107 protein-coding genes, 1 other RNA gene, 2 pseudogenes and 1 riboswitch (1 of these 111 only partly in view) are annotated in these 113,754 nt (G+C 64.1%); of the genes and pseudogenes, 37 read left to right on the top strand and 73 right to left on the bottom strand.

Going from position 1 to position 113,754, the window contains the following annotated elements:
• The 6 genes from HHL21_RS16200 to HHL21_RS16175 form a co-directional block, all read left to right on the top strand.
• Positions 1-824, top strand: the 3' portion of a protein-coding gene (locus HHL21_RS16200) for a glycosyltransferase family 2 protein (protein WP_370659743.1). It extends 127 nt beyond the left edge of the window; the window shows 824 of its 951 coding nt (coding positions 128-951); the start codon falls outside the window, past its left edge; the stop codon is at positions 822-824.
• Entirely contained in the window at positions 821-1,729 is a 909-nt protein-coding gene (locus HHL21_RS16195; protein ID WP_169467709.1) for a hypothetical protein, read from the top strand. The genes HHL21_RS16200 and HHL21_RS16195 overlap by 4 nt, the downstream gene beginning before the upstream one ends.
• Positions 1,726-2,601, top strand: coding sequence for a WxcM-like domain-containing protein (locus HHL21_RS22050; protein WP_308640244.1), 876 nt, complete (start codon positions 1,726-1,728; stop codon positions 2,599-2,601). Before HHL21_RS16195 ends, HHL21_RS22050 begins: the two co-directional genes overlap by 4 nt.
• On the top strand, positions 2,598-2,984 hold the full coding sequence (locus tag HHL21_RS16185) for a GtrA family protein (protein WP_370659742.1): 387 nt from the start codon (positions 2,598-2,600) through the stop codon (positions 2,982-2,984). Before HHL21_RS22050 ends, HHL21_RS16185 begins: the two co-directional genes overlap by 4 nt.
• A complete protein-coding gene (locus tag HHL21_RS16180; protein ID WP_169467704.1) occupies positions 2,981-5,191 on the top strand; it encodes a DUF7024 domain-containing protein in 2,211 nt (736 codons plus the stop codon). The genes HHL21_RS16185 and HHL21_RS16180 overlap by 4 nt, the downstream gene beginning before the upstream one ends.
• Before the next feature lie 64 nt (positions 5,192-5,255).
• On the top strand, positions 5,256-5,726 hold the full coding sequence (locus HHL21_RS16175) for a DciA family protein (protein WP_370659741.1): 471 nt from the start codon (positions 5,256-5,258) through the stop codon (positions 5,724-5,726).
• On the opposite strand, the gene lpxC is transcribed toward HHL21_RS16175, so the two are convergent.
• The 20 genes from lpxC to rnpB all read right to left on the bottom strand — a co-directional run bounded on the left by lpxC (position 5,723) and on the right by rnpB (position 27,912).
• Positions 5,723-6,658, bottom strand: a complete 936-nt coding sequence (lpxC, locus tag HHL21_RS16170) for a UDP-3-O-acyl-N-acetylglucosamine deacetylase (protein WP_169467702.1) — start codon at positions 6,656-6,658, stop codon at positions 5,723-5,725. The two genes, HHL21_RS16175 and lpxC, sit on opposite strands and share 4 nt — an antisense overlap.
• A 43-nt stretch (positions 6,659-6,701) precedes the next feature.
• A complete protein-coding gene (locus HHL21_RS16165) occupies positions 6,702-7,544 on the bottom strand; it encodes a DMT family transporter (RefSeq protein ID WP_169467889.1) in 843 nt (280 codons plus the stop codon).
• Positions 7,545-7,719: 175 nt separating this feature from the next.
• Entirely contained in the window at positions 7,720-8,226 is a 507-nt protein-coding gene (locus HHL21_RS16160) for a peroxiredoxin (RefSeq protein WP_169467700.1), read from the bottom strand.
• A gap of 187 nt (positions 8,227-8,413) precedes the next feature.
• Positions 8,414-9,622 (bottom strand): cell division protein FtsZ, encoded by a 1,209-nt coding sequence (gene ftsZ / locus HHL21_RS16155; protein WP_169467698.1) that lies wholly within the window; start codon positions 9,620-9,622, stop codon positions 8,414-8,416.
• Between the two features lie 140 nt (positions 9,623-9,762).
• Positions 9,763-10,995, bottom strand: a complete 1,233-nt coding sequence (ftsA, locus tag HHL21_RS16150; protein WP_169467696.1) for a cell division protein FtsA — start codon at positions 10,993-10,995, stop codon at positions 9,763-9,765.
• Between the two features lie 9 nt (positions 10,996-11,004).
• Positions 11,005-11,829, bottom strand: a complete 825-nt coding sequence (locus HHL21_RS16145) for a cell division protein FtsQ/DivIB (protein ID WP_169467694.1) — start codon at positions 11,827-11,829, stop codon at positions 11,005-11,007.
• Between the two features lie 6 nt (positions 11,830-11,835).
• Positions 11,836-12,798 (bottom strand): D-alanine--D-alanine ligase, encoded by a 963-nt coding sequence (locus HHL21_RS16140; protein WP_169467692.1) that lies wholly within the window; start codon positions 12,796-12,798, stop codon positions 11,836-11,838.
• A complete protein-coding gene (gene murC / locus HHL21_RS16135) occupies positions 12,795-14,192 on the bottom strand; it encodes a UDP-N-acetylmuramate--L-alanine ligase (protein ID WP_169467690.1) in 1,398 nt (465 codons plus the stop codon). The genes HHL21_RS16140 and murC overlap by 4 nt, the downstream gene beginning before the upstream one ends.
• The gene (murG, locus tag HHL21_RS16130; protein WP_169467688.1) at positions 14,189-15,274 is read right to left on the bottom strand and encodes an undecaprenyldiphospho-muramoylpentapeptide beta-N-acetylglucosaminyltransferase; all 1,086 of its coding nucleotides are present in this window, start codon (positions 15,272-15,274) and stop codon (positions 14,189-14,191) included. Before murG ends, murC begins: the two co-directional genes overlap by 4 nt.
• Positions 15,271-16,482 carry a putative lipid II flippase FtsW gene (gene ftsW, locus HHL21_RS16125; protein ID WP_169467686.1) on the bottom strand — a complete coding sequence of 404 codons (1,212 nt, stop codon included), beginning with the start codon at positions 16,480-16,482 and terminating at the stop codon, positions 15,271-15,273. Before ftsW ends, murG begins: the two co-directional genes overlap by 4 nt.
• Positions 16,482-17,993, bottom strand: a complete 1,512-nt coding sequence (gene murD, locus HHL21_RS16120; RefSeq protein ID WP_169467684.1) for a UDP-N-acetylmuramoyl-L-alanine--D-glutamate ligase — start codon at positions 17,991-17,993, stop codon at positions 16,482-16,484. Before murD ends, ftsW begins: the two co-directional genes overlap by 1 nt.
• A 2-nt stretch (positions 17,994-17,995) precedes the next feature.
• Positions 17,996-19,165, bottom strand: a complete 1,170-nt coding sequence (mraY, locus tag HHL21_RS16115) for a phospho-N-acetylmuramoyl-pentapeptide-transferase (RefSeq protein WP_169467682.1) — start codon at positions 19,163-19,165, stop codon at positions 17,996-17,998.
• Position 19,166: 1 nt separating this feature from the next.
• Positions 19,167-20,561: a UDP-N-acetylmuramoyl-tripeptide--D-alanyl-D-alanine ligase gene (locus HHL21_RS16110; RefSeq protein WP_169467680.1), complete on the bottom strand. Its 1,395-nt coding sequence runs from the start codon at positions 20,559-20,561 to the stop codon at positions 19,167-19,169.
• Positions 20,561-22,087 (bottom strand): UDP-N-acetylmuramoyl-L-alanyl-D-glutamate--2,6-diaminopimelate ligase, encoded by a 1,527-nt coding sequence (locus tag HHL21_RS16105; protein WP_169467887.1) that lies wholly within the window; start codon positions 22,085-22,087, stop codon positions 20,561-20,563. The genes HHL21_RS16110 and HHL21_RS16105 overlap by 1 nt, the downstream gene beginning before the upstream one ends.
• 11 nt (positions 22,088-22,098) lie before the next feature.
• Positions 22,099-23,874: a peptidoglycan D,D-transpeptidase FtsI family protein gene (locus HHL21_RS16100; protein WP_169467678.1), complete on the bottom strand. Its 1,776-nt coding sequence runs from the start codon at positions 23,872-23,874 to the stop codon at positions 22,099-22,101.
• Positions 23,871-24,143: a cell division protein FtsL gene (gene ftsL / locus HHL21_RS16095; RefSeq protein WP_169467676.1), complete on the bottom strand. Its 273-nt coding sequence runs from the start codon at positions 24,141-24,143 to the stop codon at positions 23,871-23,873. The genes HHL21_RS16100 and ftsL overlap by 4 nt, the downstream gene beginning before the upstream one ends.
• Positions 24,140-25,105 (bottom strand): 16S rRNA (cytosine(1402)-N(4))-methyltransferase RsmH, encoded by a 966-nt coding sequence (gene rsmH, locus HHL21_RS16090; protein ID WP_169467674.1) that lies wholly within the window; start codon positions 25,103-25,105, stop codon positions 24,140-24,142. Before rsmH ends, ftsL begins: the two co-directional genes overlap by 4 nt.
• 12 nt (positions 25,106-25,117) lie before the next feature.
• The gene (mraZ, locus tag HHL21_RS16085) at positions 25,118-25,546 is read right to left on the bottom strand and encodes a division/cell wall cluster transcriptional repressor MraZ (RefSeq protein ID WP_169467672.1); all 429 of its coding nucleotides are present in this window, start codon (positions 25,544-25,546) and stop codon (positions 25,118-25,120) included.
• A 481-nt stretch (positions 25,547-26,027) separates the two neighbouring features.
• Positions 26,028-27,509 (bottom strand): glycerol kinase GlpK, encoded by a 1,482-nt coding sequence (gene glpK / locus HHL21_RS16080; protein WP_169467670.1) that lies wholly within the window; start codon positions 27,507-27,509, stop codon positions 26,028-26,030.
• Between the two features lie 51 nt (positions 27,510-27,560).
• An RNA gene (gene rnpB / locus HHL21_RS16075) (RNase P RNA component class A) lies at positions 27,561-27,912 on the bottom strand.
• Between the two features lie 284 nt (positions 27,913-28,196).
• Between rnpB and HHL21_RS16070 the strand changes: the two genes are divergently transcribed.
• Positions 28,197-29,900: a thiamine pyrophosphate-binding protein gene (locus HHL21_RS16070; protein WP_169467668.1), complete on the top strand. Its 1,704-nt coding sequence runs from the start codon at positions 28,197-28,199 to the stop codon at positions 29,898-29,900.
• A 59-nt stretch (positions 29,901-29,959) separates the two neighbouring features.
• Here HHL21_RS16070 and HHL21_RS16065 read toward each other — a convergent pair whose 3' ends face one another.
• Genes HHL21_RS16065 through HHL21_RS16030 form a run of 8 tightly spaced genes read right to left on the bottom strand, consistent with a single transcriptional unit; the run spans position 29,960 to position 36,770 of the window.
• A complete protein-coding gene (locus tag HHL21_RS16065) occupies positions 29,960-30,394 on the bottom strand; it encodes a nuclear transport factor 2 family protein (RefSeq protein ID WP_169467667.1) in 435 nt (144 codons plus the stop codon).
• Positions 30,391-31,158 carry an SDR family NAD(P)-dependent oxidoreductase gene (locus HHL21_RS16060; protein ID WP_169467665.1) on the bottom strand — a complete coding sequence of 256 codons (768 nt, stop codon included), beginning with the start codon at positions 31,156-31,158 and terminating at the stop codon, positions 30,391-30,393. The genes HHL21_RS16065 and HHL21_RS16060 overlap by 4 nt, the downstream gene beginning before the upstream one ends.
• Complete coding sequence (locus HHL21_RS16055; protein ID WP_169467663.1) at positions 31,155-31,691, bottom strand: DUF3833 domain-containing protein; 537 nt, start codon at positions 31,689-31,691, stop codon at positions 31,155-31,157. The genes HHL21_RS16060 and HHL21_RS16055 overlap by 4 nt, the downstream gene beginning before the upstream one ends.
• Positions 31,692-31,712: 21 nt before the next feature.
• The gene (locus tag HHL21_RS16050; RefSeq protein ID WP_169467661.1) at positions 31,713-32,948 is read right to left on the bottom strand and encodes an MFS transporter; all 1,236 of its coding nucleotides are present in this window, start codon (positions 32,946-32,948) and stop codon (positions 31,713-31,715) included.
• A complete protein-coding gene (locus HHL21_RS16045) occupies positions 32,945-33,475 on the bottom strand; it encodes a chalcone isomerase family protein (RefSeq protein ID WP_169467659.1) in 531 nt (176 codons plus the stop codon). Before HHL21_RS16045 ends, HHL21_RS16050 begins: the two co-directional genes overlap by 4 nt.
• 1 nt (position 33,476) lies before the next feature.
• On the bottom strand, positions 33,477-34,712 hold the full coding sequence (locus tag HHL21_RS16040) for an SAM-dependent methyltransferase (protein ID WP_169467657.1): 1,236 nt from the start codon (positions 34,710-34,712) through the stop codon (positions 33,477-33,479).
• A complete protein-coding gene (locus HHL21_RS16035; RefSeq protein WP_169467655.1) occupies positions 34,709-35,494 on the bottom strand; it encodes a DUF1365 domain-containing protein in 786 nt (261 codons plus the stop codon). The genes HHL21_RS16040 and HHL21_RS16035 overlap by 4 nt, the downstream gene beginning before the upstream one ends.
• Positions 35,481-36,770, bottom strand: a complete 1,290-nt coding sequence (locus tag HHL21_RS16030; RefSeq protein ID WP_169467652.1) for an NAD(P)/FAD-dependent oxidoreductase — start codon at positions 36,768-36,770, stop codon at positions 35,481-35,483. Before HHL21_RS16030 ends, HHL21_RS16035 begins: the two co-directional genes overlap by 14 nt.
• Positions 36,771-36,977: 207 nt before the next feature.
• Between HHL21_RS16030 and HHL21_RS16025 the strand changes: the two genes are divergently transcribed.
• The 5 genes from HHL21_RS16025 (at position 36,978) to rpoH (ending at position 42,216) form a co-directional block, all read left to right on the top strand.
• Positions 36,978-37,916 carry a MerR family transcriptional regulator gene (locus HHL21_RS16025; RefSeq protein ID WP_169467650.1) on the top strand — a complete coding sequence of 313 codons (939 nt, stop codon included), beginning with the start codon at positions 36,978-36,980 and terminating at the stop codon, positions 37,914-37,916.
• Between the two features lie 108 nt (positions 37,917-38,024).
• Positions 38,025-39,284: a signal recognition particle-docking protein FtsY gene (gene ftsY, locus HHL21_RS16020; protein ID WP_169467648.1), complete on the top strand. Its 1,260-nt coding sequence runs from the start codon at positions 38,025-38,027 to the stop codon at positions 39,282-39,284.
• Positions 39,285-39,290: 6 nt separating this feature from the next.
• Positions 39,291-39,950 (top strand): cell division ATP-binding protein FtsE, encoded by a 660-nt coding sequence (locus tag HHL21_RS16015; protein ID WP_169467646.1) that lies wholly within the window; start codon positions 39,291-39,293, stop codon positions 39,948-39,950.
• The gene (ftsX, locus tag HHL21_RS16010; protein ID WP_169467644.1) at positions 39,947-40,867 is read left to right on the top strand and encodes a permease-like cell division protein FtsX; all 921 of its coding nucleotides are present in this window, start codon (positions 39,947-39,949) and stop codon (positions 40,865-40,867) included. The genes HHL21_RS16015 and ftsX overlap by 4 nt, the downstream gene beginning before the upstream one ends.
• A gap of 449 nt (positions 40,868-41,316) precedes the next feature.
• Entirely contained in the window at positions 41,317-42,216 is a 900-nt protein-coding gene (gene rpoH / locus HHL21_RS16005; protein ID WP_206085815.1) for an RNA polymerase sigma factor RpoH, read from the top strand.
• A 122-nt stretch (positions 42,217-42,338) separates the two neighbouring features.
• Here rpoH and HHL21_RS16000 read toward each other — a convergent pair whose 3' ends face one another.
• The gene (locus HHL21_RS16000; protein WP_169467640.1) at positions 42,339-42,911 is read right to left on the bottom strand and encodes a TetR/AcrR family transcriptional regulator; all 573 of its coding nucleotides are present in this window, start codon (positions 42,909-42,911) and stop codon (positions 42,339-42,341) included.
• Positions 42,912-43,025: 114 nt separating this feature from the next.
• On the opposite strand from HHL21_RS16000, the gene HHL21_RS15995 reads away from it, so the two are divergent.
• The 3 genes and pseudogenes from HHL21_RS15995 to HHL21_RS15985 all read left to right on the top strand — a co-directional run bounded on the left by HHL21_RS15995 (position 43,026) and on the right by HHL21_RS15985 (position 45,780).
• The gene (locus tag HHL21_RS15995) at positions 43,026-44,075 is read left to right on the top strand and encodes an aldo/keto reductase (RefSeq protein WP_169467638.1); all 1,050 of its coding nucleotides are present in this window, start codon (positions 43,026-43,028) and stop codon (positions 44,073-44,075) included.
• 16 nt (positions 44,076-44,091) lie between these two features.
• Positions 44,092-45,229, top strand: a pseudogene (locus HHL21_RS15990) (thiolase family protein).
• A 158-nt stretch (positions 45,230-45,387) separates the two neighbouring features.
• Complete coding sequence (locus tag HHL21_RS15985) at positions 45,388-45,780, top strand: hypothetical protein (RefSeq protein ID WP_169467636.1); 393 nt, start codon at positions 45,388-45,390, stop codon at positions 45,778-45,780.
• Between the two features lie 319 nt (positions 45,781-46,099).
• Here HHL21_RS15985 and HHL21_RS15980 read toward each other — a convergent pair whose 3' ends face one another.
• A complete protein-coding gene (locus HHL21_RS15980) occupies positions 46,100-47,164 on the bottom strand; it encodes a DUF475 domain-containing protein (protein ID WP_169467634.1) in 1,065 nt (354 codons plus the stop codon).
• Positions 47,165-47,269: 105 nt separating this feature from the next.
• Here HHL21_RS15980 and HHL21_RS15975 point away from each other — a divergent pair, with 105 nt between their 5' ends.
• Positions 47,270-48,178 (top strand): LysR family transcriptional regulator, encoded by a 909-nt coding sequence (locus HHL21_RS15975; RefSeq protein ID WP_169467632.1) that lies wholly within the window; start codon positions 47,270-47,272, stop codon positions 48,176-48,178.
• Between the two features lie 49 nt (positions 48,179-48,227).
• Complete coding sequence (locus HHL21_RS15970) at positions 48,228-49,568, top strand: hemolysin family protein (RefSeq protein ID WP_169467630.1); 1,341 nt, start codon at positions 48,228-48,230, stop codon at positions 49,566-49,568.
• A 122-nt stretch (positions 49,569-49,690) separates the two neighbouring features.
• Here HHL21_RS15970 and HHL21_RS15965 read toward each other — a convergent pair whose 3' ends face one another.
• The 16 genes from HHL21_RS15965 to HHL21_RS15895 form a co-directional block, all read right to left on the bottom strand.
• Positions 49,691-51,913, bottom strand: a complete 2,223-nt coding sequence (locus HHL21_RS15965; protein ID WP_169467628.1) for an EAL domain-containing protein — start codon at positions 51,911-51,913, stop codon at positions 49,691-49,693.
• A complete protein-coding gene (locus HHL21_RS15960) occupies positions 51,910-52,461 on the bottom strand; it encodes a heme NO-binding domain-containing protein (RefSeq protein WP_169467626.1) in 552 nt (183 codons plus the stop codon). Before HHL21_RS15960 ends, HHL21_RS15965 begins: the two co-directional genes overlap by 4 nt.
• 225 nt (positions 52,462-52,686) lie before the next feature.
• Positions 52,687-53,751 carry an AI-2E family transporter gene (locus HHL21_RS15955; RefSeq protein ID WP_169467624.1) on the bottom strand — a complete coding sequence of 355 codons (1,065 nt, stop codon included), beginning with the start codon at positions 53,749-53,751 and terminating at the stop codon, positions 52,687-52,689.
• A 24-nt stretch (positions 53,752-53,775) separates the two neighbouring features.
• On the bottom strand, positions 53,776-54,357 hold the full coding sequence (locus tag HHL21_RS15950; protein ID WP_169467623.1) for an SCO family protein: 582 nt from the start codon (positions 54,355-54,357) through the stop codon (positions 53,776-53,778).
• A 1-nt stretch (position 54,358) separates the two neighbouring features.
• Positions 54,359-55,249, bottom strand: a complete 891-nt coding sequence (gene cyoE / locus HHL21_RS15945; RefSeq protein ID WP_169467621.1) for a heme o synthase — start codon at positions 55,247-55,249, stop codon at positions 54,359-54,361.
• Positions 55,250-55,251: 2 nt separating this feature from the next.
• The gene (locus HHL21_RS15940; RefSeq protein WP_169467619.1) at positions 55,252-56,403 is read right to left on the bottom strand and encodes a COX15/CtaA family protein; all 1,152 of its coding nucleotides are present in this window, start codon (positions 56,401-56,403) and stop codon (positions 55,252-55,254) included.
• 3 nt (positions 56,404-56,406) lie between these two features.
• A complete protein-coding gene (locus HHL21_RS15935; protein WP_370659740.1) occupies positions 56,407-57,012 on the bottom strand; it encodes an SCO family protein in 606 nt (201 codons plus the stop codon).
• A complete protein-coding gene (locus HHL21_RS15930) occupies positions 56,990-57,718 on the bottom strand; it encodes an SURF1 family protein (protein ID WP_169467617.1) in 729 nt (242 codons plus the stop codon). The genes HHL21_RS15935 and HHL21_RS15930 overlap by 23 nt, the downstream gene beginning before the upstream one ends.
• 8 nt (positions 57,719-57,726) lie before the next feature.
• The gene (locus HHL21_RS15925; RefSeq protein ID WP_169467615.1) at positions 57,727-57,927 is read right to left on the bottom strand and encodes a twin transmembrane helix small protein; all 201 of its coding nucleotides are present in this window, start codon (positions 57,925-57,927) and stop codon (positions 57,727-57,729) included.
• Positions 57,928-58,031: 104 nt separating this feature from the next.
• Positions 58,032-58,892: a cytochrome c oxidase subunit 3 gene (locus HHL21_RS15920; RefSeq protein ID WP_169467613.1), complete on the bottom strand. Its 861-nt coding sequence runs from the start codon at positions 58,890-58,892 to the stop codon at positions 58,032-58,034.
• A 58-nt stretch (positions 58,893-58,950) separates the two neighbouring features.
• Entirely contained in the window at positions 58,951-59,166 is a 216-nt protein-coding gene (locus HHL21_RS15915; protein WP_169467611.1) for a DUF2970 domain-containing protein, read from the bottom strand.
• A gap of 14 nt (positions 59,167-59,180) precedes the next feature.
• Positions 59,181-59,732, bottom strand: a complete 552-nt coding sequence (locus tag HHL21_RS15910; protein WP_169467609.1) for a cytochrome c oxidase assembly protein — start codon at positions 59,730-59,732, stop codon at positions 59,181-59,183.
• Position 59,733: 1 nt separating this feature from the next.
• Entirely contained in the window at positions 59,734-59,841 is a 108-nt protein-coding gene (locus HHL21_RS21755; RefSeq protein ID WP_229496484.1) for a cytochrome oxidase small assembly protein, read from the bottom strand.
• A gap of 63 nt (positions 59,842-59,904) precedes the next feature.
• Positions 59,905-61,503, bottom strand: a complete 1,599-nt coding sequence (gene ctaD, locus HHL21_RS15905) for a cytochrome c oxidase subunit I (protein ID WP_169467606.1) — start codon at positions 61,501-61,503, stop codon at positions 59,905-59,907.
• Positions 61,504-61,516: 13 nt separating this feature from the next.
• On the bottom strand, positions 61,517-62,704 hold the full coding sequence (gene coxB, locus HHL21_RS15900) for a cytochrome c oxidase subunit II (RefSeq protein WP_169467605.1): 1,188 nt from the start codon (positions 62,702-62,704) through the stop codon (positions 61,517-61,519).
• Between the two features lie 365 nt (positions 62,705-63,069).
• Positions 63,070-63,987, bottom strand: a complete 918-nt coding sequence (locus tag HHL21_RS15895; RefSeq protein WP_229496482.1) for a methyltransferase domain-containing protein — start codon at positions 63,985-63,987, stop codon at positions 63,070-63,072.
• 73 nt (positions 63,988-64,060) lie between these two features.
• Between HHL21_RS15895 and HHL21_RS15890 the strand changes: the two genes are divergently transcribed.
• Entirely contained in the window at positions 64,061-64,807 is a 747-nt protein-coding gene (locus tag HHL21_RS15890) for a phosphoribosyltransferase family protein (protein ID WP_169467603.1), read from the top strand.
• 18 nt (positions 64,808-64,825) lie between these two features.
• Positions 64,826-65,296 carry a tRNA (uridine(34)/cytosine(34)/5-carboxymethylaminomethyluridine(34)-2'-O)-methyltransferase TrmL gene (gene trmL, locus HHL21_RS15885; protein ID WP_169467601.1) on the top strand — a complete coding sequence of 157 codons (471 nt, stop codon included), beginning with the start codon at positions 64,826-64,828 and terminating at the stop codon, positions 65,294-65,296.
• 3 nt (positions 65,297-65,299) lie between these two features.
• On the opposite strand, the gene HHL21_RS15880 is transcribed toward trmL, so the two are convergent.
• The gene (locus HHL21_RS15880) at positions 65,300-65,764 is read right to left on the bottom strand and encodes a nuclear transport factor 2 family protein (RefSeq protein ID WP_169467599.1); all 465 of its coding nucleotides are present in this window, start codon (positions 65,762-65,764) and stop codon (positions 65,300-65,302) included.
• 199 nt (positions 65,765-65,963) lie between these two features.
• Between HHL21_RS15880 and HHL21_RS21750 the strand changes: the two are divergent.
• Positions 65,964-66,068, top strand: a pseudogene (locus HHL21_RS21750) (type II toxin-antitoxin system prevent-host-death family antitoxin); the annotation flags it as partial.
• Positions 66,069-66,161: 93 nt separating this feature from the next.
• On the opposite strand, the gene HHL21_RS15870 reads toward HHL21_RS21750, so the two are convergent.
• Positions 66,162-66,638 carry an adenylyltransferase/cytidyltransferase family protein gene (locus tag HHL21_RS15870; RefSeq protein WP_169467597.1) on the bottom strand — a complete coding sequence of 159 codons (477 nt, stop codon included), beginning with the start codon at positions 66,636-66,638 and terminating at the stop codon, positions 66,162-66,164.
• A 24-nt stretch (positions 66,639-66,662) separates the two neighbouring features.
• Positions 66,663-67,850, bottom strand: coding sequence for a PilT/PilU family type 4a pilus ATPase (locus HHL21_RS15865; RefSeq protein ID WP_169467595.1), 1,188 nt, complete (start codon positions 67,848-67,850; stop codon positions 66,663-66,665).
• Between the two features lie 110 nt (positions 67,851-67,960).
• On the opposite strand from HHL21_RS15865, the gene HHL21_RS15860 reads away from it, so the two are divergent.
• The 5 genes from HHL21_RS15860 to HHL21_RS15840 all read left to right on the top strand — a co-directional run bounded on the left by HHL21_RS15860 (position 67,961) and on the right by HHL21_RS15840 (position 70,923).
• Positions 67,961-68,905 carry a LysR substrate-binding domain-containing protein gene (locus HHL21_RS15860; protein WP_169467593.1) on the top strand — a complete coding sequence of 315 codons (945 nt, stop codon included), beginning with the start codon at positions 67,961-67,963 and terminating at the stop codon, positions 68,903-68,905.
• 70 nt (positions 68,906-68,975) lie between these two features.
• On the top strand, positions 68,976-69,830 hold the full coding sequence (gene ubiA, locus HHL21_RS15855) for a 4-hydroxybenzoate octaprenyltransferase (protein ID WP_169467882.1): 855 nt from the start codon (positions 68,976-68,978) through the stop codon (positions 69,828-69,830).
• Positions 69,831-69,930: 100 nt separating this feature from the next.
• Positions 69,931-70,251: an ElaB/YgaM/YqjD family protein gene (locus HHL21_RS15850; RefSeq protein ID WP_169467592.1), complete on the top strand. Its 321-nt coding sequence runs from the start codon at positions 69,931-69,933 to the stop codon at positions 70,249-70,251.
• Positions 70,252-70,256: 5 nt separating this feature from the next.
• The gene (locus HHL21_RS15845; RefSeq protein ID WP_169467590.1) at positions 70,257-70,634 is read left to right on the top strand and encodes a phage holin family protein; all 378 of its coding nucleotides are present in this window, start codon (positions 70,257-70,259) and stop codon (positions 70,632-70,634) included.
• A complete protein-coding gene (locus tag HHL21_RS15840; RefSeq protein ID WP_169467588.1) occupies positions 70,627-70,923 on the top strand; it encodes a hypothetical protein in 297 nt (98 codons plus the stop codon). Before HHL21_RS15845 ends, HHL21_RS15840 begins: the two co-directional genes overlap by 8 nt.
• Before the next feature lie 43 nt (positions 70,924-70,966).
• Here the strand turns inward: HHL21_RS15840 and proC are convergent, their stop codons facing one another.
• Both proC and HHL21_RS15830 read right to left on the bottom strand, forming a co-directional pair.
• Complete coding sequence (gene proC, locus HHL21_RS15835; protein ID WP_169467586.1) at positions 70,967-71,782, bottom strand: pyrroline-5-carboxylate reductase; 816 nt, start codon at positions 71,780-71,782, stop codon at positions 70,967-70,969.
• 9 nt (positions 71,783-71,791) lie between these two features.
• Positions 71,792-72,493, bottom strand: coding sequence for a YggS family pyridoxal phosphate-dependent enzyme (locus tag HHL21_RS15830; RefSeq protein WP_169467584.1), 702 nt, complete (start codon positions 72,491-72,493; stop codon positions 71,792-71,794).
• A gap of 90 nt (positions 72,494-72,583) precedes the next feature.
• On the opposite strand from HHL21_RS15830, the gene HHL21_RS15825 reads away from it, so the two are divergent.
• Genes HHL21_RS15825 through HHL21_RS15815 form a run of 3 tightly spaced genes read left to right on the top strand, consistent with a single transcriptional unit; the run spans position 72,584 to position 75,264 of the window.
• Complete coding sequence (locus tag HHL21_RS15825) at positions 72,584-73,627, top strand: type IV pilus twitching motility protein PilT (RefSeq protein WP_169467582.1); 1,044 nt, start codon at positions 72,584-72,586, stop codon at positions 73,625-73,627.
• Between the two features lie 18 nt (positions 73,628-73,645).
• A complete protein-coding gene (locus tag HHL21_RS15820) occupies positions 73,646-74,782 on the top strand; it encodes a PilT/PilU family type 4a pilus ATPase (RefSeq protein ID WP_169467580.1) in 1,137 nt (378 codons plus the stop codon).
• Positions 74,779-75,264: a glutathione peroxidase gene (locus HHL21_RS15815; RefSeq protein ID WP_169467578.1), complete on the top strand. Its 486-nt coding sequence runs from the start codon at positions 74,779-74,781 to the stop codon at positions 75,262-75,264. The genes HHL21_RS15820 and HHL21_RS15815 overlap by 4 nt, the downstream gene beginning before the upstream one ends.
• 4 nt (positions 75,265-75,268) lie before the next feature.
• Here HHL21_RS15815 and glcF read toward each other — a convergent pair whose 3' ends face one another.
• From glcF to HHL21_RS15800, 3 genes are read right to left on the bottom strand one after another with little or no spacing between them, the layout of a single operon-like run.
• A complete protein-coding gene (glcF, locus tag HHL21_RS15810; RefSeq protein WP_169467576.1) occupies positions 75,269-76,495 on the bottom strand; it encodes a glycolate oxidase subunit GlcF in 1,227 nt (408 codons plus the stop codon).
• A 1-nt stretch (position 76,496) separates the two neighbouring features.
• A complete protein-coding gene (glcE, locus tag HHL21_RS15805) occupies positions 76,497-77,564 on the bottom strand; it encodes a glycolate oxidase subunit GlcE (RefSeq protein ID WP_169467574.1) in 1,068 nt (355 codons plus the stop codon).
• Entirely contained in the window at positions 77,564-79,045 is a 1,482-nt protein-coding gene (locus HHL21_RS15800; protein WP_169467572.1) for an FAD-linked oxidase C-terminal domain-containing protein, read from the bottom strand. The genes glcE and HHL21_RS15800 overlap by 1 nt, the downstream gene beginning before the upstream one ends.
• 74 nt (positions 79,046-79,119) lie before the next feature.
• On the opposite strand from HHL21_RS15800, the gene HHL21_RS15795 reads away from it, so the two are divergent.
• Complete coding sequence (locus tag HHL21_RS15795) at positions 79,120-79,674, top strand: cob(I)yrinic acid a,c-diamide adenosyltransferase (protein ID WP_169467570.1); 555 nt, start codon at positions 79,120-79,122, stop codon at positions 79,672-79,674.
• A gap of 40 nt (positions 79,675-79,714) precedes the next feature.
• On the opposite strand, the gene HHL21_RS15790 is transcribed toward HHL21_RS15795, so the two are convergent.
• The 4 genes from HHL21_RS15790 to HHL21_RS15770 all read right to left on the bottom strand — a co-directional run bounded on the left by HHL21_RS15790 (position 79,715) and on the right by HHL21_RS15770 (position 83,318).
• Positions 79,715-80,116: a hypothetical protein gene (locus HHL21_RS15790; RefSeq protein ID WP_169467524.1), complete on the bottom strand. Its 402-nt coding sequence runs from the start codon at positions 80,114-80,116 to the stop codon at positions 79,715-79,717.
• A 179-nt stretch (positions 80,117-80,295) separates the two neighbouring features.
• Entirely contained in the window at positions 80,296-82,164 is a 1,869-nt protein-coding gene (gene dxs / locus HHL21_RS15780) for a 1-deoxy-D-xylulose-5-phosphate synthase (protein ID WP_169467568.1), read from the bottom strand.
• On the bottom strand, positions 82,165-83,061 hold the full coding sequence (locus HHL21_RS15775; protein ID WP_169467566.1) for a polyprenyl synthetase family protein: 897 nt from the start codon (positions 83,059-83,061) through the stop codon (positions 82,165-82,167). It abuts the gene before it with no gap.
• Positions 83,058-83,318 carry an exodeoxyribonuclease VII small subunit gene (locus HHL21_RS15770; RefSeq protein WP_169467564.1) on the bottom strand — a complete coding sequence of 87 codons (261 nt, stop codon included), beginning with the start codon at positions 83,316-83,318 and terminating at the stop codon, positions 83,058-83,060. The genes HHL21_RS15775 and HHL21_RS15770 overlap by 4 nt, the downstream gene beginning before the upstream one ends.
• Before the next feature lie 345 nt (positions 83,319-83,663).
• Here HHL21_RS15770 and HHL21_RS15765 point away from each other — a divergent pair, with 345 nt between their 5' ends.
• Genes HHL21_RS15765 through HHL21_RS15755 form a run of 3 tightly spaced genes read left to right on the top strand, consistent with a single transcriptional unit; the run spans position 83,664 to position 86,557 of the window.
• A complete protein-coding gene (locus HHL21_RS15765; RefSeq protein WP_169467562.1) occupies positions 83,664-84,764 on the top strand; it encodes an aromatic ring-hydroxylating oxygenase subunit alpha in 1,101 nt (366 codons plus the stop codon).
• Positions 84,765-84,777: 13 nt separating this feature from the next.
• Entirely contained in the window at positions 84,778-85,695 is a 918-nt protein-coding gene (locus tag HHL21_RS15760) for a DMT family transporter (RefSeq protein ID WP_169467560.1), read from the top strand.
• 7 nt (positions 85,696-85,702) lie between these two features.
• Entirely contained in the window at positions 85,703-86,557 is an 855-nt protein-coding gene (locus HHL21_RS15755) for a sulfurtransferase (RefSeq protein ID WP_169467559.1), read from the top strand.
• Between the two features lie 3 nt (positions 86,558-86,560).
• On the opposite strand, the gene HHL21_RS15750 is transcribed toward HHL21_RS15755, so the two are convergent.
• Complete coding sequence (locus HHL21_RS15750) at positions 86,561-87,487, bottom strand: LysR family transcriptional regulator (RefSeq protein ID WP_169467557.1); 927 nt, start codon at positions 87,485-87,487, stop codon at positions 86,561-86,563.
• Between the two features lie 95 nt (positions 87,488-87,582).
• On the opposite strand from HHL21_RS15750, the gene metE reads away from it, so the two are divergent.
• Complete coding sequence (gene metE / locus HHL21_RS15745) at positions 87,583-89,904, top strand: 5-methyltetrahydropteroyltriglutamate--homocysteine S-methyltransferase (protein WP_206085813.1); 2,322 nt, start codon at positions 87,583-87,585, stop codon at positions 89,902-89,904.
• Here metE and HHL21_RS15740 read toward each other — a convergent pair.
• From HHL21_RS15740 to polA, 3 genes are all read right to left on the bottom strand, one after another.
• Positions 89,901-90,602 (bottom strand): ZIP family metal transporter, encoded by a 702-nt coding sequence (locus tag HHL21_RS15740; RefSeq protein WP_370659739.1) that lies wholly within the window; start codon positions 90,600-90,602, stop codon positions 89,901-89,903. The genes metE and HHL21_RS15740 overlap by 4 nt on opposite strands.
• Positions 90,603-90,823: 221 nt before the next feature.
• The gene (locus HHL21_RS15735) at positions 90,824-92,056 is read right to left on the bottom strand and encodes a DUF4382 domain-containing protein (protein ID WP_169467555.1); all 1,233 of its coding nucleotides are present in this window, start codon (positions 92,054-92,056) and stop codon (positions 90,824-90,826) included.
• A gap of 250 nt (positions 92,057-92,306) precedes the next feature.
• Positions 92,307-95,060: a DNA polymerase I gene (gene polA / locus HHL21_RS15730; RefSeq protein WP_169467553.1), complete on the bottom strand. Its 2,754-nt coding sequence runs from the start codon at positions 95,058-95,060 to the stop codon at positions 92,307-92,309.
• 184 nt (positions 95,061-95,244) lie between these two features.
• Between polA and HHL21_RS15725 the strand changes: the two genes are divergently transcribed.
• From HHL21_RS15725 to HHL21_RS15715, 3 genes are all read left to right on the top strand, one after another.
• Positions 95,245-95,676, top strand: coding sequence for a hypothetical protein (locus tag HHL21_RS15725; RefSeq protein WP_169467551.1), 432 nt, complete (start codon positions 95,245-95,247; stop codon positions 95,674-95,676).
• 74 nt (positions 95,677-95,750) lie between these two features.
• Complete coding sequence (locus HHL21_RS15720) at positions 95,751-96,713, top strand: homoserine kinase (RefSeq protein WP_169467549.1); 963 nt, start codon at positions 95,751-95,753, stop codon at positions 96,711-96,713.
• On the top strand, positions 96,706-97,488 hold the full coding sequence (locus tag HHL21_RS15715) for a BPSS1780 family membrane protein (RefSeq protein ID WP_169467547.1): 783 nt from the start codon (positions 96,706-96,708) through the stop codon (positions 97,486-97,488). Before HHL21_RS15720 ends, HHL21_RS15715 begins: the two co-directional genes overlap by 8 nt.
• Before the next feature lie 36 nt (positions 97,489-97,524).
• Here HHL21_RS15715 and HHL21_RS15710 read toward each other — a convergent pair whose 3' ends face one another.
• From HHL21_RS15710 to HHL21_RS15660, 11 genes are all read right to left on the bottom strand, one after another.
• Positions 97,525-99,831 carry a UvrD-helicase domain-containing protein gene (locus HHL21_RS15710; RefSeq protein ID WP_169467545.1) on the bottom strand — a complete coding sequence of 769 codons (2,307 nt, stop codon included), beginning with the start codon at positions 99,829-99,831 and terminating at the stop codon, positions 97,525-97,527.
• Positions 99,832-99,927: 96 nt separating this feature from the next.
• Positions 99,928-101,856 (bottom strand): M56 family metallopeptidase, encoded by a 1,929-nt coding sequence (locus HHL21_RS15705; protein ID WP_169467543.1) that lies wholly within the window; start codon positions 101,854-101,856, stop codon positions 99,928-99,930.
• Between the two features lie 286 nt (positions 101,857-102,142).
• Positions 102,143-102,565: a response regulator gene (locus tag HHL21_RS15700; protein WP_206085812.1), complete on the bottom strand. Its 423-nt coding sequence runs from the start codon at positions 102,563-102,565 to the stop codon at positions 102,143-102,145.
• A 1-nt stretch (position 102,566) separates the two neighbouring features.
• The gene (locus HHL21_RS15695) at positions 102,567-103,124 is read right to left on the bottom strand and encodes a DNA-binding transcriptional response regulator (protein ID WP_169467541.1); all 558 of its coding nucleotides are present in this window, start codon (positions 103,122-103,124) and stop codon (positions 102,567-102,569) included.
• Between the two features lie 284 nt (positions 103,125-103,408).
• Positions 103,409-104,041, bottom strand: coding sequence for an ANTAR domain-containing response regulator (locus HHL21_RS15690; protein ID WP_169467538.1), 633 nt, complete (start codon positions 104,039-104,041; stop codon positions 103,409-103,411).
• A gap of 36 nt (positions 104,042-104,077) precedes the next feature.
• Positions 104,078-104,728: a thiamine phosphate synthase gene (gene thiE / locus HHL21_RS15685; protein ID WP_169467537.1), complete on the bottom strand. Its 651-nt coding sequence runs from the start codon at positions 104,726-104,728 to the stop codon at positions 104,078-104,080.
• 13 nt (positions 104,729-104,741) lie between these two features.
• Positions 104,742-105,485 carry a bifunctional hydroxymethylpyrimidine kinase/phosphomethylpyrimidine kinase gene (gene thiD / locus HHL21_RS15680; protein ID WP_169467535.1) on the bottom strand — a complete coding sequence of 248 codons (744 nt, stop codon included), beginning with the start codon at positions 105,483-105,485 and terminating at the stop codon, positions 104,742-104,744.
• A complete protein-coding gene (locus HHL21_RS15675; RefSeq protein WP_169467533.1) occupies positions 105,482-106,267 on the bottom strand; it encodes a thiazole synthase in 786 nt (261 codons plus the stop codon). Before HHL21_RS15675 ends, thiD begins: the two co-directional genes overlap by 4 nt.
• Positions 106,268-106,288: 21 nt before the next feature.
• On the bottom strand, positions 106,289-106,492 hold the full coding sequence (gene thiS / locus HHL21_RS15670; protein WP_169467532.1) for a sulfur carrier protein ThiS: 204 nt from the start codon (positions 106,490-106,492) through the stop codon (positions 106,289-106,291).
• Complete coding sequence (thiC, locus tag HHL21_RS15665; RefSeq protein ID WP_169467530.1) at positions 106,489-108,369, bottom strand: phosphomethylpyrimidine synthase ThiC; 1,881 nt, start codon at positions 108,367-108,369, stop codon at positions 106,489-106,491. The genes thiS and thiC overlap by 4 nt, the downstream gene beginning before the upstream one ends.
• A gap of 62 nt (positions 108,370-108,431) precedes the next feature.
• A riboswitch (TPP riboswitch) is annotated at positions 108,432-108,542 on the bottom strand.
• A gap of 326 nt (positions 108,543-108,868) precedes the next feature.
• Positions 108,869-110,557, bottom strand: a complete 1,689-nt coding sequence (locus tag HHL21_RS15660) for a DUF4214 domain-containing protein (RefSeq protein ID WP_169467528.1) — start codon at positions 110,555-110,557, stop codon at positions 108,869-108,871.
• A gap of 219 nt (positions 110,558-110,776) precedes the next feature.
• Here HHL21_RS15660 and HHL21_RS15655 point away from each other — a divergent pair, with 219 nt between their 5' ends.
• Complete coding sequence (locus tag HHL21_RS15655) at positions 110,777-113,584, top strand: valine--tRNA ligase (protein ID WP_169467526.1); 2,808 nt, start codon at positions 110,777-110,779, stop codon at positions 113,582-113,584.
• Positions 113,585-113,754: the final 170 nt, after the last annotated feature.

Genomic DNA, 113,754 nt, shown 5'->3' with positions numbered 1-113,754 from the left:
TGGTGGACGGCAGTCCGGACCAGTCGTACAAGCTGCTGCGCGACGCGCTGCCCACGCTGGGCTACCAGGCGCAGCTGCTGGCGCATTCGCGCAATTTCGGTTCGTTCCAGGCGATCCGGACCGGCTTGGCGGCCGCGCGCGGCGACTACTACGGCGTGATGGCGGCCGACCTGCAGGAGCCGCCCGAGCTGCTGCTGGCCTTCTTCGCCTCCCTGTCGGCTGACGAATGCGATGTCGCCATCGGCACGCGCAACCGCCGTTCCGATCCGCTCGCCTCGCGCATCGCCTCGGGTATCTTCTGGGGCATCTTCCGGCGCCTCGTCGTGCCCGACATGCCCGAAGGCGGCGTCGATGTGTTCGGCTGCAACCGCGCGTTCCGCGACCAGCTGCTCAAGCTGGAAGAATCGCGTTCATCGCTGATCGTGCTGATTTTCTGGCTCGGCTTCCGCCGCAAGCTGCAGGGCTACGACCGCCAGGTGCGCCAGGAAGGCAAATCGGCCTGGACCCTGTCCAAAAAAATCGACTACATGATGGACAGCGTGTTCTCGTTCACCGACCTGCCGATCCGCCTGCTGATCCGCGCCGGCCTGGCCGGCTCGCTGCTGTCGGTGGCCATGGGCGCGATGGTGCTGATCGCCCGCCTGACCGGCGATATCGCCGTGCCCGGCTATGCCACCACGGTGATCTCGGTGCTGCTGCTGGGCGGACTGAACCTGCTTGGCCTCGGCCTGGTGGGCACCTACGCATGGCGCGGTTACGAAAACAGCAAAGGCCGTCCGCTCGCGGTGGTGGCCGCCCACACCAGCAACCGGGACAGCGAATGACGCACGGGCGCGCGGTCCACTATGCTCCGCTGGCGATCCTTGGCCAGCCGGAAGCGTGCGGACACAGCTGGCTGGCGGAGCTCGAGGCCGACCTGCAGGCAGGTGCGCTCGAGCGCATCGACGGCGGCGACGGCATTGCCCTGTACCTGCGCGCGCTGGCATGGGACAGCGGCTATTTCGGCGTGCCCAGCTTCCGCCTCGAGTACACCGAAATGCCGCCCGGCTGCAGCGCCGCGGTGCTGGCCCTGGCCTATGCGCGGCTGCGCGCACTGCTGGCCGCGCGCCATCCGCAGTTCTACCTGATGGCCGAAGTGCCGGCCGAGGACACCGCGGCCATCGGCGGGATGAGCCGCGCAGCATGGCGCATGATCGAAACCCGCATCACCTGCTATCGCGACGACATCCAGCGTTTCGCGCCCCCGCGCCGCTACGCGGTACGCGACGCCGCCGATGCCGATGTGACCGAGCTGCGCTTGGCCGCTATCGACGCCGTCAACCTGTATGACCGCTTCCACGCCGACGACTTCTTTACCCGGGCCGAAGCCGATGCTTTCCTCGCGACCTACGTCGCCAATTCGGTGGCCGGTTTCGCCGACGAGGTCATCGTGCCTGCCAGCGGGCCGGCCAATGCCTTCCTCACCGCGCTGTACCTGCCGGAGGCCGACGCCCTGCCCGGCCGCCGGATCGGCAAGATGGTGCTGTCGGCCGTCGCCGCCGCGCGCAGCGGCTGGTACGTCAAGCTGATCGGCGAAATGAGCATGCGCATGCGCGAGCGCGGCGTGGACAGCGTGTTCATGACTACCCAGGCCACCAACCGCGCCGTCCTCAAGGTATGGCAGCACCACGGCTACCGCTACGGCCGCTGCACCCATTTATTCTCGACTTACGAACGCCACCGACCATGACCCAGATCCCCGCGACTTCCGCCCAGGTCCACCCCGGCGCCAGCGTCGCCGCCTCATGCCGCCTGGGCGACTACGTCACCGTGCATGCAGGCGCGCTGCTCGGCGACGATTGCGAAGTCCTCGGCTTCACCCAGCTGTGGGCCGGCGTGCGGCTGGAACGCGGCGTGCACCTCGGCCCTGGCGTGGCGCTCGAGCAGCCCGTCGATGACGCCGGCGCCATCGTGCTTGGCGCCGGCTGCCGGGTGGGCGCCAACGCAACCATCCGGCGCGGCGTGCATGTCGGCGCCGGCGCCGTGGTGGAACCCGGCTCGGTCGTGGCCCAGTCGGTGCCGCCGTTTGCCATCGTCAGCGGCGCGCCTGCGCGCGTCACCGGCTACGTCGAACAGCTGTCCCCGGAAGCGGGCGGCAAATGGCACAACATCGCCAGCTTCCCGGCCACGCCTGCGGTCGTGCGCCTCGGCGTAGGCGACGTCACCCTGCACCGCCACAAGATGGTTGGCGATCCGCGCGGCGACCTGGTGTACGGCGAGTTCCCGACCGACGTGCCGTTCGAGGTCAGGCGCTACTTCCTGGTGTTTAACGTCCCCAGCGAGAAGACCCGCGGCGAGCACGCGCACCGCCGCTGCAAGCAGTACCTGATCTGCGTAAAGGGCAGCTGCGCGCTGGTGGTCGACGACGGCAATGCGCGTTGCGAAGTGGTGCTCGATTCGCCCGACCAGGGCGTCTACCTGCCGCCGATGACCTGGGGTATCCAGTACAAGTATTCACCGGACGCGGTACTGCTGGTGCTGACCTCGGAATACTACGAAGCGGCCGACTACATCCGCAACTACGGCGAGTTCCTCGACGAGGTCAGGAGCGGCGCGCAGTGACGGCCGGGCGTGCCGCCCGCTGGCTGCGCTTCGTCGCGGGCGGCGTAGCCAACACCGCCTTCAGCTACGGCGTCTACCTGCTGCTCCAGTTTGTCATGGATTACCAGCTTGCCTACCTGGTGGCGTACGCCGCCGGCATCGTGTTTGCCTACTGGTTCAATGCGCGCCATGTGTTCCGCGTGCCGCTGTCGTGGCGCGGACTGTTTGCCTACCCGCTGGTGTACGTGGTGCAGTACGGGCTGTCCGCACTGCTGCTGCACGTGCTGGTCGAACGCCTGGGCGCCGCGCCGGCCTGGGCGCCGCTGCCGGTCACCGTCGCCATGCTGCCGCTGACCTACGCGATGAACCGGCTGGTGCTCACCTTTAAGGGGAGCCGGACATGAACACCTCGATGAGCGCGATCCTGCGCGCTGAATGGCGCTGGTGGCTGCCTGGCGCCGCGTTGAGCATGCTGCTGGCCAGCGTGCTGCTGTCGGGCTGGCCAGCCGGCCTGCTGCCCGGCCTCGGCGTGCCGCTCGACTACCATCACGACAGCCTGAGCCACGCGTGGCTGGTCCAGCGCGCGATCGAAGGCTGGATCTTCGACAACCCGCGCAGCGGCTACCCGTTCGGATCGAATTTCCTCGACTATCCCGGCGCCGACGGCGCCAGCCTGGTGCTGCTCAAACTGCTGGGGCTTCCCGGCTGGGGCTTCCAGGCCGCGATGACGCTCTACTTCCTCGGCGGCTTCGGCGCGATCTTCGCCGCGGCCTACGGCGCGATGCGCGCACAGGGCCTGGCGCGCCCGCTGGCCCTTTCCGCCGCCCTCTTGTTCAATTTCGCGCCCTTCCACTTCCAGCGCGCCGAGCATATCTTCCTGACGTTTTATGTGGCTGTGCCGCTGTTCTTCCACGTCGCGATGCAGCTGTGGCGCCAGCCGCCGCGCGCCTTGCGCTGGCGCGACGCCGGCCTGGTCGCGCTGGGCTCGACCGGGGTCTACTACGCCTTCTTCGGCTTGCTGGTCGTGGCGACGGCCGCGCTTGCGCGCCTGGTGCGCGGCTGGGATGGCGCGGTGGTGCGCCGGACGCTGGCCGTGATGTCGCTGGTGCTGGCCGGGGTCCTGGTTAACGTGGCGCCCAACCTGGCGCAGCGCCATCCTGACGGTCCGAACATGGAAGTAGCGCAGCGTGGCGCCCACGAGGCCGAACTGCTCGGCTTCAAATTCGCCCAGCTGGTCATGCCGCGCATCGATCACCGGATCGAGCGCTGGAACCAGTACGCGCTCGATTACTACAAGCAGTTCCCGCTGTCGAACGAGAATGTCACCAGCAATCTGGGCGCGGTGGCGTCGGCGGGCCTCGCCATCATGCTGTGCGCCGTTTTCGCCGCGCTGGCGGGACGCAAGGTCGCGCCGCCGGTCGCCCTGCTTGCGCTGGTGGTGCTGATGCTGTTCATGTTCGGCACGGCCGGCGGATTCGGATCGCTGTTTTCACAGATCGTATCGGCATCGCTGCGCGGGTGGAACCGGATCAGCATCTTTATCGCGTTCGGCGCGCTGCTGGGCGGATTCCTTGTTCTGCAAGGCTGGATCCGGGGCCGCGGCGCGGTCGTCGCCGTCGCCATCGTCCTTGCGGTTGCCGGGCTGCTGGACCAGACCGCGGCCCCGTCGGCGCCGCACCGGGCGGCCGGGCAGCGCGCTTTTGCCCTCGACCGCGACTTCGTCGGCGCCATCGAGAAATCGCTCCCTGCGGGCAGCGCGGTCTACCAGCTGCCGTACATGGGATTCCCCGAGGTCGGACCGCGCGAACGGATGGAAGCGTACGACCACATGGCCGGCTTCCTTCATTCGCGCACGCTGCGCTGGAACTACGCGGGCATGAAGGGCCGCGAGGGCGACCTGTTCTACCGCGCGCTGGCGCAGGAACCGATGGCGCGGCAGCTGGACGTGATGCGCCGCCTGGGCTTCGCCGGCATTTATCTTGACCGTGGCGGCTATGCCGACCATGGACAGGCCGCCGTGGCGGAACTGACCGCGCTGCTGGGAGCCGCACCCTCGCTGGTGCGTGCCGATGGCGAGGTGGTGTTTTTCCGGCTCCACGGGACCGCAGCACCGCTTCCCGAAGGCACGGCGGCGCTGGACCTGATGCGCAAGGCCGGCTACCTCGTCGGCCCGATGGGGAAACTGATCGACGCGAGCCTGGCGGACGGAATCGACTTCACGCGCCCCGAGGTGCCGCTGTTTGTGCGCAAGCTGCAAGGCTTGTCCGTGCCGGAGCCCAGCGGGCGCTGGTCGGACGCCAACGTCGCCCGCACAGTCACGGTCACCTTCCGCGAGGCTTTACCCAGGCGCTTCGTGCTGAAACTGAGCGGGCGGCCATTCGGCCCGAACCTAGGCAAGAACATCACGATCCGTATCGACGGGCGCAGCTACACCCGGCCAATCGACGCCGACCCGTTCATGCTGAACCTGCCGGTCGAGCTGGCATCCGGCGACGTGCGCGACATCGACATCGCCCTGCCGCAACCGGCCTCGCCGCACGAACTGGGACTGGGCGAGGACAGGCGCAGACTGGGACTGCTGTTCGAGCGCCTGAGCGTGGCCAGCGAATAACAGGGCGGCGGGCAGCTGTGTTAATGTAACGCCCTCACCCCAACCAGCTGCCCCACAACGCACAGTGCATATCTACGGCACCAAAAACTCCCGGACCTCGCTCGGCGCGACCGATTTCCTGCGCAAGAACGACCGCCTCGCCAGCCTGATGCCGGCCGCGATGCGCATGGCCAGCTTGCAGAGGGACTGCGCGAACGCCCTGCCGCCGATGTTCTCGCAGTGCGACGTGCTGGCGTTCGAACAAGGCCAGTTGTTACTGGCGATGCCGACGTCGGCGGTGGCGGCAAGGCTGAAGCAGCAGTTGCCAAAATTGCAGGCCGACCTGCAAAAGCGCGGCTGGCAGGTCGATGCGATCAAGCTGAAAGTGCAGGTCACCCGCGCCGCCGGGCCGGTGGTCGAGATCCGCAAGCTGTCGATGCCCGACAATGCGGTGACGGCGTTCGAGGAGCTGGGCGACGCGCTGGAGGCCACGCCCCAGAACGAGAAACTGATCGCCGCCATCAAGTCGATGGCGGCCAAGCGGCGCCAGGCTTAAGTAAGCGACCACTCACTGGTCATCTGGCGCTGGTAGGAGTGCGGCGCCTTGTCGATCGAGTCGTAGGACACGATCTCGTAGGAAGCCGGGTCCTTCAGCAGTTCGAGCAGCAGCAGGTTGTTCAGCGCATGGCCCGACTTGTGCGCGTGGTAGCTGGCCACCAGCGGATGGCCGACCAGGTACAGGTCGCCGATCGCGTCGAGGATCTTGTGGCGCACGAATTCATCTTCGTAGCGCAGGCCGTCCGAATTCAGGATCCGGTACTCGTCCATCACAATCGCGTTCTCCAGCGAACCGCCGCGCGCCAGGCCCATGCCGCGCAGGCTTTCCACGTCCTGCATGAAGCCGAAGGTACGCGCGCGCGCCACGTCATGCACATACGAGACGTCGCCGAAATCGACCGACGCGCGCTGCATGGTGCCGTCCACGGCCGGGTGATTGAATTCGATGAAGAAGTCCAGCTTGAAGCCGTCGTGCGGCGACAGGCGCGCCCACTTTTCGTTGTTGCCGGCGCCCTGGCGTACCTCGACATCCTTCAGCACGCGGATGAATTTCTTCGGCGCGTCCTGCTCCTGCACGCCAGCTTGCTGGAGCAGGAACACGAACGACGATGCCGAACCGTCCATGATCGGGATTTCTTCGGCCGATACGTCGACATACAGGTTGTCGATGCCAAGGCCGGCGCAGGCCGACATCAGGTGTTCGACGGTGGACACGCGCGCGTCGTCCTTGATCAGCACAGATGCCATGCGGGTGTCGCCGACGATGGTCGCGGTCGATGGAAATTCGACAACAGGATCCAGGTCGACGCGGCGGAATACGATGCCGGTATCGACAGCTGCCGGGCGCAGGGTCAGGACGACCTTGCGCCCGGAATGCAGGCCCACACCGGTGGTGCGGACCTCTTGTTTGACGGTTCGTTGTTTAAGCATCCCCCGATTATATCCGGGTTGAAATCACCCTGCATTGACGGGCTCAGGGATGCTCGCTTTCCACGTGAACGCGTTCGTGGCGGATCAGGTAGATGCCGCTGCCGATGATGATGGCTGCGCCCAGCAGGGTGTATTCGTCGGGCAGGGCCTGCCACAGCAGCCAGTCGATCGCCACGCCCCAGGCCAGCGCCGAATACTCGAACGGCGCCACGCTCGACGCCTCGCCCGAGCTGAACGCCTCGGTGATCGCGATCTGGCCGAGGAAACCGCTGACCGCGAGGCCAATCAGCAGCCATGCATCGGACACGCGGACCGTTACCCAGTTCGGTGCAGCGATGATGCTGGCGCCCACGGCGATCATCAGGATCAGCCAGAACATCACGTGTTCGGCAGGGTCGGTGCGGGCCAGGATGCGGGCCGCGATGGCCGATACCGCGTAGGCGACGGCGGAGCCGAGGATGGCCAGGCCGCCGAGGGTCAGCATGCCTTCGCCGGTCGGGCGCAGCACGACCAGCACGCCGGCCAGGCCGACCGCGATGGCGATCCAGCGCGGGGCGTCGACCGTCTCTTTCAAAAAGACCACCGACAGGGCCGTGATCAGCGCGGGGGCGATGAAGAAGATGGTGTAGGCCTCGGCCAGCGACAGGCTTTTCAGGCCGAAGGCGAACATGCCGAGCATCGCGATACCGAGCACGCCGCGCAGCACCTGCAGCGGCCAGCGCACCTTGAGGATATTGCGGAAGGCGCCGCGCCAGGCCACGTAGCCGATCATCAGCGGCAGCGACGACAGCGCGCGCAGCGCGGCCACCTGCACGGCGGGATAGTGCTGGGACAGCAGCTTCATGGCCGTGTCCATCAGCGAGAACATGGCGACGGCGATCAGCATCGCGTAGATGCTGCGCAGGTTGCCGTTGGCGGTGGCGGTTCTGGTGTGATTCATGTGAGACCAAATAAATGTAGGGCGGATAAGCAAGGCGCATCCGCCATGAGTCGTGTTGACGCATGCAGGCGGATGCGCTTCGCTTATCCGCCCTACGAGCGGACTACGAAGTCGAGGAAGCTTAAGCCAATTGCTTCAGCATCGTCTCGGCATTCGACACTTCGAAGCCGCCGCCCTGCTCCACGTTCAACTGCTTGACGACGCCGTCTTCAACCAGCATCGAGTAGCGCTGCGAGCGGGTGCCCATGCCGAACTTGGAGAAGTCAGCGTCCAGGCCGAGCGCCTTCGAAAATGCAGCGTTACCGTCGGCCATCATGCGCACGGCGCCGGTCGCCTTCTGGTCACGGCCCCACGCGCCCATCACGAACGCGTCGTTGACCGAGATGCACCAGATTTCGTCGACGCCAGCGGACTTGAATTCGGCGAAGTTCTTGACGTAGCCTGGCACGTGCTGTGCCGAGCAGGTCGGGGTGTAGGCGCCCGGCAGGCCGAAGATCGCGATCTTCTTGCCTTTGACCAAGTCAGCTACCTGGAAAGTATTCGGGCCAAGCGCGCAGCCTTCGGATTCGGTCTCTACGAATTCAGCCAGGGTGCTTTCCGGGAGGCGTTCGCCGATTTTGATGGTCATGTATGACTCCTTGTCGTGTGTTGGGAAAATAGCAAGTGCTTGACCGGGGAGTATGCCTGATCCGCGGTTTTTCTGCTGGCGAAGACCCAAAAAAGTAGGGCGGAAGAGCGCCGCGTCATCCGCCGATTTGCATTCGGCGGATGACGCGGCGCTCTTCGTCCCTACGGCGAACGAGTCTTCTTAAAACTTAGTCAGCTTGCTTGCGCAGGAACGCTGGAATGTCGTACGTCTCGACGCCATTGCGCTGCATCGCCTGGACCTGCTCCGATGCCTGCTCGCGACGCCATACGGCTGGCTGCTTCATGCCGTCCATCGCGCTGCCGACGCCGGAAGCGGAGCCCATCGAGACGCCGGCCGAAGCCGCGCCCATGCCGCTAGAGGCCATCATCGGCGCGTTGTGGGTGCCGGTGCGCAGCATCGGGGTCTGGACCAGCTGCATCGCCTTCTTGGCCCTGCCCAGGCCCGTCGCCACCACGGTGACACGGATGTCGTCGCCCATGTTGTCGTCGTACGCGATACCTTGCGCGATCGATGCGTCAGGCGCTGCGAATGCGCGTACCGCCGCCATCACTTCCTTGATCTCCTTACCCTTCAGGCCACGGCTGGCGGTGACGTTGACCAGCACGCCGCGCGCGCCGGACAGGTCGATACCGTCCAGCAGCGGCGATGCCACTGCCTGCTCGGCTGCGATGCGTGCGCGGTCGACGCCGGACGCGGTCGCGGTGCCCATCATCGCCTTGCCCTGCTCGCCCATGATGGTCTTGACGTCGTTGAAGTCGACGTTGATGTGGCCCGGGACGTTGATGATCTCGGCGATACCTGCAACCGCGTTGTTCAGTACATCGTCGGCGTGCTTCATCCAGTCGAGCATCGATTCATCTTCGTAGATGTCTTCCAGCTTTTCGTTCAGGATGATGATCAGGGAATCGACGTGCTGCGACAGCGCTTCCAGGCCTTCTTCGGCGATGTCCATGCACTTCTGGCCTTCGTACGAGAATGGCTTCGATACCACGGCCACGGTCAGCGCGCCCATCGACTTGGCGATTTCAGCGACGATCGGTGCCGCGCCGGTGCCGGTGCCGCCGCCCATGCCGGCAGCGATGAACACCATGTGCGCGCCGCGCAGCGAATCTTCGATGCGCGCACGCGATTCTTCGGCCAGCTGGCGGCCGACCGCAGGCTTCATGCCCGCGCCCAGGCCGGTCTCGCCGATCTGGATGATGTTGTGCGCGGACGATGCGGCCAGTGCCTGGGCATCGGTGTTCGCAGCGATGAACTCAACGCCGGAAACGCCCTTGTTGATCATGTGCTGAACCGCGTTGCCACCGGCGCCGCCGACGCCGACGACCTTGATGACGGTTCCCAGTGCTGCGTTATCGACCATATCGAACTCCATGATGTACTCCTGATGAATTTGCCGTTTCCAAGCGCCAGGGCTCTTATATATATGAAACCTGGAGATTGAAAACTGCGGTTATTTATAAAAATCTCTTTTTAAGACAATCCAGAATCTTGCTGCCCGCCCTGCCATGCAACTTAAAAATTACCTAAGAACCATTCCTTCATACGCTGCCACACCGCCTTCACCGAACCATCCTGACGCGTCACGATGTGCCCACGCAAGTACTGCTTTTTCGCTTCCAGCAGCAGGCCGAGGACGGTCGCATAGCGCGGACTGCGCACGACGTCAGCCAGCTGGCCGCGGTAGTCCGGCGTGCCAAGGCGCGCCGGCTTGAGGAAGATGTCTTCGGCCATTTCGGCCATGCCCGGCATGATCGAGGTGCCGCCGGTCAGGACGATGCCCGACGAGAGCACGCCTTCGTAGCCGGACTCGCGCACCGCCTGGTGCACCATCGCGAACAGTTCTTCGACGCGCGGCTCGATCACGGCGGCCAGCGCCTGGCGCGACAGGTTGCGCGGTCCGCGGTCGCCCAGGCCGGGCACTTCAAGCGTCTCGCCCGGATCGGCCAGCACTTGCTTGGCGACGCCATAGCGGATCTTGATTTCTTCGGCTTCGGAGGTCGGCGTACGCAGCGCCATCGCGATGTCGTTGGTGATCTGGTCGCCGGCGATCGGGATGACCGCGGTGTGACGGATCGCGCCGTCCGAGAAAACGGCGATGTCGGTGGTGCCGCCGCCGATGTCGATCAGGACCACGCCCAGCTCTTTTTCGTCGGCCGTCAGCACCGCGTCGGCGGAGGCCATCGGCTGCAAAATCAGGTCCGACACTTCGAGGCCGCAGCGGCGCACGCACTTGACGATGTTCTGTACCGCCGACACCGCGCCGGTGACGATGTGCACGCGCACTTCGAGGCGCACGCCGCTCATGCCGATCGGCTCGCGCACGTCTTCCTGCTTGTCGACGATGAATTCCTGCGGCACCGTGTGCAGCAGCTGCTGGTCGGTGGCGATGGTTACGGCCTTGGCGGTCTCGATCACGCGCGCGACGTCGGCCGCGGTGACTTCCTTGTCCTTGATCGCGACCATGCCGCTCGAATTGAACGAGCGGATATGGCTGCCCGCGATACCGGCATACACGTTGCGGATTTTGCAGTCGGCCATCAGCTCGGCTTCTTCGAGCGCGCGCTGGATCGACTCGACGGTGGCCTCGATGTTGACGACGACGCCCTTCTTCAGGCCCTTCGACTCGTGCTGCCCGAGTCCGATGACCTCATGCCGTCCGTCGGCCATCACCTCGGCCACCACCGCCACCACCTTGGAGGTGCCGATGTCGAGCCCGACGATCAGATTTTTCGCGTCTTTTGTCATTTTCCTGGCCTACTGTCTGTTCCGGTTTGTACTGCTGGTTGTTTTCGTTTTTTGTGTTACAGCCTTCACAGGCTTTGTTATATCGTTCGGCACCTGCAGCCCGTGGGCCGACAGCGCAAGCCCGTTCTGGTACCGCATGTCCACCGTCGCGATGCCGTCCTTCAGAAGGCTGGACAGCTGCGGATAAATCCCCACCAGCCGGTCCGCCCGCGTCTTCAGCGTCGTCGCGTCCTGTTCCCTGCCCAGCGCCACTTCCATCCCATTACTGAACTGCACCGTCCATGCATAGCGCGACGACAGGTTCAGCGCCGACGGAATCAGGCTCACCGGCGCAAACCATGTGCGCAGATCGATAAACCGTGCCAGCACTTCCTTCTCGCTGCCCTTCGGGCCATCGAAGGCCGGCAGCTCATGGTCCTCGTCCGCCTCGGCCAGGTTGGCGGTGAAGATATCGCCCTTCACCGACAGCAGCCTGCCGTCTTCGCCCCACGTGCCGAGCGCTTCATGCTCTTCCACTTCCACCACCAGCTGGTCCGGCCACTCGCGCCTGACCGTTGCGCGCCGTACCCAGGGCACCTGTTCAAACGCGCCGCGCACCTGCTCCAGGTCCGTGGTGAAGAAGTTGCCCTTCACCTTGCCCAGCATGCCCTGCGTCAGCGTCAGCTTGTTCACATGCTTCAGGTTCATGCCGTACATGTGCTGCACATACACCGTTCGCAGGTCGAACATCGGACGTTGCGAGATCCACCAAACGCCTGAACCCAGCAGCGCGATGACAACCAGCGCGATTAAAGCGTTCGCCGTTGAGTTCAAGGCCCGTACGTCTTGCCACATTCGCGCTTAGCCCTGTCCCTTCGCCATCTTCAGGCGTGCCGAGCGCAGGATTTCCACGCACAGGTCTTCGTAGCTGATGCCCAGCGCGCGCGCCGCCATCGGCACCAGCGAGTGCGAGGTCATGCCCGGCGAGGTGTTGGCCTCGATCAGGAACGGCTTGTTGTCCGACTCGCGCAGCATGAAATCGATGCGCCCCCAGCCTTCGCAGCCAAGCGCGTTATACGCCAGCACCGCGAGGCGCTGCATCTCCGCGCTGGTCGCATCGTCAATCACGGCCGGGCAGAAATACTTGGTGTCGTCGGTGAAGTACTTGTTCTGGTAGTCGTAGTTACCGCCCGGCGCCACGATCTCGACGATCGGCAGCGCCTTGGCGGCGCGGCCCTTGCCCAGCACCGCGACGGTGAATTCGCGGCCGGTCACGAACTGCTCGGCCAGCACCACGTCGCCCAGGCTCGCGGCCAGGTCGACCGCGGCCTGCAGCTCAGGCTCAAGCGTGACCTTGGTGATGCCGATGGTCGAGCCTTCGAGCGGCGGCTTGATCATCACCGGCAGGCCGAGTTCAGCTACCACCGTGGACAGGTCCGAATTCGCATCCAGCGTCGCGTATTGCGGCGTCGGCAGCTTGTTCATCAGCCAGATCATCTTGGTGTAGACCTTGTCCATGCCGATCGCGCAGGCCATCACGCCGCTCCCGGTGTATGGAATATCCAGCTGTTCCAGCGCGCCCTGCAGGCTGCCGTCTTCGCCGAAGCGGCCGTGCAGCGCGATGAACACGCGGTCGAATTTTTCAGCCGCCAGGTCGGCGATGCTGCGCTCGCCCGGATCGAAGGCGTGGGCGTCGACGCCCTTTGCCTTCAGGGCTTCCAGGACGCCGGTGCCGGACATCAGGGACACTTCGCGCTCGGCGGAGCGGCCGCCGAACAGCACGCCGACTTTGCCGAATTCAGTTGTGGTGGTAGTTGCGCTCACTTCGAGGCCTCTGCATAGGTTGTCAGTTTGTTGGCGATGCCGCTGATCGAGCCCGCACCCATCGTGATCACGACGTCGCCGTCGCGCACAACGCCCATCAGCGTCGACGGCATGTCGGCCATCGACTCAACGAAGATCGGTTCGACCTTGCCGCCTACGCGCAGCGCATGCGCCAGCGCACGGCCATCGGCGGCGACGATTGGCGCTTCGCCGGCGGCGTACACCTCGGCCAGCACCAGCACGTCAGGCGCGGCCAGCACCTTGACGAAGTCTTCGAACAGGTCGCGCGTGCGGCTGTAGCGGTGCGGCTGGAACGCCAGCACCAGGCGGCGGCCAGGGTAGGCGGCGCGCGCGGCCTTCAGCGTGACCTCGGTTTCGACCGGGTGGTGGCCGAAATCGTCGACCAGCGCGAACGTGCCGCCGCCAGGAATCGCGACGTCGCCGTAGCGGGTGAAGCGGCGGCCGACGCCGCGGAATTCGGCCAGGCCCTGCTGGGTCGCTTCGTCCTCGATGCCGAGTTCGCGCGCGATCGCAATCGCCGAGCAGGCGTTCTGCACGTTGTGCATGCCAGGCTGGTTCAGCACGAAGTCGGTGTCCGGGTAGCCGTCCTGGATCACGGTGAAATGCATCTGCAGGCCTTCGGCGCGCGCGTTGACGGCGCGTACCTGCGCATCTTCCGAGAAGCCGTAGGTGGTGATCGGCTTGGTCACTTCAGGCAGGATCGAGCGCACATGCACGTCGTCGATGCACAGCATCACGCGGCCGTAGAACGGCAGGCGGTGCGTGAAGTGCACGAAGGCGCCCTTGAGCTTTTCGAAATCGTGCTCGTAGGTTTCCATGTGGTCGGCGTCGATGTTGGTGATCACTTCCAGCATCGGCGTCAGGTTCAGGAACGACGCATCCGATTCGTCGGCTTCGGCCACGATGTATTCGCCGGTGCCCAGCTTGGCGTTGGCGCCGGCGCTGGTCAGGCGCCCGCCGATGACGAACGTAGGATCCAGGCCGCCCTGCGCCAGCACCGATGCGACCAGGCTGGTGGTGGTGGTCTTGCCGTGGGTGCCGGCAATCGCGATACCGCGCTTGAGGCGCATCAGTTCACCGAGCATGATCGCGCGCGGCACGATCGGGATCATCGCGGCGCGGGCTGCGACGACTTCAGGATTGTCCGCCTGGACGGCGGTCGAGGTGACGACCGCGTCGACCTGCGCGACGTGCTTCGCTGCGTGGCCGAGCATGACGGTCGCGCCCAGTTCCGCGAGGCGCTGGGTAGCCGCATTGCTGCCCAGGTCGGAACCGGACACGTTGTAGCCGAGGTTAAGCAGCACTTCGGCGATGCCGCTCATGCCGCTGCCGCCGATGCCGACGAAATGGATATTCTTGATCTTGTGCTTCATGCTTTTTTGTCCGTTCCAGCCAGTTGTTCCAACACCATGGCGATCGCTTCGTTCGCGTCGCGCTTGCCGACCGACTTTGCCGCCGCCGCCATCTGCAGGCAGTCGTTGCGGGTCAGCGATTGCAGCAAGGCCGCCATGCTTTTTGCACTCAATTCGGTTTGCGGCAGGTGGATCGCCGCGTTCTGCCTGGACATCCACACCGCGTTGTCGCGCTGGTGGCCGGTGGTCGACGCCATGAAAGGCACCAGCACACTGGCCACGCCGGACGCCGTCAGCTCGGACACGGTGATCGCGCCGGCGCGGCAGACCACGATGTCGGCGCCGGCGTATGCGCCTGCCATGTCGTCGATGAAGTCGACCACATTCGCTTCGACGCCCGCTGCCGCATACGAGGCACGCAGCGCATCGATGTTCTTTTTGCCCGACTGGTGGGTCACCACCGGGCGCTCGCCCTGCGGCAGCATCGCAAGAGCGGCGGGTACGCTGTCGTTGAGCACCTTGGCGCCGAGGCTTCCGCCCACCACGAGGATGCGCAGCACGCCGGTGCGCGACGCGAAGCGCGCCTCCGGCGACGGCATCTCCAGAATTTCCTTGCGCACCGGGTTGCCGGTGACGATGGCCTTGCTTGCCGCGCGGCCGAAGTCGGCCGGGAAGCCGAACATCACGCGCTGCGCGATTGGCGCCAGCGTCTTGTTAGACAACAGCAGCGCGGCATCGGCGTTGACCAGTGCCAGCGGAACGCCGGCGCAGCGCGCCATCATCCCGCCAGGTACGCAAACGTAGCCGCCCATGCCCAGCACGACGTCCGGTTTGCGGCGGCGGATGATGCCCATGCAGGTCGCGAAGCTGGCCGCCATCTTGAAGGCGCCGCGCACGGTGTGGCCGAGGCCCTTGCCGCGCATGCCCGCGAAGTCGATGGTGTCCATCTCGATGCCGTTCTTCGGCACCAGGTCGGTCTCCATGCCGTGCGAGGTACCCAGCCAGCTCACCTCCCAGCCGCGCTGGCGCATGGTCTGCGCAATCGCGATGCCGGGGAAGATGTGTCCGCCGGTGCCGGCTGCCATGATCATCAGGCGTTTCATGGACGGCCTCCGCGCATCAGCACACGGTTTTCGTAATCGATGCGCAGCAGGATCGCCAGGCCGACGCAGTTGAACAGCACGCCGGAACCGCCGTAGCTCATCAAAGGCAGGGTCAGGCCCTTGGTCGGCAGCAGGCCGAGGTTCACGCCCATGTTGATGAAGGTCTGCACGCCGATCCAGATCCCGATGCCTTTTGCGGTCAGGCCCGCGAACACCTGGTCGATGGCGATGGCCTGGCGGCCGATGTCGAAGGCGCGCTTGACCAGCCAGTAGAACATCGCGATCACCACCAGCACGCCGGCCAGGCCGAGTTCTTCGCCGATGACGGCCATGATGAAGTCGGTGTGCGCTTCCGGCAGGTAGTGCAGCTTCTCGACGCTGCCGCCCAGGCCAACGCCAAAGAGCTCGCCGCGGCCGAAGGCGATCAGCGAATGGGTCAGCTGGTAAGCCTTGTCGAGCGCATTGTCTTCCTGCCATGGGTCGAGGTAGGCGAACATGCGCGCGCGGCGGAACGGCGACAACGCGATGATCGCGCCGAAGGTCGCCACCAGCAGCATCACGATGCCGCCGAACCAGACGATGTTGATCCCGCCCAGGAACAGGATGCCCATGGCGATGCAGACGATCACGCCGAATGCGCCCAAGTCGGGTTCGAGCAGCAGCAGGCCGCCGATCAGCGTGATCGCGGCCGCCATCGGCATGAAGCCCTTGGTCAGCTTGTGCATGTACTCCTGCTTGCGCACCGTGTAATCGGCCGCATACAGCACGGCGGCGATCTTCATCACTTCGGACGGCTGCAGGTTGAAGACCTTCAGGTTCAGCCAGCGCTGGGCGCCGTTGACCGACACGCCGATGCCAGGAATGAGGACGATCGCCAGCAGGAACAGCGTGCCGACGAACATGATCGGCGCGTAGCGCTGCCAGACCGCGATACGGATGCGGAACACGAACAACGCGGCGAGGACCGAGACGACGATGAAGATCGCCTGGCGCTGCACGAAGTAGTTGTTCTTGTAGTTGGCGAACTTCGGCGAATCCGGCAGCGCGATGGAAGCGGAATACACCATCACCATCCCGAACAGCATCAGCAGCAAGGTGACCCAGACCAGCGGCTGGTCGTATTCCATCATTTTCGAGGGACGCGCGCGGCTACCCGACAGGGCGTCCGACGAGGATCCGGAAAACTTGAATGGAAGCTGGAAGGCCATCAGATGTCCTGTCCTTTTTCCAGCGCCAAGTCGCGCACCGCGTCGACGAACACCTGCGCGCGGTGCGCGTAGTTGGTGAACATGTCCATGCTGGCGCACGCAGGCGACAGCAGCACGCAATCGCCCGGCTGGGCGAGCGCGGCGGCGCGCAGCACTGCTTCCGGCAGCGTGGTGCAATCGACCATGTCGACCCCAGCCGGCCCGATCGCGCTGCGCAGCAGCGGCGCATCGCGGCCGATCAGCACCACCGCGCGCACGTAGCGCGAGACTGGTTCAGCCAGCGGATCGAATTCCTGGCCCTTGCCGTCGCCGCCGGCGATCAGGACAACCTTCCGGGCCACGCTTGGCTGGTTCTCGCCAGCGAAGACCTTGCCCAGTCCGTTCAGGGCCGCGACAGTAGCGCCGACGTTGGTGCCCTTGCTGTCGTCATAGAATTCGACGCCGTCGATGGCCGTCACCAGTTCGACGCGGTGAGGCTGGCCCTGGTATTCACGCAGGCCGTGCAGCAGTGCCGCGAACGGCAGGCCGATCGCGCGGCACAGGGCCAGCGCGGCCAGCGCGTTCGATGCGTTGTGGACGCCGCGGATGCGCAGCGCGTCGGCCGGCATCAGGCGGTTGACGATGCATGGCACCTCTTCCACCGGTTCGTTCTTGCGGCGCTTCTTCTCGCTTTCCTCGCCCGGCACACCGACGGCGAGCCACAGCACGCCGCGTTCGTTCTGCAGGCCGAACGACCCGGCCTGCGCCGGCTCGTTGATGCCGAAAGTGACCACGTCGGCAGTCGGTGCAGCCATGCGCATGACGGCGGCGTCGTCGCGGTTCAGCACGCGCACGGTGTGTTCGCCGAAGATGCGGGCCTTGTCGTTGGCGTACGACGCCATGTCGCCGTGCCAGTCGAGGTGGTCCTGGGTGACGTTCAGCACCGTCGCCGCGTCGGCGTCGAGGCTGAAGGTGGCGTGCAGCTGGAAGCTGGACAGCTCGAGGATCCATGCCTGCGGCAGTTCGTCGGCGTCGAGCACTTCGCGCAGGACGTCCAGCGCGGCCGGGCTGATGTTGCCAGCCACGCGCGTCGTCAAACCGGCGCGTTCGCACAGCAGGCCGGTCAGGCTGGTGACGGTGGTCTTGCCGTTGGTGCCGGTGATCGCGATGACCTTCGGCGCATAGCCGCGTTCCTGCTTAAGGTGTGCGAGCGCCTGTGCGAACAGTTCGATCTCGCCCCAGACAGGGATATTTTTTTTCTCTGCCGCTGGTGTGACGTCGGCCAGCTCGCGCTGCGGCATCAGGCCCGGGCTCACTGCCACGAAGTCGACGCCGTCGACCAGGCTTGCCGCCAGCGGGCCGCCCACGAATTCGGCGCCCGGCACGGTGTCGCGCAAGGCAGGAAGGCGCTGCGGCTCGGCGCGCGTGTCCGCCACGCGCACGGTTGCCCCGCAGCGTGCCAGCCATTGCGCCATTGCGAGCCCGGATTCCCCGAGCCCCAGCACCAGTGCCTTTTTGCCTTCGTAGATCATTATCAGCGCAGCTTCAGTGTGGAGAGGCCGATCAGGACCAGCATCATCGTGATAATCCAGAAGCGGACCACGACCTGGGTCTCTTTCCAGCCCTTTTGTTCAAAGTGGTGGTGCAGTGGCGCCATCAGGAATACCCGCCGCCCCACTCCGTACCGCTTCTTGGTGTATTTGAACCAGCTCACCTGGATCATCACCGAGATGGTCTCGGCCACGAAGATGCCGCCCATGATGAACAGGACGATTTCCTGGCGCACGATGACGGCGATGGTGCCGAGCGCGCCGCCCAGTGCCAGCGCGCCGACGTCGCCCATGAACATCTGGGCCGGGTGCGCGTTAAACCACAGGAAGGCCAGGCCCGCGCCCGCCATCGCGCCGCAGAAGATCAGCAGTTCGCCCGCGCCTGCAATGTGCGGGATGAACAGGTATTTCGAGTAGGTCGCGCTGCCGGTCAGGTAGGCGAACAGGCCGAGCGCCGAACCGACCATCACGGTCGGCATGATGGCCAGGCCATCGAGGCCGTCGGTGATGTTGACCGCGTTGCTCGAACCGACGATGACGCAGTAGGTCAGCGCGATGAAGCCCCACACGCCGACCGGGTAGCTGATGGTCTTGAAGAACGGGACGATCAGGTCGGCCTTCGGCGGCAGGTCCATCGAGAAGCCCGACTGCACCCACGCGAAGAACAGTTCCCACACCTTGGCCGGGGTCGCGGCCGACACCGAGAACGCCAGGTACAGCGCGGCGGCGATGCCGATCAGCGACATCCAGAAGTACTTTTCGCCGGAGCGCATGCCTTCCGGGTCCTGGTAGACCACCTTGCGGTAGTCGTCGACCCAGCCGATGGCGCCATAGCCGATGGTGACCACCAGCACAGGCCAGATCAGGCGGTTCGACAGGTCGGCCCACAAAAGCGTGGACACGCCGATGGCGATCAGGATCAGCACACCGCCCATGGTCGGGGTGCCGTGTTTTTTCAGGTGCGTCTGCGGACCGTTCGTTCGAACTGCCTGGCCGACTTTCAATTCGACCAGCTTGCGGATGACAGCCGGGCCGGCGAACAAACCGATCAGCACCGCCGTGATGGTGGCGAACACCGCACGGAAAGTGATGAAGTTGAAAACGCGCAGCGGACCGAATTCGTCCTGGAACATTTGTGCGAGCCAGAGCAGCATATTAGTGGGCTTCCTTGCCAGTGTTGTGTTGTCCAAGAAGGTGCTGAACCACGCGTTCCATCTCCATGAAACGCGAGCCCTTCACCAACACAGTTGCGTCAGATTTGGTGCCCAGCTTTGCGCCCAGTGCTGCCAATAACTCGTCAAACTGCTCAAAATGTTGTGCGCCGGCGGTCGTCATGTGACGCGCCAGCTCGCCCGTCGCCAGTACCGTCGCGATGCCGCGGCTGGCCGCGTAGGCGGCGATCTCTTCGTGGAACTCGCGTCCCTGCGTGCCGACTTCGCCCATGTCGCCCAGCACCAGGATGCGCGGCGCGGCTGCTTCGGCCAGCACGTCGATGGCGGCGCGCACGGAATCCGGATTGGCGTTGTAGGTGTCGTCGATGACGGTGGCGCCGCATACGGCCTGCTTTCGCTGCAGGCGGCCGCTGACCGGCGCGAAGGCCTCGAGGCCGCGCACGATGGCGTCGCGGCCGATGCCGGCTGCAACCGCGCAGGCGATCGAAGCGAGCGCGTTGCGCACGTTGTGCATGCCGAAGGCGGCCAGCTGCACGCTGAAGGTGCCGTCTTCCTTGCCGGTGCCGGCCACGGTGACATCGAGTTCGCTGCCCGCGCCGGACGTGCGGTGCGCGCAGCTGACGTTGGCGGCGTTATTCAGGCCGAAGGTGATGACCTTGCGCTGGCCGCGCGCCTGCGCGAGGCTAAGCCACAGGTCGGTGTAGGTGTCGTCGGCCGGGAACACGGCCACGCCGTTGGCGGGCAGGCCAGCGATGACGGCGCCGTTTTCCTGCGCTACCGCTTCGACGGTGTGCATGAATTCCTGGTGCTCGCGCTGCGCGTTGTTCACCAGGCCGATGGTCGGCGCGGCGATCGCGGTCAGGCGGCCGATTTCGCCGGGATGGTTCATGCCCAGTTCGACTACGGCGGCCTGGTGCGCTTCGGTCAGGCGCATCAGGGTGAGCGGAACACCGATTTCGTTATTCAGGTTGCCGCGCGTGGCGAGGCGGCCGTCTTCGCCGTGTGCTTGCGCGAGGATGGCCGCGATCATTTCCTTGACAGTGGTCTTGCCGTTGCTGCCGGTGACGCCGATAACAGGAATGTCGAAGCGCGCACGCCAGAAGTTGGCGATCTGGCCGAGTGCCACCAGGGTATTCGGCACCACGATGGCTGGCAGCTTCAGGCCTGGCGGCAGCTCTTCGACGACAACCGCGCCCACGCCGCGGCCTGCGACCTGTTCGAGGAAATCGTGGCCGTCGAAGTTCTCGCCGCGCAGCGCGACGAACAGTTCGCCGGCGCTGGCCGTGCGGCTGTCGGTCGTGACCGATTCGAACGTCGCGTTCTGCGTCATGCGTGCGCCCGCGATCGACGGGACCATCAGTGCCAGTGAGCCGCGCATCAGTTAGTCCTCATCATGGTGACGCGCGCGGCAAATGCCAGCGCGGCGTGGTCGGCATCGGAAAACGGCATCTTCTTGCCCTTGATTTCCTGGTACGGCTCGTGGCCCTTGCCTGCCACGAGGATGACATCCTGCTTTGCCGCCTGCTTGACGGCCGACAGGATCGCCGCGGCGCGGTCTTCGATCGCCTGGAAGGTCGATTCAGGATGATCCTTGTCCATGCCGGCGACGATCTGGGCGATGATCTCGCCCGCCTCTTCGCTGCGCGGGTTGTCACTGGTGACCAGCACGTGCTGCGCGATCTGCGCGATGGCGCCCATCTGCGGGCGCTTGCCCGGATCGCGGTCGCCACCGCAGCCGAACACGCACCACAGCTTGCCGCCGCGTTCATCGGCTACCTGGCGCAGCGCCTGCAGCGTTTTCTCCAGCGCGTCCGGGGTGTGGGCGTAATCGATGACGACCATCGGCGCGTCCTGGCCGCCGAGCTGCTGCATGCGGCCCGGGGCCGGGGTCAGCGCTTCGAGCGCATCGACGCCGGCGCGCAGCGCGGTGCCTTTGGCCAGCAGCGCGCCAAGCACCGCCAGCGCATTGCTGATGTTGAAATGGCCGACCAGGTGGGTCTTCACGGTGGCCGCGCCGTACGGGGATTCGAGGTGGAAGTCGGTGCCTGCGTGGCGGCTGCGGAACTGCGACGCGCGCAGGATCGCGACGCCGTCGAGCTCCGGCTGCGCCACGGCGTCGCGCAGCGTGTAGCCGATCAGCGCCAGCGCATCGCCGAACCTGGCGCGCAGGTGCGCTACGAGGCGCAATCCAACTGGGTCGTCCAGGTTAAGTACAGCGGTCTTCAGGTGAGGCCATTCAAACAATTTAATCTTGGCCGCTTCGTAGCTGGCCATGTCGCCGTGATAGTCGAGGTGGTCGCGCGTCAGGTTGGTAAACAACGCGACATCGAAATGCATGCCGGACGTGCGGCCCTGCTCCAAACCTATCGATGATACCTCGATCGCCAGCGATGCAGCGCCCGCTTGGCGTACTTGCGCAAGCTTTCCTGCGAGCAGCACCGCATCCGGTGTCGTGTAGCCGGTGACGTCGTATACAGGTTCGCCGCGGCCGCTGAACAGGCCAACGCCGAGGGTGCCGATGACGGCGGTCGGGCTGCCGAGGCGCGACATGGCCTGGCCGAGCCAGACCGCGCATGACGTTTTGCCATTGGTGCCGGTGACGCCGACGGTGAACATCTGCGCGTCGGGCATGCCATGGAACGTGTGCGCGATCTCGCCGGCGTGGCGCTTCAGGTGTTCGACCGCCAGGTGCGGCACATCGAGTGCGCTGTCCCAGGCGAAGTCGGTGGCTTCGAAAACCACCGCGGCAGCGCCCTGTTCGACGGCGGCATAGATGAAGTCGCGGCCGTCGCCGCCCTCGCCTTTATAGGCAAAGAACACGTCGCCAGCCTTGATGCGGCGCGAGTCGGACGCCAGCTGCGCGCTCGGCGCAGTGTCGCGGATCCACTGGCAGATATCCTGCATGCTAACCGGGGTCACAGGCTGTCCTCCAGCGGGTTTTCAGGAATGATGATGTCGGTGACGGTCGAATCGGGCGCCACGTTGGCCGCGCGCAGGGCATTGGCCGCCAGCGCTGCGAAGGTCGGTGCGGCGACCCAGCCGCCGGTGCGGTACACGCCGCTTACATCGTCGAGCATGACGGCGATGATGAAGCGCGGATTCGACATCGGCGCGATGCCCACGAAGGAGCCGACGTTGCGGTTGTTCGAATAGCGGCCGTTGATCAGCTTTTGCGCGGTACCGGTCTTGCCGCCGACGCGGTAGCCAGGCACCTGCGCCTTGGACGCGGTGCCTTCAGGGCCCACGACACTTTCAAGCATGGTGCGCATCTGGCGCGCGGTCTGCGGCGAAATGACCTGCTGGCCGACGGGCGGCTCGGTGACCTTCTGGAACGACAGCGGAATGATGTCGCCGTCGCGCGCGAAGATCATGTACGAACGCGCCAGCTGCAGCAGCGAGACCGAAATGCCGTGACCGAAGGCCATGTTGGCCTGCTCGATCGGCTTCCATGATTTGTACGGGCGCACGCGGCCTGCCACGGCGCCAGGGAAACCGAACTTAGGCTGCTGGCCGAAACCGGACTTGGTAAAGATCTCCCACATCTCCTGCGGCGGGATCGGCAGTGCAATCTTGGCCATGCCGATGTTGGACGACTTCTGGATGATCTTGCTGACCGATAGCGTGCCATAGGTGTGCATGTCGCGCACGCGGCGGTCGCCGATGACCATGTAGCCCGGCGCGGTTTCGTACATCGTATCCGGCGTGACGCGCTTGGTGTCCAGCGCCAGCGCCACCGTGAACGGCTTGAGCGTTGAACCCGGCTCGAAGGTATCGGTGACCACGCGGTTGCGCAGCTGCTCGCCGGTGAGCACGCGGCGGTCGTTCGGGTTGTAGGTCGGGTAGTTGGCCAGCGCCAGCACTTCGCCGGTCTTCACGTCCAGCACCACGGCCGCACCGGCCTTGGCGTTGAACTTTTCGACCGCTTCCTTGATGCTGGAGAAGGCGATGTACTGCAGCTTGCTGTCGACCGACAGGGTCAGGTCCTTGCCGTCATGCGGCTGCTTTGACAGGCCGACGTCTTCGACGATGCGGCCCAGGCGGTCCTTGATGACGCGGCGGCTGCCGGTGGCGCCCTGCAGCGTCTTCTGCTGCGCCAGCTCCATGCTTTCCTGGCCGGTGTCTTCGACGTTGGTGAAGCCGACCACGTGGGTCATTACTTCGCCCTGCGGGTAGAAGCGCTTGTATTCCTTGCGGGTGTCGAGTCCGGCGATTTCGAGCTTGTCGATTTTCGCGATCACGTCCATCTCGACCTGGCGCTTCAGGTAGACGAAGGTGCGGTCCGAATTGAGCTTCTTGCGCAGTTCGGCATTGCTCATTTCCAGCAGCCGCGCCAGTTCGGCCAGCTTTTCAGGAGAAGACTTAAGCACGTCTTCAGGAATCGCCCACACCGCCTTGACCGGCAGCGACGACGCCAGCACCTGGCCGTTGCGGTCCATGATCTTGCCGCGCGTGGCCGGCAGTTCGATGGTGCGCTCGTAGCGGCTCTTGCCCTGCTTTTGCAGGAACTCGTTGGACATCCCCTGCAGCCATATCGCGCGCACGGCGAGCGCCGCGAATGCGGCGAACAGCACGAACAGCACGACGCGCGAACGCCAGGTCGGCAGGCTGACCGCCAGCACCGGGCTTTTCGAGAACGACATCCCTTTCGAGGCGGCGACCCGCGAGTTCACGCCATTGCCGCCGCGCTTCATTTGGCGCCTTCCGTGAGGTACTGCGTACGTGCCGGGGACAGCGGCGCCATGTTCAGCTCAGTGCGCGCGATCTGCTCGATGCGCGCGTTCTTGCCGAGCGTGGACTGGTCCAGCTGGAGCTGGGCCCAGTCGATGTCGAGCTGGCGCGACTGCTGCTCCAGCTTTTCCAGTTCGATGAACAGGTTGCGCGCCTTGTACTGCGAGTTCACCAGCGCCAGCGCGCAGGTCACCAGCAGGGCCGCGAAGAAGATGTTGATCTTGAAGCTCACGCGGCGGCTCCCGCATAGGGCAGGCGTTCGGCCACGCGCAGGACGGCCGAGCGCGAGCGCGGGTTGGCTTTTACTTCCTCGTCGGACGGCTTGATCTTGGCGATCAGCTTCATCAAAGGCTGCGGCAGGTCGACGGCGCGGATCGGCAGGCGGCGGTCCGGCTGCGCGACCTTGGCTTTACTGGCCAGGAACTGCTTGACCATGCGGTCTTCCAGCGAATGGAAGCTGATGACCGAGAGGCGCGCGCCAGGCGCGAGCAGCGCGTACGCTTCGCTCAGGCCTGTCTCGAGATCTTCAAGCTCTTTATTGACGAAAATCCGGATAGCCTGAAAGGTACGGGTGGCCGGATCCTTGCCCTTTTCGCGGGTCTTGACCGCGTTTGCCACGATACCGGCAAGCTGTCGTGTGGTTGAAATTGGTACGACTGCCCGGCCAGCAACAATCGCCTTTGCAATCTGAAAAGCAAACCGTTCTTCCCCATAATCGCGCACTACCTTTTCCAGTTGTTGTTCGGTTGCCGTGGCCAGCCACTCGGCCGCCGAGACGCCGCGCGTGGTATCCATGCGCATGTCGAGCGGCCCGTCTTTTTGAAAACTGAAGCCGCGCGCGGCGTCGTCGACCTGCGGCGAAGAGATGCCCAGGTCGAGCAGGATGCCGTCCACATGGCTGACGCCGCGTTCCTGCAGCGCGCTTTTCATGGTGGCGAAACTGTCGTGCACGATCTCGAAACGGGGGTCAAGGATCTGGTTGGCGGTGGCGATCGCCTGCAGGTCCTTGTCGAAGCCGAACAGGCGGCCGTTCGGCCCCAGCTTCGACAGGATCAGGCGGCTATGGCCGCCGCGGCCGAACGTACCATCTATATAGACGCCGTCGGCGCGCACGCCATCGATGTTGAGCGCATCGACCGCTTCGTTGAGCAGCACCGTCCGGTGCTGGAACTCAGGCGCCGCTACTGTAGTCATTCGCTGGCGCCTTTAGAAAGAAAAATTGGAGAGAACGTCGGGCATGCCGCCGGCGACGGCTTCCTGCTCGTTTTCGGACAGCTTGGCGGCGTCCCAGATCTCGAAGTGGGTGCCCATACCGAGCAGCATCACGTCGCGCGCCAGGCCGACGGCCTGGCGCAGTTCCGGCGAAATCAGGATGCGGCCTGCCGAATCCAACTCGACATCGCAGGCATTACCGAGGAAAATCCGCTGCCAGGCGCGTGCCGACATCGGCCATGCGGCGATCTGGTCGCGGTGCGATTCCCAGACCGGGCGCGGGAAGAACAGCAGGCAGCCGTGCGGGTGTTTGGTGAGCGTGAGCCGTCCTTCGCACTGGACTGCGAGTGCGTCACGATGCTTGGCCGGGATTGACATCCTGCCTTTGGCATCGAGGTTGATTGCGGACGCGCCTTGAAACACGTTTTAGCCTGGGTCTGGATTGATTTTATATAACTGCTTTTTTAGCCTGGGAAGCCTCAAAATCTCCCACAAAACTACACTTTTTCACACTGTTACCCACTTTAGAGTAAGCAATTGAGTGGGTCAAGCGGTTTCCGTATCGAAAATGGGAAATTTTCTAATGAAGTCAATGACTTAGCGCACTTCGTTGAAGCGGCGTCGCGGGAAAATGTGCCATAAAACAGGCACTTAGAAAAGACATTGAATGTGCTACTTCATCTATAAAGCAGCGATTTTTGCCTGCTTGAGCTAACATAAAATAAATACGTGCTTGTTTTTTAGCAACAACGGGAGATTGAGGGGAGACGGGTGTCCCGCGCGATGGGGAGTTAAGTTTGGTGGATAGATTGGATGGCGAGCAGGCGGACGCGCTTCGCACGTGGCGCCGCATGGGACGTCTTTGCAGGGTGGATAAGTCCGACGGGCGCATCCACCGCGTTGACTAGGCCCAGCCCTTCGACCTTGCCACCGCCTCATCCCAGCGCGCCATCAAGCCGCGCCGCTCATCGGCGCCGATCGACGGCTCGAACCTGCGCTCGGCCTGCCACTGCGCCGCAATCTCTTCCTGCGACGCCCAGAATCCCACCGCCAGCCCGGCCAGGTAGGCGGCGCCAAGCGCCGTGGTTTCGGTCACGCGCGGCCGCACCACCGGCACGCCGAGCAAATCGGCCTGGAACTGCATCAGCAGGTCATTCCTTGCAGCGCCGCCATCGGCGCGCACTTCGGCGACCGGCACCGACGCATCCCTGCACATCGCCGCAAGCAGCTCCGCGCTCTGGTACGCGATCGCCTCCACTGCCGCGCGCGCGATGTGGCCCTTGTTGGTCCCGCGCGTCATCCCGACCAGCGTGCCGCGCGCATACGGGTCCCAGTGCGGCGCACCCAGCCCCGCGAACGCTGGCACCAAAAACACGCCGCCGTTATCGGGGACACTGGCAGCCAGCGCCTCGACCTCATGCGACTCGCGGATGATGCCAAGCCCGTCGCGCAGCCACTGCACCGTCGCGCCGCCCATGAACACGCTGCCTTCGATCAGGTAGTCGGTGGTCCCGCCCACGCTCCATCCGACTGTCGACAGCAGCCGGTTGTGCGACACCGCCGGACGCTGCCCGGCGTGCATCAGCATGAAGCAACCGGTGCCGTAGGTGTTCTTGACCATGCCCGGACGGTGGCAAGCCTGCCCGAACATCGCCGCCTGCTGGTCGCCGGCGATGCCGGTAATCGGGATCGGGCCGCCGAACCACTCGCTCGACGCGGTCCCCGCCTCTCCCGCGCTTTCAACCACGTCGGGCAGCATCGATGCAGGAATGCCGAACAGGTCCAGCAGCTCCTGATCCCATTTCATCTCGTGGATATTAAACAGCATCGTGCGCGACGCATTGCTGGCGTCCGTGACGTGGCGCCCGCACAGCTTGAACACCAGCCAGCTGTCGACGGTGCCGAACGCCAGCTCGCCACGGTCGGCGCGCGACCGCACTCCCGGCACATGTTCGAGCAGCCACGCCAGTTTACTGGCCGAGAAATAGGCGTCAAGTTCAAGCCCTGTACGCTGGCCGATGCGTTCGGCCACGCCTTCGGCACGAAGGCGGTCGCATTCGCCGGCGGTGCGCCGGTCCTGCCACACGATGGCGTTCGCCACCGGCTCGCCCGACTTGCGGTCCCAGACGATGGTGGTCTCGCGCTGGTTGGCGATGCCGATGGCGGCGACCTGCGCATGCGCGACGTGGCTTGCGCGCAGCACTTCGCGCGCCACCTTCAGCTGACTGTTCCAGATATCGCGCGGGTCGTGTTCGACCCATCCGGGCTGGGGAAAGTGCTGGGGATATTCCTGCTGCGCGGCGCCGCGGATGCGGCCTTCGCGGTCGAACAGGATGGCGCGGGAACTGGTGGTGCCCTGGTCGAGGGCGAGGATGTATTGAGTCATCAATCAGGCCCCGGCGCGTGGCCCGCAGGTCTGCCTGGGCCGTAAGAATTAGTGTAAAGCAGGCCGATAGGCCGGATTCTGTATACGGCGAACGCCCTTGCGAACGTTCGCTATGACAGCCATTCCTCTAGGCGCCGAATTACTCCGGCGCTCAAGCTTCCTACCCGCACGCTCCGCGAGCAACATCAACGCGTGCCTATTTGGAATTGCTCCAGGTGGAGGTTACCGCGTTTCACCGTAACTTAATACGCTCGTCTCTGTGGCCCTATTCCTCGCCTTATACCCCCGCTTGCGCGGGAAGCTTTCAGCGGACGGCCGTTAACCGTCACCCTGCTCTATGGAGTCCGGACCTTCCTCCCGCCGACGCATTACACGCCAGCCAGCGGCTGCCTTGGCCTGCTTCACGGGGCGTATTGTAACAGGTGGTCGCCGCTGGACTCTCTTCGTGGGGGTCAGGTCTGTCATTCGGACACGGGCGCAGCCGTAGTGCGCCGCACTACGGCTGCGCCCGTGTCCGAATGACAGACCTGACCCCAAAGTTGACCTGTAACAGGTGGGCACCGGCTCTTGCCCCTCGCCGGCAACGGCAGCGACGTTCCGATTCTTAAATTTGGTGTCGTTATTTCAAAAGCCCGGTCGCGCGAGGCTCGCATAGAATGAGGCATACCTAAACTTAGAGGCAAGAACATGACGCACCCTTCCCGTACCGGCGGCCAGATCCTGGTCGATGCGCTCAAGATCCACGGCGTGGACACCGCCTTCGGCGTGCCCGGCGAGAGCTATCTCGACGTCCTCGACGCGCTGCATGATTCGAGCATTCGCTTCATCATCAACCGCCAGGAAGGCGGCGCCGCGTTCATGGCCGAGGCTTACGGGAAGATGACGGGCCAGCCGGGCATCTGCTTCGTCACGCGCGGCCCGGGCGCGACCAACGCGTCGATCGGCGTCCATACCGCCTACCAGGACTCGACCCCGATGATCCTGTTCATCGGCCAGGTCGGCGGCGACTTCATGGATCGCGAGGCGTTCCAGGAAATCGACTACCGCCGCATGTACGGCCAGATGGCGAAGTGGGTCACGCAGATCGACCGCGCCGACCGCATCCCCGAATACATCGCGCGCGCCTTCCAGGTCGCCACCAGCGGCCGTCCGGGCCCAGTGGTATTGGCCCTGCCTGAAGACATGCTGATCGAGACGGCCAGCGTGGCCGACACGCGCCGCTACCAGCCGGTGCAAGCCTCCCCTTCCGCAGCCCAGATCGACACCTTGCGCGGCATGCTGGCCGAAGCGAAGCGCCCGGTGGTGCTGCTTGGCGGCGCCACCTGGAACGCCCAGGCTTGCGCCGACGTGCGCAGCTTCGTCGAAGCCAATTCGCTGCCAGTGGGCTGCACCTTCCGCTTCCAGGACCTGCTCGATAACGAGCACCCGAACTACATCGGCGATGTCGGCATCGGCATCAATCCGAAACTGGCCGCGCGCGTGAAGAACGCGGACCTGGTCATCGCCATCGGCCCGCGCCTTGGCGAAATGACGACCGGCGGCTACACGCTGCTGTCGTCGCCGGTGCCGCAGCAAAAGCTGGTGCACTTCCATTGCGACGCCGAGGAGCTGGGCAGCGTGTTCCAGGCCGACCTGATGATCAACAGCGGCGCGCCGCAGGCATGCGCCATGCTGGCCGCGATGGCGCCCGTCGATGCGAGCGCATGGAGCGCCAGCGTCGCCGAAGCAAAGGCCGAACTGGCGGCATACCAGCAGCAGCCGCCGATCTTCAAGGACGGCAAGGCGCCGCTGGATTTGTGGCAGGTGGTGCAGGACCTGATGAAGGCCGTCCCGCACGACACCTTCATCACCAACGGCGCGGGCAATTACGCGTCGTGGGCACACCGCTTCTACCGCTACGGCGGCATGCGCACGCAGCTGGCGCCGACCAACGGCGCGATGGGCTACGGCGTGCCGTCCGGCGTGGCCGCAAAAATCGTCAACCCGGAACGCACCGTGGTCACCTTCGCGGGCGACGGCGAGTTCATGATGAACGGGCAGGAGCTGGCCACCGCGGTGCAGTACAAGGCGGGCGTGGTCATCATCGTCTTCAACAACGGGATGTTCGGCACGATCCGCATGCACCAGGAGCGCGATTATCCAGGGCGCGTTTCGGGCACCGAACTGCACAACCCCGATTTCGCCGCGCTGGCGCGGGCCTACGGTGCGCATGGCGAACAGGTCGACACGACGGAAGCCTTCGGCCCGGCCCTGGCGCGCGCGCTCGAGCACACCCGCGCGACCAGCCTGCCGGCACTGATCGAGTTGCGCTACGACGGCAACCTGATCACGCCGAATGCGACGCTCGAGACCATCCGCGAGAACGCCATGGCCTCGAAAGCAGCGAAGTAAGACCGTAATGGAAGCTGGCGGAACAGGGCTATCCGGCTCGTGTTCCGCCTGAAAATATTCTATCGCGCGGCGGCGCGCTTTAACATTCTCATCAGCGCCCCCAGAAGCGGCAGCTTTTCGTAAAGCTCTTCCGCCGCATCCCAATAGTCGCGGTGCAGCTGCACCGCGCCGGCGCCGTCGAAAACAAGATGGCTGGCGCCGCGAATGCACTGCTCTTCCATGCTGAACCGCTTCATCCGAAAGCGAAACTCCCAGGTCACGAATGCCTGGTTTTGCTGCTGGACTCCTGTCACCACCGTGAATCGGGGATCAACCACCTGATGAAACATGTGGGCAAAAATACGTTCGATGGCGTCGCGCCCCTGCACTTCGTTGAACGGATCCTTGAAGTGCGCATCCGGCGCGTAGATGGCGGCCAGCCGTACGAACAGCGTCGCCGCATCGATGGTTTCGTAAAACCGCACCAGGCGCTCAAGTTCGGCCGACCTGTTCATAACCCGGTCACCTTGTGAACCAGCCAGAAGTACAGGCGGTACGGTAGCAGGCGCGCCAGCCGCAGCGTGTTGGTGAACCGGCGCGGGAAATGGATGTGGAACTGGCCTTTCTCAAGGCCGTCGACCAGTGCGAGCGCCGCATCGCTGGCGGACATCAGCGCAGGCATCGGGAAGTCGTTATCGGCCGTGAGCGGGGTCGCGACGAAGCCGGGATTGATCTGGTACACCGCGATGCCTCGCGGGCGCAGGTCGAGGTAGAGCGATTCGGAGAGATTGATCAGCGCCGCCTTGGTTGGCCCGTACACCAGCGCCTTCGGCAAGCCGCCATAGCCCGCCACCGACGCCACGATGCCGATGCCGCCCGCCCCTTGCCGCAGCAGCTGCGGCAGCACCACGTCGATGCAGTTGAACGCGCCGCGCAGGTTCAGGTCGACCAGCGCATTGGCCGCGTCGAGGTCGAAGGCATCGGCACGCATGTCGTTATAGCCTCCGGCGACCAGCAGCACCAGGTCGATGCCGCCCCAATCGCCGATGATCCGTTCGCTCGCGCCCATCACGCTCGCATGGTCAAGCACGTCCAGCGGCACCGCGATGGCGCGCTCCATGCCGGCCGCCGTTGCCTGCAACTTCGAGGCACTCCGTGCGGACACGGCGACCGTGGCGCCAAGCGCGTGCAGCAGTTCAGCCGTTGCCTGTCCGATGCCGGTCGATGCGCCGATCACCCAGATCCGCTTGCCGCGCCATTCGGGAATTCGCGGGTTCACGGCAATCGCCTGGTGAACGACACTGTGACGTTGCCGAGGTCCACACCGAGTTTGCTCATCGCGGTACGGTTTAGCATCACGCGGTCGTCAATCAGGAACATCCAGTCGTCCATCCTGACGTCGATGACGCGCTCGCCCACCGGCAGCGACAGCACGTAACGCCAGCGCAGCGAATTGCCCGACACGATGCCTTCCGCTGTGCCGACAACGTCAGGTGCGGTCGCGGTGAAGCTTGCGGGCCCGGTCTTGCGCAAGGTCCAGACGCGCTTCTGGCGCGTGCCGTCCGAATAAACAAAATCCTCGTCGAGCGTGCCGACGTCGCCGTTCCAGGTGCAACGCATGACGACCACGAAGCGCTTGACCACTTTGCCGAAACGGTCCTGGAACATGCCGTGCGCGTCCAGCGTGCCATTGAAATAGGACTGCACGTCGAGCACCGGCTTCTCGCCGGCGTATTGCGATGGCTGCGGCGCGGTACATGCCGCGAGCGTAACGGCGGCAGCGGCCGCCATCAGTACAGTGGAGAGTCTCATGTCGGATTCCTTTCGGGTTGGTCAGCAATCGCGTAAAGGGGCGCGCCACAGCATCGCGGCGGCGAACAGTTTCAGTACGCATGGAAGAAATGCATAGGCTGCGGCGAGAGCGCCCGTGCCTGCGGTGCTGCCGGGCACATAGCCCAGCCAGTCGAGCAAAGGCAGCGAGATCCCCGCCGCCAGTGCCAATGTGATTTGAATTCCCCAGTTCCAGACGCCGAAGTAGGCCGCCTCGCGCTGGCCCGCGTGGCCCGCGCTGGCGATCACGCCGGCCAGCAGCGCGGGCGGCAGCGCAAGGTCGGCGCCGAGTGCGAAGCCGGACGCGATGCAGATCGCGCCGAAGGCAATCGCATCGCCCGGCCCCAGGCCGAAAGCCCACACAAACACCAGCGCCGACCCCAGCATGCCCCCTGCCCATGCGCGCGCTTCGCCAACCTGGCGCGCCGCCGCCACCCACGGCGCTACCGAACAGGCGGCGGCGACGAAGTACAGGATCAGGAACAGGCCCGCGATCGACCCAAGCTGGAGGCGGTCGGAGGCGAAGAACAGGAATAGCGTGGCGGGGATGGCGGAGGCGACGCCGTTGACGATCAGGATGGCGAACAGTGCCCGGAAGCGGCGGTTGGCGAACGGCGCTGCGATCGCTCTCATGCCCGGCAATCCTGCGCTGGCCGTGACCATCACCGGACGGGGGGCTTTGGCAATCAGCAGCAGCGCGCCACTGCCCAGCGCCAGCGCGAACGAGAGCGACAGCGCGCCATATCCGGCGACGCTGGTGACGGCGGCCGCCAGCACCACGCCGGCCAGCGCGAATGCTTCGCGCACGCCGCAGACGCGCGCGCGTTCGACCGGCGCCTGCGTCAGCGCAGCGCCCCAGCTCTGGTGTGCGATGGTCACCAGCCCGAAGCCCAGGTACACCAGCATCAGGGTTCCGAGAAACCACGCCAGCGCACTCGCGCCCTCCAGCGCGGGCGGATGGAACAGCGCCACGAAGCCGGCCAGCAGCAGCGGCGAGCCTATGCCGACAAAGCGAGCAAACGCGCCGCGCCCGCGTTCGATCCACCACCCCAGCAGCGGGTCGAGAAAGGCCGCGCCGACGCGCGCCGCCAGCAGCGCCGCGCCGATCAGCGCCAGCGACAATCCGGAGCGCTCGGCGTAAAACTTCGGGAGATAGACGTAAATCGGTAGCGCGACCATCGCCAGCGGCAAGCCAAGCAGGCCGTAGGACATCAGCTGGGGCATGGCCAGGCGGCTCATCGCCGCGCCGCTTCCTTGAGGAGCGCTTCGCGCAGGCGCGGCGCGGTAGTGCGGGGACTGAGCCAGATGCCGGCGAAGGCCTGCGCGAAGCCCGGTTCGGCGATGGTACCCAGGTCCGCGCCGTCCAGGTGGAAGCGCACAGCGCCTCCGGGAAGGAACACGCCGGTGATGCTGCTACCCTCCTTCACGTCCGGGAAGATAGCGCGCATCTGGTTCAACCAGGCGGCGCGCTGGGCGGGGGTGCCGCCGCCTGTTTTCTCCATCTGGCCGGCGCTTGCCTCGGCGATCCTGGCGCCGCTGAGCGTGCGCGCGTAGCGCAGCTCGAGCGCAAACGGCGCGTCCGGCACATAACCTGCGTCGCCGACCCACAGCCTGGCATCGTAGATCTTCATGCCGAACCAGGTGAACCCGCCCTGTCCGGCCACGCGCGCGCCTGGCACATCGGCGGCGATATTCGGCATGGCCGCGTGGGCCGCGCCGAAGGCAAGCAAGGCGGCCATCAAGGCGGCCTGGAAGCGGCGCGCCATGTCAGGCCTTCTCCAGCGTGAAGTGCACGACACTGGTGTTGTGCGCCCTGAACGCGGCCTCGCAGTAACCCAGGTAAAAGTCCCAGGTACGGATAAAGCGCTCGTCGAATCCCTGCGCGCGCACGGCGTCGAGGTTGGCGTGGAACGCGACGCGCCATGCCGCCAGCGTATCTGCGTAGTCGATGCCGAAGGCGAATTCGCGGGTGACTTTTAGCCCTCTTTCCCCGGCCATGCGGGTGAAGGCCTGCGGCGACGGCAGCATCCCGCCGGGGAAGATGTACTGCTGGATAAAGTCCGTGCCCTTGCGGTAGCGTTCGAACAGTTCGTCGGCGATGACAATGGTTTGCACGCAGGCGCGGCCGCCGCGTTTGAGGTTGCGGGCGATGCAGTCGAAGTAGCTCGGCCAGTAAGCCTCGCCCACCGCTTCGAACATTTCGATCGAGGCGATGGCGTCGTATTGGCCGTCGCTGTCGCGGTAGTCGCACAGTTTCAGGTCCGCCATGTGCGCGAGGCCGGCATCTTGCATCCGCTGGGTGGCGTAGGCCAGCTGCTGCTCCGACAAGGTCAGGCCGGTGACGTGCACGCCCGCCTCGCGCGCGGCGACTTCGGCAAACCCGCCCCACCCGCAGCCGATTTCGAGCACCCGCTGGCCGGGATCGAGCCGCAGCTGGCCAAGCACGCCGCGGTATTTTTCGGCCTGGGCCAGTGCCAGGTCGTCGCCGCTGGCGGCGGTGAAGCGCGCGCTCGAATACGTCATCGACGGGTCGAGCCACAGCTTGTAGAACGCGTTGCCGATATCGTAGTGGGCGTGGATGTTCTTGCGGCTACCGGCGCGGCTGTTCCGGTTCAGCAGGTGGCGGGCGCGGTAGGCCAGCCGTCCCCACCAGCTGCCGTACAGCGCCGATTCGACCTGGTCACGGTTCTTCGCCAGCAGTTCCAGCAGGCCGGTAAGGCTGCTGGTGTGCCAGCCGCCTGCGATGTACGACTCGGCAAAACCGATATCGCCGGAGCGCAGGGCCGCTGCGAACACGCTCCAGTTGTTCAGTTCCAGCGTGACCGGCACGCCGCCGGCGCCGAACACAAGGTGCTGGCCGGCTGGCGTGCGAAGCTGCAGCGTGCCGTGCTGGATTTTCTCCAGCAGGCGCAGGACCATACGCGCCGATGTTGGGACGGGCTGCTTGCGGGCGCGCGCGGGCACGGCGACCGGGGCCGTGGACGGCATGAAATCGGAATTCATCGGCTAACCTTTTGTTCAGGAGGAGCGGGTTTGGAATGGAAAGGCACGCGGCGCAGCCACAGACGCAAGGCCTGCAAGTGGATGCGCGCAACGACGCCGAAGGTCATGAGGGGAAAACCGAAAAACGCCCGTGCCGCGCTGGCGTCGGACAGGCGGGTGGCGAGTCCCGACAGGCTTGTTTGCAGCAGCAGGCCGTCGGCGTCGTCGTAATCGATGCATGCCAGCGTGTGTTCACCGTCGTCGCGAACCGCACGCAAAAAGCGGAAGCGGTAGCCGCCTTCGACGCGGCAGAACGGCGACACGTGGAACACTTTGCGGGCACACAGCTCGCTGCCGTTTGCAATCGCGGCGCCGTTATCGAGCAGGTAGAAGTGGCGCTCGCCGAAGGTGTTGCGCACGTCGCACAGCACCGCGCGCAGGGCGCCGCCGGCCTGGTGGCAGTACCAGAACGACACCGGGTTGAACGCAAACCCCAGCACCCGCGGCATCGCCTGCAGCCAGATCTCGCCATCGGCATCGTGCACGCCTTCGGATTCAAGCAGCGCGTCGATCCATTCGACCAGCGGACGCTCGCCGTTGCCATGGTCGGCGTCGAAGAACGACAGCAGGTTGAAGCGGTTGCGCGTTACGAGCTTGCAGCCGAAGCCCTGCGCACCCAGCGTGCGAATCGGAAGGCGCAGGTAGTAGCTGGCGTAGGCGAACGCGTTCGCTCGCGGCCGAAGGCGCCGGTGACGCACCTGGCCGAAACACAGCTGCGGCACTGGGGCGTCAGGCGGCTGCATTGCCCTGCCCCGACATGCGCGCCGCCAGCGCCGCCGCCACCGACAGTCCCGACTTGAGTCCGTCTTCGTGGAATCCGTAGCCGGTCCACGCGCCGGCGAACCAGGTGCCCTGCACGCCTTGTAGCGCGGGAAGTCGCCCCTGCGCCGCCACCGCAGCGGCATCGAACACGGGGTGGGCGTAATCGAATTCGCCCAGCACCAGGCGCGGGTCCGGCTCGTCGATCGGGTTCAGCGAGACGATCACCGGCGTCGTGCATGGCAGCGGCTGGAGCTTGTTGATCAGGTAGTGCACGCACACCTGTGGACTGGCGGACGCCGTGCTCTGGTAATTCCAGGCAGACCACGCGCGGCGCTTCGCGGGCAGGCAGCTGGCATCGGTATGCAGCACCGCGCGGTTCGGCTGGTAGCCGATGGCGCCGAGGACGGCGCGTTCATCGGCCCGCGCATCGCCCAGCAGCGCCAGCGTCTGGTCGCTGTGGCACGCCAGCACGACCTGGTCGAACTGCTCGGCGCCGGCGGCCGTTTCGACCCGCACCGAGCGCGCACCGCCATGCGCCGCGCGCGTCACCGACTGCACGGGCATGTCAAGGCGGCGCGACGGGATCGCGGCCAGCAGCTTGTCCACATACACGCGCGAACCGCCGCGCACCGTGCGCCATTGCGGACGGTCGCTCACCTGCAGCAGGCCGTGGTTGTGACAGAATCGGATAAACGTCGCGGCCGGGAAGGCCAGCATCTGACCTGCGGGACAGGACCAGATGCAGGCGGCCATCGGCAGCAGGTACCAGTAGCGGAACTCGGTGCTGTAGCGGCGTTCATCAAGGAACTGGCCCAGCGACTGCGCCGGCATCGCGTCACCGCCGGCGGCCAGCGCGGTGGCTTCCTTGTTAAAGCGCAGGATGTCGCGCACCATGCGCAGGAAGCGCGGATTGAACAGGTTGCCGCGCTGGGCAAACACGGTGCCGAGATTACTGCCGGCCCATTCGAGCGTGCGGCCCGGCAGCGGCAGCTTGACCGAAAACGACATGTCGCTGGCGACGCTTTCGACGCCGAGTTCGGCAAACAGCCCGATCAGCTCCGGATAAGTGCGTTCGTTGAACACCAGGAAGCCCGTGTCGACGCCGAAACGGACACCATCGACGTCGGCATCCACCGTATTGCTATGTCCCCCAAAGTAGCTCCCGGCTTCGAACAGCGTGACGTCGGCGCCCGCCTGGACCAGCCTGTAAGCGCTCGACAGGCCGGAGATGCCGGCGCCGATGACTGCAGTTTTCATGTTCTTCCCAGCACCTTAATTTTGTCCAAGACAAATCCTCTACAATGTGAATAATCCACAATATAAGTGCGATTGTCAATTATTTGTCCTAGACAGCTATTTCGCGCCTTTGCATTGAGTTTCAGTTTCCGTAGCTGAACAGCCGCGGATACGCTTACAATGCAAAAACTCTGTCCTATACATACCGGCACCACCACAGGATTACCCATGAGCAACAATGCCCACGCCGAACGCATGATCACCATTAGCGAGGTTGAACGCGAGACCGGTATCGCCAAGGAAACCCTGCGCGTCTGGGAACGGCGCTATGAGTTTCCCAAGCCAAGCCGGGATGCGAACGGTGAACGGATATATTCGGTGGAGCAACGCGTTCGGTTGCAACTAATTAAGAGGCTGATCGACAACGGCTACCGTCCAGGAAAAATTGTCAACCTGTCGGGCGACGAGCTGGCCCAGCTGGCGGCGCGCAAGACGACCACGCCGCCGCCCAACGCCAACGACCCGCTGCTCGCCGAGTGCATGGCGCTGCTTGCCGGGCACCGGATGCATGAGCTGCGCCAAACGATGGTCCAGGCCCAGCTGCGCCTTGGCCTGCGCAGCTTCGTCACCGAGCTGGTTGCGCCGCTGACGACGCTGGTGGGAGATGCGTGGTCCGCCGGCCGCCTGGCCGTGTTCGAGGAACACCTGTATGCGGAAACACTGCAAGGCGTAATGCGCGCCGCGATCTTTGCCGCAAGCCAGCCGAACGAGCGCGACCAGGCCAGCCCGCGCATCCTGCTGACCACCGTTCCGATGGAGCGCCACGGCCTCGGCCTGCTGATGGCCGAAGCGCTGTTTGCCCTGGAAGGTGCATGCTGCATCTCGCTGGGCGTGCAGACGCCGCTGTCCGAGATCGTTGCCGCCGCTAAAGTCCACCGCGCGGATGTCGTCGCGCTGTCGTTTTCTATCGGAATTTCATCGCGCGCCGCGATCGACAACATCTCCCAGCTGAAGGAACGGCTGGACGGTAGCGCAGAGGTCTGGATCGGCGGCGCCTGCGCAGCCCAGCTGATTCGCCAGCTGGGGCCCGACTGCGTGCTCGACCTTGAGGGCATCGCCGGTGCGGTGGGCCGCTGGCGCACCAGCCGTGTCGAGCTTGCCAATTAGACAGGATGACAAGAATCACGGGCACTGCTCTGGTAAAATACGCGCGATCCAATTCATCGTTCCCCGCAGTCGAGGGAATGTGCATGCAGCGCCCGCCGATACAGACCCATGTTTAGTTTCTTCAAAAAAATTCTCCGCCCGGAAGAGAGTGCGGCGCCCGAGCCAATCGCGCCGCCGCCTGCTCCTGCGCCGGTTGCACCTGTTCACGTTGAGCCTGCCGCGCCTGTGGCGCCGACGCCTGTTCCGGCTCCAGCGCCAGCGCCATCCGGCATGGCGCGCCGCTACGGCACAACCTCGACATTTTCCGCACCGCCAGTGCTGCAGCCGGTTGCGCCTGCACCCGTCGCCCCGCCAGTCGTTCAACCGGCGCCGGTGCCCGCACCAGAACCTGCTCCCGCTCCCGCTCCAGTCGTCGAAGTCGCCGAGCTGATCCCGGAAACCGCCGAACGCCTCGGCAGCGAAGCGGACCGCAAAAAATCCTGGATGGACCGCCTCAAGGCCGGCCTGTCGAAGACGTCCAACAACCTGAGCCTGCTGTTTGTCGGCGCCCGCATCGACGAAGACCTGTACGAAGAACTGGAAGCGGCGCTGCTGATGTCCGACGCGGGCATGGACGCCACCCAGCACCTGCTCGACGCGCTGCGCAGGAAAGTCAAGGAAGACAAGCTGCTCGACGCCGTCGAGGTCAAGGCCGCGCTCAAGGTGCTGATGACCGACATGCTGCGTCCACTCGAAAAGCCGCTGGAGCTGGGCCGCTACGAACCGCTGGTGATGATGATTGCGGGCGTCAACGGCGCCGGCAAGACCACCACCATCGGCAAGCTGGCCAAGCACATGCAGACCTACCACCAGTCGGTGCTGCTGGCCGCGGGAGACACCTTTCGCGCCGCCGCGCGCGAACAGCTGATGGTCTGGGGACAGCGCAACAACGTCACCGTCATCTCGCAGGAGTCGGGCGATCCGGCCGCCGTCGCCTTCGACGCGGTGCAGTCGGGTAAAGCGCGCGGCATGGACGTGGTCATGGTCGACACGGCCGGACGCCTGCCGACCCAGCTGCACCTGATGGAAGAACTCCGCAAGATCAAGCGCGTGATCGGCAAGGGCATGGAAGGCGCCCCGCACGAGACGCTGCTGGTCATCGACGGCAACACCGGACAGAACGCGCTGGCGCAGGTCAAGGCCTTCGACGACGCGCTGACCCTGACTGGCCTCGTCATCACGAAACTGGACGGCACCGCGAAAGGCGGCGTGCTGGCAGCAATCGCGCGCACCCGCCCGGTGCCGGTGTATTTCATCGGCGTGGGCGAGAAGATCGAAGACCTGCAGCCATTCAAGGCTGACGAATTTGTCGAAGCGCTGCTCGGATAAGGCCTCATGATCGAATTTCAATCGGTGTCAAAGCAGTACTCCGCCGATGCTGTCGCGCTGCGCGACGTATCGCTCAATATCGCCAAGGGCGAGCTGGCCTACCTGGCCGGCCCGTCCGGCGCGGGAAAATCCACCTTGTTCAAGATGATCGCCGCGATCGAGCGTCCGACCAGCGGCCGTGTGCTGGTCAATGGCCAGGATATCGGCAAGCTCGGTAACGCCGGCGTGCCTTTCCTGCGCCGCAAGCTCGGCCTGGTGCTGCAGGACCAGCGCCTGCTGACCGACCGCACCGTGCTGGCCAATGCCATGCTGCCGCTGCTGGTGACCGGCGCGCCGCGCCGCGAGGCCGAGCAGCGCGCCCGCGCCGCGCTTGAGAAGGTCGGCATGCTGGACCGCGCGTCCGCCATGCCGCTCGAACTGTCCGGCGGCGAACAGCAGCGCGTGGCCATCGCCCGCGCCATCGTCAACCGCCCGCAGATCATCCTGGCCGACGAACCGACCGCGAACCTCGACCGCGCCAGCGCCGACAAGGTGCTCGACGCGCTGCGTGCGTTTAACGCGGTTGGCGTCACCTGCCTGATTTCGACCCACGACGAGCAGGTGCTGGAAAGCGCGAAGCGCGTGATCCACATCGAACACGGCCAGCTGGTCGGGGGTGCGGCATGAAGAGCTGGATCCGCCAACACCGCTTCGCGCTCGACGGCGCGTTCGCCACCATCCGCCGCGCGCCGGGCAGCTTCCTGTTCAATGTGATCGTCGTCGCCATCGCACTGGCGCTGCCGTTCGCGGGCCTGACCCTGCTCGACAACGTCAGGCCGCTGTCGCAACAGCTTGCGGTCGAACCTGAACTGAGCCTGTTCGTGTCGCCCGGCGCGACCCGCGAGCAGGCGCGCGCACTGGTGCCGGCACTGGAGAAGAGCGTCGGCGCGCAGCGCGCCACCGTTACCTTCGTGCCGCGCGAGGAAGCGCTGGAGAAACTGAAGGCCAAGAGCGCAACCGCCGACGTGCTCGATACGCTGGGCGAGAATCCGCTGCCCGACAGCTATGTGCTCAAGCTCGACGGCTACGACAGCGCCAGGGATGCCGCCGGCATCGACACGCTGGCCGACAAGCTGCGCGCGCTGCCGAACGTCGACGCGGTGCACGTGGACTCGGCCTGGGTCAAGCGCCTCGCCGCCCTGCTCAATGTGCTGCGCCTGGCGCTGCTGCTGCTGGCGGTCACGCTCGGCATGGTGGTGATCGCGGTGGTGTTCAACACGATCCGCCTGCAGGTGCTGACCCAGCGCGAAGAAATCACGATGGCCAAGCTGCTCGGCGCGACCGACAACTTCATCCACCGTCCGTTCTATTACACCGGCATGCTGCTCGGACTTGGCGCCGGCGTGGTGGCGCTCGGCGCGGTCGCGTTGTCGCTGCAGCCGCTCAACAGCGCGGTTGCCGAGTTCGCCCGGCTGTACGCATCGGAGTTCCTGCTGCTGCCGCTCGGTCCTTTGGCAAGCCTCGGCTTGCTGGCCATCAGCGCCGGACTCGGGCTGGTCGGCGCCATGCTGTCGATCCGCCGCCACCTGGCGCGGCTGGCTTAACGCCACGCGTCCCGCTATCCCGGCCGCCGCGCCGGGCTAGCGGTCAAGTTCCCGCTTCGGCCGCGAAAGTGATTCATCGTACAGAAATCGCTCCCCCCTTCCTTTAAAATGAACGCATCGACCGCGCGTCTTAAGGCCGTCTTAAGCCCGTACCTGCATGATTACTCTGCAATACTTTTGACGCATCTCAATTCGGTAAATCCTGGCTCGCCATAGAGTGGAATCTTCTAAATATATTTCCGTACGGCAATCTTAAATTGATGTCGAAAAGCAAATTTGGGGGCGATTGGCACTCGTTGCTGGAGAGTGCTAATATATGACCAGCGCCTGGCAGAGTATTCGAAAACACTACCGCTAGCGTCCGGGTAACACACCGTAACTGTCGCTCCATGGGAAATGCTGCCATGGCAAATTGACGATGCAGCACTGCTCACATTACGAGGAAATAGATGACTATGACGTCCGCACAATCCGCACTGGTTCCGACTGGAAGTCGTGCTCTCGGACTCGGATTTACTGGCAATCTTGGTAATATCGATGCCTACATTTCGGCGGTCAACCGTCTGCCGATGCTGACGCATGAGGAAGAACAGTCGCTGGCCCGCCGCCTGCGCGACAGCAACGACCTCGGCGCCGCACAGGAGTTGGTGCTGTCGCACCTGCGCCTGGTGGTATCGATCGCGCGCGGCTACCTTGGCTACGGCCTGCCGCACGCCGACCTGATCCAGGAAGGCAATATCGGGCTGATGAAAGCGGTCAAGCGTTTCGATCCTAACCAGGGCGTTCGCCTGGTGTCCTATGCAATGCACTGGATCAAGGCCGAAATGCACGAATACATCCTGAAGAACTGGCGCCTGGTGAAGGTCGCCACGACCAAGGCCCAGCGCAAGCTGTTCTTCAACCTGCGCAGCAACAAGACGGGTCTGGATGCGATGTCGCCGACCCAGATCGATGCGCTGGCCAAGCTGCTCGACGTCAAGCGTGAAGAAGTCATCGAGATGGAAACGCGCCTGTCGGGCCGCGACATCGCGCTCGAATCGCCGACCGACGACGAAGACGACAAGTTCTCGCCAATCGCCTACCTGTCGTCCGACCTGTCGGAGCCGACCAAGGTGCTGGAAGCCGAGCAGGTCACGCGCCTGCAGTCGGAGGGACTGGCGTCGGCGCTGTCGAAGCTGGACCCGCGTTCGCGCCGCATCATCGAAGCGCGCTGGCTGGCCAACGACGATGGCTCGGGTGCGACCCTGCACACGCTGGCTGCCGAATTCGGCGTGTCCGCCGAGCGTATCCGCCAGATCGAAGCGGCGGCACTGAAGAAAATGAAAGGTTCGCTGGCGGCGTTTGTGTAAGCCGGTCCGGACCGATCGAACGAAGGCGCCTGCGGGCGCCTTTTTTACGTCCGAAGCGCGTCCGGCCATTGGCGGGTTTGATTCACCCATCGCGCCAACCTTCATGCGCGATCACGCACCGTTCAGACCGCTCTGTTTATACTTTCCAGCACTGCGTCCATCATTTCCGCCGACAGCTTCTCGTCGGTGACAGCACGGGCGAGAACCAGAGCACCGACCATCGCTGCATATGCAGCCAATGCGGACTGGCGCTGCGCTTGCGGATCCGCTTGGTGCATTATTGGCGTCAACTTGTCGATCTGCTTGCTGACACCGTCCGTTACCGCATCGCGCACTTCATCCGACAGGCGCGACAGTTCCGGTCCCAGCGCAGCGATCGCACAGCCCCTGCCAATCTGGTCCCGGTGTAAGGGAGAAAGATAGGCCTCCGTCACCGCCCGCAGCGGATCGCCAGGCTGTTTGGCGACGACCCTGTCCCAATCCTCCATCGACACCTCGATTGCCTTGGCGGCAGCCTCGGCCAACAGCGCTTCCTTGGAACCGAATTTGGCATAGAAGCCGCCATGGGTCATCCCCGCCGCTTTCATCAGGTCGGCCACGCCGATTCCGTTGTAACCATGCTCCCGGAACAACTTGGCTGCCGTCTCAACGACGCGCTCGCGGTTTTGGGCCGCCTGTTGTTTGCTGACTTTCATGATCTGCCTCCTTCAAAGCGAATTTGTCCTTGACATTATACATTACGAACATAATATATAAAGTCTTGATGATGATCGTAATTTATAAGGGGAACAAACATGTCTGAAGTAACGATGAAATACAAAACTTTTGGCCGCCGTACGGGTCTTCGCGTTTCCGAGCTGGCACTCGGGACGGGCAATTTTGGCACTGGCTGGGGCCACGGCGCAGAGAAGGCCGACGCGAAAGCCATGTTCGACGCCTACCTGGCGGCGGGCGGGAATTTCATCGACACGGCCGATGGTTACCAGGGCGGCCAGTCGGAACAATTTGTCGGCGAGTTCATTGCCGGCCAGCGCGACGACCTCGTGCTCGCCACCAAATTCACCCTGAACGGCACATCGCCTTCCAGCACCGGCAACAGCCGCAAGAGTATGGTGCAGGCGGTTGAAGCGAGCCTGAAACGGCTCAACACTGACCGCATCGACCTGTACTGGGCTCACTTCGCCGACGCCACCACGCCCACCGAAGAAATCATGCGCGGATTTGACGACCTGGTCCGCTCTGGCAAGATCGTCTACGCGGGCCTTTCCAACTTCCCGGCCTGGCGTGCAGCGCGTGCCGACCTGATGGCCGACCTGCGCGGATGGGCGCCGATCGCCGGCATCCAGCTCGAGTACAGCCTGGCCGAACGCACGGCCGACCGCGACTTGATGCCGATGATAGAGGCTCTCGGTCTCGGCGGAGCATTGTGGTCGCCGCTCGGCGGAGGCTTCCTGACCGGCAAATACCGGAATCAGAACGAGACCTCGCGCCTGCAGAACCTTGGCATGCTGGTCCACAGTGAAAAATCGGCCCGCGAGACCGCCATCCTCGATACCGTGCTGGCGATCGCGGCCGAGCACGAAGTTCCCCCGGCCCACGTGGCCATCGCCTGGATCATGCACCAGGATGCGGCGTCGTCGACCGCGCTGGTACCGATCCTCGGTCCACGCACGCTCGCGCAGCTCGACAGCACGCTGGGCGCGCTCAAGCTGACCCTGAGCGCTGGGCAGATCGCGCGCCTTGACGAAGTCAGCGCGGTCGAACCAGGCACACCGCATCGTCAAATTTCCGAGAGCCAGCTTGCCATCGCCGGCGGCAAGCCAGAACTGACCGGCCGCCGGATTCACCCGGTTGCATAACTTAAAAGGAACCAGCATGAAAGCAGTCATTTCCGGATATGCGCGCTCGCCATTTCACTTTTCACGTAAAGGCGCACTGGCCGAAGTCCGTCCCGACGACCTGGCGGCGCAAGTGGTGCGCGGGCTGGTACAGCGAACCGGCGTCAGCCCGGCCCTGCTCGACGACGTGATCCTCGGCTGTGCTTACCCCGAGGCATCGCAGGGCAACAACCTGGCCCGTATCGTGTCCTTGTTGGCGGGCCTGCCGCAGCAGCTGGGCGGGATGACCGTCAACCGCTTCTGCGGTTCGTCCATGTCAGCAATCCACATCGCCGCTGCCCAGATCGAGGCAGGCCTGGGCGAGGCCTATCTTTGCATCGGCGTCGAGTCGATGACGATGGTGCCACAGGGGGGATTCAATTTTTCGCCCAACCCTACCCTGCTGGAAGAAACCGACGCCTACATCAGCATGGGACTCACCGCGGAGAACGTGGCGCGGCGCTATGAAGTAGCGCCGCGCCGACCAGGAACGGCTTGCCATGGAGTCGCACCTGAAGGCCGCCGCTGCGCGTGCTGAAGGACGGCTAAAGGATGAAATCGTGCCGATCGATGATGGCCGCGGCGTCCGGGTCGCGGAGGACGGCTGCATCCGGCCCGGCACGACGCTGGAAGCGCTGGCCGGACTGCGCCCTGTGTTCAGGGATGACGGGGTGGTCACTGCGGGCACATCATCTCCACTGACCGACGGCGCGTCGGCAGTGCTGGTCACCAGCGATGCATTCGCGCGCAAGCATGGCTTGAAGCCATCGGCGCGCATCAAGTCGATGGCGACTTTCGGCTGCGACCCTGCACTGATGGGAATGGGCCCGGTGCCGGCAACCAGGCTGGCGCTCGAACGCGCGGGCCTGACGGTGGCCGACATCGATGTCGTGGAGATTAACGAGGCATTCGGCTCGCAAGCGCTGGCATGCATCCGTGAACTGGGTCTCGATATGGCGAGGGTAAACCTTGATGGCGGAGGATTGGCGATTGGCCATCCGTTGGGAGCGACCGGCGCGCGGATCGTGGGAAAGGCGGCATCGCTCCTGGCGCGGGAGGGTGGGCGCTATGCGCTGGCGACCCAGTGTATTGGTGGTGGCCAGGGAATTGCGACAATTCTTGAGACGATGGACTGAGCCTGCTCCAAGATGTTGAACGGTTCGCGCACCTCGGAAAAATAATACGGCCCCAGCCGCGCAGATGTTTGCTGCCTCCCCTCATCCGGGCACATCTGCGCGCGGCCCGCCAATGGCAAGTTTGATACACTCATCGCACCTACCGATGGGCTAACGCCATGACCCGCTATCTGACTCTCGCAGCAGCATGCCTTCTTGCAGCGTGCGCCACCATCAGCGAGGCTCCCGTGAACGACGCCACCCTGACCCTCCAGCCACAGCAGACGCTCGCCCTCGGCGAAACGATCAGCCTGCGCTATGAGCGCGCCATCGACAGCCGCTGCCCGTCGAACGCCCGCTGCATCTGGGCCGGCAGCATCATTTACCACTTCACGCTGATCGGGAAGACGGCGTCCGAACCGTTCATGCTCGACATCGACAGGCCCACCTTCGACACGAAGGCGCTCAAGGGCGTGCGCATCGTGCTGGCGACAACCGATCCGCCGCCGGTGCGCATGACACACCAGGAACCGCCGCCGCATCCAGTCACCGTCAGCATCACCAACATTTGAATCCATGCCCAGCCGCCCGCCCCGCCTCGTCAAAACGCTTCTCGCCACTACCCTCTCCTTCTCACTGATTGCCGCTTAGGCCAAGACGCCAGTCGCCACCGGAACTGGCGGCGGCGACGCGACCATCAGCGACCAGGCATCGCAGGCCGCTGCGCTGGTCCAAAAGCGCGCGCGTAAATTTCGAGCGCGTAAACGGACAATGCGCAGCGCGTATCGCACCAGCTGCTGACGGCTCCCCAAACCAGTCCGGTAACCAGGCCGGGAAGATGTCACTAACCGATGCAATACGCGCTGCGCACTGTCTGGCGCAGCGTACTATTTAATGATGTCGAACGCCCAGCTTCACCGTTTCCAGGTGCTGCTGTTTGTTGTAGCGGACCGACGACCACAGCGAAGCGACAATGAATGCCACGCCGATCAGGCCAGTGAAGATTTCCGGGATGTGGAACTTCATACTTGCCAACATGATCGCGGCGAGGATACCGATCGCGTAGTGCGCGCCGTGCTCAAGGTAGACGTATTGATCCAGCGTGCCCTTGTCGACCAGGTAGACGGTCATCGAACGCACGAACATCGCGCCAATCGCCAGGCCCAGCATAATGATCACGACGTCGCTGGTGATCGCGAACGCGCCGATCACGCCGTCGAACGAGAACGACGCATCCAGCACTTCGAGGTACAGGAAGCCGCCGATACCGCCGCGCTTGACCATATCGCCCATTTCGCCGCCGCCCTCTTCGCCTTTTTCAAGCAGGCTCGAAATCGTGTCGACGCCGATGTAGATCAGGATGCCCCACAGGCCTGCCATCAGCACGATCATCTTCTGGCCTTCTTCGACCATGGTCAGGCTGCCCATCAGCGTACCGAGCGCGATCATCACCGCGATCGACGACACCTTGCCGAGCGAACCAATCTTCTGCTCGAAGTTGCCAAGCCAGTGCAGCTCTTTTTCGTCATCGAGCAGGAAGTTCAGGAACACCAGCAGCAGGAACATGCCGCCGAACGCCGCCACTTCAGCGTGGTGGTTGGTCAGGTGCAGCGAGAACGCCTTGGGATCGGTCAGCGCCAGGTTCCACACCTCGGCCATGCCCAGGTCGGCGGCAACCGCGACGATCACCAGCGGGAACACCAGGCGCATACCGAACACGGCGATGATGATGCCGAGGCCGAGGAACAGTTTTTTCCAGAATTCGTCCCAGGTCTTGAGGACCGATGCATTGACGACCGCGTTGTCGAACGACAGCGAGACTTCCATCACGCCGAGGATGATGGCGATGCCGAGCGCGGTCAGGGCGCCGCCCAGGCCTGCGTTCTGATAACCCCACCAGCCCGCAACCGCGAGACAGATGACTGTGACAATAAACGACCACCTGAAGTGTTTCATAAGATTCTTCCCTCTATTGTTATTTAATGGCAGCAGTGTAGTTTGCCAGAGCTAATTTAAAAATAGGAGATAATTGAAGCGTTACTTCGTAAAAACGGAAGTCAAATGAAAGACAGCGGCATCAATTTCCGGCATCTCTACTATTTTTGGGTTGTCGCGAAGGAAGGCGGCATCACGCGCGCAGCCACCCGCCTGGGCCTCGCAATCCAGACCGTCAGCACCCAGCTCGGCCTGCTGGAGCAGGCGCTGGGAAAATCGCTGTTCACCCAGCAAGGCCGCCGGCTTGTGCTGACCGAGGCCGGGCGCACCGCGCTATCGTACGCCGACCAGATTTTCCTGCTTGGAGAACAGATGCAGGACGCGCTCGGCCAGGCCGAAACCACGCGCACCCGGCTGACCGTCGGAATTTCCGACTCGCTGCCCAAGCCGACCGCGTTCCGTTTGCTGGAAGCGACCATGCACCTGGCGCCGCCGGTGCGGCTGGTCTGCAACGAAGGTCCGTTCGACGCCTTGCTGACCGACCTGGCCCTGCACAAGCTCGACCTGGTGCTGACCGACCGCCCGGTGCGCTCCGGCACGCCGCTGCGCGTGTTCAGCCACCTGCTGCTGGAAAGTCCGACCATCGTGGTCGGCGCCGCGCCGCTGGCGCAGGCGTATGCCGGCGATTTCCCGCGCAGCCTCGACCGCGCCCCCTTCCTGCTGCCGACCCGGAACAACGTCCTGCGCGGCAAAATCGACGAATGGTTCGACCATCACAATGTGCGTCCGGATGTCGTCGGCGAGTTCGACGACAACGCGCTGCTGGGTACATTCGGGCGCCGCGGGGCCGGCCTTTTCTTTGCTTCCAGCATGGCGGCGGCCGACATGAAAAAACAGTTCGGCGCCACGCTGGTCGGCGAAGTGCCCCAGCTGCGCGAGCAATGCTACGCCATCTCGAACGAACGCAAGATCGCCCACCCGGCCGTCGAGGCAATCATGTCGGCAGGTCACCAGGGTGTCTTGGATCCGGCTTGAACTGTACAATGCCTGTTCGACAGCCCGGCTGTTCAATTAACCTTACTTCATGGAAAACTTTCTACTAGTCGTACTCGCCCTCATCCTCGTGGTGCTTAACGGCTTTTTTGTGGCGGCCGAATTCGGTATCGTCACCCTGCGCAAGACGCGCGTACGCGCGATTGCAAGGACCCAGGGCCTGCGCGGCCGCATCCTCGGCAAGGTCCACGGCCAGCTTGACGCCTACCTGTCCGCCTGCCAGCTCGGCATTACCCTCGCATCGCTCGGCCTCGGCTGGGTCGGCGAACCGGCGTTTGCCCGCATCCTCGAACCTATCCTCACCGCCGTCGGCGTCGAGTCCGAGCAGCTGCTGCACGGCATCTCGTTCGTGGTCGCCTTCAGCGTGATCTCCTTCCTTCACATCGTCATCGGCGAGCTCGCCCCGAAGTCGATGGCGATCCGCAATCCTGAAGTGGTCGGCCTGTGGAGCGCGCCGCCGCTGTACGCGTTCTACTGGATGATGTACCCGGCCATCTACCTGCTGAACGGCAGCGCCAACTTCGTGCTGCGCGTGGCCGGCCTGTCCGGCAAGGGCGGGCACGATTCGCACTACTCGAACGAAGAACTCAAGCTGATCCTGCGCACCAGCCAGCCGGGCGAAAAGTTCACCCGCGACGAGCGCCACATCCTGGCCCAGTCGCTCGACTTCAGCCAGCTGACGGTGCTCGACCTGATGCGTCCGATTAATGAAGTGATTGCGCTGTACGCCAACAAGACGATTGAAGAAAACCTGCAGACCGTGCAGCGCAACCGTTTCAGCCGCTACCCGTACTTCGATGCGAGCGGCGAGGAAGTGCTGGGCGTGATCCACCTGAAAGACCTGTTCTTCGCGCAGCAGTCGGGCAAGAAGATCGCCGAACTGACCTCGTTCCTGCGGCCGGTCGAAACGGTATCGGCGCGCACGCCGGCGCAGCAGATGTTCCGCCGCTTCCGCGAGGGCGCGCCGCACTTTGCGCTGATTGGCGAAAAGGGCAAGCGGCCGGTGGGGTTCATCACGCTCGATAACCTGCTTGGCGCGATGGTCGGCGAGATCCATGACGAATTCAGGCTCAATGAGAACGACTGGCTGCGCCAGCCGGACGGCACCCTGATCGGCAAGGCCAGCCTGCCGATCTTCTCGCTCGAACGTAGCCTCGGGATCGACATCGATAACGAGACGCTGGGGATGGATGAAGTGGAATCGGTGGGTGGACTGCTGATGGTGAAACTGGGCGACATCCCGAAACAGGGACAGCGCATCGAGTTCCCGCAGTTCGACGTCGTGGTCAAGAAGATGAACGGGCCGCGGATCGTGCTGGTGAAGGTGATACCGCGCTTGCACAGGCCGGAAGACCGCGACGACCACGATTAGATGAAGTGGCGGAAGGCGGGGGACGGTGTAGCAGGGGTTTCGAATCGCACGCGATTCGCCTGCGGAACGGTATCCGCTTGCAAGCGGATACTCCGTTGCCGAACACATCCGCCGGTTTGGTGTTACAAGCTCTCGTAATGCGCAAAACCGCTGGCGAGAACGCCCAGCAAAGCCTCATCCCGCCACGGCTTCTCCACAAACTTGTAGATCGCGCCCTTGTTGATCGCGTCGGCCAGGTTGGCCGGCGTGACATCCGCCGTCAGCAGCACCCGCACCGTGCGCGGATACATGCTCTTGATCCGCTGGAAGAAGTCGATCCCCGTATTCCCGATCAGCTCCTGATCCGAAATCACAACGCCAACCTCATGCCCCGCCAGCAGCTCATACGCTTCCGGCAGCCCGTGCGCGGTCAGCACTTCAAACCCCTGCCCGTCCAGCATCTTGCAGAAGGTCGACAGCACCTGCGGCTCGTCATCGACCAGCAGCACCGTGCGGCGCTGGACGCTGCGCGCGAGCGGCGCCATGTCCATGCCCATGTCGCGCTCCAGCATCGCCAGCATCGCCTGTTCCGGCACCGGGCGGCTGAAGTAGTAACCCTGGATCTCGTCGCATCCCTCGGCCGCCAGCAGCCGCAGCTGCCCTTCGGTCTCGACGCCTTCGGCGATCGCGCGCAGCCCGAGGCTGTGCGCCATGCGGATCACCGCCGTGACGATCGACCGGTCTTCCGGATTGCTGGTAAGCCCGCGCGTGAACGACTGGTCGATCTTCAGCTTGTCCACCGGGAAGCGCTTCAGGTACGATAGATTCGAATAGCCGGTGCCGAAATCATCGATCGACATGCCGATGCCGGTCGCCTTCAGCCGGTGCATCAGCTCGATCGAGGCTTCCGGATCGTTCATCGACAGGCTTTCGGTCAGCTCCAGCTCCAGCAGCCGCGGATCGACCCGGTGGCGTTCGAGCGTGGTGCGTATCAGCTCGTCCATCTCCTGGTCGGAGAACTGCGAGGCCGCCACGTTGACCGCGATCGGCACTACCGGAACACCGGCATCGAGCCAGGCGCGCAGGGTGGCGCAGGCCTTGTTCAGCACCCACAGGCCGATCGCGTTAATCAGGTTGCTTTCCTCGGCCACCGGGATGAACTGCATCGGCGGGACCAGGCCCAGTTCGGGCGACTGCCAGCGCACCAGCGCTTCCATGCCAACGATGCGGCCGCTGCGCAGGTCGACCTGCGGCTGGTAGTGCAGCACGAATTCGTCGCGCTGGAGCGCGCGGTGCAAGCCCTGTTCGAGCGCCACGCGCGCGTCGAGGCGGTTCTGCATTTCCTGCGTAAAGAACTGGAAGCTGTTGCGTCCCCCTTCCTTGGCGCGGTACATCGCGATGTCGGCCTGGCGCAGCAGCGCCTCGGCCTTGCTGCCGTCTTCCGGATAAATGCTGATGCCGATACTGCCGGTGACGACGTGCTCCTGCCCGCCCAGCATCACGGGCTGGCCGAGCCGCGTCGCGATACGCCCGGCGATCATGGCCGGGGTGGTGTCGCCCAGCGGGTTATCGAGCAGCAGGACGAATTCGTCGCCGCCCAGGCGCGCCACGGTGTCGGAGCCGCGTACGCAATGGCGCAGGTGGCTGGCGACCATGCGCAGCAGGTCGTCGCCGCAGGCGTGGCCGAGCGTGTCGTTGATATTCTTGAATTTGTCGAGGTCGACGAACATGACCGCGAGCTTGTCGCCGTGCCGCTCGGCGCGCCGGATCGCCTGCGCCAGCCGGTCGAGGAACAGCGCGCGGTTGGGCAGGCCGGTCAGCAGGTCGTGCGTGGCCTGGTGTTCGATCGCCATCTCGTGCTGGCGCCGCTCCGTGATGTCGTGTGCGACGTTCATCACGGATTCAGCGTCGTTGAAGCGGATCGCGCAGCCGAAGAACTCGACGTCGACCAGTGAGCCGTCGACGCGCGCGACGCGCAGCGCGCAGCGCGGCTGCTGCTGCGCCGCGGCGAGGTCGCCAAAAATCCCCTGCGCCATCTGGGCGTGGAATTCCTCGGGAATCAGGTCGATCGCTTCGCAACCAAGCAGCTGCTCGGGCGCGGACGCGCCGAACAGCTGCTGCGCCGCCGGATTCATGAACACGACCTTGCCGCCGGTGTGGATCCAGATCGCGTCCGGCATCAACTCGACCAGCGTGCGGTAGCGCGTCTCGCTCTCCTCCAGGTCGGAGTTGAGCTGGCGGAGATTCAGGTTGATGTCGTACAGCTCCCGGCTCTTTTGTTCGAGCAGGGTTTCAGCTTCCTTGCGGGCCGTCCGTTCGCGCATCAGGCTGCGCGATGCGACGGTCGTGACTACCGGTTCAATCATGCCTGCCCGGTTGTCAGGTCGAAGCGCGAACGGTGCACGCCGCCTTCTTTTTCAAGGTCGGTGCGGACCACGGCGATCGGCTCGCCGAAGTGCTTGATGCAGCCCTTGATCAGGCCTTCGGCCAGGTCGGCGAAGCCGCGCGGCGAACTGTAGGTAAGCACCAGCTGGCCCGGCGCCGGGCGTTCGCAGGTGAGGCTTGGCAGCTCGGCGTCCGGATACAGCTTGCGCACTTCGACGTGGATCACGCCGTCGATACGCTCGAGGAAGTCGAACGAGTTGGCGACATCGCCGAACAGCGCCGGGTAGCCGACCGAGAAGCGAACGAACAGGTGTTCGCCGAACATCAACACCAGGTCCGACGTGGTCAGGCCAGTGGCATTCGACAGCGCCGTTACCAGCCGAACCAGTTCGGCGTGGTCATAGGTGCCGACCGAGGTGTAGGCACCGTCGTTGGGCAGGTCCGCTTCGCCGATGATCCGGTCCAGCATATCGAGTCCCATGCGGGATTCGACCAGCTCCATAAACTCCGTAAATACGACGCCCTTCATGTTTTTCCCCAGTGCATTTGTCCGGACGCAGAAGTATATCGGGGATATTCTCGCCGGGCCACGTGCTTGTTTTGGACAAAATTACCCGATGTGGATAAAGATGCATCAAAAGGGCGCGTAATACGACCAGGCGCGTGCGCGGCCCCAGTGCGGACGCATTGGGCCGGTTAATGGTGTTGGCCAGGTTGGCAACGCTTATGTCGCCGCTTTGCAACACGCCTACCTTCAGTCCTGGGCTGGTGGCACTGCCGGCTTGACCCCGGTCCAATCGCGCATCAACGAGTAGCCGACGGCGAGCAGGGTCGGGCCGATAAACAGGCCGACGAAGCCAAACGCCAGCACGCCGCCCAGCACGCCGAGAAGGACCAGCAGGAACGGCAGGTCGCTGCCGCGGCTGATCAACAGCGGCTTGACGACGTTGTCGACGCCGCTGATCAGCACCAGGCCCCAGACGATCATGAAGACGCCCCAGCCGGTGCTGCCCTGGTCGAACAGCCACAGCGCCGCGCCGCCCCAGATAAGCGGTGGACCGATCGGCACCAGCGACATGATGAAAGTGGCGACGCCGAGCAGCGGCACGCCCGGCACGCCCGCGATGGCGAAGCCGAGGGCCGCCACCAGTGCTTGCGCCAGCGCGGTGCCGAGCAGGCCATACATTACGCCGCGCACGGTCTGGCTGACGATGTCCGCGACCTTGGCCGCGCCCTCGCCGATCAGCTTCTGCATGGCGACCGCCACCGACGACACCAGCTGCAGGCCGTCGCGGTACAGGAAGAAGCTGACGAAGGCGGCCAGGCTCATATGGGCGACGCCGGCGCCAAGCACAATGCCGCCGCTGAGCAGGTATTTGCGCGCCGGCTCGAGCATGTTGCGCGCCAGTTCGAGCATCTGCTCGCGGCTGTGCATCAGTTCCATGGCGTAGGCATAGATCGATTCGCCCACCATCGGAATCCGGCGCAGCCACAGCGGCGGCTCGGCGTTCCCGGTTTCGACCGCGATGCGCAGTTGTTCGTAGAAGCGACCGACATCGTCGGCCAGATTGTAGGCGACCAGTGCCAGCGGCATGATCACCACAAAGGTCAGGGACAGCGTCATGGTCAGCGCGGCCAGCGTGCGCCGCCCGCGCATGACCGCGAGCAGGCGCATGTACAGCGGCCAGGACGAGATGACGACGGCGCTCGCGAACAGGATCGCGGCGAGGAAGGGGCGAAGTACGTAAAGGCAGCCTATCGTCAGCAGCGAGATGGCGGCCAGCTTGGCGTAGTTCGTCGGTCCGTCGCGTCGATCCATATTTTTCTTTGTTCTTTTCGCGGACTACAGCAGTTGCTTGATGTCGTGGGCCAGCGGCTCGACGCCCTGGCCATAGCGGACGAACAGGCGCACCTTGCCGTTGCGGTCGAATACGTAGCTGGCGGCGGTGTGGTCCATCGTGTAGCTGCCCGGTTCCTTGCCTGGCACCTTGGCGTAGAACACCTTGAACTCTTTCGCTACCGCGGCGGTCTGTTCCGGCGTGCCGCGCAGGCCGATGAAGCGCTTGTCGAAGGCCGGCACGTACTGGGCCAGCAGTTCCCGCGTATCGCGCTCCGGGTCGACGGTCACCATCAGCACCTGCACGTCGTCGGCTTGCGGGCCGAGCGCTTTCATCACGCCGGCCATTTCGGCCAGCGTCGTCGGGCAGACATCCGGGCAGTGGGTGAATCCGAAGAACATCACCACCACTTTGCCCTTGAAGTCGGCCAGGGTGCGCGGCTTGCCGGTATGGTCGGTCAGCGCAAAATCTTTCGCGTAGTCGAGGCCAGTCAGGTCGGTGTTCTTGAAGCTTGGCTGCTGGCCAGGCAGCTTGTCGCAACCGGCCAGCAGCAGCGCCAGTGCAAAAATCGAAAGTAGTTTTTTCATGTCAGAGCTTGATGTAGTGGTCGACCAGCAGCGCGGCAAACAGCAGCGACAGGTACATGATCGACCAGGCGAAGGCCTTGCGCCCGACCTGGTCGCTGTAGTGGCGGTACACGCGCCAGCCGTGCCACAGGAATATGGCATTGAGGACGATCGCGGACGCGAGATAGATCAGGCCGCTCATGCGCACCACGAACGGCAGCAGCGTGGTCGCGGCCAGCATGATCGAATACAGCCACACGTGGAAGCCGGTGAAGTTCATTCCGTGGGTGACCGGCAGCATCGGCAGGCCGGAACGCGCGTAGTCGTCGCGGCGGTACATGGCCAGCGCCCAGAAGTGCGGCGGCGTCCAGACGAAAATGATCAGCACCAGCAGCCATGCTTCCATCGGCACGTCGTTGGCGATCGCGGCCCAGCCCAGCGCGGGCGGCATCGCGCCCGACAGGCCGCCGATGACGATGTTCTGCGGCGTGGCAGGCTTGAGGATCAACGTGTAGATGATGGCGTAGCCAACGAAGGTGACGAACGTGAGCCACATGGTCAGCGGGTTCACCAGCGCGTACAGGATCCACATGCCGGCCCCGCCGATCAGCGCGGAGAACACGATGGTCTGGGTGTTGGTCAGCTCGCCCATCGCCGTCGCGCGGCGGGCGGTGCGCGCCATGCGCGCGTCGATCTTCGCTTCGAGGATGCAGTTCACGGCGAAAGCCGCGCCGGCCAGCAGCCAGATGCCGGCCGTCGCGGCCAGCACGGTGCGCCACGGCGGCAGTTCGTCGGTGGCTAGGAACATGCCGATCACGGCGCAGAACACCGCCAGCTGGGTGACGCGGGGCTTGGTCAGCGTCCAGTACTGGGCGAAACGGCTGGTCGGTTTTGGGATTGCGGTCTGGGTCATCTTCAGGGGTGTGAGGCTTGCGGCGAAAGCGCGCTTGCGGGAGCGCGTTGCGCAGGAACGAGTTGATACTTTAACTGGTAGTTTAACATGGTCACCAGCAGCACCAGGACGGCAGCGCCCGCGTTATGCAGTACCGCGATGGCCAGCGGGAAGTCGAGGAACACAGTGGCAAGGCCCGTGACAAGCTGCGCGGCCAGCGCGATCGCCAAGAATCGGGCGGTCCTGCGCAGGCCGGCATGCGGCCAGGCGCGCCACACGGTGAAGCCGACGACCGCGAACACGACGAAGGCGAAATTGCGGTGCACCCAGTGGATCGCGGTCAGCGCCGAAAACGGCAGGTAGTGTCCGGCCGCGGTCTTGCCCAGCTCGCGCCACAAGGTGAAGCCATGTTCGAAGTCCATGTCCGGCACCACTTTGCCGCCGCACAGCGGGAAGTCGGTGCAGGCCAGCGTGGCGTAATTGGTGCTGACCCAGCCGCCCAGCGCGATCTGCACGAACAGCAGCACGAACGATACGATTGCCAGCGGGCGCAGTGCGGCCAGCGCCGCTGCGCTGGCGCCGGCAGCCGGCATTGGCCGCAGCGCGTGGTCCTGGCGGCCGCCCATCCACACCAGCAGTGCCAGGAGGCCCATGCCGAGCAGCAGGTGGATCGTGACGATTACCGGCTGCAGCTTGAGGGTGACGGTCCATGCGCCAAACGCGCCCTGGACGCAGACGAAGAAGAACAGCGCGGTCGGGATCGCAGGCGAAAACTCGCTGCGGCGCGTCTTGCGCCACTGGAGCCAGGCGGTTGCCATCAGCGCCATGATCAGCGCGCCGATGCCCATCGCCAGGTAGCGGTGCGTCATCTCGATCCAGGCCTTGACCACCGTGACCGGGCCGGTCGGCATCAGTGCTTCGGCAGCGGCGATCTGTTCATGCGCGATGAACGGGTTGGCGGCGCCATAGCAGCCCGGCCAGTCCGGGCAGCCGAGGCCCGAATCGGTCAGGCGCGTGAAGGCGCCGAAGACGATCAGGTCGAAGGTCAGGAACACGATCACCCAGACCAGCTTGCGGTATTTATTGGCGTCGGACGACATCCACACCATCGCCAGCGGAAGGCTTGCCGCCAGCAGGCCCTTTACGGCCAGCAGTACCAGTGCCGAGGTCTCCATGGGTCAGCCGATCGCGGAAGCTTTGAGCAGCTTGCCGAGGTCCTTCTTCACCTTGGCCGGGTCGGCGTCCTTCGGGAAGCGCATCATCAGGTTGCCGAGCGGGTCGATGAGGTAGATATGGTCGGCCGCGCTGCCGCCCTGCTCCACCGGCAGCCATTTGGCGACAGCCTCCGCCGGCACGCGCAGCATCTGGGTGCCTTCGATCACGCGCATCAGCATGGTGTCGAGCGGCGTGGTGTCGGTCACCAGCCAGACACGTTCGACGCGCTCGCGCTCCTTGCCCTGCATCAGGCGCAGCTGGCGCATCTGCACCAGCTGGTCGCGGCATTCCTGCTGGCAGTCGCCATTGTCGACGTTCAGCATGATCCACTTGCCTTTGAACTGATCCAGGCTGGCCGGCTGGCCGTCCAGCGCAGTCGCGCCGAGCTGCGGGATCGGGTGCTCGCGCGGGTCGAGCAGCTGACCGTAATTGGTGCGGCCCGATGGCTTGATCACGTAATACGCCAGGTACGACAGCAGCAGCGGCGATGCGCACACGAGCAGCACGGCAAACAGCTTCCAGCGGCCGGTGCGTTTTTTGATGGTGTTACTGGTCTGGTTTTGGTCCACGTCTGAATCCTGTAATCACGAAAAACAGCAGCGCCATCACAGCCAGCGCATACCATTGGAAAGCATAGCCCTGGTGCTTTTCAACGCCCAGGGAGGGAGCCGGCCAGTCGCGCACCAGCTGTTCGCCGGGCTGCACTGGGTCGGTCTGTTCGATGAAGAAGGGCTGCAGTTGCAGGCCGCTCGCCTGCGCGAACTGCGCCACTTCGATGTTCTGCAAAATCGCGCCCGGCTTGACCGGTGGCGCGCTACCAAGCTGCATGACCTTGCCGAGGGTGCCGCGCGCCACGCCGCTTACCGTGACCGTGCCGCTCGGCGTGTCGAACGAGGGCTTCAGGCCTGCGGCGCCCGCGGGACGCGGCAGCCAGCCGCGCGCCACCAGCACGTGCATATCGGTTCCGGCCAGGCGCATCGGCATCAGCAAATAAAAGCCGGGGCCCTTGCCCTCCTGCGGGCGGTTGTCGAGCAGGATCGGCCAGCCGGCCACGAATTCGCCCGTCGCCGTGACCTTGCGGTGCTCGGCGCTTGCGGCAACGACCGGTGCGGTGTCCAGCGCAAGCGGCGCCGCATGCGCGCCCGCATTGATCTGTTCCTGCACCGCGATCTTGCCGGTCGCGCGGCGGTCCTGCCACTGGCCGAGCGAAATCCCGAGCGCCACCAGCAGCACGGTGGCGACGAACGGAATCGGGCGGAAGCGGAAAGCGCGCATCGAACGACTTAGCGGATGCCGGTCGGCGTGATCCAGCCAAGCTTATTGGCCAGCAGGATCAGCAGGAACAAGCTGACCGACAGGCCGACGCGCATGGCCAGCGCGCGCATCGTGCGCGGGCTCTTGCCCTTGTCGCGCATCAGGAAAAACAGCGCCGACGCGAGGCTGGCGATAATCATGATGAAGGCAAGGGCGACGAGGATTTTCATGGTATTCCGGGGGTTTGCTAAGCGATCGGCGATTCGGCAAAAAAGCCGCACGCAGGATTATCCCACGTGCGGCTTTTTCGAGTGGAGGGTCGCCCCTCCGGCAATTACAGCCAGTAGACGACGACGTACAGGCCGAGCCAGACGACGTCGACGAAGTGCCAGTACCATGCGGCGCCTTCGAAGCCGAAGTGGTGCTCCGGCGTGAAGTGGCCCTTCATCAGGCGGTACAGGACAACTGCCAGCATGATCGCGCCGACGGTCACGTGGAAGCCGTGGAAGCCGGTCAGCATGAAGAAGGTCGAACCGTAGATGCCCGAGGTCAGCTTCAGGTTCAGTTCGCTGTAAGCGTGCATGTATTCATACACCTGGAAGCCCATGAAGATGGCGCCCAGCAGTACGGTCGCAGCCAGCCAGACGATGGTCTTCGAACGCTTGCCAGCCAACAGCGCGTGGTGCGAGATGGTGAGGGTCACGCCGGACAGCAGCAGCAATGCGGTGTTGATGGTCGGGATAGGGAACGGGCCCATGGTCTGGAAGCTGTCGATTACGCCTGCAGGACCGGTGTTGCCCCAGTGTGCAGCGAAGTCAGGCCAGATGACCTTGTGGTCCAGGTCTGCCAGCCAAGGCATCGAGATGGCGCGAGCGTAGAACAGCGCGCCGAAGAAGGCCGCGAAGAACATGACTTCCGAGAAGATAAACCAGCTCATCGACCAGCGGTACGACAGGTCGATACGCTTGCTGTACAGGCCAGATTCGGATTCCTTGATGGCGTCGCCGAACCAGAAGTACAACACCACCAGCGTCGACAGGATGCCGGCGATGGTCAGCATCGGGCCAAACGAGGCGCCGTTGACCCAGCCCGATGCACCGATCATGGTGGCAAGCAGGGACATACCTGCGAACAGCGGCCAGCGGGACGGGCCCGGCACGAAGTAGTACGGCACGCCGGTTTTGGTTGAACTCATCTTCATCTCCTAAATCAAACTGTATTCGGTGAATTTCTTGCTGCTGTTTAGTTAAATCTTATTGTGCTACCGCGATCCGTACCACCATCACCAGCACGCCGATGAAGACGGCCGCCCCGATCAAACCGGCGATGATGACATGCACCGGGTTCAGGCTGGCCGAATCGCTTGCGTAATCCTTGCCCTTGCGGACGCCGAAAAAGGACCAGAACACGGCCTTCATCGTGGCGCCGAACGACGCCTTGCGGCGCGTGGCCTGCTTCATTTCATCCATCGCGCCTGCCCTTGTTACTTCGCCGCGGTCATGCCGGCGATTTCAAAGAACGTGTACGAAAGCGTAATCGTCTTTACTTCGCGCGGCAGCTTCGGGTCGATGAAGAACACGACCGGCATCTGCCTTGCCTCATTCGGGCCCATCGTCTGCTCCTTGAAGCAGAAGCATTCGACCTTCATGAAGTGCGGCGTGGCCGACTGCGGCGCATAGCTTGGAATCGCCTGCGCCTTGATCGTCCTCGCCTGCGTGTTGACCACTTCGTACATCACGGTGGCCAGCTCGCCGGGGTGAACTTCGATGCTGCGCGTGGTCGGGCGGAAGCGCCACGGTCCCTGCGCGTTGCCATCGAGTTCGATGGTAATCGTGCGCGTTTTGTCGACCTGGGTGTTCTCAGGCCGCGACGCCATGCCATCCTGCGTCAGCACGTTAATGCCGAGTACTTCGCACAGGTGCTTGTACATCGGGATCAATGCGTAGCCGAAGCCGAACATCATCACTGCGAGTACAACCAACTTGCCCAGCATCTTTTTATTGAGCTGGATCCTGCCTGACTGTTCGCGACTCATCTCACATCAACCAGGTGCGCTTGACGAAGACAGCTACGAAAAAGAACAGGGCGATTGCGCCGATGATCAGGCCGGTCTTCAGGTTATTCGATTTTTTCGGATCAGGCATGGCTACCACTTATTTGGTTCTGCGGCTGCGCGGGCGGTGAGGCCCGCGCGGCCGGTACTGCGATTACTTGACCAGCGGCGGCGTTTCAAACGTGTGGAAAGGCGCCGGGCTAGGTACGGTCCACTCCAGGCCTTCCGCGCCATCCCATGGCTTGTCGGCTGCTTTTGCGCCGCCACGGATGGTCGGCAGGATCACGAAGAACAGGAAGTACGCTTGCGACAGGCCGAAACCGAAAGCGCCGATGGTGGCGATGGCGTTGAAGTCGGTGAACTGCGCCGAGTAATCCGCATAGCGGCGTGGCATACCGGCCAGGCCCAGGAAGTGCATCGGGAAGAAGGTGATGTTGAACGTGATCAGCGATGCCCAGAAGTGGAACTTGCCGCGGAACTCGCTGTACATGTGGCCGGTCCACTTTGGCGCCCAGTAGTAGAAGCCGGCGAACAGCGCGAACAGCGAACCTGCCACCAGCACGTAGTGGAAGTGCGCCACCACGTAGTAGGTGTCCTGCAGCTGGATGTCGATCGGGGTCACAGCCAGGATCAGGCCGGTGAAGCCGCCGATGGTGAACACGAAGATGAAGCCGACCGAGAACAGCATCGGGGTTTCGAAGGTCATTTCGCCCTTCCACATCGTGGCAACCCAGTTGAAGACCTTCACGCCGGTCGGAACCGCGATCAGCATGGTTGCGTACATGAAGAACAGCTGGCTGGTCACCGGCATGCCGGTGGTGAACATGTGGTGCGCCCAGACGATGAACGACAGGATCGCGATCGACGCGGTGGCGTACACCATCGAAGCGTAGCCGAACAGCGGCTTGCGTGCGAATGCCGGCAGGATCTGCGAGACGATACCGAACGCCGGCAGGATCATGATGTACACCTCCGGGTGTCCGAAGAACCAGAAGATGTGCTGGTACATGACCGGGTCGCCGCCGCCGGCAGCGTTAAAGAACGAGGTGCCGAAGTGACGGTCGGTCAGGGTCATGGTGATCGCGCCTGCCAGGACTGGCATCACGGCGATCAGCAGGTAGGCGGTGATCAGCCAGGTCCAGCAGAACATCGGCATCTTCATCAGGGTCATGCCAGGAGCGCGCATGTTCAGGATGGTGACGACGATGTTGATCGAACCCATGATCGACGACGCGCCCATCAGGTGCATCGCGAAAATACCCATGTCCATGCCGATACCCATCTGGGTCGACAGCGGTGCGTACAGGGTCCAGCCGGCAGCGGTGGCGCCGCCAGGCACGAAGAACGATGCAGCCAGCAGGAACGCGGCAGGCGGCAGCAGCCAGAACGAGAAGTTGTTCATGCGCGCGAACGCCATGTCGGATGCGCCGATCTGCAGCGGGATCATCCAGTTGGCGAAGCCGACGAAGGCCGGCATGATCGCGCCGAACACCATGATCAGGCCGTGCATCGTGGTCAGCTGGTTGAAGAACTCAGGCTGGAAGAACTGCAGGCCAGGCTGGAACAGCTCGGTGCGGATGCCCAGCGCGAGAACGCCGCCCGACATCAGCATGATGAGGGAGAACCACAGGTACAGCGTACCGATGTCCTTGTGGTTGGTCGCGAACAACCAGCGGCCCAGGCCGTGTGGATGATCGTGCGCGTGATCGTGGCCGTCGTGGCCGTGTGCGTGATCGATTGTGCTTGTGCTCATCTGAAGCTCCTAATTACTTGCGTGCAGCCAGAACTTCGGCTGGTTGAACGATGTTTTCCGATGCCTTGTTCGACCAGTTATTGCGGGTGTAGGTGATCACCGCAGCAATATCCGAATCCGACAGTTGTTTCCATGCTGGCATTTCCGAAGGGAACTTGCCGGTCTTCTGGCCGTTCAGCAGCACGTCGATCTGGGGCGCTTTCGCGCCCAGCACCACCGCCGAGCCGTCCAGCGCGGCGAACGCGCCTGGAACGCCCTTGCCGTTGGCCTGGTGGCAAGCGACGCAGTTGGTGTTGTAGACGGTTTCGCCTTTGGTTTTCAGTTCGTCGATGGTCCAGACCTTGGTCGGATCGTCAGCCAGTGCCGCCATTTCTTTCTTCTTGCCTGCCACCCATGCGCTGTAGTCAGCATCGGAAACGACGCGAACGACGATTGGCATGAACGCGTGTTCCTTGCCGCACAGTTCGACGCAGTTGCCGCGGTAGGTGCCGATTTTCTCAGCCTTGAACCAGGTGTCGCGCACGAAACCAGGAATCGCATCCTGCTTGACGCCGAACGCTGGAATCGTCCAGGCGTGGATCACGTCGTTGGCGGTCAGGACCAGGCGGATCTTCTTGTTGACTGGAACGACGACTTCATTGTCGACTTCCATCAGGTAGTCGATGCCGCGTGCTTCGGTCGGGGCCACGCCAGGCGCGCCAACTTGCGAGCGCGGGGTCGACAGGTTCGACAGGAAGGAGATGCCCTCGCCTTCGCCCTTCAGGTAGTCGTAGCCCCATTTCCACTGCATGCCGGTGACCTTGATGGTCAGGTCGGCGTTCGAGGTGTCCTTCATTGCGACGACGGTCTTGGTCGCTGGCAGCGCCATGCCGATAACGATCAGGAAAGGAACAATGGTCCATGCGATCTCGACCGCGGTCGACTCGTGGAAGGTTGCCGCCTTGTGGCCCTGCGAACGGCGGTGCTTGAATACCGAATAGAACATCACGCCAAACACGGCGACGAAGATCACCAGGCAGACGATCATCATCCAGGTGTGCAGCGTGTTGATTTCGTCAGCGATGCGCGTTACAGGCATCTGCAGGTTCAATTGATTCTCAATTGGACGCCCCTGCACCTGTGCCACGGCCAATGCCGGAAGCCCGGCTGCCGTAACAGCCAGACCGAGCATCAAGGCTTGAAGTCGCTTTGCATATGTCATGTTTTCCCCAACCACCCAAAGATAAGAATATTTTTAAACGCCCGGCAATCCCGGCCTGCTACCGCCGACGCTCCAAAACCATCGCACAAAAAGGCCCCATACCGATGCTTCGCGCCAGTTGCCGCGAACCCGGTTGGAACCGTCACAGCGAACCCGGTGGAGAAAACGCACTGGTGGACGCTGGCTTGCTATTGCGCTCGACTGTCATGCCGCTGAGTTCGCTTATTTTCTAAGCAGACACAGCCACAGTCGACAAAATTAGTCGTTGATTATACTCAATGAGTAGCTTGTTCATCAAGGAATAATCACCCGCGTTGTCGCCTGAAGCCTTGTATTTCACCGGGGCGTACCCACGTTCCGGCACGCTAGCGCGGCCTTGGCGGCTCGAACCGGATGATCGCCTCGCCGGCCGCGGTCTTGCGCGGAGCCGGCCGGAAAGCGTGCCCGTAGATCACCTCGAAGGTCAGGCCCAGCTTGCCGTCGGGACGGCGCTGGCGCTCCAGCGCAACCAGCATTTCTTGCCATGCTGCACGACCGAGCAGTCCGCGCGCGCGCGTCGCCAGCGGATTGCCGCCCAGCGCGCGCACGTCGGTCAACAGCGCCTCCGGCGTGTCGTAGGTGACCGTAATGACTTCCATGTCCATCACCGGCGTTGAAAAACCCGCCTCCACCAGCTGGTCGCCGAAATCATGCATGTCGACGAAAGGCAAGGCGTGGGGCGACTCGTCGACGGCGGCAAATGCCGCGCGCAGCTCGCGGAAGGTGTCCGGACCGAAATTCGAGAACATCAGCAAGCCTTCCACCCGCAACACCCGGCGCCACTCGGCAAACACCCGGTCCGGCTGAGGATGCCAGTGCAGCGCCAGGTTCGACCACACCAGGTCGATGGAGTTCGGCCCCAGCGGCAAAGCGCCGAAGTCGCCGCACACCAGGTCGATGCCGGTTTTGGCGGGCATCAGTCGGTTCAGCATCGACTTCAGGCCGGAAGCGGGCGTGAACGCCCTGGCCCCCGCCACCATCGCCGCGCTGGCGTCGATACCGATGACCTGTGCGGCGGGGTAGTCCTTCTGCAACACTGCAAGGTCGGCCCCGGTGCCGCATCCCGCATCAAGCACCTGTGCCGGCGCCAGTTTGACCAGCGCCAGCCGGTCGTGCATGCGCGCAGCAATTTCGCGGCGCAGGAAGTCCGACGGCGCTACGCGGGCAGGATCGGCGAACAAGGTGCGCACGCGCGCCAGGTCGATCGGCGCGCTCATTTTGGAGGGAGACTGGGGATTTGCCATGGCAGTGTTGCGAATTCGTGACGCGAGAATGAGATAATGGCCGAAGTGTACATGTTTGTTGCGAGGCGAGCCCGTGGCCGACCGTTTGCGCCTGAGTCTGCAACGCTGGCCGTTCGCGCTGGCGCGCGCCCTGCTGCCCTCCTCCTGCGCCTTGTGCGGGGGCGGCTGCGACGGCGTGGTCTGTCCGCCCTGCCATGGCGAATACGTCGCGCCACGCAAGTCGCGTTGCCGGCGCTGCGCCAACCCGCTCGGCTTCGACGGCGACGGACGGATCGAGTGCGCGGTTTGCCTGACCGAGCGGCGCGCGTTCGATGCGACGCTGGCGGCAACCGACTACGTCGCGCCGCTCGACCAGTTGGTCCTGCAGCTCAAGTTCGGCGGCAAGCTGGCCCTGGCGCCCTGGTTCGCCCAGATGATTGGCGATACGGTCCGGGCCGATCGCCAGTTCCTGCTGCCGAATGTGCTGTGCCCGGTTCCACTGGGACGCCAGCGGCTGGTGGAGCGCGGGTTCAACCAGGCGCTGGAGATTGCCAGGCCGCTGTCGACGCTGCTCGGGGTTCCGCTGCGGCCACGGTTGGCGATCCGGGCGCTGGAGACAGTCGCGCAATCGGGCGTGGCGCCGGACCAGCGCCGCCGCAACATCCGCAATGCGTTCATCGTCTCGCCGGACGCGCTGGCGATGGTGCGCGGCCAGCATATCGGCATTGTCGACGATGTCATGACCAGCGGCCACACGCTGAATGAACTGGCCGTCACGTTCAAGCGTTTCGGCGCGGCGCGCGTGAGCAACCTGGTATTCGCGCGCACGCCGCCCCATTGATTTTTAAGGAGAAGCACCTTGTTCCATGTTGTTTTGGTCGAACCCGAGATCCCGCCGAATACCGGCAACGTCATCCGCCTGTGCGCCAACACCGGTGCCCAGCTGCACCTGATCGAGCCGCTCGGCTTTCCGCTGGACGACACCAAGATGAAGCGCGCCGGGCTGGACTATCACGAGTACGCCAACATGAAGGTGCACAAGAGCTGGGAAGACTATCTTGCGTCCGAGCAGCCGGACCCGTCGCGCATGTTCGCGATGACCACGCACGGCTCGTCGCCGTTCGCCAGCGCCAGCTTCAGGCCGGGTGATGTGTTTGTGTTCGGCAGCGAGACGCGCGGCCTCGCGCCGGAGCGGCGTGAATCGTTTCCGCCTGCGCAGCGCATCCGGCTGCCGATGATGCCGGACAACCGCAGCCTGAATTTGTCGAATACGGTTGCGGTTGTTGTGTTCGAGGCGTGGCGCCAGAATGGCTACGCCGGCGGCGCCTGACAGCTAGTGCAGTGACGGGTTGGAGGAGGCATCCGTCACGGGGACGTTGCGGCTCGTTCCAGCCTGGCCGATCTGGTACGCCTCGACCGCACGGTGGGTGTCGGTTTGCTCGCGGAACGCGGTGACCTTGCCATCGCGAACCGTGAAGATGTGCACCCAGTCGCTGCCCCAGTCGGCACCTGTCGCCCTGACAGTCCAATCGTAATGGCCGAGGACCACGACGCGGTCGCCGTGCGCGATGAATTCGCCGGGCCGGAAGTCGCGCAGCTGCTGGGCTGCCGCGACCAGCTGGAAAAATTCGGCGACGTTCTCGCGTCCCTGGCGCTTGCCCGCGAACGGGAGGCCGGGCACGTCCGGCTCTTCCCATGCGATGTCCGGCGCCATGCTCGACAGCAGCCGTTCGCTGTCGCCGTTGATGAAGGCGTCGTACACCTGCCGGATGAGCTCGATGTTTGCTTGCTCGTTCATGATCTTCTCCTGCACGTGGGACCAACAACAGTATCGGTCGGGGCGACACCAACTGCAATGGCACCCGAACAAGCATTACGCCGCAAGGTGAGGAAAAGCCACGCCGGTGGAATCTCATACCAGCCTGTCCGCGGTCAAGTGCGCGCCGAAAAGGATGGCGTCGCGGCAGTTCGTCTTGTTCGGGTCGGAGCCTGCCGCAAAGCGTCCGCGCCGCTTTGGGCTCTTGAAGGGGCAGTTTGAAATTCCCGATGACTTCGACGCTCCATTACCGGACGACGTGCTTGCCGATTTTGAAGGCAGGTAATGCGCTTATTGGCGGATTGCGCGCGTTGCGCTCAAACAGGCGAACGTAGGAACGCAGGGCGGATAAGCGCCCTGGCGCGCATCCGCCGAATCGTTAGCCGGCCCGGACCTTCGTTAATAGCTTGGTCGTCGAGCGGTCATGTTCAAAATCGATTGCGATGGCTTGTCCGCCGTAGGCAAGCACGGCTTGTCCTTCGGGGATTGCCGTCATGTCGTAATCGCCGCCCTTGGCGTAGATCTCTGGGCGGGCTTCCTGCACGACTTCGAGAGCGGTATCTTCATCAAAGTCCACAACCAGCGACACGGCTTCCAGCGCCGCGAGCACCGCCATCCGGTCCGCACAGATATTCAGTGGCCGGTCATCGCCCTTGCCGAGCCGCTTGACCGACGCATCAGTATTTGCCGCGACGACCAACGACGCGCCTAATGCGCGCGCTTGCGCCAAATAGGTCACGTGGCCACGGTGCAAGATGTCGAACACACCGTTGGTCAGCACCACCGGCTTCGGCAGCGCAGCAACGCGTTGCTTCAAGTCGCTACGGGTGCAAATCTTGTTTTCAAAATCAGGCATGAAATCGCTTTAAAGTTATCAGTGTCAGTGCGCCGGCTTGTCTTCTTCCGGCTCTTCTTCAATCGCCATCGACAGGTCGTCGGCCGTCGTCGCGCTGGCGTTGCCGGGCTCCTTGCGGTCGCCACGCAGCTTGATCTGCAGGCGCAGGCCGTTGGCCGAATCGGCGTTGCGGATCGCTTCGTCGTAGCTGATGTGGCCCTGATTGTACAGTTCGTACAGCGCCTGGTCGAAGGTGCACATGCCGAGCTCGCGCGACTTGTGCATGATCTCCTTGATACCGTGGAAGTTCCCTTTCAGGATCATCTCGCCGATCGTCGCGGTGTTCAACAAGATCTCGATCGCCGCCTTGCGGCCCTTGCCGTCCTCGGTGCGCACCAGCCGCTGCGACACGATGCCGCGCAGGTTCGACGACAAATCCATCAGCAGCTGGTTGCGCCGCTCTTCCGGGAAGAAGTTGATGATGCGGTCCATCGTCTGGTTGGCGTTGTTCGCGTGCAGCGTGCCGAGGCACAGGTGACCGGTCTCGGCAAATGCGATCGCGTGTTCCATCGTTTCGGTGTCGCGGATCTCGCCGATCAAAATCACGTCCGGCGCCTGGCGCAAGGTGTTCTTCAACGCGTTGTGCCACGAGTGCGTGTCGACGCCGACTTCGCGGTGCGTGACCAGGCAGTTCTTGTTCTTGTGGACGTATTCGACCGGGTCTTCCACGGTGATGATGTGCCCCGCGGAATTGGCGTTGCGGTAGTCGATCATCGCGGCCAGCGTCGTCGACTTGCCTGAGCCCGTGCCGCCGACCACCAGCACCAGCCCGCGTTTGGTCATGATGACGTCCTTCAACACTTCCGGCAGGCCGAGCTTTTCGAAGTTCGGGATCTCGGAGGCGATCGTCCGCACCACCATCGCCACGCACTGCTGCTGCACAAACACGTTGACGCGGAAGCGACATACATTGGGCAGCGCGATCGCGAAATTGCATTCCATTTCAGCTTCGAACTCGGCGCGCTGGCGGTCGTTCATCAGCGACATCGCCAACGCGCGCGTGACTTCGCCGGTCAGGCGTTGCTGGCTCAGCGGCTTCATCGCGCCCTGGTGCTTCATGCTAGGCGGGAAATCGGACGAGATGAACAGGTCGGAACCGCCCTGGTGATGCATCACGGTGAGCAGTTTGTGGATGTAAGCCTGGGCTTCGGCGGGGCCAAAGGTCGTAGACATGGAAGCCTTTCACGGATTATGCTGGAGCTGGACTAGCCGCCACGGCAATTATATCGACCCTTTCCGGTAGAATATAAAATCTTTCCGACCCAGTGTGGTTGAATATTCCCATGACCCTGACCGAACTGAAATACATCGTTGCCGTCGCGCGTGCGAAACATTTCGGGCACGCCGCCGAGGCCTGCTACGTCGCCCAGCCGACTTTGTCGGTGGCGATCAAGAAGCTTGAGGACGAGCTTGGCGTCGTGCTGTTCGAACGCGGCGGCGCGGAGGTGTCCGTCACGCCACTGGGCGCGCAGATCGTCGCCCAGGCCGAGCGCGTGCTGGAGCAGACCGCGGCGATCAAGGAACTGGCGAAACAAAACAAGGACCCGCTGGCCGGCCCGCTGCGGCTGGGCGTGATCTACACGATCGGCCCTTACCTGCTGCCGCCGCTGGTCAAGCACGTGATCGAGCAGCTGCCGCAGATGCCGCTGATCCTGCAAGAGAATTTCACCGTGCGCCTGTTGGAGATGCTGCGCCAGGGCGAACTCGACGCCGCCATCATGGCGCTGCCGCTGCCGGACCACGGCATGGCGATGCAGCCGCTGTACGACGAGCCGTTCGTGGTCGCGATGCCGAAGCACCATCCCTGGGCGGCACGCAAGTCGATTCCCGCGGCCGACCTGAAAGCCGAAACCATGCTCCTGCTCGGCAATGGCCACTGCTTCCGCGACCAGGTGCTGGAAGTGTGCCCGGAAATGGCGCGCTTCTCTTCGCCCGGCAACGGCATGCAGCGCACTTTCGAAGGCTCGTCGCTGGAAACGATCCGCCACATGGTCGCCAGCGGTATCGGCCTGACCGTGCTGCCGCGCGCCTCCGTCGTCGATATGCACCCGAAGGACGGTATGCTGCGCTACCTGCCGTTCGATGCGCCGGCGCCGGCGCGCCGCGTGGTCATCGTCTGGCGCAAAAGTTTCACGCGCCGCGCCGCCATCGAAGCGGTCTGCGCTGCCGTCGCCGCCTGCGACCTGCCGGGCATCGACATGCTGGCCAACGAAGCCGTCGCCGCCTGAGCCCCCTCCCTCGCCTCTCGGGCAAAGCGGGTAGAATCGTGCATTGCATCAACTATTGGCAAAGCACGACATGAACAAGCTGGCGCTCTATTTTCGGCTGGTCCGCCTGGACAAGCCGATCGGTATCCTTTTGCTGCTGTGGCCGACCTTGTGGGCCTTGTGGATGGCCTCAGGCGGCCGGCCTGACATCGCCATCGTGCTGATCTTCACCGTCGGCACGATCCTGATGCGCTCGGCCGGTTGCGCCATCAACGACTACGCCGACCGCGATATCGACAAATTCGTCAAGCGCACCGCCGAACGTCCGCTGACCGCCGGCCGTATCAAGGGCTGGGAAGCGCTGATGGTGGCCGGCGTGCTGGCCGTGGTGTCCTTCCTGCTGATCCTGCCCCTGAACGCGCTGACCAAGCAGCTGTCCGTTGCGGCTGTGATCATCGCCGGCACCTATCCCTACTTCAAGCGTTTCTTCGCGATCCCACAGGCCTACCTCGGCATCGCGTTCGGCTTCGGCATCCCGATGGGCTTCGCCGCAGTGACCGGCGAGGTGCCGGCGGTGGCCTGGTGGCTGCTGGTGGCAAACGTGTTCTGGGCGGTGGCCTACGACACCGAATACGCGATGGTCGACCGCGACGACGACCTGAAGATCGGCATCCGCACCTCGGCCATCACCTTCGGCCGCTTCGACGTGGCCGCCGTCATGCTGTGCTACGGCGCGGCGCTGGCCATCATCCTTGTGTGCGGCTGGCATCTGGGACTGCGCTACTGGTTTGTCGCCGGCATCGCCGTCGCCGCGGTCATGGCGCTGTACCACTACACCCTGATCCGCGGACGCGAGCGCATGGCCTGTTTCGCAGCTTTTCGCCACAACAATTGGTTGGGTGCGGCGGTTTTTGCTGGTGTCGCGTTAGACTACGCGCTAGGATAATGTTGTCCGAAAAGCACGGCTGGTGGATGTTACTCTGGCGCAATATGCGTAGGGCGGCAATCCCTACAGTGGATCAATAATTTAAACATGTGAGGAACTCATGATTCAATCAATCCCAACCAAGACCGGCGCTCGAGACCAGCTGATGAACGACCTGAAGACCGTGATCCAGGATGCGGAAGCGTGGCTGCGCCACGGCGGCCACCTGACCGGCGAAGAATTCCAGGCAGCCAAGGCCAAGTTCGAGCAGACGCTGAGCAGCGCCAAAGCCGACTTGATCCATCTTCAGGAAACCGTGGTTGAAGGCACCAAGGAAGCGGCCAAGGCGACCGACGAATACGTCCATGAGAATCCATGGAAATCGGTCTGCATCGGCGCCGGCGTCGGCCTGCTGCTGGGCGTGCTGATCTCGCGCCGTTAAGCGTCATGGCGATCTTCGAATCGGTGGGCCGGCTGGGATCAACCCTGGTCGACATGGTGCACACGCGGCTGGAACTGGCCGCGGTCGAGGTCGAGGAGGAATCCCAGCGCATGCTGGGCTACCTGCTGTTCGCCCTGCTTGCGCTCATCCTGTTCGGGGTCGCCTGCCTGCTGCTGGCCTTCCTCGTGATCGTGCTGTTCTGGGACACGCACCGCATAGCCGCGGTCAGCGGCCTGGCGGCGCTGTTCGGCGTGGCCGGTGCGATCGTTGCGATGAAGGTCAAGGCCGGCTTCGACAGCAAGCCGCGGCTGCTGCAGAACACAATCGAAGAACTCCGCAAGGACATCGCGTACGCGCGCAGTGCGAGGGACATGGATGAGTAATTCAGGAAAACATTCGCCGGCATCGCTGGCGGCGCGGCGCCAGGCCTTGGTGACCGAATGCGCGCTGCAGCGGATTACCGCGGCGCGCGAGGTGCGCGGGATCATGGCGCCGGTGCATAACCTGCGGCACAAGGTCGGCGGGAATTTTGCGATACCGGTGTCGGTGCTTGGTTTGATCGGTGGGCTAATTGCCACCCGCAGTGGAAAGCTGGTGCCGATGCTGACCACCGTCCGGTCGTTGTGGAAGCTTGGCCGTGACGGCCTGGCAGCGTGGCGCCAGCGAACTTAAAACGTCGTTCCCGCGGGGCCGCCGAGGCGTGCGCGGAACGACGTTAACTGGCGCCCATTTCTTCACCAAGTTCGCGTCCCCGTGTGGCCGCTGCCTTTAGCGCCTTGACCACGGCATCCTTCACGCCGCTCTCCTCCATGCTGGTAATCGCCGCATAGGTCGTTCCGCCTTTCGACGTCACCCGCTCACGCAGCACCTGCAAACTCTCCGGCGAACGCGCAGCCAGTTCCGCCGCGCCGGCGAAGGTGGCCACTGCCAGTTCCCTGCCCTGCTCCGCGCTCAGGCCCAGTTCCACCGCAGCCTGCTGCATCGCTTCCAGAAAATAGAACACATACGCCGGCCCGCTGCCAGACACCGCGGTCACCGGGTCGATCAACGCCTCGTCATTTAGCCACACCGTTTGCCCGGCCGCCTTCATGATCGCGTCGGCTGCCGTCTTCTGCGCCTCGCTCACGCCATCCATCGCCACCATGCCGGTGATCCCGCGCCCGATCAGCGCGGGAGTATTCGGCATCGTGCGCACGATCGCGCGATGCCCGCCCAGCCAGCGCGACAGGTCGGCGCCGCGGATGCCTGCCGCAATCGACAGCACCAGCGTGCCCGCGCCCAGCTGCGGCTGCAGCAAGGCCGCCGCTTCGCGCATCTGCTGCGGCTTCACCGCAAGCACCACCACCTCGGAGGAACGCACCTCGTCGCCGATCGCGTGCGCCGCAGTGACGCCGTGCGCTTGCGTCAAGCGCTCCAGCGCTTCCGGACTTGGATCGACCACGTGGATATTCGAGCCCGGCGTGAACTTGCCAGCCAGGCCGGAGATAAGCGCGGAGGCCATATTGCCGCCGCCGATAAACGATATCTTCATGTGTTTCCCTTATTCGTAGGTGCGTGAGCCGAAAATGGCGCTGCCGACGCGAACGATGGTCGCGCCTTCCGCAACCGCGGCCGTCATGTCTGCCGACATCCCCATCGACAGCGTGTCCATCGCGATGCCGTCTTCGCGCAGCGCCTCCAGCATCGCGCGCAGGCGCGCAAACGGCGCACGCTGGCGGGCGAGGTCAAGCTCTGGTTCGGGAATCGCCATCAGGCCACGCAGGCGCAGGTTAGGCAGCAGCGCTACTGCGCGCGCAAGCTCAGGCAGTTCGTCCCAAGTAATGCCGCTCTTGCTGGATTCGCCGCTGATGTTCACTTGCAGGCAGATGTTCAGCGGCGACATGTCGGCCGGCCGCTGCTCGGAAAGGCGCTGCGCAATTTTTAACCGGCCGACCGTGTGCACCCACGCGAAGTTCGCGGCAATCGGACGCGTCTTGTTGCTCTGGATCGGGCCGATGAAATGCCACTCGATGTGAACGCCGGGCACAGCCGCGGCCACGGCCCGCTGCTTGTCCAGCGCTTCCTGCAGGTAGTTCTCGCCAAACGCGCGCTGTCCCGCACCGATCGCTTCGACCACCGCTTCAGGCGGAAAGGTCTTCGACACGGCAAGCAATTGCACATCGTTGCGCGAGCGGCCGCAGGCATTTGCGGCTGCAATAATTGTGTGATCGACTGCTTGCAAGTTCTGGGCGATTGTGGACATAATCATTTTCTTAGAGCAATCAAGCACTTAGGTAAATAAATGCTAACGGTGTTATCAGGCAGGCACCGATATCAGGCACAGGGATTATAAATGGACATCTCCGAATTACTCGCATTCTCCGTCAAGAACAAAGCATCCGACCTGCACCTGTCGGCCGGCCTGCCGCCGATGATCCGCGTGCACGGCGACGTACGCCGCATTAACCTGCCGCCGCTGGAGCACAAGGATGTGCACAGCATGATCTATGACATCATGAACGACGGCCAGCGCAAGCAGTACGAAGAAGTGCTCGAGGTCGACTTCTCGTTCGCGATTCCGGGCCTGGCGCGCTTCCGCGTCAACGCCTTCAACCAGGAACGCGGCGCGTCCGCCGTGCTGCGGACGATTCCGTCGAAGATCCTGAGCCTGCAGGACCTGAACGCGCCGAAGATTTTCGGCGACCTGGCGATGAAGCCGCGCGGCCTGGTCTTGGTCACCGGCCCTACCGGCTCGGGCAAGTCGACGACCCTGGCGGCGATGGTCAACCACCTCAACGAAAACGAGTACGGCCACATCCTGACCATCGAAGACCCGATCGAATTCGTGCACGAATCGAAGAAGTGCCTGATCAACCAGCGCGAAGTCGGACCGCACACGCTGTCGTTCAACAACGCGCTGCGCTCAGCACTGCGCGAAGACCCGGACTGCATCCTGGTCGGCGAATTGCGCGACCTGGAAACCATCCGCCTTGCGCTGTCGGCCGCCGAAACGGGCCACCTCGTGTTCGGCACGCTGCACACTTCGTCGGCTGCCAAGACCATCGACCGTATCGTCGACGTCTTCCCGGCCGATGAGAAAGAGATGGTGCGCGCGATGCTGTCCGAATCGCTGCAAGCCGTGGTCTCGCAGACCCTGCTCAAGACCAAGGACGGCAATGGCCGCGTGGCCGCGCATGAAATCATGATCGGCACGCCGGCGATCCGCAACCTGATCCGCGAAGCGAAGATCGCGCAGATGTACTCGGCGATCCAGACCGGCAGCAACGTCGGGATGCAGACGCTCGACCAGAACCTGACGGACCTGGTTCGCCGCAATGTCATCTCGAGCAGCGCAGCGCGCTCCGCCGCCAAGATCCCGGAAAACTTTCCCGGCTAAGAACGTAAAGGACACGCGATGGAACGCGACCAGGCATCAAAATTCATGTTCGACCTGCTGCGCCTGATGACCAGCAAGGGCGGCTCCGACCTGTTCATCACGGCCGGCTTCCCGCCCGCGATGAAAATCGACGGCAAGATGACCCCGGTCTCGAGCCAGGCGCTGACCGCCTCGCACACGTCCGATCTGGCGCGCGCGATCATGAACGACAAGCAGACCGCCTCGTTCGAGCTGACCAAGGAATGCAATTTCGCGATCAGCCCGGGCGACCTGGGACGCTTCCGCGTTTCGGCATTCGTGCAAATGAGCTGCGTCGGCATGGTGCTGCGCACGATCACCACCACAATCCCGAAGCTGGAAGACCTCGACCTGCCGCCGGTCCTGTCCGACATCATCATGTCCAAGCGCGGCCTGGTGATCATGGTCGGCGCCACCGGCTCGGGTAAGTCGACGACGCTGGCTGCGATGGTCGGCTACCGCAACGAGAACAGCTACGGCCACATCATCACGATTGAAGACCCGGTCGAATACGTCCACCCGCACAAGAACTGCGTGATCACGCAACGCGAAGTGGGCGTCGACACCGACAGCTTCGAAGCGGCGCTCAAGAACTCGCTGCGCCAGGCGCCGGACGTCATCCAGATCGGCGAGATCCGCGACCGCGAGACGATGGAGCATGCGATCGCGTTCGCCGAGACCGGCCACCTGTGCCTGGCCACGCTGCACGCGAACAGCGCCAACCAGGCGCTCGACCGCATCATCAATTTCTTCCCCGAAGAGCGCCGCCAGCAGCTGCTGATGGACCTGTCGCTGAACCTGAAGGGACTCGTATCGCAGCGCCTGATTCCGCGCAAGGAGAACAAGGGACGCGTGGTCGCGGTTGAAATCCTGCTCAACTCGCCGCTGATCTCGGACCTGATCTTCAAGGGCGACGTCCATGAGATCAAGGAGATCATGAAGAAGTCGCGCGAGCTGGGCATGCAGACCTTCGACCAGGCGCTGTTCGACCTGCACGAAGCGGACAAGATCAGCTACGAAGACGCGCTGCGCAATGCGGACTCGGTCAACGACCTGCGCCTGACCATCAAGTTGCAGGGCAAGGACGCGAAGAACCGTGATCTGTCGGCGGGGACTGAGCACCTGGGGATCGTGTGACCAGCGTTTTCGATTTCAACGCGACCGATATCGGCGGCCAGCCGGTCGACTTCGCGCAATATCGCGGCAAGGTGCTGCTGATCGTGAACACGGCCAGCGCATGCATGTTCACGCCGCAGTACAAGGGACTGGAGCAGGTGTACCGGCAGTTCCGCGACAAGGGCGTGGTGGTGCTTGGATTCCCGTGCAATCAGTTTCGTGAGCAGGAGCGCGGGACCGAGGCGGAAATCGGCGCGTTTTGTGAGCGGAATTTTGGCGTGACGTTTCCGATGTTTGCCAAGATCGACGTCAATGGCGCCGGCGCGCATCCGCTATTCAAGTATTTGAAGTCGGAGAAACCGGGGCTGCTCGGGACGGGGCTGATCAAGTGGAACTTCACTAAGTTCCTCGTGGCGAATGATGGGCGGGTGGTAAAGCGGTATAGCCCGACGACGTCGCCGCGTGCGATTGCAAACGACATCGAAAAGTTATTGTTGGCTTGACCCCCTACGTCGTCTTCAAAGCCTGGTCAATCAACTCGATCCAATGCGACACCGGCGTATCGGTGCCTGACTGAAGATGGGTCACACAACCGATGTTCGCCGACACAATGACCTCGGGACGGGTGGCATGCAGGTTCGCCAGTTTCCTGTCCCGGAGTTCGGTAGAAAGCTCCGGCTGCAGCACCGAATACGTACCTGCCGATCCGCAGCACAGATGATTGTCGGCGCATAGCTTCACATCGACGCCGCAGGCGCGCAACACCCCTTCCACCTTCCCCCTGATCTGCTGGCCATGCTGCAAAGTGCACGGCGGATGGAAGGCCACGCGCGGTCCCACTTTTCCCGCAAACCGCGCAGCCAGTTCCGTTTCAAACGCAGGCATGATCTCCGACAGGTCGCGCGTCATCTCCGAGATGCGCCTGGCCTTCGCCGCATACGCGCTGTCGTGCTCCAGCAGGTGGCCATACTCCTTCACCGTGACGCCGCAGCCCGATGCGGTCATCACGATAGCTTCGACCTGCTCGATCATCGGCCACCACGCATCGATATTGCGGCGCATGTCGGCAAGGCCGCCTTCGTGGTCGTTCATGTGGTACCGCACGGCGCCGCAGCAGCCTGCCTTTGGCGCCATCACCAGTTGAACGCCAACGGCGTCGAGCACGCGCGCGGTTGCCGCGTTGATGTTCGGCGCCATCGCAGGCTGCACGCAGCCTTCCAGCACCAGCATCTTGCGCGCATGCGTGCGGGTCGGCCACTTGCCCGGATTCGTCGTGCGCGGCAGCTTGTCCTGCAGCTTCGGCGACAGCAGTGGACGAAACAGCTGACCGGCCTTGAAGGCGGGCGTGAACAGCCATTTGCGCGGCAGCGCTTCCTTCAGCACCGTGCGCTTGATACGCTCGCCCAGCGGGCGCTGCACGCGGTCTTCAACGACTTTGCGGCCGATGTCGACCAGGCGGCCGTACTTCACGCCCGACGGGCAGGTGGTCTCGCAGTTGCGGCAGGTCAGGCAGCGGTCGAGGTGGATTTGCGTCTTGCGCGTGACCTCGGCGCCTTCAAGCACCTGCTTCATCAGGTAGATGCGTCCGCGCGGGCCATCGAGTTCGTCGCCGAGCAGCTGGTAGGTCGGACAAGTGGCGGTGCAGAAGCCGCAGTGGACGCAGGCGCGCAGGATCGCCTCGGCCTCGTCGCCTTCGCGCGTGCCCTTGATGAAATCGGCGAGATTGGTTTGCATGTCAGTACATCCGTCCTGGATTGAAGATGTTCGATGGGTCGAAGGACGCTTTGAGGCGCTCGTGGATCTTCGCCACCGCAGGCGCGAGCGGATGGAACACGCCAACGTTCTTGTCGCCGCCGCGGAAAAGCGTGGCATGGCCGCCGACGGCAGCCGCCGTGCGCCGGATTCGCTGCGCCATGTCGGCGTCGGCGTCGACCTTCAGCCAGCGTTGCGCCCCACCCCATTCAATCAGCTGCTCGCCCTTGAGGATAATTGCGCCCGCGCTGGTCGGCACCGACAGGCGCCAAAAGCTTTCAGCGCTTGTGAAGAACGGGTGCTGCTGCTCGCGCAGGCGGGACCAGAACGCGTCCGCGTTATCCACCACCTCGCCGCCCAAGTCACGCGCCGCGGCATCGACCGCCGCCTGCGCGCCCGACAGGCGGATCGTGAGCACGCCGCGATGCCAGCAGCTGGCAGATACTGGCAGCGGCAAGCCGCCCCATTCGTTCAGCATGCGCAGCGCGTCGATTTCGCTCGTTTCGAACCGCAGCGTCGTCTCGCGTATTGGACGCGGCAGGACCTTGACTGACATCTCCAGCATGACGCCCAGCGTGCCAAGCGATCCTGCGAGCAGGCGCGATACATCGTAGCCCGCCACGTTCTTCATCACCTGCCCGCCGAAAGAAAGGACCTGCCCTTTTCCATCGAGTAGTTTGGCTCCCAGCACGAAGTCGCGCACGGCGCCGCTGGTCGCGCGGCGCGGGCCGGACAGGCCGCTTGCGACCGCGCCGCCGAAGGTCGCGCCATCGCCGAAATGCGGAGGTTCGAAGGCCAGCATCTGGTTGCGTTCGGCCAGTGCGGCTTCGATCTCCGCCAGCGGCGTGCCGCAGCGCGCGGTGATGACGAGCTCCGTCGGCTCGTAGTCGATGACGCCGCTGTGAACGCGCGTGTCGAGCACCTGTCCTTCAATGCGTTGGCCGTACCAGTCCTTGGTGCCGCCGCCACGGATGCGCAAGGCGCTCCCCGCAGCCGCAGCCGCCAGTACCTGTTCTTTTAATTGTTCGATCGACTGCAAAGTAGCTCCCATCAGAAGCGCGGCAAATCCGCGAACGGCAGCACGCCGCCGCTGACGCGCATCTTGCCGAATTCGGCGCATCGGTTAAGTGTCGGAATCGCCTTGTCCGGGTTGAGCAGCATCGGCGCATCGAACGCGCGCTTCACGGCGAAGAAGGCATCGAGCTCCTCGCGCGTGAACTGGATGCACATCGAATTGATCTTCTCCATGCCGACGCCATGTTCACCGGTGATGGTGCCGCCCACTTCCACGCACAACGCGAGGATGGCCGCGCCAAAGGCTTCCGCGCGTTCGAATTCGCCCGGCTTGTTCGCATCGAACAGGATCAGCGGATGCAGGTTGCCGTCACCCGCGTGAAACACGTTGGCGCAGCGCAGGCCGTAGGTGGTTTCCATCTCTTCGATGCCGATCAATACCTGCGCGAGCTTCTTGCGCGGGATGGTGCCGTCCATGCAGTAGTAGTCCGGCGAGATGCGGCCGGCCGCCGGAAAGGCGTTCTTGCGGCCCGACCAGAAACGCATGCGCTCGGCTTCGGTTTCCGATACCGCGATGGCGCTCGCGCCGGCGCCTTGCAGCACCGCCGTCATGCGCGCGATTTCCTCGTCCACTTCCAGCTTGGTGCCATCGGCCTCGCACAGCAGGATGGCCGCCGCATCGGTGTCGTAGCCGGCCTTGACGAACGGTTCGACCATGCGCGACGAGGTCCGGTCCATCATCTCCAGGCCAGCCGGGATGATGCCGGCCGCGATCACGCTGGCCACCGCATTGCCGCCCGTGACCACGTCGTCGAACGAAGCCATGATGACGCGCGCGGTCGCTGGCTTGGGCACCAGCTTGACGGTGACTTCGGTGACGATGCCAAGCATACCCTCGGAGCCGATGAATACGGCCAGCAGGTCCAGCCCCGGTGCGTCAAGCGATTCGCCGCCGAGTTCAATGATCTCGCCATCGATGGTGGCGACGCGCACGCGCATCACGTTATGCACCGTCAGGCCGTACTTCAGGCAGTGGACACCGCCAGAGTTCTCGGCCACATTGCCGCCGATGGTGCAGGCGATCTGCGATGAAGGATCGGGCGCGTAATACAGGTCGTAAGGACCCGCAGCGTCCGAGATGGCGAGATTGCGCACGCCAGGTTGCACGACCGCCAGGCGGGCATACGGTTCGACGCGGACGATGCGGTTCATGCGCGCGGTCGAGATCACGACGCCGTCGGCCATCGGCAGCGCGCCGCCGGACAGGCCGGTGCCTGCGCCGCGCGGCACGATCGGCACGTTCAGCTCGCGGCACACGTTCAGGATCGCCAGCACCTGCTCTTCGTTGTCCGGCAAGGTGACGATCATCGGCAGCTGGCGGTAGGCGGCAAGCCCATCGCATTCGTAGGGACGCGTGTCCTCCGGGTCGGACAGGATGCAGCGTTCGGGCACACGGGCGCGCAGCGCGGCGGCGACTTGCTGGCGTCGCTCGTTATTGATGGCTATAGGGGCGGACATGATGCGATTGTAAGCACAATCATGGGGTTTTGTCGTATGCTCAAGCTATTCTTTTTTGCATGCAAGGCACAACCATGGGCAATCGACTCTCAAAAATCGCCACCCGCACCGGCGACAACGGCACCACAGGACTCGGCGACGGCAGCCGCACCGAAAAGGACAGCGTCCGCATCAATACGCTGGGCGAAGTGGATGAACTGAACTCCTTCGTCGGCCTGCTGCTGTGCGAAGACATGCCTGCCGACCTGCGCGAGGAACTGGTCTCGATCCAGCACGACCTGTTCGACCTCGGCGGCGAGCTGTGCATCCCCGGTTACCAGCTGATCACCGACGCGCATGTCGAGCGCCTGGACGGGCTGCTGGAGAAGTACAACGCAACTCTGCCGGCGCTGAAGGATTTCATCCTGCCGGCGGGATCGCGCGCCGCAGCCATCGCACACGTATGCCGCACCGTGTGCCGGCGCGCCGAGCGCAGCATCGTCAGCCTTGGGCGGGACGAGAAGATCAACGACCATCCGCGCCAGTACGTGAACCGGCTGTCGGACCTGATGTTCGTGCTGTCGCGCGTGCTGAATCGCTACGCCGGCGGCAGCGATGTGCTGTGGCAGAACGACCGCAAGCGGGGCTAAGCCGCGGTCACAGGTGGCAATCTCGCGCTGAACCCTTGCGTCAGAGCTGCGTCATGTCGAGTTCGAGGATTCCGTAGCTCGGCACAACCTGCCAGGTAGCGGTCAGCGCCAACACTGCCATGTACAGCCGCTCTCCCACATCGACGCCTTTGATATCGGGGACGGGACGCCCGCGCACCACACAAGCGCTGCGCAGGCCTTCGTCGAACTGCACCGCATCGAACGCGCCGCTCCACAACTGCGCCTGCAGGCTTTCAACGATTGCCTCGGCATGTGCCGCCTGGTCGGCCAACTCACTGTTATTGGCGTCGTGGCTCTGCTCCATCGCGAAACCGATGTCACTGCCGCTGGCCACCATGCCCAGGAAACCGCGCGTATAACCAAACGCATCCTCGACGACATAATGAATCAGGTCGTGCGGCAGGATGCCCTGGCGCGGCATCTGGACCGACGTGTGGGTTCCACTCGCACAAGGGGCATGTATCCAGGAGCGGCGACAAGTACATCGCGACGTCGTGGATCTTGTTCCAGCGGGCGGCGACGCTGTACGGATAACTGGGAACAATGCTAACAATGGAGGGTGGAAAAGCGAAAGCGCAATCCACCCTGCAACATCAGGTCTCAGGTGTTGTTGACCACCAGGCGCGGTTCGCCGGCCATGAAACGCTGGCGGATCGACGCTGCAATACCCTTGGCGTCGAGCCCTACGCCAGCCAGCAGCGCGGAAGGGTCGCCGTGGTCGATAAACTTGTCCGGCAAGCCAAGCATCATGATCGGCTTGACGATGCCTTCCGCAGCCAGCGCTTCGGCCACCGCCGCACCGGCGCCACCCATCACGCAGCCCTCTTCCACCGTCACGAAGTAGTCATGGTCGGCCGCGAGGCGCTTCACCAGTTCGACATCGAGCGGCTTCACGAAGCGCATGTTGGCGACCGTCGCACCAAGTTCAGCACCGGCGGCCACGCTTGGCGCGACCATCGAGCCGAACGCGAGGATCGCGACGCCTTTGCCTTCGCGCTTGATCTCGCCCTTGCCGATCTCGATCGAGGTCAGCTCCTTCAAAATCTCCGCGCCGATACCGGCGCCGCGCGGATAGCGCACCGCCGCCGGACCTTCGTAACGGTAGGCCGTCGTCAGCATCTGGCGGCATTCGTTTTCATCCGACGCGGCCATCACGACCATGTTCGGGATGCAGCGCAGGTAGGAGATGTCGTAATTGCCCGCGTGCGTCGCGCCATCGGCGCCCACCAGGCCAGCGCGGTCGAGCGCGAACGTGACGTCGAGGTTCTGCAGCGCGACGTCGTGGATCAGCTGGTCGTAGGCGCGCTGCAGGAAGGTCGAGTAGATCGCGACCACAGGCTTCAGCCCTTCGGTCGCCAGGCCCGCGCCGAACGTCACCGAGTGCTGCTCGGCGATGCCGACGTCGAAGTAGCGGTCAGGGTACTTCTGCTCGAAGCCGACCATGCCGGAGCCTTCGCGCATCGCCGGCGTGATGCCGACCAGGCGCTTGTCGGCGGCTGCCATGTCGCACAGCCAGTTGCCGAATACTTCGGTGTAGGTGATCTTGCCGACCTTCGCAGGCTGGATGCCCTCGGTCGGGTTGAACTTGCCGGTGCCGTGGTACAGGATAGGCTCGGCCTCGGCCAGCTTGTAGCCCTGCCCCTTCTTGGTCACCACGTGCAGGAACTGCGGCCCCTTGAGCTTCTTGATGTTTTCCAGCGTCGGGATCAGCGATTCGAGGTCGTGGCCGTCGATCGGCCCGATGTAGTTGAAGCCGAATTCTTCGAACATGGTGGCTGGTACGACCATGCCCTTCGCGTGCTCTTCGAAGCGCTTCGCGAGTTCGAGCACAGGGCCTGGCAGCACCGACTTGCCGACGTTTTTGGCGGCGGCGTAGAACTGGCCGGACATCAGGCGCGCCAGGTAGCGGTTGAGCGCGCCGACTGGCGGCGAGATCGACATGTCGTTGTCGTTCAGGACCACCAGCAGGTTGACGTCTTCCTGCACGCCGGCGTTGTTGAGCGCTTCAAACGCCATACCGGCGGTCATCGAACCGTCGCCGATCACCGCGATGGCGTGGCGCTGCTCGCCCTTGATCTTGGCGGCTTGCGCCATGCCCAGCGCGGCCGAAATCGAGGTCGACGAGTGGGCGGTGCCGAAGGTGTCGTATTCGCTCTCGACGCGGCGCGGGAAGCCCGAGACGCCGCCGAACTGGCGCAGCGTGTGCATCTGGTCGCGGCGGCCGGTGAGGATCTTGTGCGAGTAGGTCTGGTGGCCGACGTCCCACACGATGCGGTCGTGCGGGGTGTTGAACACGTAGTGCAGCGCGATCGTCAGTTCGACCGTGCCGAGGTTGGACGACAGGTGGCCGCCCGTCTTCGATACCGAGTCGAGCAGGAAGTGGCGCAGCTCTTGCGCCAGCGGCGTCAGTTGCGTGCGCGGCAGCTTGCGCAGCTCGGCCGGGCTGTTGATTGTCTCTAGCAGTTTCATTTACGCTTTCCGCTGCACGATCAGGTCGGCGAGGTCGCGCAGCCTGCGTGCTTGTTCTCCGAACGGTTCGAGCGCCTGGTGCGCGTCGTTCCGCAGTTTCTCCGCCAGGACCCTGGATGGCTCCAGGCCCAAAATCGATACGTAGGTCGGCTTGTTCGCCGCCGCGTCCTTGCCGGCGGTCTTGCCCAGCGTGGCCGAGTCGGCGGTGGCGTCGAGTACGTCGTCGACCACCTGGAATGCCAGCCCGATCGCGCTCGCATAGGCGTCGAGCGCCGCCAGCTCTTGGGCCGACAGGTCCTTGCCGGCCAGCGCGCCAAGCACTACCGCGGCGCGCAGCAGCGCACCGGTCTTCAGCTGGTGCATGCGCTCCAGCTGTTCGAGCGTCAGGCTGATGCCGACGCTGTCGAGGTCTATCGCCTGGCCGCCGCACATGCCGCTTGACCCTGCCGCTTGCGCCAGCAGCCGCACCATGGCGAGCTGGCGCGCCGGCGGCACCGTGTCGCCTTCGGACAGCACGCTGAAGGCCTGCGCCTGCAGCGCGTCGCCGACCAGCAGCGCGGTCGCTTCGTCGTACGCCACGTGGACCGTCGGTTTGCCGCGCCTTAAATCGTCGTCGTCCATGCAAGGCATGTCGTCGTGGACCAGCGAATACACGTGGATCATCTCGACCGCCGCCGCCGCGCGTTCGAGCGCGCGGGTGTCGGCGCCGGTCAGTGCGCCGGCCGCGAACACCAGCAGAGGGCGTACCCGCTTGCCGCCGCCGAGCGCCGTGTAGCGCATCGCTTCGTGCAGTTTGTGCGGCACCACGGCGCCAGCTGGCAGATACGTCTCCAGCGCCGTTTCGACATGCGCCTGCACCGTCTTCATCCAGTCGTCGAAAGCTCCCGCGCCGCTCATTGGTCGCCCTCGCCGCCATTGGCGGGTGCAAACGGTTTGAGCATGTCGCCTTCGAGGACCTTGACCTGGGCTTCCACTTTTTCGAGCTGGGCGGCGCAGTAACGGACCAGCTCCGAGCCGCGCGCGTAAGCCGCGACCGATGCTTCGAGCGGCAGTTGTCCGGCTTCCATTTGCGCGACCAGTTGCGCCAGTTCGGCCATTGCCTGCTCGAACGACTCCGGGGCGGCTACGCCGTCGGCTGTTAATTTGTTTGACATAAATACTTTAAGTGAGGCGGGGGCACGCAACTAAATGCTTGCCGTGCCAGTCTAATCGCTTATTCTAGAATAATTCACCCCAACGGGTAACCATGGTTCGCCAGCCCAGCTTTCCAGTCAGACCAGATTTTATCCCAAATAGGGGGTCTCCCATGAAAACCGTGCCGTTCCGGCAAGACCTTCTCCTCCCCAAGCCACATTCGCGCGCCGGCCCGCGACTGTAGAGCTCGTTACGCGGTATAATCTCCGGTTCTGTCCGAAATACCGTATTCCGCGTTCCCAAAATACTGGTCTTTGGATTCTTTCTCTTCTTTGGCTTGATGCTTATTTAAAAGGGGGGTTGGGATGTCCGATCTGGCTACCCACGCCAAGCTGGCGCAATCGTGCGCGCAGCTTCCGGTAGATGTCTACTTTGATGAAGCGCTGTTAAAGCGCGAGATGCAGCAGTTATTCCAGGACGGTCCGCGTTATGTCGGGCACGAACTGATGGTGCCCGAAGTGGGCGATTTTGCCACCCTTGCTTCCGAGAACGAGGGTCGCATGCTCGTGCGCAACGCAAATGGCATCGAAGTGCTGTCCAACGTCTGCCGTCACCGCCAGGCGCTGATGTTCAATGGACGCGGCAATGCGAACAACATCGTGTGCCCGCTGCATCGCTGGACGTACGACCTCAAGGGCCAGCTGATCGGCGCGCCGCACTTCCCCGAGACGCCTTGCGTGCACCTGGCGAAAACGCCGCTGCAAAGCTGGAACGGGCTGCTGTTCGAGCAGAACGGCTATAACGTCATGGACAAGCTGACGACGCTGTCGGTGACCAAAGACCTCGACTTCACCGGCTACATGCTCGACCACGTCGAGGTGCACACCTGCGACTACAACTGGAAGACCTTCATCGAAGTCTACCTGGAAGACTACCACGTCGAGCCGTTCCACCCGGGCCTGGGCGGCTTCGTCAGCTGCGACGACCTGCGCTGGGAATTCGGGCGCGACTACAGCGTGCAGACCGTCGGCGTCAACCGCGGCCTGCAGAAGTCCGGCTCGCCCGCGTACCAGAAGTGGCAGGAGCAGGTGCTCAAGTTCCGCCGCGGCGAACCGCCTCCGTACGGCGCGATCTGGCTGACCCTGTACCCGAACATCATGGTCGAGTGGTACCCGCACGTGCTGGTGGTGTCGACCCTGTGGCCGGACGGCCCGCAGAAGACCCGCAACGTGGTCGAGTTCTACTACCCCGAAGAGATCGTGCTGTTCGAGCGCGAATTCGTCGAGGCGGAGCGCGCGGCCTACATGGAAACCTGCGTCGAGGACGACGAGATCGCCATGCGCATGGACGCCGGCCGCCGCATCCTGGTCCGGCGCGGGGTCAACGAAGTCGGCCCTTACCAGTCGCCGATGGAAGACGGCATGCAGCATTTCCACGAGTGGTACCGCAGTAATATCGAAATCTGACCCCAGGGACCCGATGGCGTCATTATGGATGTTGTTTGCCAGCTTCGCGTTCGCCGCCATGGGCGCGGCCGTGAAGCTGGCCTCCGGGTATTACTCCACCTCTGAAATCGTGATGTACCGCGGCATCGTCGGCACGATCATGCTGTTGTTGCTCACGCGCCACCAGGGCGGCACGCTGCGCACCCCCTTTCCCAAAGAACACCTGTGGCGCAGCTTCGTCGGCGTGATCTCGCTGTGGCTGTGGTTCTACGCGATCGGCAAGCTGCCGCTGGCCACCGCCGTCACCCTCAACTACCTCGCACCGATCTGGATCGCGCTCTACCTTGCCTGGATGGGCTGGTGGCGCGGCAAGCACCATGTCGAGTGGCCGATGATGGCCGCGGTCGGCGCCAGCTTCGTCGGCGTCGTGCTGGCGCTGCAGCCGGCCGTCGAATCGCACCAGTGGCTCGGCGGCATGGTCGGCCTGGCCTCATCGGTGCTGTCGGCGATGGCCTACATGCAGGTGCGCCGCCTGGGCCAGATCGGCGAACCCGAATACCGCGTGGTGTTCTACTTCTCGCTGATGCAGGTGGTGTTCGGCCTGGTCGGCACGCTCGCACCCGGCGAGGCGGGCCAACCGTCGCTGCATCCGCACAGCTGGTACAGCGCCGCCCTGCTGCTGGCGGTCGGCGTCAGCGCGACCATGGCGCAAATGGCCATGACGCGCGCTTACCGCGTCGGCTCGGTACTGGTGGTGGCAAACCTCCAGTACACCGGCATCATCTTCTCGAGCCTGTGGGGCATGGCGCTGTGGGGCGACGTGTTCGACTGGCACGTCTGGCTCGGGATGGGCGTAATCCTGGTTTCGGGCGTCGCCGCAACGTTCTACAATACACGCAGGACGCCGCGCACAGAAGCGGTCAGAACCGATCCGATCGCAAGCGAACTCTGAGGACACCATGTACACGACATTGATTTCCGCCGCCGACCTGGCCCCGCATATCGACAGTCCGAACTGGGCCGTCATCGACTGCCGCCATGACCTGGCCAATCCCGATGCCGGCCACGCCGGCTACGCCATCGGCCACATCAGCCACGCGCTGTTTGCCCATGTGGATAGCGACCTGTCCGGCGCCAGGCAAGACGCCGACGGCACTTTCCGCGGACGCCATCCCCTGCCCGACCGCGAAGCGTTCATCGAAACCCTGCGCGGCTGGGGCATCAACGACGACACCCAGGTAGTCGCCTACGACGCGCACGGCGGCATGTTCGCCGCGCGTTTGTGGTGGATGCTGCGCTGGATGGGGCACCAGAAAGTTGCCGTGCTGGATGGCGGCCTGGCGGCTTGGCAGGCGGGTGGCTTCCCGATGTCGACCGAAGCGCCGATCCGCGAACGCGGCGCCATCAACGACCGCGATCCGCTGGTCGAGACTGTCTCGGCGGCCGAGGTGCTGGAGAATATCGCCATCGGCGAGCGCAGCGTGATCGACGCGCGCGCGCCCGACCGCTTCCGCGGCGAGAACGAAACGATCGACCCGGTGGGCGGCCACATCCCCGGCGCGAAGAACCGCTTCTTCAAGGACAATTTGCAGGCGGACGGGCGCTTCAAGGAACCAGAACAGCTCAAGGCCGACTTCGCCATGCTGGCGGTCGAGCCGAAGGCGGCGATCATGCAGTGCGGCTCCGGCGTCACCGCCTGCCACAATCTGCTTGCGCTGGAAGTGGCGGGCATGCCGGGCGCCGCCCTGTATCCGGGCTCGTGGAGCGAGTGGAGTTCGGATCCGTCACGGCCGGTACAAACCGGCGCGGCTTAAGCACTACAGCAGCCGGATTCCCGGCAACGACAACAGCGAGGTCTCGCGCATCACCTGGACGAAGTCGACCAGGTAAGCGTTGTGCGCGAGATGCTTCGGGATCACAGCGTACAGGCGCGCCGTCAGCCCTTCAGGCCCGATGCGCTGGCGCGCCACATAGCCGCGCTCCAGATAAGCATTCACCGCCCACAGCGGCAGCGCCGCGAATCCGCGCCCGCTCGCCACCAGCTGCAGCATGCCGACGGTCAGCTCCGTAGTCCGGCGCGGCGGCTCGATGCCCGCCGGTTTCAGCACCTGGCGCACCAGGTCGAGCATGTCGTCCGGCACCGGATAGGTGATCAGCGCCTGCCCGGCGAAATCCTGCGCTTCGAGGTAAGGCTTGGCCAGGTACGGGTGATTCAGCGGCAGCAGCGCGACCATTTCGAACTCGAACAGCGGATGGAAGACCATGTCCGGCTCCGAGTCGTCGAGGTCCGAGACGATCGCCACGTCGGCGCGGTCCTGGTGCAGCAGGCCGATCGGGTCGGCCTGGAAGCCCGACACGATATCCTGCTCCACTTCGGGCCAGCGCTCGCGCAACGCATCCATCGACGGCATCAGCCAGTCGAAACAGGTGTGGCACTCCACCGAAATCCTCAGTTTTCCCGTTCCGTGACCGGCAAGCCGCGCCAGGTCGCGTTCAGCGGTTTCCACCATCGGCAGCACTTGCAACGCCAGGTCCAGCAGGCGCTGGCCCGCGGCGGTGAAGGCGACCGGATTGGTCTTGCGCTCGAACAGGCTGGCCTGGTACTGCTCCTCAAGCGCCTTGAGCTGATGCGACAGGGCCGACTGCGTAACGTTCAGCAACTGCGCCGCGCGCGAAATCGTTCCCGACTCGTTCAAGGCCAGCAGAGTTTTGAGATGGCGCAGTTCCAAAAGAGAAGAAGGCATGAATTATTTTCACTTTGATTAGAAAAAATTTCGTTTGAATTATGCCTGAGCTGGCGCGATCATCGTTAGCATTATTCATCCAAATTAAATTAATCATGATAAAAACTCATATTCTCGGTTACCCACGCATGGGCCTTCAACGCGAACTCAAGCTGGCGCTCGAACGCCACTGGCGCGGGGAAATCAGCGAGCAGCAACTGGAACAAGCCGGGGCCGAACTACGCCAGCGGCACTGGGGCCAGCAGCGCGACGCCGGACTCGACTTCGTCACGGTAGGCGATTTCGCCTACTACGACCATGTTGCCAACCACATCCAGCTGTTCGGTTGCGAACCGGCCCGCTTCGAATTCAGCGGACAGGAATCCGCGCTGGCGCGCTACTTTACGCTTGCCCGTGGCGTCGTCAGCGAGCAAATCACCGGCACCTGCTGCAACCACGCACATGCAACGGCCGCCGGCAAGCCGGCGCTGGAGATGACCAAGTGGTTCGACACCAATTACCACTACCTCGTACCGGAATTCGACCATGCGACCGCATTCACGCTGGCATCCGGCCGCCTGCTCGGCGAAGTCGCGGAAGCCAGGGCGCTGGGGCACGCGGTGAAGCCCGTGCTGATCGGCCCCCTCACCTTCCTGTGGCTGGGCAAGGCCAAAGTGGAAGGCTTCGACAGGCTCACGCTGCTTGAACAGCTGCTGCCTGCCTACGTCGACCTGCTGCTGCAACTGAAGGCGGCGGGGGTGGAATGGGTTCAGGTCGACGAGCCGATTTTGGGGCTCGATCTCCCGGGCAGCTGGGTCCTCGCTTTCGAACGCGCGTATCACACGCTGAACACGGCGCAGGTGTCGCTGCTGCTGGCGACCTACTTCTCGCAGCTGCAAGACAACCTGAGCCTCGCCTGCAAACTGCCGGTGGCCGGCTTGCACATCGATGCGGTGCGCGCCCCCGAAGAACTGCAATCGGTGGCGGACTGGCTGCCGGGCCACAAGGTGCTGTCGGTCGGCATCGTCGATGGCCGGAATATCTGGCGCGCCGACCTCGACAAAGCGCTGCAACGGCTGGCGCCGCTGGTTGAACGGCGCGGCGCGACGCTTTGGCTCGCTCCGTCATGTTCGCTGCTGCACACCCCGCTGCGCCTGTGCGACGACGCTTCGATCGATCCTGAACTGCGCGGCTGGCTGGCGGGCGCCAGTGAGAAGCTGGATGAACTTCGTGTGCTGCAACGCGCCTTGAACGAGGGAGAGGACGAAGTGGCCGGCGCGCTGCTGGCCGCGCGCAACGCGATCACCGCACGCGCTGCCAGTCCGCGCGTGCGCAACCCCGCAGTGGCCCGGCGCGTGGCACAGTTACCGCAAGACGCAGACCGCCGCACCAGCGCGTTTGCTGTGCGCCAGGCCAGGCAGAAGCAACGCTTCGCCCTGCCTTCATTCCCAACCACGACCATCGGGTCGTTCCCACAGACCGCGGAAATCCGCGCAGCGCGGGCAGCGTACAAACGCAAGGAGCTGCCGCAACAAGGCTACGAAGCCGCAATGCGCAAGGAGATCGCGCACGCGGTACAACAGCAGGAAGCGTTGGGGATCGATGTGCTGGTGCATGGCGAAGCCGAACGCAACGACATGGTCGAATACTTCGGCGAACAGCTCGACGGCTTTGCGTTCACCGCCAACGGCTGGGTGCAATCGTACGGGTCACGCTGCGTGAAACCGCCGGTGCTGTTCGGCGACGTGTCGCGCCGCGCGCCGATGACAGTGGCCTGGACCGCCCACGCGCAGAGCCTGACCGACCGCCCGATGAAAGGCATGCTCACCGGCCCGATCACCATCCTGCAATGGTCGTTCGTGCGCGACGACCAGGCTCGCTCGCTGACAGCGGAACAAATCGCGCTGGCGATCCGCGACGAGGTGACGGACCTGGAAGCCGCAGGCATCGGCATCATCCAGATCGACGAGCCGGCCATCCGCGAGGGCCTGCCGCTGCGCCGCGCACGCTGGGACGACTACCTGAAGTGGGCGGCGCGCGCCTTCCGCATTTCCGCCAGCGGCGTGCGCGACGATACCCAGGTGCACACCCACATGTGCTACTCCGAATTCAACGATATCCTGCCCGAGCTTGCCGCGATGGATGCAGACGTGATCACCATCGAGACCAGCCGGTCCGACATGGAACTGCTGCGCGGGTTCGGGGCGTTTAAGTATCCGAACGAAATCGGCCCCGGCGTGTACGACATCCACTCGCCGCGCGTGCCGACGGTCGAGGAAATGGTGCGGCTGATGAAGAAGGCGAGCGAAGTGATTCCGCCGCACCACTTATGGGTGAACCCGGACTGCGGGCTGAAAACCCGGGGCTGGCCGGAAACGCAGAGCGCGCTGCGCAACATGGTCGAGGCTGCGCGCCAGCTGCGGGCAGCCAGTGCTTAGTGCGCGCCAGTCAGGAACACGACGATCAGCACGCCCAGGCCGATCAGCAGCACCTGCGGCACCGACTCGCGCACGGTGGCGCGGCGCTGCATCTGCGGCATCAGGTCGCTGACGGCGATGTACAGGAAGCCCGACGAAGCAAACACCAGCACATACGGAATCAGGCCGTTGGCCTGGTCCAGCGTGTAATAGCCGATCAGGCCGCCCGCCACCGCCATCAGGCTGCACAGCAGGTTGAAGACGTAGGCGCGGCGGCGCGAGAAGCCGGCATTGAGCAGCACGATGAAGTCGCCGATCTCCTGCGGGATCTCGTGCGCGATGATGGCCAGGCCGGTGATGATGCCAAGCTCCGGGTTGGCCAGGAAGGCCGCGGCGATCAGGATGCCGTCGGTGAAGTTGTGCATGCCGTCGCCGATCAGGATCATCCACCCCGACTTGCCCGCCTCGCGCGCATCGTGCCCGTGCGCGTGGTGGTGGCCGTCGCCCTCGTGATGGTGCGAGTGGCGCAGGATCGCCAGCTTCTCCAGCAGGAAGAACGCCAGCAGGCCGGCCAGGAGGGTCGCGAACAGCTTGTGCGTATCGGCGCCCGAGTCGAAGGCCTCCGGCAGCGCGTGCAACAGCGCGGTCGACAGCATGATGCCGACCGACAGGCTGACCATGCGCTCGACCATTTTCGAGAGCAGCGTAAACGAAAACACCGCGGCCGCGGAGATGCTCGCAACGCCGCCAATGGTGGTCGCCAGCAGGATGGAGATGAGGATCGGGTCGATTTTTTTGCCTCTTGTACGGATGTTGCGAGATGCGCAAGCCCGGCATTGTACCGCCTCGGCCCGCTAAACGTCCGCGCCCAGGTCGCCGCCATGAAAAAAGGCCTCCGGTGAGGAAGGCCTTGGCGGTGAAGCGTATTAGCGCCTGAAGCTTACGGCGCCAGCGCGAAATTGACGTTCGATGCGTTCTGCGTCGAGATATCGACCGCGTCCACTTTGGTCTGGCTTGCGTAACCGGTGGCCGAGGCGGACACCGAGTATTTGCCGACGCCAGGGGTGACTGCGATGCTGGCCGCGAACGTCAGCGGCAGCGTCGCGCTGTACGTGGCGTATTGCGGCGCGGCGACTGGCAGTTTGTTGATGGTGTAGGCACCCGTCGCGAGGTCGGCCCCTGCATACTTGACCACGACCGTCGGGCCCGCAGCGAAGGTCTGCCTGGCGGAAACGTAGGCAGCTTCGCCCGTTGCGCTGGCCGGGGTCATCGTCACGGTGCCGGCGATGCTGCCGCTTGGGCTGGTTGCCAGCACCAGCGGCGCCGCGACGGTGCTCAGCGACGTCGTGCTGGCGGTCGTCGCGACTGGCACGGCGGCGACGACGGATGCGGCGCGGCCGTCGGCGGTAATCACCACGTCATAGCTGCCCGGCGCCAGGCGCGAGAGGAAGAACTCGCCGGTGGTGGCGTTCGGGGCGGTCGAGCGGATGATGACGCCGTTCTGCTGCGCGCTCACGCTCACGCCGCTCGACAGCAGCGCGGGGCTGATGAAGCCGTTGATGCCGTTGCTGACGGTAGGAATCAGCTTGATCACCGGCTTCAGCGCGTACTTGCCATTGCCCTTGGTCACGACCGATTTGCAGGCGTCGAAGTCGAGGACGAGGTCGGTGCGCTGGCCGGCGCCGACATCAAACTGGCCGGCGATCTTGATGCCGCTCTGGACGGCGCTCGGCGTATCCAGCGTTTTCTCGGCGGTGGAGCCGGTTGCGACCACCGTGTTCGCCGTGCCGGCGCCCGCGTTCGCGTCGAGCACCAGGCGCAGCTGGTTGTATTTACCTGCCGGCAGGCTGGTGGCGCCGAGCGAATCGAGCACGCCGTTGGTCAGGTTCAGCAGGTTGATCTTGCGGGCCGGGCTCAGCGTGATGTCGCTCCAGCCGCTGTCATTCTCGCCGGCGGCGCTGTTCTGGTGCACGCGAACCTTGCTTACAGTGACATTGACGGCGTCGAAGCCGCAAGCTGGCGCATCGGTCAGCGAAACGCCGAGCGTGCCCGACTGGGTAGGTGCCGCGGCCGGAGCGCCGCTGTCGCCGCCCCCGCCGCCGCAGGCAGCAATGGTAGCCGCCGCAAAAGCGGCGCCGGTGATCAGGGTAAGCCGGTTGAGTTTCAGGTTCATAGATTGCCTCTCGTTGTTGTACGAATAGTCTGTCGAGCCAAAGCTGAACGCGCTGTATGGACAGACTATACATTTCCGAACGGCAATTTCGTGTGCACAACTTCACATTGCAACTTTTGCTTACAACTTTCGTGACGATCTGTGGACTTCTAGCCGCGCCACATTAAATGAATACCAAGAAGTTCGGGGTCCGTCCCCGGGGACAGACCCCGAATTGAATAGATACAACAATTTCAAAAATTTCCTGCAGTTAGTGGGCCTGGTCCCAGTTCGGGCCGACGCCGACCTCGGCCAGCAGCGGGACACTCAGTTGCGCGACACCAGCCATCAGCTCCGGCAGCTTGACCTTGACGATCTCGAGCTCCGCTTCCGGCACTTCGAGCACCAGTTCATCGTGCACCTGCATCACCATGCGCGTGGCCATGCCGCTTGTCTCCAGCCAGCCCTGCACCGCAATCATCGCCAGCTTGATCAGGTCGGCCGCAGTGCCTTGCATCGGCGCGTTGATCGCGGCGCGCTCGGCGCCCTGGCGGCGCGGACCGTTCGGCGAGTTGATCTCCGGGAGCCACAGGCGCCGCCCGAATACGGTTTCGACATAGCCGCGCGCCTTCGCTTGCATGCGGGTGTCGTCCATGTACTGCTTGACGCCCGAGAAGCGCGCGAAGTATTTGTCGATGTAGCTCTGGGCCGCGGCTCGGTCAACGCCAAGGTTGCCGGCCAGCCCGAAGGCGCTCATGCCGTAGATCAGGCCGAAGTTGATGACCTTGGCGTAGCGCCGCTGTTCGCTGTCGACGTCAGCAGGCGCGACGCCGAAGATTTCGGCGGCGGTCGCGCGGTGGATGTCCTCGCCTTCGGCGAACGCGCGCAGCATCGCTTCGTCTTCAGAGATGTGCGCCATGATACGCAGCTCGATCTGCGAGTAGTCGGCCGATACGATCACGCTGCCCGGCGGTGCGATAAACGCTTCGCGGATGCGACGCCCTTCGCTTGTCCTGATCGGGATGTTCTGCAGGTTCGGGTCGTTCGACGACAGGCGCCCCGTCACCGCAACCGCCTGCGCATAATTGGTGTGCACGCGGCCGGTCTCGCGGTTGACCATCTTCGGCAGCTTGTCGGTGTAGGTCGACTTCAGCTTCGACAGGCTGCGGTGCTCCAGCAGTACCTTCGGCAGCGGGAAGTCTTCGGCCAGCTTTTGCAGCACCTCCTCGTCGGTCGACGGCGCGCCGCTCGGGGTCTTTTTAATCACCGGCAGTTGCAGCTTGCCGAAGAAGATTTCACCGATCTGCTTCGGCGAGCCAAGGTTGAATGGACCGCCGGCCAGTTCGTGCGCTTTGCGCTCCAGCTCCATCATGCGCGCACCAAGTTCGTTCGACTGGGTGTCAAGCAGCGCCGAGTCGATCAGCACGCCGTTGCGTTCGATCTTCTGCAGCACCACGGAGGTCGGCAGCTCGATCTGGCGGTAGATGAAATTGAGTTTCTCGCTGCTTTCGACGTGGCCCTTCATCGCGTGGTGCAGGCGCAGCGTGATGTCGGAGTCTTCGCCTGCGTACTCGGTCGCGCGCGACAGCTCGACCTGGTCGAAGCAGATCTGGCCAGCGCCCTTGCCGCACACCTCGGTGAACGGAATGGTCGTGTAGCCGAGGTGGCGCATCGCCAGGCCATCCATGTCGTGCGGCTTGTGCGATTCGAACACGTACGATTGCAGCAGCGTGTCGTGCATGATGCCGCGCAAGGCCACGCCGTGGTTGGCGAAGATGTGGCTGTCGTACTTGAGGTTCTGGCCGACCTTCGGCTTGGCCGGGTCTTCCAGCCAGGCGCGCAGTTTGCCGAGCACGAGTTCGCGCGACAGCTGCTCGGGCACGCCAGCGTACCGGTGCGCCACCGGAATGTAGGCGCCCTTGCCTGGTTCGACGCTCAGCGAGATGCCGACCATTTGCGCCGTCATCGGATCGAGCGAGGTGGTTTCGGTGTCGACCGAGGTCAGTTCGGCCGCGTCCACCAGCGCCAGCCATTTGTCGAGCGCGTCCTCGGTCAGCACGGTCTCGTACTCACCGCGGATGACCGGCGTGGCGGCGATGCCGAACAGGTCGCCCTCCGGCGAATTAAGCAGCACGCCGCTGGCAGCCGCGCCGCCCGCATCGACCGCCGCGCCGATTTCGCGCAGCAGCGTCTTGAAGCCGTAGCGCTGGAAGAAGTCGCGCAGGCCTTCTTTATTCTCGTCCTTCCCAACCAGCGTTTCCGAGATCGACACCATGTGCCCCGACAGGTCGCAGTCGGTTTTCACCGTGATCAGGGTGCGGCCTTGCGGCAGCCATTCGAGCGCGCTGCGCAGGTTCTCGCCGACCGCGCCGCTGACCGTGTGGTGGTTGTCGATGACGCCCTGCAGGCTGCCGTGCTGCGTCAGCCATTTGAGCGCGGTCTTCGGACCGCACTTGCTCACGCCCGGGATATTGTCGACGGTATCGCCGATCAGGGTCAGGTAGTCGATGATGCGGTTCGGCGGCACGCCGAACTTGGCCAGCACGCCGGCTTCGTCGAGCTTTTCATTGGTCATCGTGTTGATCAGCATGACCTTGTCGTTGACCAGCTGGGCCAGGTCCTTGTCGCCGGTCGAGACGATGGTGTTCATGCCGAGCGCCGACGCCTGCACCGACAAGGTGCCGATCACGTCGTCCGCTTCGACGCCCTCGACCATCAGGATCGGCCAGCCCATGTGTTTGACCGCTTCGTGGATCGGCTCGATCTGCAGGCGCAGGTCATCCGGCATCGACGCGCGCGTTGCCTTGTATTCGGGATACATGTCGTCGCGGAAAGTCTTGCCCTTCGCATCGAACACGCAGGCGATGTAGGCGGCCGGGTAATCCTGGCGCAGGCGGCGCAGCATGTTGACCATGCCGTGCATGGCGCCGGTCGGGTGGCCTTCCGGGCTGCGCAGGTCAGGCAGCGCGTGGAAAGCGCGGTACAGGTAACTGGAACCGTCAACTAACAACAGGGTATTTTGCATAGTGCCAATAAGAAGGTGGGCCGGGCGTGGCGCCGGCGAATAACTGCCATTATCGCAGAATCGCGCATGAAGAAAACGCAACGACACGGCCCGTACAGTCCAGCGTCTGGGCACGATTCGGACCATTTTCACAGGGAAGCACAGGTGTTTGTTACAATGGTCGCAACGAATATAGGTGACCATCATGATGCGCACATCCCCAGCCGTGAAACTGCTTGCCCTCTTCCTGTTGGCCAATGGCGGGGCTGCATATGCACAGACCAAACCGAGCGACGCGCCGCCGAAGCTGGAGCGCATCGAAGAAGGCAGCGACACGCCGGTCACCATCGTGCCGCAGCGCGACGAGCAGCGCAAGGTCAGGGAAACCCGTGACGGCGGCCAGGTCAGGGAAGTGGAGGTCAAGAGCGGCAAGAGCACCTACACGATGAAGGGCAGCAACCCGGCCAGCGTCACCGAAACCAGCGTCGGCACCGGCAGCACGCTGCGTCCGCCGCAATGGAAAGTGCTGGAGTTTGACCTGAGTAAGAAAAAGCAGGCCCAGCGCGACGAAGAAGCGGCAGCCGCCGCCGCTGCCGCGCCACCTGCGGCTGTTCCTCCGCCGCCGCCGGCCAAGTAAGGCCTTGATGCCCGGACATCCGGGCTCGCAAACGCGCCGTTCCCAACTGACTCTTTCTCTTTTTTCGCGTTCACATGGCAGTATTTACCGCGGTCGGGCTGGGTGACCTCACCCAGTGGATCAAGCAGTTCCCTCTTGGCAACGCACAGGCGCTCAAAGGCATCGCATCAGGCATTGAGAACAGCAATTTCTTCCTCACGACCGAGCGCGGCGAGTACGTGCTCACCATCTTCGAAAACCTCGGTTTCGACCAGCTGCCGTTCTACCTGAACCTGATGCGCCACCTTGCCGTGCGCGGCATTCCCGTGCCTGCGCCGGTGGCCAACGACCAGGGCGAGCTGGTGGTTCCCCTGCAGGGCAAGCCGGCGGCCATCGTCAGCAAGCTCGAAGGCAGGTCGCAAATGGATCCGCAGCCGGCGCACTGCGCGGCTGTCGGCGCGATGCTGGCACGGATGCATGTGGCCGGGCGCGACTTCCCGATGCAGCAGCCGAACCTGCGCGGCATCGACTGGTGGAACGGGACCACGCCGGCGGTGCTGCCTTGCCTCGACGACGCCAACGCCCACCTGCTGCGCGCCGAAATGCACTTCCAGGGCGCCTTCCACGGCTGCGCGCCTTACGCGGCGCTGCCGCGCGGTCCGGTGCATGCAGACCTGTTCCGCAATAACGTGATGTTCGTCGGCGAGCAGCTGACCGGCTTCTTCGATTTCTATTTCGCCGGCTGCGACACCTGGCTGTTCGATGTCGCCGTCACCGTTAACGATTGGTGCATCGACCTTGCGACCGGCGAGATCGACGTGGCGCGCGCACGCGCGATGCTCGACGCTTACCATGCCGAGCGCCCGTTCACTGCGGACGAACACGCCTCGTGGCAGCCGATGCTGCGCGCGGCCGCGCTGCGCTTCTGGCTGTCGCGCCTGTACGATTTCCACCAGCCGCGCGAGGCCGAAATGCTGACCCCGCACGATCCCACCCATTTCGAGCGCATCCTGCGCGAACGTATCGCCACACCGGCACCGGAGCTGTTTCATGAATAAATTACCAGCGCGCGAAGGCTGGAACTGGGTCAAGCAAGGCTTTGCCCTGTTCCGCAAGCAGCCGCTGGGCCTGGGCGCCCTGTTCTTCGGCTACGTGCTGGTGGCAGTCGCGCTCGGCCTTGTGCCGCTGGTCGGCAAACTGCTGTCCTACCTGCTGGTGCCGATATTTACCGTGGCCTTCATGCAGGGCTGCGCCAATGCCGAGCAGGGCAAGCGCGTCCATCCGGGCCTGCTGCTGACGGGGTTCCGTTCGCCCGCATTTCCAACGCTGATCAAGCTTGGCCTGGTTTACATGGCGCTGGCCATGCTTGCGATTGCCGCCTCCACGCTGGTCGATGGCGGTGTATGGCTGCAGGTCCTGCTGCGCCAGCTTGAGCCGGATGCCCCGGAAACGAAAAACTCGGCGTTCGGAGCGGCGATCCTGTTTACAGCATTCGCCCAGCTCATTTCGTTCGTACTGCTGGCGTTCACCGGACCGCTGGTCCACTGGAAGCGCATGGGCGTCGGCAAGGCCGTGTTCTACAGTGTGGTCGGTATCCTTGGCGCGACCAAGGCGTTCATGGTTTTCGCGCTCTCGTGGTTCGGCATCAGCGCGATCATTGGGCAGGTCGTATTCCTGATCTTCGGACGCACCTCGATGTTTCAGCCGGTGCTGATCACGGTTTCGCTTATCTACACGATCGCGGCCTTCTGCTCGTTCTATGCGATCTACTGCCGCCTGTTCGGCGCGCCGGAAGCCGAGCTGACGCAGCCAGTCCCAGCCAACGACGCCTGATCTTGTCGTTCCCCCCTTAGCGGGAGGAACGACGAATTAACCGCCAACGCGCTCCAGTTTGGCCACTGACAGGTCGAGCACCTTCATCCCGGCCCGACCAAAGTTGATCTGGGCGCGCGCGTTCCCGCCGCTGCCCTCGATATTGACGATCACGCCCTCGCCGAATTTGCCGTGCGCGACGGACTCGCCGATGCGCCAGCCCGGGCCGCTGGCGGACTTCTGCGTGATCTGCTGCGCGATCTTGTTATCCGATCCGCCGCTGAACTTCGCATCGTCCCACGCCGACTTCTTGTTGCCGAACCACTGGGCCTGCACGCGCGGCGACAGCCACTTCAGCGCCTCTTCAGGCAGCTCGTCGAAGAAGCGCGACTTCATGTTGTAGCGGGTCTGGCCATGCAGCATGCGCGTCTGCGTAAAGCTCATATACAGGCGGCGGCGTGCACGCGTGATCGCCACGTACATCAGGCGCCGCTCTTCATCGACGCCATCCATCTCGCGCGAACTGCTCTCATGCGGGAACAGGCCTTCTTCAAGGCCGGTGATGAACACCGCGTCGAATTCAAGGCCCTTGGCCGAGTGCACCGTCATCAGCTGCAGCGCGTCCTGCCCTGCCTGCGCCTGGGCGTCGCCAGCTTCCAGCGATGCGTGCGACAGGAAGGCTGACAGCGGCGACATCACGGTCGACAGCGGCACATCGGCGTCGAGGATCTCGATGCCGTCCTGGTTGACGATGGCGTCGCCGGCCTGCGCCTGCGCTTGCGGTCCGAGATGCGCCGGGGCGCTCTGGCCGAAGCCTTCCTCCTGCACGAACTGGGTCGCCGCGTTGACCATCTGCTCGAGGTTTTCGATGCGGTCGGCGCCTTCTTTTTCGTTCTGGTAGTGCGTCAGCAGGCCGCTGGACTCGAGCACCACGCGCACCATCTCGGGCAGCGACAGCTGCTGCGTTTCGAAACGCGCGCCTTCGATCAATCGTACAAAGCTGTTCAGCGACGAACCGCCCTTGCCCGCCACATAAGGCACCGCCGCATACAGCGACACGCGGTACTGGTCGGCCGCCGCCTGCAGCTGCTCGATGGTGCGCATGCCGATGCCGCGCGTCGGGAAATTCACCACGCGCAGGAAAGCCGAATCGTTGTGCGGATTGTCCATCAGCTGCAGGTAGGCGATGGCGTGCTTGACCTCGGCGCGCTGGAAGTAGCGCTGGCCGCCGTACACGGTGTACGGCAGGCCGGCCGCGAACAGCGCGTGTTCGATCACGCGCGATTGCGCGTTGGAGCGGTACAAAATCGCGATTTCGCTGCGCGAAGATCCTTCAGCCATCAGGCTCTTGGCTTCCTCGATGATCCACTGCGCTTCTTCGAGGTCGGACGACGCTTCGTAGATGCGCACCGGCTCGCCGTGGCCCGCGTCGGTGCGCAGGTTTTTGCCGAGGCGCTTGCTGTTATTGGAGATCAGCTGGTTGGCGCTGTCGAGGATGTGGCCGTGCGAGCGGTAGTTCTGCTCCAGCTTGATCAGGTTCTCGACCTTGAACTCGCGTTCGAACGCGCTCATGTTGCCCACGTTCGCGCCGCGGAACGCGTAGATGCTCTGGTCGTCGTCGCCGACCGCGAACAGCGCGCCGCCATGGCGTTCGCCGTGGCCGGCCAGCAGCTTGAGCAGGCGGTATTGCAGGTCGTTGGTATCCTGGAACTCGTCGACGAGGATGTGGCGGAAGCGCGTCTGGTAGTGCTCGCGCAGCGGCTGGTTACGCGACAGCAGTTCGTAGCAGCGCAGCAGCAGCTCGGCGAAATCGACCACGCCCTCGCGCTGGCACTGCATGTCGTACAGCTCGTACAGCTCGACCATCTTGCGTTCGATCGGGTCGAACGCCTCGACCTGGCTGGCGCGCAGGCCCTGGTCCTTGGCGTTGTTGATGAAGTACATCAGGGCCTTGGCCGGGTACTTTTCATCGTCGACGTTGTTCGCCTTGAGCAGGCGCTTGATCATCGACAGCTGGTCTTGCGAGTCGAGGATCTGGAAGGTTTGCGGCAGCGCGGCGTCGCGGTAGTGGGTGCGCAGCAGGCGGTTGGACAGCCCGTGGAAGGTACCGATCCACATCCCGCGCGTACTGATCGGCAGCATCGCCGACAGCCGCGTCAGCATCTCCTTCGCGGCCTTATTGGTAAAGGTCACGGCCATGATCCCGGCCGGCGACACCTGGCCGGTCTGGATCAGCCACGCGATGCGGGTGGTCAGCACGCGCGTTTTTCCCGAACCGGCGCCCGCCAGGATCAGGGCGCTTTGCTGCGGCAGGGTGACGGCGGCGAGTTGTTCGGGATTGAGATTGTGGAGGAGATTTTGCATCCCGTGATTATACCGGGAGGGGTGGGTTCCCGATGCCCGAATCGGCGCCGGTCCCGCGTTGGCAGATTAACTATGCCAGCGCGGGACCGGGCAAAATCAGCTTGCGCCCGAACCCGGGGCAGGCTTGGCCAGGCCCTTCGAAATCGCTTCGTCGATCAGGCTGCGCACGGTCTTGCCGGCGGCGCGGCTTTCCGTTTCCATCTGCTTGCCGAGCACTTCCATCTTCTTGCCGATGGCTTCCATCGGACGCCCGGCCTGCTCCATCCGCGCGCCGATCGCTTCCATCGGCTTGCTGGCCTTTTCGATCTGGCGCGACTCCTGCTCGATTACCCTGGCGTGCTTGTCCATCTCATGCGACAGCACGTCCATCTTTGCCGCCAGCCGGTCCATTTCGCGCGCCTTGCTGTCACGCTGGGCCGGCGTTCCCTCCGCCATTGCGCGGCCGAGTTTTTCCATGTCGCGTCCGAGCTTCTCCTGCTCGCGGCCCAGCGCTTCGATGTCGCGCTCGGCGCTGCGCATTGCGGCGCTTTGGACGGTGGCGGGAGCGGCGGCGGTCATTTCGCGGCCCAGCGATTCCATGACCTTGCCGTGCTGGTCCATCTCCTTGCCGTGCACGTCCATCTTCTTGCCCAGGCGGTCGAGCGGCTCCCACGCCTTGTGGACGCGGGCCATGATGCCTGCGTCCTGCACGATGTAGGCCTTGCCGTTACGGTCGCGGAACCACAGGAACTCGCCCTTGACCGCGCGCTTCGCGGCTTTCAGGTCGTCGAAATCGTCGCTGTGGCCATTCATGCTGGTGCCGCCGCGTTCATCGGCGCGAACAATCGCGTAGGACAGTTCGCCCGGTGCCCGGTCGACGCTCCATTTTGGCGGCGGCGGTGGCGGCGCAGGCGGTGCTGGCGGCGCCGGTGGTTCGGGCAGCTGGTGCCGCTTGGCCGCTGCCGGCGCTGCCGGTGGGGCCGGTGGGGCGGGCATGTCGGCGACGGACGGCACTGGCGGCGCCGGCGGCGTTGGCGGCGTGGACTGGGCGTGGACATAGAAGCCGGCAAAGGCCGCCGCGAGGCCAAGCGCGGGCAGCGCCATCTTCCAGTTAAGCGGTTCGGTATCCGGGCGTACCAGGCGTTTGATGCGTGACATAAGGTTTCCTCCGTGTGCCGCATGGGCGAGTTGAGGGATGGAGAACTGGAACTGGTCCAGCTCGGACAATGCAAGTGCCAGGCGCCGCGGTTCGCCCAGCATGCTTGCGGCTAAATCATCTGCAACCTGTTCGCGTTCAACGCGGATGCGGCTCGACAGCCACCACACGGTGGGGTGGTAGAACAGCACGATCTCGATCGCGCCCTGCACCAGGTTGACGAGGTAATCGTGGCGCCGGATGTGCGCCAGTTCGTGCGCCAGCAGCGCTTCGAGCAGTTGCGGCGGCATGCCGGAAATGAGCGAGGCAGGCACCAGCACCACCGGCCGCCACCAGCCGGCCGTGACCGGGCTTTGGATATCGTCGACAAGGCCCAGCACGACGCGGCGTGAAATGCCGAAGCCTGCGGCCATCCGGTCGAGGCGCGCCTGCCATGCGGGATCGGCGCGATGCTGGCCGGTGCTGGTCAGGCGCCGCACCCAAGCCAGGCCCACCGCCATGCGCAGCGCCAGCAGCGCCGCGCCACAGGACCACAGCAGCACCACCAGCGGCAGGCGCGCCTGCAAGGCCTGCTCCCAACCGGCCAGGCGGCCGGCGAGCAAGGTCGCCGGCTCGGTGCTGGTCAGCATGGAGACGCCCTGCCCGGCATCTGCGCTCGCGAGCGGCAGGAAGGTCGAGTTCAAGGCCTGCACATCAGCATTGCGCTCAATCACGCCGGCCAGCGGCAGCGCCGCGCACAGCAGCAGCGCGGCACAGGCCACGGCGTAGCGCGACTGGGGGCGCGCGGTACGCATGGCCGCCAGCACCAGCGCCGCGCCCCAGCCGATCAGCAATCCCTGCCATACGAAGTCGAGCAGCGCCCATGCCAGCGCAGGCAGCAGCGCGCTCATCGTGCAACTCCAGGTGAAAGGCGGAACGTTGTCATGAAGTCTCCGTATCGTTGAATGTAGAATAAAATATCTAGATTGATTTGTCTAGAAGTTTTTTTCTACTTTGCGGCGGCGAGCGGCAGCCGATGTGGTTGGACTTTAGGCAAGGATAGGGAAAGGCTCCAGCGCCGTGCGACAGACGGCAACAACGTGGGAACAGGATGCAGGGAATGCCCCCAAGAAAATCGGGGTCCGTCCCCGGGGACGGACCCCGATTTTCTTCGAGGTATTTCTTATTGCTGGCCTTTTATGCGTCGGTATAGCCGAGCTGATGGCGTTCCCAGAGCGTGCGCAGCTGGTCGGTGAGACGGAGCGGCTCCAGCGGCTTGGGGATGACGCCAATCGCGCCGACATCGGTGTAGCGTTCCATGTCGCAGGCCTTGGTCAGGCCGGTGATGAACAGCGCCGGGGTGTCGGCCAGGTGCGGCATGCTGCGTAGCCGTTCGAGCGTGGCAAGGCCGTCGAGCTCGGGCATCATGACGTCGAGAAGGATCAGGTCCGGCTGGAAACCATGCGCGGCCGCCAGCGCTTCCTCGCCGGAGCTGCAATCGCGCACTTCAAGCTTGCCGATTACTTCCAGCACCAGTTTGGCGGCGGTGCGCACGTGCAGGTCGTCCTCGACGTACAGGATCGATTTCAACACGTCCCGGGAGTGGGTTGCATTCATCATGTCAGTCTCCGGCAGACATATCGGTCGGCACGCCCAGCAGGCGCGAAATGGTGCTCCACAGGCAGCGCTGCGAAGTCCATGGCTTTGGCAGGAAAGCGGCAATCGGTTCGCGCCATGCTGGTTCGCGCTGAGCATGGACCAGCACCGGCGTGGCGACAATCAGCGGCATCAGGCTCGCCGCATTACCGTCGGGCAGCGCGGGATCGATGACGACCAGCGCGAAGATGTCGCGCCGAAGCAGGTGCTGCGCTTCGGCCAGCGTGGCCGCGTGGATCACGTGCGCTTCCGGCATCATCAGCAGGGAAAGCGACTCGGCACTTTCCGCATCCTTGTCGACCAGTAGCACGCGCGGCACGGCCGGCTCACTGCCCTCATTGTGGATCTCGGCATCCGGCTCGGTTGCACTGGCGATGTCGCTGGCTTCGGCCATCAGCAGGATGTCGGCGCCGCCGCGCGGCGCAGTGCGACGCGGGGCCGCGGGCGCGCGCCGCTGCATGTGCGCCGCGAACGTGCGGCCCCGGGCCGCGCTTGTTCTGTATTGGGGGGTTGCCGCTTTCATGCGACTCCTTTCTGGACCATCGGTGACCCGGATCGGTAAGGCGCAAAGCCACGGCGCTGCCGTGGGCTGGAGCGAACAACGATTCGGGAAGGACAATCGGCGGAGCTGGGCCGAGATCAAGGCGTCGGCCGCGAGGGAAAGGCGGCGCTGGTGTTGCAGGCGCAAGGCGGGTTACGGCCTCGCGCGGGTCACTGGTACCACATCGCAAGTCTACCGGAATCTGGCTCTACAGCAACAGTTTCCGGTTTTTTTTAACAATTGTCGCGATAAACAGACTTGATCGCTTATTTCGATTTCAGGCGGGTTGCAAATCCGGCATGCAAACTGTTTAACGTTTCTTCAGCGGCCAGCAGCTGGTCGGCGACTTCGTTGATCTTGCGGCGGCTTGAACGCGCGTGGTCGCGCAGCACTTCAAACGCGGTGTTGCGGTCGGTCTGGAACTTGCCCATCAAGAGGCCGACGGCCAGGCTGGTTTCGCGGCCGGCGGCGAGCGCGGCATTGAGGTTCATTTCGGTGCGGCGCAGCTGGCGGATTTCATCGGCGCGGGCCAGGCCGGCTTCGAAAGCCGCCATCAGGCGCTCGGCGTCGACCGGCTTGACCACGTAGCCGACCGCCCCATAGGCGGCCGCCTGGCGGGCCGAATCGCTGTCGCCGACCGCCGACAGGAACATGAACGGTACCGTGGTCAGCTCGTTCAGGTGGCGCGCCAGCTCCAGTCCCGTCATGCCGGGCATGGTGATGTCGAGCAGGGCCATGTCCGGCTCGCGCGCCTCGATCTGTGCTATCGCTTGCGCGCCGGACGATGCCGACACCGTGTCGTAACCGGCATGGCGCAGGATTTCGCCGATAAACTGCAACAGGATCGGGTCGTCGTCGACGATCAGGATGCGTCGTTTGGCGGCAGGCACGGTGGTCATCTTCGGGTAGTCCTCAATCGTCGAAATGTAAAATGATTATACGGTGGCTCCATGGTTTACGCAGCTTTTCGCCCGCTCGGCAAACAAGCCGTCGAACGCGTGCACCACCGCGCCCGGCACCGCGGCCGTGTAAACGCTGCTGATCGCCGCGACCATGTCGGCGCCCCGCCCCACCAGCGGCGCGGCGTTTTCGGGCGTCATGCCGCCGATGACGACGACCGGCAGCGCGATCTCCGTCTTCGCCTGCGTCACGATCGAAGCTTCGGTGCGGAAGCTGTACTGCTTGACGCGCGACGGATAGAAGCCGCCGAACGCCACGTAGCTGGCGCCGTCGCGCTGTGCGGCGCGGGCCAGCGCCAGCTCGCCGTAGCACGACGCGCCGACGATCTTGCCCGCCCCGAGCACGCCGCGCGCCTGTGCGACCGAGGCGTCGGTGCCGCCCAGGTGCACGCCGTCGGCGTCCAGCGTGAGGCAAAGTTCGACATGGTCGTTGATGATCAACGGGCGGTTGAAGCGGCGGCACAGCGCCAGCAGCGCCGCCGCCTGCTCGCGCCGCAGCTGCGCGCTGGCGCCTTTGTGCCGGTATTGCAGCATCGCGGCGCCGGCGTGCAGCGCGGTGCGGGTGGTCTCGACCAGGCGGTCGGTGTCATCCCAGTCGGGCGTGCCGAGGTACAGTCCTTGGTGCATATAGTGTGCTCCTTTAAACGGGGTGCGCGCTGCGGTCCGGGATGCGCTGTCCGGCGCCGAGCGCGAATGAAGATGCGAGCGCGCCATGGCAGTAGGCCTGCGCGCGTTCGAGCGCCTGGACGACCGGCTCGCCCAGCGCCAGCCGGCCCGCGATCGCGGCCGACAAGGTGCAGCCGCTGCCGTGGAAGCCGCCTGCGAGGCGCGGCCATTCCCAGTCGCGGCACTGGCCCTCGCCATGCCAGCGGTTGCGCACTGAGGGCCCGCTGGCGTGGCCGCCGGTGACCAGCAGGTGCGGAAACCGCGCGCCCGCCAGCGCCTGCGCCTCCGCCAGGTTCGGCACCACCACGGTGGCCAGCGCCAGCAAGGGCCCGATGGCCGCCAGCGCGCCGCCGCGCGACAGCGGATCGCCATTGCCGCTTGCGAGCACCGGGTCGAGCACCATCGGCAACGCCGGATGGTCTTCGCGCAGCCTGAGGATGAACGAGGCGATCGCCTCGGCGTTGGCGCGGTTGCCGGGTATGCCGACCTTGATGGCCTTGATCCGGCAGGCAGCGGCCAGCACGCGCGCCTGGCGCGTGAGCAGGCAGGCGTCGACCGGCTCGACGTCGTAGACCCAGTTGTGGTCCTGCACCGTCAGCGCCGTCACCACCGGCAGCGCATGCGCGCCCTGCGCCGCGATGGCCTGGACGTCGGCTGCGACGCCGGCGCCGCCGGACGGATCGAGGCCGGAGAACACCAGGACGGCCGGCCGCGTCACTGCAGCCGCCCGGCCACCGGCGACGACGGCGAGGCGCTGAAGCGGCGCGGCATGCGGCCGGCCAGGAAGGCGTCGCGGCCCGCCAGCACCGCCAGCCGCATCGCGCGCGCCATGCGCACCGGGTCCTGCGCCAGCGCGATCGCGCTGTTCATCAAGACCCCGTCGCAGCCCAGCTCCATCGCGATGGCGGCGTCGGATGCTGTGCCGACGCCCGCGTCGACCAGCACCGGCACGGTCGCCTGCTCGATAATCAGCGACAGGTTCCACGGGTTGAGGATGCCCATGCCCGAGCCGATCAGCGACGCCAGCGGCATCACCGCCACGCAGCCGATTCCTTCCAGCAGGCGCGCCTGCACCGGGTCGTCGCTGCAGTAGACCATCACGTCGAAGCCGTCGCGCACCAGGGTTTCGGCGGCGGCCAGCGTTTCGGGCATGTTGGGGTACAGGCTCTTGTCGTCGCCCAGCACTTCGAGCTTGACCAGCTTGCGGCCGTCCAGCAGCTCGCGCGCCATTTGCAAGGTATAGACCGCGTCCCTGGCGGTGTAGCAGCCGGCGGTGTTGGGCAGGATCGTGTACTGGCTTGGGGGCAGCACGTCGAGCAGGCTTGGCGCATGCGGGTCCTGGCCGATGTTCACGCGGCGGATCGCGACGGTGACGATGTCGGCGCCGGCTGCGTCGGTGGCCTCGCGCGTCTGCGCAAGGTCGCGGTACTTGCCGCTGCCGACCAGCAGGCGCGAGCCGTATTCAACGCCGGCGATGATAAGTTTGTCTTGTGGGTTCATGTCTGTTTGTCCTGTGAGTTTTCAGCCGCCGCCAATCGCGCGCACGATGTCGACCTTGTCGCCATCGCGCAGCTGGCGCTCGTTCCACTGCTGGCGCGGCACCACCGCGCGGTTGACCGCCAGCGCCAGCGGCTGGCCGGCCAGTTCCAGCTGGCCGACCAGCTCGAGCAAAGTGCACTGCCGCGCCACCTCGCGCGCTTCGCCGTTGACGTCGATCGCGGTCATGGCGCCTCCTTCGGGTAAAGCTGCGCGCCGCCCTTGACGAACTCGATCGCCTTTTCCTGCATGCCGCGGCTGGCGTACTCGCGTACTTCCTGGGTGATCTTCATCGAGCAGAAGTGCGGCCCGCACATCGAGCAGAAATGCGCGACCTTGGCCGAGTCTTTCGGCAGCGTCTCGTCGTGGAAGGCGCGCGCCTTGTCGGGATCGAGTCCGAGGTTGAACTGGTCTTCCCAGCGGAACTCGAAGCGCGCCTTCGACAGCGCGTTGTCGCGCACCTGCGCGCCGGGGTGTCCCTTGGCCAGGTCGGCCGCGTGGGCGGCGATCTTGTAGGTGATGATGCCTTCCTTGACGTCGTCCTTGTTGGGCAGGCCGAGGTGCTCCTTCGGCGTAACGTAGCACAGCATCGCGGTGCCGTACCAGCCGATCTGCGCGGCGCCGATACCGGAGGTGATGTGGTCGTAGCCCGGCGCGATGTCGGTGGTCAGCGGCCCCAGCGTGTAGAACGGAGCTTCGCCGCACTGCTCCAGCTGCAGCTGCAGCTCCATGTTCTCTTGAATGAGCTGCATCGGCACGTGGCCGGGCCCTTCGATCATGGTCTGCACGTCGTGCTTCCACGCGACCTGGGTCAGCTCGCCCAGCGTCTTCAGTTCGGCCAGCTGGGCTTCGTCGTTGGCGTCGTAGATCGAGCCGGGACGCAGGCCGTCGCCGAGGCTGAACGACACGTCGTAGGCCTTCATGATCTGGCAGATGTCCTCGAAGTGCGTGTACAGGAAGGACTCCTTGTGGTGCGCCAGGCACCACTTGGCCATGATCGAGCCGCCGCGCGAGACGATGCCGGTCAGGCGATTGGCAGTCATCGGCACGTAGCGCAGCAGCACGCCGGCGTGGATCGTGAAGTAGTCGACGCCCTGCTCCGCCTGTTCGACCAAGGTGTCGCGGAAGATCTCCCAGGTCAGCTCCTCGGCCTTGCCGCCGACTTTTCCGAGCGCCTGGTAGATCGGCACCGTGCCGATCGGCACCGGGCTGTTGCGGATGATCCATTCGCGCGTTTCATGGATGTGTTTGCCGGTGGACAGGTCCATCACGTTGTCGGCGCCCCAGCGGATCGCCCACGTCATCTTTTCGACTTCTTCACCGATCGACGAGGTCAGCGCGGAATTGCCAATGTTGGCGTTGATCTTCACGAGGAAGTTGCGGCCGATGATCATCGGCTCGATCTCCGGGTGATTGATGTTGGCCGGAATGATCGCGCGGCCCCGCGCCAGTTCGGACCGCACGAACTCGGGCGTAATCTCGGCCGGGATGGCGGCGCCGAACGACTGGCCCGGATGCTGGCGGCCAAGCAGTCCGGCGGTGCGGCGGCCGAGCGGACCCGCCTGCTCCAGGTGGGCCAGGTATTCCTTGCGGCGCAGGTTTTCGCGCAGCGCAACGAATTCCATTTCCGCGGTGATGATGCCGCGCCGCGCGTAGTGCATCTGGGTGACGTTGGCGCCCGGCAGCGCCCGGCGCGGCGCGCGCGCCAGCGCGAAGCGCATCTGGTCCAGCGCCGGGTCGGCCAGGCGGGCGCGGCCGTAGTCGGAACTTGGCCCGGCGAGCACCTCGGTATCGCCGCGCCCATCGATCCACCCCGCGCGCAGCGGCGGCAGGCCGCAGCGGATATCGATGGCGGCGGCCGGGTCGCTGTACGGGCCGGAGGTGTCGTACAAAAAGATGGGCGGGTTGTCTTCACCGCCGGAGGGCGACTGGCTGACCGAGCGCAACGGCACGCGGATGTCGGGCCGGCTACCCTCGATATAGACCTTGGTGGATTTGGGAAACGGCGCGATGGCCGCCTGGTCCAGCGTGGCGGTGGCCGGGTCAAACTTCACTTGTGCATTCATGTGGCTCCTTTGCGTGCAGGAGCCAGCAAAGGAGCGACGGCCCGCCGCGCAGCGAATGCCCGGCCATGGTCGACATGCTTCCCTTCGCTGGCATTATCCAGATCAGGTTCAGAGGGTGTTTCTCACCCGCGCCTCGCGAAACAATGCGAATTGCAGGACCCCTAGCGTGTGCCGCCTTGCGGCAGCGCGGAAATTATAACTGGTGGCGAACCGGGCAGTATGGTTTTTTCCGCATTAGCTGCCGACGCGGTCAAGCGGCAGGCAGCGAACGCTACAAAAAACACAACAGTTCGTTTAATTGATGGAAGTACGATCGAGCCGTCGCAGCGATGCGGCCCCAGCACTTTCCAAAACGGCCGGCGTAGCGCGCAGGCATGACTTCCAGACGGAGACTCAGATGAAAGCGGCGCACGACCGCATCGCTGCGCTGGGTTGCGGCAACTAAGCGTCTCGCACACATGAAAAAGGACGCTTCGGCGTCCTTTTTTTGGCGCTTAGCTCAGGAATACAGCGTGTACTCGATTCCGCCCGAAATACTGCCAACGACCTGCGCCTGGTTCTCCCCACTGTCGCTAAACGACACCAGTACCTGACTCATTCTCACGCCTTGGTTCGTCATCGCATCAAGCCAATAGTCGAAGCCGGCTTTTTCGGGCTCGCGGTTCAGGACGTTCTGGTAGAACTTCGTCAGTGCCGCGGCGTTGGTCGGGGCCTGGCCATACATCGCCTGGAACTCTGGCGCACCGATAAACGCGCTGGCGATATCGGCAAGGCTCATTCCGTCATCCAGGGCGTGGATCCAATAGCCCAGACCGTCCAGGTCAGGCTTGCGGTCGAAAGCGGCCTGGTAGAGCCGATACAAGTCGCCTGCGTGCCCGTCGAGGTCCATGGCAAGGTGCTTGTCCGCGAACCAAAGCCGCAGCACGCCGTCCAGCGTATCCTGGCCGTCCCGTCCGAGCATGTCTGTCACGCTCAATCCTGCGCCGTTCGCGACCACGGCATATTCGGCGGCGTTCCCTGAAAATACCGCGATGTCGACGCCGCCGCCGCCGACCAGGCTGTCGTTGCCGCGGCCGCCGTACATAGTCTGGCTCGCTGCTGTGCCGCGCAACAGGTCGCCGCCATCCGTGCCGATGAACTGCGTGCCGAGGCTGCCATCCGAAAACAACAGCGTCTCCATCCCGCGCAGCTGGGCAACATCTGCCGGAGCCGCTTTACTCGTGACGATCACCCCATCACCGGACCTGGTGAAGGAAAAATCAGTACGCCTGCCGTCGAAGAACGCATTGTCGATCGCGGCCGGCGTGCCATCAACCGTCTGCGCGCCCGCGCCGGGCACAAAAGTATGCCCGTCCAGCGAGGTGAGCGTGCGCGCGTTCCGGTAGCCCAGGTCCACCAGCACGGCGACATCCAGATCGGAAATTTGCATGCCTTCAACGACGATGCCGTTCATCAGGTCGCTGTCCGGACCGACATACTCGTGCTCGCCGCCGGCCGCACCTTCAGGCGTGTTCATGACGTATAGGTGGTGAACGTTGGTCCAGCTGTCGAGCGGACGCAACGGAACCTCGTCCCCATAGATCGCCTGGGCGGCTCTCCCTGCAAATGCCGCGGACTGCCCGCTTACCTCGACCAGCTGGTCGAACGGCGAGGCCCACACGGAACCGGCAGGCTTCGTCAGCGCATCCTCACTGCCATAAATGCCCAGCATATGCAGCACTTCGTGAACCAGAATGGCAATCACATCGTCCGTCTCCGTAAACGACTCGCCGCTGCGTTCCACCAGCCGGGCCATGGTCGGCTCGCTAATCACCAGGATCCCGTCGGCAATGTCGCTGTTCCAGTTGCCGGTCATGGTGAATCCGTTCCAAGCCGGCAGTAGTGCGCTTTTGCCCGTCTGAATCTTGAACGCGACATCGTTGACCAGGCCGTCCGGTGCAGGGACCGTACCCTGGGGCGAAGTCTGAAACTGGCCCGAATAGTTGGGCGCCGCGGCGGCGCTAACCGTTGGCCCCAGGGTCGATTCGGGCAAGATTTTAACGTCCAGGGTCACGTTTGCATTCGCCGCTGAAACCAGTTCCCGGTCGAGGATCCGGCCCACCAGCACCATGGCCCGTTGCAAAATGAATTCGGCATCGGCAAACGTCGACGTTGAGTCGGTAAAGCGTGCAAAACTGAACGAAATCATGTTTCCCTGTATCGCGCTAGTTACTCATAAACAACATTATTGCGTGAAACAAGCGGCCGTGGCTAACATTCCGTGTCGAATGCGATTCGCATAAGTTCCGCGTCACCACAATCCGGATCGCAGCATGCGGAAATCCGTGCAGCACTTTTTTTTGCACAGCATCATTTGCCCGCATCCCTCCCTTATAATGGTTGTTTTCGCATACATCACAGCCAAACCATGGAATTAGCCAAGTCTTTCGAGCCCGCCGACATTGAACAATTCTGGCGCAACGAGTGGGAAAAGCGCGGGTACTTCGCCGCCACCCTCGATGCCGACAAGCCGTCGTTCAGCATCCAGCTGCCGCCGCCGAACGTGACGGGCACGCTGCACATGGGGCACGCTTTCAACCAGACCATCATGGATGGCCTGACCCGCTACTACCGCATGCGCGGCTTCAATACCGCATGGATCCCGGGCACCGACCACGCCGGCATCGCCACCCAGATCGTCGTCGAGCGCCAGCTGGACGCGCAGAAGATCTCGCGCCACGACCTCGGACGCGACGAGTTCATCAAGAAAGTCTGGGAGTGGAAGGAACAGTCCGGCAACACGATTACCGGCCAGATGCGCCGCATGGGCACCTCGCCTGACTGGGCGCGCGAATACTTCACGATGGACGAACCGCGCTCGAAAGTCGTGTCCGACGTCTTCGTGCGGCTCTACGAACAAGGCCTGATCTACCGCGGCAAACGGCTGGTCAACTGGGACCCTGTGCTCGGCACCGCCGTGTCCGACCTGGAAGTGGTCTCGGAAGAAGAAGACGGCTCGATGTGGTACATCAGGTACCCGCTGGCCGACGGCAGCGGCCACATCACGGTCGCGACCACCCGTCCTGAAACGCTGCTGGGCGACGTCGCCGTCGCGGTCGACCCGACCGACGAACGCTACATGGCCATGCACGGCAAGATGGTCAAGCTGCCGCTGACCGGGCGCGAAATCCCGATCATCGCCGACGAATACGCCGACAAGGAGTTCGGCACCGGCTGCGTGAAGATCACGCCGGCCCACGACTTCAACGACTATGCGGTCGGCCAGCGCAACAAGCTGCCGCTGATCTGCGTGCTGACGCTCGACGCGAAAATCAGCGACGACGCGCCGGAAGCCTACCGCGGCATGGACCGCTTCGCCGCGCGCAAGCAGATCGTGGCCGACCTCGACGCGCAAGGCCTGCTGCAGGAAGTCAAGCCGCACAAGCTGCAAGTGCCGCGCGGCGACCGCACCGGCGTCGTCATCGAGCCGATGCTGACCGACCAGTGGTTCGTCGCCATGAGCAAGCCGGCGCCGGAAGGTACCCACTTCCCTGGCAAGTCGATCGCCGAAGTCGCGCTTGAAAAAGTCGCCGGCGGCGAGATCAGGTTCGTGCCGGAAAACTGGAGCACCACCTACAACCAGTGGCTCAACAACATCCAGGACTGGTGCATCTCGCGCCAGCTGTGGTGGGGCCACCGCATCCCGGCGTGGTACGACGACGCCGGCAATATCTTTGTCGCCAAGACCGAGGAAGAAGCGACAGCCAAGGCGCTTGCCGCCGGCGTGACCGCGCCGCTGCGCCGCGACGACGACGTGCTCGACACCTGGTTTTCGTCCGCGCTGATCCCGTTCTCGACCATGGGCTGGCCGGAAGAAACGCCTGACATGAAGGCCTTCCTGCCGTCGTCGGTGCTGGTGACCGGCTTCGACATCATCTTCTTCTGGGTCGCCAGGATGGTGATGATGACCACCCACTTCACCGGCCAGGTGCCATTCGAGACCGTCTACGTCCACGGGCTGGTGCGCGATTCGAGCGGCCAGAAGATGTCCAAGTCGAAGGGCAACACGCTCGACCCGATCGACCTGATCGACGGCATCGACGTGGAAACGCTGGTCGGCAAGCGCACCACCGGCCTGATGAACCCGCGCGATGCCGACAAGATCGCCAAGGCGACCCGCAAGGAATTCCCGGAAGGTATCGCTGCCTACGGCACCGACGCGCTGCGTTTCACCATGGCCAGCTACGCATCGCTGGGCCGCAACATCAACTTCGACCTGGGCCGCGCCGAAGGCTATCGCAACTTCTGCAACAAGATGTGGAACGCGACCCGCTTCGTGATGATGAACACCGAAGGCAAGGACTGCACAGCCAAGGATGCGGACCTGTCGCAGGCCGACAAGTGGATCCTGTCGCTGATGCAGCGCGCGGAGCTCGAGGTGGCGAAGGGCTTCGAAGACTACCGCTTCGACAACATCGCCGCGGCCATCTACAAGTTCGTCTGGGACGAATACTGCGACTGGTACCTGGAAGTCGCCAAGGTCCAGGTCCAGCAAGGCACCGAAGGCCAGCAGCAAGCAACCCGCAACACCCTGCTGCGCGTGCTGGAAGTGATCCTGCGCATGGCGCACCCGATCGTGCCGTTCGTGACCGAAGCCCTGTGGCAGGCGATCGCTCCGCTGGCCGGCAAGACCCTTGAGGGCAGCGGCGACTCGATCATGACCCAGCCGTACCCGGTTGCCGATGAAACGCTGATCGACGTGCGGGCAGAGGAATGGATGACGCAGCTGAAAGCGCTGACCGACGCCACCCGCAACCTGCGCGGCGAAATGCAACTGGCGCCGTCGCTGCGCGTGCCGCTGATCGTTGAAGCGGCCGATGCCGGCGGCAAGGCGCGCATGCAGGGCTTCGCGCCGTACATCCAGTCGCTCGGCAAGCTGTCGGAGGTGAGCATCGTCGACACGCTGCCGGAGTCGCCCGCGGCGGTATCGATCGTTGGCACGACCAAACTGATGCTGAAGGTGGAAATCGACGTCAAGGCAGAACGCGAACGCCTGTCGAAGGAGATTGCACGCATCGAAGGCGAGATCGCCAAGGTCAACGGCAAGCTGGGCAACGAGAGCTTCGTCGCGCGCGCACCGGAAGCGGTGGTGGCGCAGGAGAAGGAACGCCTGGTCAACTTCTCGGCAACCATCGACAAGCTGCGCGAGCAGTTTGCCAAGCTGCCGGCAGCTTAAGCAAGCCGCGGCAAGCGCCGTCATGAAAAAGGGGCCGCCGGCCTAATGCCGTTCAGTTAAGGTGATTTCTTAATGACGCGAACGGCGTAGCGCTTCGGTGTCGCTTTGACGGCCCGGTCGTATTTGCGATCGGGCCGTTCGTCATTCAGGAGGCTAACCAGCCTTTCGCG

The sequence above is a fragment of the Massilia polaris genome (genome assembly GCF_012927275.1).
GTDB classification, from domain to species: Bacteria; Pseudomonadota; Gammaproteobacteria; order Burkholderiales; family Burkholderiaceae_D; genus Telluria_A; species Telluria_A polaris.
Note: the sequence above shows the minus strand (reverse complement) of the source record. Positions and strands in the feature narration are given on the sequence as shown.

Coding starts and splice junctions, on each gene's coding strand:
- HHL21_RS16195 (WP_169467709.1), top strand. CDS start 821: ATGACGCACGGGCGCGCGGTCCACTATGCTCCGCTGGCGATCCTTGGC.
- HHL21_RS22050 (WP_308640244.1), top strand. CDS start 1,726: ATGACCCAGATCCCCGCGACTTCCGCCCAGGTCCACCCCGGCGCCAGC.
- HHL21_RS16180 (WP_169467704.1), top strand. CDS start 2,981: ATGAACACCTCGATGAGCGCGATCCTGCGCGCTGAATGGCGCTGGTGG.
- lpxC (WP_169467702.1), bottom strand. CDS start 6,658: ATGCTTAAACAACGAACCGTCAAACAAGAGGTCCGCACCACCGGTGTG.
- HHL21_RS16165 (WP_169467889.1), bottom strand. CDS start 7,544: ATGCTGATCGCCGTCGCCATGTTCTCGCTGATGGACACGGCCATGAAG.
- HHL21_RS16160 (WP_169467700.1), bottom strand. CDS start 8,226: ATGACCATCAAAATCGGCGAACGCCTCCCGGAAAGCACCCTGGCTGAA.
- ftsZ (WP_169467698.1), bottom strand. CDS start 9,622: ATGGAGTTCGATATGGTCGATAACGCAGCACTGGGAACCGTCATCAAG.
- ftsA (WP_169467696.1), bottom strand. CDS start 10,995: ATGACAAAAGACGCGAAAAATCTGATCGTCGGGCTCGACATCGGCACC.
- HHL21_RS16145 (WP_169467694.1), bottom strand. CDS start 11,829: ATGTGGCAAGACGTACGGGCCTTGAACTCAACGGCGAACGCTTTAATC.
- murC (WP_169467690.1), bottom strand. CDS start 14,192: ATGAAGCACAAGATCAAGAATATCCATTTCGTCGGCATCGGCGGCAGC.
- murG (WP_169467688.1), bottom strand. CDS start 15,274: ATGAAACGCCTGATGATCATGGCAGCCGGCACCGGCGGACACATCTTC.
- ftsW (WP_169467686.1), bottom strand. CDS start 16,482: ATGGCCTTCCAGCTTCCATTCAAGTTTTCCGGATCCTCGTCGGACGCC.
- murD (WP_169467684.1), bottom strand. CDS start 17,993: ATGATCTACGAAGGCAAAAAGGCACTGGTGCTGGGGCTCGGGGAATCC.
- mraY (WP_169467682.1), bottom strand. CDS start 19,165: ATGCTGCTCTGGCTCGCACAAATGTTCCAGGACGAATTCGGTCCGCTG.
- HHL21_RS16110 (WP_169467680.1), bottom strand. CDS start 20,561: ATGCGCGGCTCACTGGCACTGATGGTCCCGTCGATCGCGGGCGCACGC.
- HHL21_RS16105 (WP_169467887.1), bottom strand. CDS start 22,087: ATGCAGGATATCTGCCAGTGGATCCGCGACACTGCGCCGAGCGCGCAG.
- HHL21_RS16100 (WP_169467678.1), bottom strand. CDS start 23,874: ATGAAGCGCGGCGGCAATGGCGTGAACTCGCGGGTCGCCGCCTCGAAA.
- rsmH (WP_169467674.1), bottom strand. CDS start 25,105: ATGACTACAGTAGCGGCGCCTGAGTTCCAGCACCGGACGGTGCTGCTC.
- glpK (WP_169467670.1), bottom strand. CDS start 27,509: ATGACTCAATACATCCTCGCCCTCGACCAGGGCACCACCAGTTCCCGC.
- HHL21_RS16070 (WP_169467668.1), top strand. CDS start 28,197: ATGACGCACCCTTCCCGTACCGGCGGCCAGATCCTGGTCGATGCGCTC.
- HHL21_RS16065 (WP_169467667.1), bottom strand. CDS start 30,394: ATGAACAGGTCGGCCGAACTTGAGCGCCTGGTGCGGTTTTACGAAACC.
- HHL21_RS16055 (WP_169467663.1), bottom strand. CDS start 31,691: ATGAGACTCTCCACTGTACTGATGGCGGCCGCTGCCGCCGTTACGCTC.
- HHL21_RS16050 (WP_169467661.1), bottom strand. CDS start 32,948: ATGAGCCGCCTGGCCATGCCCCAGCTGATGTCCTACGGCCTGCTTGGC.
- HHL21_RS16045 (WP_169467659.1), bottom strand. CDS start 33,475: ATGGCGCGCCGCTTCCAGGCCGCCTTGATGGCCGCCTTGCTTGCCTTC.
- HHL21_RS16040 (WP_169467657.1), bottom strand. CDS start 34,712: ATGAATTCCGATTTCATGCCGTCCACGGCCCCGGTCGCCGTGCCCGCG.
- HHL21_RS16035 (WP_169467655.1), bottom strand. CDS start 35,494: ATGCAGCCGCCTGACGCCCCAGTGCCGCAGCTGTGTTTCGGCCAGGTG.
- HHL21_RS16030 (WP_169467652.1), bottom strand. CDS start 36,770: ATGAAAACTGCAGTCATCGGCGCCGGCATCTCCGGCCTGTCGAGCGCT.
- HHL21_RS16025 (WP_169467650.1), top strand. CDS start 36,978: ATGAGCAACAATGCCCACGCCGAACGCATGATCACCATTAGCGAGGTT.
- ftsY (WP_169467648.1), top strand. CDS start 38,025: ATGTTTAGTTTCTTCAAAAAAATTCTCCGCCCGGAAGAGAGTGCGGCG.
- HHL21_RS16015 (WP_169467646.1), top strand. CDS start 39,291: ATGATCGAATTTCAATCGGTGTCAAAGCAGTACTCCGCCGATGCTGTC.
- ftsX (WP_169467644.1), top strand. CDS start 39,947: ATGAAGAGCTGGATCCGCCAACACCGCTTCGCGCTCGACGGCGCGTTC.
- rpoH (WP_206085815.1), top strand. CDS start 41,317: ATGACTATGACGTCCGCACAATCCGCACTGGTTCCGACTGGAAGTCGT.
- HHL21_RS16000 (WP_169467640.1), bottom strand. CDS start 42,911: ATGAAAGTCAGCAAACAACAGGCGGCCCAAAACCGCGAGCGCGTCGTT.
- HHL21_RS15995 (WP_169467638.1), top strand. CDS start 43,026: ATGAAATACAAAACTTTTGGCCGCCGTACGGGTCTTCGCGTTTCCGAG.
- HHL21_RS15985 (WP_169467636.1), top strand. CDS start 45,388: ATGACCCGCTATCTGACTCTCGCAGCAGCATGCCTTCTTGCAGCGTGC.
- HHL21_RS15980 (WP_169467634.1), bottom strand. CDS start 47,164: ATGAAACACTTCAGGTGGTCGTTTATTGTCACAGTCATCTGTCTCGCG.
- HHL21_RS15975 (WP_169467632.1), top strand. CDS start 47,270: ATGAAAGACAGCGGCATCAATTTCCGGCATCTCTACTATTTTTGGGTT.
- HHL21_RS15970 (WP_169467630.1), top strand. CDS start 48,228: ATGGAAAACTTTCTACTAGTCGTACTCGCCCTCATCCTCGTGGTGCTT.
- HHL21_RS15965 (WP_169467628.1), bottom strand. CDS start 51,913: ATGATTGAACCGGTAGTCACGACCGTCGCATCGCGCAGCCTGATGCGC.
- HHL21_RS15960 (WP_169467626.1), bottom strand. CDS start 52,461: ATGAAGGGCGTCGTATTTACGGAGTTTATGGAGCTGGTCGAATCCCGC.
- HHL21_RS15955 (WP_169467624.1), bottom strand. CDS start 53,751: ATGGATCGACGCGACGGACCGACGAACTACGCCAAGCTGGCCGCCATC.
- HHL21_RS15950 (WP_169467623.1), bottom strand. CDS start 54,357: ATGAAAAAACTACTTTCGATTTTTGCACTGGCGCTGCTGCTGGCCGGT.
- cyoE (WP_169467621.1), bottom strand. CDS start 55,249: ATGACCCAGACCGCAATCCCAAAACCGACCAGCCGTTTCGCCCAGTAC.
- HHL21_RS15940 (WP_169467619.1), bottom strand. CDS start 56,403: ATGGAGACCTCGGCACTGGTACTGCTGGCCGTAAAGGGCCTGCTGGCG.
- HHL21_RS15930 (WP_169467617.1), bottom strand. CDS start 57,718: ATGCGCGCTTTCCGCTTCCGCCCGATTCCGTTCGTCGCCACCGTGCTG.
- HHL21_RS15925 (WP_169467615.1), bottom strand. CDS start 57,927: ATGAAAATCCTCGTCGCCCTTGCCTTCATCATGATTATCGCCAGCCTC.
- HHL21_RS15920 (WP_169467613.1), bottom strand. CDS start 58,892: ATGAGTTCAACCAAAACCGGCGTGCCGTACTACTTCGTGCCGGGCCCG.
- HHL21_RS15915 (WP_169467611.1), bottom strand. CDS start 59,166: ATGGATGAAATGAAGCAGGCCACGCGCCGCAAGGCGTCGTTCGGCGCC.
- HHL21_RS15910 (WP_169467609.1), bottom strand. CDS start 59,732: ATGAGTCGCGAACAGTCAGGCAGGATCCAGCTCAATAAAAAGATGCTG.
- HHL21_RS21755 (WP_229496484.1), bottom strand. CDS start 59,841: ATGCCTGATCCGAAAAAATCGAATAACCTGAAGACCGGCCTGATCATC.
- ctaD (WP_169467606.1), bottom strand. CDS start 61,503: ATGAGCACAAGCACAATCGATCACGCACACGGCCACGACGGCCACGAT.
- coxB (WP_169467605.1), bottom strand. CDS start 62,704: ATGACATATGCAAAGCGACTTCAAGCCTTGATGCTCGGTCTGGCTGTT.
- HHL21_RS15895 (WP_229496482.1), bottom strand. CDS start 63,987: ATGGCAAATCCCCAGTCTCCCTCCAAAATGAGCGCGCCGATCGACCTG.
- HHL21_RS15880 (WP_169467599.1), bottom strand. CDS start 65,764: ATGAACGAGCAAGCAAACATCGAGCTCATCCGGCAGGTGTACGACGCC.
- HHL21_RS15870 (WP_169467597.1), bottom strand. CDS start 66,638: ATGCCTGATTTTGAAAACAAGATTTGCACCCGTAGCGACTTGAAGCAA.
- HHL21_RS15865 (WP_169467595.1), bottom strand. CDS start 67,850: ATGTCTACGACCTTTGGCCCCGCCGAAGCCCAGGCTTACATCCACAAA.
- HHL21_RS15860 (WP_169467593.1), top strand. CDS start 67,961: ATGACCCTGACCGAACTGAAATACATCGTTGCCGTCGCGCGTGCGAAA.
- ubiA (WP_169467882.1), top strand. CDS start 68,976: ATGAACAAGCTGGCGCTCTATTTTCGGCTGGTCCGCCTGGACAAGCCG.
- HHL21_RS15850 (WP_169467592.1), top strand. CDS start 69,931: ATGATTCAATCAATCCCAACCAAGACCGGCGCTCGAGACCAGCTGATG.
- HHL21_RS15845 (WP_169467590.1), top strand. CDS start 70,257: ATGGCGATCTTCGAATCGGTGGGCCGGCTGGGATCAACCCTGGTCGAC.
- HHL21_RS15840 (WP_169467588.1), top strand. CDS start 70,627: ATGAGTAATTCAGGAAAACATTCGCCGGCATCGCTGGCGGCGCGGCGC.
- proC (WP_169467586.1), bottom strand. CDS start 71,782: ATGAAGATATCGTTTATCGGCGGCGGCAATATGGCCTCCGCGCTTATC.
- HHL21_RS15830 (WP_169467584.1), bottom strand. CDS start 72,493: ATGTCCACAATCGCCCAGAACTTGCAAGCAGTCGATCACACAATTATT.
- HHL21_RS15825 (WP_169467582.1), top strand. CDS start 72,584: ATGGACATCTCCGAATTACTCGCATTCTCCGTCAAGAACAAAGCATCC.
- HHL21_RS15820 (WP_169467580.1), top strand. CDS start 73,646: ATGGAACGCGACCAGGCATCAAAATTCATGTTCGACCTGCTGCGCCTG.
- glcF (WP_169467576.1), bottom strand. CDS start 76,495: ATGCAAACCAATCTCGCCGATTTCATCAAGGGCACGCGCGAAGGCGAC.
- glcE (WP_169467574.1), bottom strand. CDS start 77,564: ATGGGAGCTACTTTGCAGTCGATCGAACAATTAAAAGAACAGGTACTG.
- HHL21_RS15800 (WP_169467572.1), bottom strand. CDS start 79,045: ATGTCCGCCCCTATAGCCATCAATAACGAGCGACGCCAGCAAGTCGCC.
- HHL21_RS15795 (WP_169467570.1), top strand. CDS start 79,120: ATGGGCAATCGACTCTCAAAAATCGCCACCCGCACCGGCGACAACGGC.
- HHL21_RS15790 (WP_169467524.1), bottom strand. CDS start 80,116: ATGCCGCGCCAGGGCATCCTGCCGCACGACCTGATTCATTATGTCGTC.
- dxs (WP_169467568.1), bottom strand. CDS start 82,164: ATGAAACTGCTAGAGACAATCAACAGCCCGGCCGAGCTGCGCAAGCTG.
- HHL21_RS15775 (WP_169467566.1), bottom strand. CDS start 83,061: ATGAGCGGCGCGGGAGCTTTCGACGACTGGATGAAGACGGTGCAGGCG.
- HHL21_RS15770 (WP_169467564.1), bottom strand. CDS start 83,318: ATGTCAAACAAATTAACAGCCGACGGCGTAGCCGCCCCGGAGTCGTTC.
- HHL21_RS15765 (WP_169467562.1), top strand. CDS start 83,664: ATGTCCGATCTGGCTACCCACGCCAAGCTGGCGCAATCGTGCGCGCAG.
- HHL21_RS15760 (WP_169467560.1), top strand. CDS start 84,778: ATGGCGTCATTATGGATGTTGTTTGCCAGCTTCGCGTTCGCCGCCATG.
- HHL21_RS15755 (WP_169467559.1), top strand. CDS start 85,703: ATGTACACGACATTGATTTCCGCCGCCGACCTGGCCCCGCATATCGAC.
- HHL21_RS15750 (WP_169467557.1), bottom strand. CDS start 87,487: ATGCCTTCTTCTCTTTTGGAACTGCGCCATCTCAAAACTCTGCTGGCC.
- metE (WP_206085813.1), top strand. CDS start 87,583: ATGATAAAAACTCATATTCTCGGTTACCCACGCATGGGCCTTCAACGC.
- HHL21_RS15735 (WP_169467555.1), bottom strand. CDS start 92,056: ATGAACCTGAAACTCAACCGGCTTACCCTGATCACCGGCGCCGCTTTT.
- polA (WP_169467553.1), bottom strand. CDS start 95,060: ATGCAAAATACCCTGTTGTTAGTTGACGGTTCCAGTTACCTGTACCGC.
- HHL21_RS15725 (WP_169467551.1), top strand. CDS start 95,245: ATGATGCGCACATCCCCAGCCGTGAAACTGCTTGCCCTCTTCCTGTTG.
- HHL21_RS15720 (WP_169467549.1), top strand. CDS start 95,751: ATGGCAGTATTTACCGCGGTCGGGCTGGGTGACCTCACCCAGTGGATC.
- HHL21_RS15715 (WP_169467547.1), top strand. CDS start 96,706: ATGAATAAATTACCAGCGCGCGAAGGCTGGAACTGGGTCAAGCAAGGC.
- HHL21_RS15710 (WP_169467545.1), bottom strand. CDS start 99,831: ATGCAAAATCTCCTCCACAATCTCAATCCCGAACAACTCGCCGCCGTC.
- HHL21_RS15705 (WP_169467543.1), bottom strand. CDS start 101,856: ATGAGCGCGCTGCTGCCTGCGCTGGCATGGGCGCTGCTCGACTTCGTA.
- HHL21_RS15700 (WP_206085812.1), bottom strand. CDS start 102,565: ATGATGAATGCAACCCACTCCCGGGACGTGTTGAAATCGATCCTGTAC.
- HHL21_RS15695 (WP_169467541.1), bottom strand. CDS start 103,124: ATGAAAGCGGCAACCCCCCAATACAGAACAAGCGCGGCCCGGGGCCGC.
- HHL21_RS15690 (WP_169467538.1), bottom strand. CDS start 104,041: ATGACCACCGTGCCTGCCGCCAAACGACGCATCCTGATCGTCGACGAC.
- thiE (WP_169467537.1), bottom strand. CDS start 104,728: ATGCACCAAGGACTGTACCTCGGCACGCCCGACTGGGATGACACCGAC.
- HHL21_RS15675 (WP_169467533.1), bottom strand. CDS start 106,267: ATGAACCCACAAGACAAACTTATCATCGCCGGCGTTGAATACGGCTCG.
- thiS (WP_169467532.1), bottom strand. CDS start 106,492: ATGACCGCGATCGACGTCAACGGCGAAGCGCGCGAGGTGGCGCGGCAG.
- thiC (WP_169467530.1), bottom strand. CDS start 108,369: ATGAATGCACAAGTGAAGTTTGACCCGGCCACCGCCACGCTGGACCAG.
- HHL21_RS15660 (WP_169467528.1), bottom strand. CDS start 110,557: ATGATTTCGTTCAGTTTTGCACGCTTTACCGACTCAACGTCGACGTTT.
- HHL21_RS15655 (WP_169467526.1), top strand. CDS start 110,777: ATGGAATTAGCCAAGTCTTTCGAGCCCGCCGACATTGAACAATTCTGG.